This window comes from Agromyces sp. G08B096, assembly GCF_040267705.1.
Lineage (GTDB): Bacteria > Actinomycetota > Actinomycetes > Actinomycetales > Microbacteriaceae > Agromyces.
Genome location: NZ_CP158374.1, coordinates 554,733 through 665,160 on the forward strand (window position 1 = coordinate 554,733; position 110,428 = coordinate 665,160).

Here is a 110,428-nt window from a genome sequence, read left to right on the forward strand (position 1 = left end):
CCGACGCCGACGCGGACGCGCTCGACGCGCTCCGCCGCGCGCGTGCCGAGACGGCCGAGCGGTTCGCCGTCGACGCGTTGGAGGTCGCCTTCGGGGCCGGCGTACGCACCGTCGGCATCGCGGCCGCCGAGCTGCCGCTGCAGACCGGGGCGGATGCCTCGGGCCTGGACGTGCTCGTCGACTGCTGGGGCGACGTCGCCCGAGGAAGGGGAAACCTCGCGCGAGCCGGCGGAGGCACCGCCTACGTCGACGCGCTGACGGGGGATCCAGATGGGTTCGCCGCCGCATGGGCGGACTTGGTCGCGCACGGCGCGACCGGACTGCACGTGTACCACGCCGGGCTCGCATCGACCGAGCGACGCCGAGCGGCCGCGCGGGCGGCCGCCGCGATCACGAGCCCGGATGCCGACGCCGAACGAGGAGAGATGAGATCGACATGAGTGGGGTTTCGGGGTTCGATGGGGTGTTGTTCTTCCCGGTGACGCCGTTCGATGGGGCGGGTCGGGTGGATGTGGACCTGTTGGGCGAGCATGTGCAGGACCGGTTGGGGTACGGGCCGGGTGGGGTGTTCCCGGCGTGCGGGACGGGTGAGTTCCATGCCCTGTCCGCCGCCGAGGTCGCGACCGTGGTGCGGGCGACGGTGGCGGCGGTCGGCGGGCGGGTGCCGGTGATCGCGGGCTCCGGGGGGCCGCTCGGGCATGCGATCCAGACCGCGGTCTCAGCGCAGGAGGCGGGTGCTGACGGGTTGCTGCTGCTGCCGCCGTACCTCGTGTCCGGCACCACGGACGGGCTGGTGGGCTGGGTCGAGGCGATCACCGCAGCCACCGACCTGCCGGTGATCGTGTATCACCGGGCGACGGCGAGGTACACCCCGGAGGCGATGACCCGGCTGGCGGGCAACCCGAAGGTGATCGGGTTCAAGGACGGGGTCGGTGATATCGGGTTGGCGCAGGAGATCGTGCTGGCCGCCCGGGCCACGGGCCGGGAGCTGGCGTTGTTCAACGGGTTGCTGACCGCGGAGCTGAGCCAGGGCGCGTACCGCGGCATCGGGATCCCGTTGTACTCCTCGGCCGTGTTCGCGATGCTGCCCGAAGTCGCGTCGGCGTACTACCGCGCCTACGTCGGCGGTGACGAGCAGACCCGGGTTCGCCTGTTGGACGGGTTCTACCGTCCGTTGGTCGCGCTCCGGGACGAGACGCCCGGGTTCGGGGTCTCCCTCGTCAAGGCCGGGCTCCGGGCCCGCGGCGTCCCGGTCGGCCCGGTCCGACCGCCCCTGGTCGATCCGACCCCCGAACAGGAACACCGCCTCACCGACCTCCTGAACACCGGACTCCGCCTCCTCACCCACCACGACGAACACCCCGCCCCGGCGGCATCGTCCGTCGCCGCCGCGCCCGATTCCGCGGCCGTTCCGGCGGCCGGCTGAGCACGATCGAGAGGTTCGAATGAGCGAGCAGACCGTCGCCGCGGAGGCGACATCAGCGAACGGCAGCGCGTCGATTCCGGTGCCGGTGGGGTTGGGAGATGCGGCGTCGGCGGCGCGGGAGGCGTTCGGGGTGACGGTGACGTCGTCTGCGGTGGAGCGTGCGGCCTGGTTGCGGGCCGGAGCGGAGGCGCTGGACGGGCACCTGGACGAGCTCGTGCCGTTGGCCGATGAGGAGACCCACCTCGGCACGGCGCGGCTGACGGGCGAGCTGGCTCGCACGAGTGCGCAGTTGCGGTTGTTCGCCGACGTCGTGCTCGAGGGCTCCTACCTGGAGGCCACGATCGATCACCCCGACCCGGCCGCGACCCCGCCACGACCCGATCTGCGGCGGATGCTGCGCCCGCTCGGACCGGTCGCGGTGTTCGGGGCGTCGAACTTCCCGGTCGCGTTCTCCGTCGCCGGCGGCGATACCGCGTCCGCGCTGGCCGCGGGCTGCCCGGTGATCGTGAAGAACCACTCCGCACACGCCCGCCTGGGCCGCCGCACCGCGGAGATCGTCACCGCCGCCCTCCAGGCGGCGGGCGCCCCGGCCGGGATCCTCACCCTCGTCGAGGGACGGCAGACCGGCGCCGACCTGGTCGCCCACCCCGCGGTGCGGGCGGTCGGGTTCACCGGGTCGCTGCACGGCGGCCGGGCCCTGTTCGACCTCGCGACCGGGCGACCCGACCCGATCCCGTTCTACGGCGAACTCAGCGCCGTCAACCCCGTCCTGATCACCCCCGCCGCCCTCGCCGCCCGCGGCGACGAGCTCGCAGCCGGGCTGGCCGGGTCGTTCACCCTCGGGGTCGGCCAGTTCTGCACGAACCCCGGTGTGGTGCTCGCCCCGGCCGGGTCCGGGTTCGCCGACCTCGTCACGACCGCGGTCGGCACCCCCACCCCGGCCCGCATGCTCACCGACGGCATCGCCGACGCCTACGCGCAGGGCCTTGCCGGCCTCGCCGCCCACGACGGCGTCGAGGTCGTGACCGGCCGGCTCGCCCAACTGCCCGGCACCGGCACCCCCACCGTGCTGGCCACGACCGCCCAGGCCGTGCTCGAGGACCCGGCCGCGCTGCTGACGGAGTGCTTCGGCCCGGCCACCCTGATCGTCGAGTACGACCACCCCGACGACGCGCTCGATGTCATCCGCGCCGTCGGCGGCAGCCTCACCGCGACCGTGCACGCCGAACCCCACGAGGACCTCACCGGCATCGTGGCCGTGCTGACCGAGATCGCCGGGCGGATCCTGTTCACCGGGTGGCCCACCGGCGTCGCCGTCAGCTGGGCCCAAACCCACGGCGGACCCTGGCCCGCCACGACCTCCATCCACACCAGCGTCGGCGCCGCCGCCATCCGACGCTTCCTCCGCCCCATCACCTACCAAGACGCCCCCGACCACGTCCTCCCACCCGAACTCCGCGACACCAACCCCCACCGCATCCCCCGCCGCATCAACGGCCAACTCCAGCTCCCATAAGGGGAGCCGGCTTGAGGGGTGCCGAGCATCGTCCGGGGAGGGGTCCGGCCGACAGGCGGCTCAACGTGGGCCGGAACGCCCGGTCAGCGGCCGGTGGGAAGCGAGGTGTCGCGCACCACGAGCTCGGGCGCGAACGCCCCGGAGAGGTCAGCCTCCGTCTCGAGGCCGAGGAGCAGGCGGACGGCCGCGGCGCCGAGGGCGGCCGAGGGGTGGCGGATCGAGGTGAGCGGCACGATGGCGAAGTCGGCGAACTCGATGTCGTCGTAGCCGATGAGCGAGAGGTCGCCCGGGACGTCGACGCCGGCGGCCAGCAGGCCGTGCAGCAGGCCGAGCGCGAGCAGGTCGTTGCCCGCGAAGACCCCGTCGGGGCGGTCGGCGGCGGACCGGCCGAGCAGGGCCTCGGCGACCTCTTCGCCGATGCGGGCGTTCTGGGCGGGCGTGCGCTGCACCTCGAGCGAGGCGTCGGCGCCGCTCTCGGCGAGTGCGCGCCGGGCGCCGGCGAGACGGGCGTCGACGTGAGGGTGCGGGCCACCGACGAAGAGGATGCGGCTCCGGCCCTGATCGAGGAGATGCCGCATGGCGAGGTAGCCGCCGAGCTCGTTGTCTCCTGAGATCGCGGGGAAGTCGTGGTCGCCCTGCGCGAGGCCGACGAGCACGAACGGCGTGCCGCGGTCGCGGAGTTCGAGCAGTTCGGCGGGCACGTCGCCGACCGGGGCCGCGATGATGCCGCTCACCTGCTGCGACTCGAAGAAGTTGACGTAGGCGCGCTCGCGCTCGGCGTCGTCGTCGCTGTTGACGACGATGATGAAGCGCCCGTTCGCGGCCGCCTCGCGCTCGGCGCCTGCGGCGACCTCGGCGTACACGGGGTTCGCGGTGTTCGAGATGAGCAGACCGAAGGCCAGGCTGTGGCCCATGCGCAGGCGCCGGGCGGCGTCGTTGCCCACGTAGCCCAGTTCATCGGCTGCGGCGAGCACGCGGGCGCGCAGCGGCGCGGAGACCCGGGAGGGCTGGGTGAAGGCGTACGACGCGGTCGCCCGCGAGACCCCCGCACGCGCCGCGACGTCTTTGATCGTGGCTGGCGCTGTTCGTCTCGCGCTCGGCATCTGGCTCCCTTGCACCCGCTTGTCTTCCGACTTGGCCGTAGGCTAGCGTAGCGGAAATCGTGAATCGATTCACGATTTCGGAAGGGATGCCAGTGCCGGATACACCGAGGTTCTCGACGCTGTGGGCGGTCAACGGCGCGCTCGACGCCATCGAGCTGCGCGCGCAGCTCGACGACTTCGTCGCCGCCGGGCTCGACGGGGTCGTCTTCCATCCGCGCTTCTATCCCGGGCGACCGCCGTATCTCGACGACGAGTACCTCGCGATCGTGTCGCGGCTCGTCCTCGACGCGCACGACCGCGGCCTCGAGTTCTGGATCTACGACGAGAACGGCTGGCCGAGCGGCACCGTGGGCGGCCTCATGCTCGAGCGGCATCCCGGACTGCGTCAGCAGTGGCTCGAACTGCAGCCGGATGCGGGCCAGCCCGCCCTGCACCGCTTCACTCACGACGAACGGGAGTGGGCGCTCGTCGTCCGGCACGGCGAGGGCGTCGACTACCTCGCGCCCGACCTCGCCGACCGGTTCATCGACCTCTGCTATCGCAGGTACGCGGACGGCCTCGCGCCGGAGGCGATGGCCCGGGTCGCCGGCTTCTTCTCCGACGAGCCCGAGTTCGGGCTCGGTCACGCGCAGCACGAGCTGTCGGCGCACGGCGCCGTGCCCTGGACCCCCGATCTGCCCGAGCAATACGCCGGGCGGCATGGCCGCGACCTGATCGCCGACCTGCCGTCGCTCTTCGGCGACGGCGCCGACGCCGAAACCGTCCGCACCGACTTCTGGGAGCTCGTCACCGACCTCTTCGCCGACCGTTATCTCGCCCGGCTCGACACCTGGTGCCGAGAGCGGGGCCTGCGCTTCACGGCGCATGTGAAGGGCGAGGAGCATCCGCTCTTCCAGCTGCCCACCGTGGGCTCGCTCGGCACGATCTCGCGCGCGATCGGGATGCCGGGGATCGACGCGCTCGGGAGGCATCCGGTCAACGACTTCTATCCGCGGCAGGCGTCGTCGGTCGCGCGGCAGTTCAGCGACGGCCGCGCGATGGCCGAGGCGTTCGGCGGCGCAGGCTGGGGAGCCGGGCCCGCCGACCTCGAGCGCTACCTCGGCTGGCTCGGCGGGCACGGCATCACCGACTTCGTGCTGCACCTCAGCCAGTACCGGCTCGACTCGGCGGCGATCGAGGATTGGCCGCCGTCGCATCCCCGTCACGTGAGCTGGTCGGGCGCCTATCGGGAGGTGCTCGACGCGGTCCGCGCGAGGCTCGCCGCCGCGCCCAGGCCGCCGGCCGACCTCCTCGTCGTCGTCCCGCAGCGGGGGCTCGCGCGCCGGTACGAACCGTGGGAGTTCGTGGCGACCAATGTGCACGACGCGCACGACTTCCCGGCGACGCCCGCCGGTGAGGTGAACGCCGCGTTCCTCCGCCTCGTCGAGCGACTGAGCGCCGCGGGCGAGGCGTACGAGTTCGCCGACGAGCGCACGGTCGAGCAGTGGGCCCGCGCCGATGACGGATGCCTCGCCCTCGGGGCATCCCGCTACCGCCGGGTGATCGTCGCGCCGGGCGCCGCCATCGACGACGCCGCGTCGGCGCTCATCGCGCCGTTCCTGGCGGACGAGCCGCTCCCCGAGGATCCGGCCCGGCCGGAGCGCGGCGCATTCGAGCCTGCGCCCGCGCTCACGCTCCACGCCGGAGTCGATCGCCGCCCGCTGTCCTGGCGCCTCGCGAGCACCCCGCGGAACGAGCTGGTGCTGGAGCCCGTTCGGGCGCACGACGGGGTCTGGGAGGCGGAGATCGAGTCCTCGACCTTCGACGGCCCGTTCGAGCTGCGATTCGCCGATGAGCCGCGCGAGCTGCACTGGAACGGCGCTCGTGTCGGCACCGTGTCCCGCGGTGAGTACGGTCATGGGGTGCGGGTGCGGCTGGCCGCCGGAAGGGTGGGCCGCCTGCGATTCCGTGCGGACGGGGTGCCGCCCGGCACGGTGCCCCGCGCGTGGGCGGTCGGCGGGTTCCGGGTCGCGGCGTCCGTCCGCGAGACCAGGGGAGCGCTCCTGGCGCTCGACGGCGGGTTCCGGCTGGCGAGGCCGCGGCGCGAGGTGTCGGGCGAGCTCGCAGCAGACGGCTTGCCGTTCGCGTTCGAGCCGGTCGAGGTCGTCACCGAGGTCGACGTGCCGGTGGGCGCCTCAGCGCTCCGCTTCGCGGGCGGGCTCGCGGACGCCGCCTGGATCAGCGTGGGAGGCGAGCCGGGGGTGTGGCGCTGGGGCGAGGGCGGCTGGGAGGTGCCGGTCGGTCGCACCGGCCTCGTCGAGGTCGGGATGCGCCTGGTGCCGAGCAGCTTCAACCGCTACGGGCCGCACCACCACTACCTCGGGGATCCGGTCGTGGTGAGCCCGGCGCAGATGCGCGGCATCCGCAACTACGCCGATCTCGACGACGCACCCGAGGCGACTCACGTGCCGTACTGGTGGGTGCGGCGCGCGGTGCTGCCGGCGGAGGCCGAGGTGATCGGTGTGCCCGTGACGCACGCGGGAGCCATCCATGACGGCGCCTCGGACGTCCGGATTGACAACGGGCGAGACGCCCTCATAAAGTAAGCGCAGTTGTGAATCGATTCACGATCACGAAGGAGTGAACGGTGGCAAGCATCATCACCGACGAGCGCCGGCCGGCGGCCGCGCCGACGCCCGAGCGGGCGCCCGCGCCGGCCGCCGGTCCTCGCGCCCGCAGGTCGAAGCGCGCGGGCGTCGTGGCGCCCTGGTGGTTCGTCGTGCCGGCGATCGCCGTGTACTGCTTCATCGTCGTCGTGCCGAGCCTCCGCGGCGCATTCTTCTCCTTCACCGACTGGAACGGCCTCGGCGCCGACTGGTCGTGGGTCGGACTGGAGAACTTCGCCGACGTCTTCACCGACCGCGCCGCGCAGGCCGCCCTCGGCAACACGCTGCTGCTCGCGGTGCTCTGCACCGTCATCCAGAACGCCATCGGCCTCGCGCTCGCGGTCGGACTGCACACCATGGTGAAGTCCCGCTACGTGCTCCGGGTCGTCTTCTTCGCCCCGGTCGTGCTCACCCCGCTCGTCTCCGGCTACGTCTGGAGCTACCTGCTCTCGCCGAACGGCACCGTGAACGACATCCTCCGCGGCGTGGGCCTCGGCGATCTCGCCCAAGACTGGCTCGGCGACCCCGACTTCGCGCTGTACTCGATCGTCGTCGCCATCGTGTGGCAGTTCGCGGGCTACTCGATGGTGATCTTCCTCGCCGGCCTCCAGGCCGTTCCCGAAGAGATCCTCGAGGCGGCCACCATCGACGGTGCCGGCCCCTGGCGCCGGTTCTGGAACGTCACGTTCCCGCTGCTGAACGGCGCCGTCGTCATCAACGTCATGCTGAGCCTCATCGGCGGCCTCAAGCAGTTCGACCAGGTCGTCGCGATGACGGGCGGCGGGCCGGGCACGGCGACCGAGACCATCTCCACCCTCATCTACAAGAACGCGTTCCTGCTCGGCGAGTACCCCTTCTCGGTGGCCCTCGCCGTCGTCATGACGCTCGTCATCGCGGTGCTCTCCGCGGTGCAGTACCGGCTCACGCTCCGGAAGGCGAACTGATGCACACCCGATACACCGGCCGGACCCTCGTCCGAGAGATCGTGCTCATCGCGGTCGCCGTGATCTGGTTCATCCCGATCCTGGCCCTCGTGAACGTCTCGCTGAAGCCCGTGAACAGCCAGACGAACGCCCTCACGTTCGCGTGGCCGCCCACGCTGGAGAACTACGGCGCGGCCTGGGAGCAGGCGAGCCTCGGCGCGGCCCTCGTCAACAGCGCGATCGTCGCCGTGGTGAGCATCGTGTTCATCGTCGCGATCTCCGCCCTCGCCTCGTACCCGCTCGCCCGGGTCACCCGGCGCTGGTCGCGGTGGACGTTCTATGGCGTGCTCGGCGGGCTGCTCATCCCCGCCCAGCTCGCGCTCCTGCCGCTCTACGCCACCATGCGCGACATCGGGCTGCTCGGCTCGCTCTGGGCGGTCATCCTGATCAACGTCGGCACTGCGATGCCGTTCTCGATCTTCCTGTACACGACGTTCCTGCGCGACCTCCCGCTCGAGTACGAGGAGGCGGCGCTCCTCGACGGGTGCGGGCCGGTGCGCTCGTTCCTCAGCGTCGTGTTCCCGCTCGTCCGGCCCGCGACCGGCACGGTCGTCATCTTGAACCTCGTCGGCATCTGGAACGAGTTCTTCGTTCCGCTCCTCTACCTCTCGGGAAGCGGCAACGCGACGGCACCCGTCGCGATCTACAGCTTCGTGAGCCAGTACGTGACGGTCTGGCCCCTGGTCTTCGCCGGACTCGTCATCAGCGTCATCCCCATCCTCATCGTCTACTTCTCGCTGCAGAAGTACGTCATCAAGGGGTTCGCGGGAGGACTCAAGGGATAGCACCACCGTCCCAGCGGCGCGCATCACCCAGCACCAGGGCATCCGCCCACATTCAAGGAGGAATCGTGAAGCTCACCCCCACCAGCAGGCTCGGCGCGGCCGCCGGCCTCGCGGCCGCAGCAGCCCTCGTGCTCGCCGGCTGCTCGACCGACGGCGGATCCGGCGGCGACGCCGACGGCACCGTCCTGACGTTCACCGCGGCCGGCGAGGCGCCCGCGCAGGCGGCCATCGACGCGTTCGAGGCGGCGAACCCCGGCGTCACCGTCGAGGCGACCTTCGCCAACGACGACGAGTCGTACCAGCAGACGCTGCGCACGCAGCTCTCGGCCGGCACCGCGCCCGACGTGTTCCGCGTCTGGCCGGGCAACGGCAACGCCACGTCGATCGTGCCGCTCAGCGAGGACGACCTGCTGCTGCCCCTCGAGGATGCCTCGTGGGCCGGCGATGTGACCGACGACGTGCGACCCGTGGTCGTGAACTCCGACGACGAGCTCGTGGGCGTGCCGGTCACCGTCGTCGGCATCGGCGCGATCTGGAACGACCAGGCCCTCGAGGCGGCCGGGCTCACGGCCCCCGAGACCTGGAGCGAGGTGCTCCAGTTCTGCGCCGACGCGACCGCGGCGGGCAAGGTCGCGTTCGCCCTCGGCCTGAAGTCCGCCTGGGTGACCCAGCTCGTGCCGTACGCGCTGACGGCGACCTCGGTGTACGGGCCCGACCCCGACTTCACCGAGCAGCAGCTCGCGGGCGACGCCACCTTCGCCGACTCGGCATGGCACGACGCGGAGAGCCAGTACCTCGAACTGCGCGACGCGGGCTGCTTCAACGCCGACCCGAATGGCATCGGCTACGACGAGCAGATGACCATGCTCGGCCAGGGCGACGCGCTCGGCGCCATCCACATCACCTCGGCGGCCGCGAACGCGGAGCAGTACGCGGCCGAGGGCACGACCTTCTCGATGACGCCGTTCCCCGCGACCGACGACGTCGAGGAGACCAACCTGCCCGTCTCGGTCGGCATCGTCTACGCCGCCAACGCGAAGGCGAAGAACCCCGAGCTCGCGAAGAAGTTCATCGACTTCCTGGCGTCGAGCGAGGGCCAGGCGGTCTACGCCACCGCGGCCGGCGCCGCACCGGCGCTGCCGTCGTCGGACTTCGAGCCCGACCCGGTGCTCGCCGCCATCGGCGAGTTCCAGGCCGACGGGCGCGCGCGGCCGTTCCCCGACGTGGCCTGGCCGAACACGAAGGTGCAGCAGGAGCACCTCACCGGCATCCAGGAGCTGTTCAACGACTCCATCACCGTCGACGAGCTGCTCCAGCGCATGGACACGGCGTTCGCCGAGGGATAGGAGCGGCCGACGTGGGGCGGGGTGCGATGGCGCCCCGCCCCACGTGCGTCTGCAGCGTTCGGCACCTTCTCGAGAACCAGGAGAGTGACATGGAACCGTACGTGCTCGCCGTCGACCTCGGCGGCACCAAGGTCGAGGCGGCCCTCGTCAGCACCGACGGACTCCGCCCGGGAAGCCGGGCCCGAGCGGCGACCGGCCGACATGCGGGACCGGCAGACCTCGAACGCGCGGTGCGACACGTCGTCCGCTCGGCGCTCGCCTCGGCGCCCGCCGGCACCCGCCCGAGCGCGGCGGGCATCGGCTCGGCCGGCCCCGTCGACGCCCGCGCCGGCTCCGTGTCGCCGATCAACCTGCCCGCGTCTGCGGGCTTCCCGCTGCGCTCCGTCGTCGCCGACGCGGCCGGGCTCGCACTCGAGGAGGTCGAGCTGCAACTCGACGGGCAGTGCATCGCGCTCGCCGAGTATCGGCGGGGAGCGCTCCGGCCGTACCGGTACGCCCTCGGCATGGTCGTCTCCACCGGCGTCGGCGGCGGGCTCGTGCTCGACGGCCGGCTCGTGGGCGGGGCATCCGGCAACGCGGGTCACGTCGGCCAGCTGCTGATCGGCGACGGCGGCGGTGACGTGACCACGGTCGAGGAGATCGCCTCGGGCACCTCGATCGTCGCATGGGCGCGCTCGGCCGGCTGGACGGGTGACGACGGCGCCGACCTCGCGGCCTCCTATGCGGCGGGGCATCCGGTGGCGGTCGCCGCGGTCGAGCGCTGCGGCACCGCGATCGGCCGCGCCGTGCTGTCGGCCGCGGCGCTCGTCGATCTCCAGGGCGTGGCCATCGGTGGCGGGTTCGCCAAGGTCACCCCCGACCTGTTCGCCGTCGTCGAGCGCACGATCCGGCGCGAGTCGCCGCTGCGCTCCATCGAGGTGGCGGTGCACCCGGCCCAGCTCGGCGACGACGCCCCGCTCCTCGGCGCGGCGTGCCTCGTGCTCGCGGCCTGACACGAAAGGGATGCCGCGGGTCTCGCGGCATCCCCCTCGTTCACCCGCTCGCTCGGAGCGCGCGCCCCGGTCAGGGCACGATCTGGATGTTCGACGCGTCCGACACGTTGGTCACGTTCATCTGCTGCAGCGTCGTCGCGGTCGACGTGCTGCCCGGCATCCGGATCGCCTCGAACCGGACGTCGGTAATCGGGGCGCCGGGCACCCCGGTGATCCGCGCCGGCGTCGTGCCGGCGTCGCGGACGCGGATGCGCGTGAGATCGACGTCGGCGACCGGGCCGATGCGCTCGGCGGTGCTGCCCGTCCAGAGCGCCATCCAGGTGCGGTTCTGATCGTTCTCATGCCGGATGCGCTCGATGTCGATGTCCTCGAACTGGATGCTCACCGCCCCGGCCGTGCCGTACTTGTGATGCACCCCGAAGCCCACGGCGGCGTCGTAGATGATGGCGTTCCGGAACGTCACGTTCGTCTGCTGCTGGAACACCCCCTGACCGACCTTCAGCCCGTAGCACCACGTCCAGCTGACGAGATCGTCGAAGGTGACGTTCGCGAGGGGCCGCGGGTCGCCCGGCACCTTGGCGAACAGGTCGATGTGGTTCGCCCAGGTCTTGGTGCTGAACGGGTCGTCGAGTCCGATGCCGATCGCGTTCGTCACGGTCACGCCGGTCGACTCCATCACGTCGATCCCGTCGTTCTCCCCCATGTCGAACCGGTTGAACAACTTGATGTTGCGGAATTGCAGATCGGTCGACCGGGTGGGCATGACCGCCCAGCTGCTCGACTCCCGGAACGTGATGCCGTCGACGACGAAGTCGTCGGTGTAGATCGGCACGAGCAGGTTCACGCCGAGGTTGCCGCGCTGCACCGACGCCATGCCGTCGCCGTCGATGATGCCGCGGCCGGTGATGGAGATGTTCGTCGAGGAGTACCGCGTGGAGAGGAACCAGGTGATGTCCCGCTGCTGCGAGTTCTTCCGCCAGTGCACGTCGTAGTGCTCGCGCTCGCCGGTGTACTTCAGCACCGCGCCCGGCGCGAGGTGGAGCCGGAGGTTCGAGCGGAGATAGAGCGTCCCGAGCGTGTACACGCCGGCCGGGACGAATACGGTGCCCTGCCCGCCGTTCGCCGACCCCCACGCGGCGGCGTCGTTCAGCGCGGTCTGGAAGGCGGCGGTCGAGTACTGCGGTCCGGGGGATGCCCCGTAGGGCTGCGCCGTCACGTTGAAGACACCGGGTCCGGAGGATGCCGGTCGGTCGGTCTCGAGCGGGTCGATCGCGATCACGAGCTCGGACCGGCCGTCGATCTTCACGATGAGGTACTCGTCGCGGGTGACCGTGAAGGTGAGGCTCGGACCCTGCACCGCAGCCGTGAGCCCGAGCTTCAGCGGGCTGATCGAGTACGAGCCGATGTTCGTGTTGTTGAGCTTGCGGATCGAGATCGTCGCCTCGCCGGCGCCCATCGCGAACTGGGCGATGTCGTACCCCGCGTAGTCCTGCACGGGCACGCTCTGTCCGTTCACGGTGAGCACGAAATCGGGCGAGGCCGGGTAGGCCGAGGCGAGCGGGTACACCTCGACGGGGGCCGGTGCGGCGTGCGCCGCAGATGGTGGACCCGCGACCGCGATGATCGCCGCGAGCAGTGTCGCGGCGGCGATGGAGGCCAGGGACTTCAGGAGCCCGGCGGTGTGCGTCATTGCCACTTCCCTTCGGTTCACCGTCGGCGTCGACGGCTGGGTCGCGATCGCTTCAAGCGCCGCGCGATCGCGGGGGACGATCCGTGAATCGATTCACAAGTTGCCCCGTGTTCGAGCGTACGGCGAGCGGGACCGAGGGGTCAACCGCGCCGCCGCTATCCTCATCCGGTGCAGACCTTCCGCGCGCGCGACGGCGCCGCCATCGACTTCCACGTTATCGACGATCGAGCGGATGCCTCGGCCCCGTCGCTCCCGCCCGCGATCGTGGTCCCCGGCGGTCCCTGCCGTGGGGTCGAGTACCTGGAGGACCTTGCGGGCGTGGCACGCGTCCGGCCCCTCGTGGTGCTGCACCCCCGCGGCACGCCGACCACGGGCGGGGCCTCACGCGGCTGGTGGACAGACGCCGATGACCTCGTCGATCTCGCCGACCACCTGGGCCTCGACGCGGTCGATGTCGTGGCGCACTCGGCGGGAACCCGGCTCACCCTCGCCGCCGCCGCCCGGTACCCCGACCGCATCCGCCGGCTCGCCCTGGTGACCCCCGCATCGACCTGGCTCACCGACGCGCCGCGCGACAGTCTCGAGATCGGCCGCCGACGCCGCGACCCGCTCGTCGACGCCGCGCTCGACTCCCTCACGGGCGTCGAGCCGGTCGACCAGGAGAGCTTCGAACGGGCACGCGTCGTCGAAGGCCCCGCCGGGTACGCGCGGTGGACCGAGCGCGAGCAGGCCCACGCGGCCGTCGGCGCCTGGTCGCTCGCGGCCATCGAGGCGTACTTCTCCGACGTCCCCGACGATGCGGCCGAGCGGGTGATCGCGGCGGACCTGCCGTCGGTGCTGATCATCGCAGGCGACGAGGACATCCTGGTCGGGGTGGCGCCCGTCGCGGCTGCCGCGGAGGCGCTCGGCGCCGAGCTCGTGTGGCTCGAGGACTGCGGACACTACCCGTGGGTGGAGCAGCCCGCGGCGTTCCGGGCCGCGCTCGAGGGGTGGCTGAGCCGGGGCTGAGTCCATGCGGTGGCGGCGACCTGCTACTGTCATGACAGTCTTTCAACGTGGAAACAATTGGATGCCGATGACCGCCCCGCACCCTCAGACCCGAGCGCGCCCGCCTCGCCCGACGGCCGGCCTCGGCGGCCGCACGTGGACCGCCCTCGTCATCATTGGGCTCGTCGGCCAGCTCGCCTGGACCGTCGAGAACATGTACCTCAACGTCTTCGTCTACGACGTGATCACGCCGCAGCCGGAGGCGATCGCGCTCATGGTCGCGTCGAGCGCGGTCGCGGCGACCGTGGGGGCGATCATCGTCGGCGCCTGGTCCGACCGATCGGGAAGGCGACGAGTCTTCGTGGCAGCGGGCTACGTGCTCTGGGGCGCGTGCACCGCCGCCTTCGGCCTCGTCGGCGAGCCCGACGGGGTGGCCTCGGGAGTCGTGGGCGCGATGACGGCGATCATCGTCCTCGACTGCGTGATGAGCTTCATCGGCTCGGGGGCGAACGATGCCGCGTTCATGGCGTGGGTCACCGACTCGACGACGCCGTCGAACCGCGGCAGGGTCGACGGGATGCTGGCCGTGCTGCCGCTCGTCGCGATGCTCCTTGTGTTCGGTCTGCTCGACGGTCTCACCCGCGCGGGCGACTGGGGTGTCTTCTTCGCCGTGGTCGGCGCCCTGACCGCCGTCGCCGGCGGCGCATCCCTGCTGCTCATGCGAGACCGGCCGGTCCCGCGATCCGGCGAGCGCGTGTTCGCCTCGATCCGGCACGGGTTCCGGCCGAGCTCGGTGCGACGCAATCCCGGCCTGTACCTCACGCTCCTCACGTGCGCGGTGATCGGCACGAGCAGCCAGGTGTTCCTTCCGTACGTCATCATCTACCTCCAGCGTTACCTGCGGATCGAGGCGTACGCGCTCGTGCTCGGGGTCGTGCTCATCGCGGCATCCCTGCTCAGCATCCTCGGCGGCCGGGTGATGGACCGCGTGGGCAAGGAGCGCTTCCTCCTGCCCTCGGTCGGGGTCTTCGCGGCCGGCCTGCTCGCCATGCCCTTCGCACACGAACCGGTCTGGGTCATCGCGGCCGCGACGGTGATGATGACCGGCATGATGGCCTCGCTTGCGACCGTGAACGCGCTCGTGCGCGACCGCACGCCCGCCGAGCGAGCGGGCGCCGTGCAGGGGCTCCGGATGATCCTCGGGGTGATGGTGCCGATGATCCTCGGCCCAACGATCGGCGCTGCCGTCATCTCCGGAGCCGGGACGACGTTCGAGCAGCTCGGCGTCGTGCAGCCCGTCCCCGGTCCGCAGATCTTCGTCGCCGCGGCGGTGGTCCTGCTGGCCGGGCCGGCGGTCTGGGCGTGGGCCCGCAGGGCGAGCGCATGACCGCCGAGGCCATGGCCGCCGCCGAGCGCACCGTTGAGCGAGCCGCTGACCCTGCACCCGAACCGGTGCTCGCCGAGTACCCGCGCCCACAACTCGTCCGCGACAGCTACCTCAATCTCAATGGCGTCTGGCGGTACGCCATCACCCATGCGGACGGTCCGCCGGTCCAGTGGGACGGCGACATCCTCGTGCCCTTCTCGCCCGAGTCCGAGCGGTCCGGCGTCGGCCGGTCGCTCGAACCCGGAGCCCACCTCTGGTACGAGCGAGAACTCGTGCTGCCCGACGGATTCCTCCAGGACCGGGTGCTGCTGCACTTCGGCGCGGTCGACCAGGACTGCGTCGTCTTCGTCGACGGCCGCGAAGTCGGGCGGCACGTCGGCGGCTATCTGCCGTTCACCTGCGACATCACCGAGGCGGTCGGCGGGGGAGGCTCGCATGTGCTGCGCGTCGAGGTGACGGATGACTCGGACGCGGGGTACGCCTCGCGCGGCAAGCAGGCGCTGAAGCCCGGAGGGATCTGGTACACGCCGCAATCCGGGATCTGGCAGACCGTGTGGCTGGAGTCCGTGCCCGCCGTGCACGTGACGAGCCTCGACGTCCGGCCGTGCCTGTCGGACGCCGCGGCCGAGGTCGTGGTCCACCTCGGTGGCGGCGACGCCGACATCGAGGTCGTGCTCACGGCCGACGGGGAGCCCGTCGCCCGCGCGTCGGGCCGGTCGGGAGAGCTCCTCCGCCTCGAGCTCGCCTCGGTGCGGCCCTGGAGCCCCGAGGACCCGTTCCTGTACGACCTCGACATCCGCGCGGGCGAGGACCGCGTCGCGAGCTACCTCGGCATGCGGAGCGTGACGATGGAGCCCGACGCCGACGGGCGACCGCGGCTCATGCTCAACGGAGCGCCGTACTTCCACGCCGGCGTGCTCGACCAGGGGTACTGGCCGGACGGGCTCTACACCGCGCCCTCCGACGAGGCGCTCGTGCGCGACATCCTCGCCATGAAGGAGCTCGGCTTCACGATGCTGCGCAAGCACATCAAGATCGAGCCGCTCCGCTGGTACTACCACTGCGACCGGCTCGGCATGCTCGTGTGGCAGGACCTCGTCAACGGTGGCCGCCGGTACCACCCGCTCGTCATCACCGCACCGGTGCTGCTGCCGATCCGCCTCGACGATCGCCGACATCGGGCCTTCGGCAGGCAGGATGCCGCAGGACGGGCCGCGTTCCGGGCGGAATTGGATGCCACGGTCCGGCTGCTCCGCAACCATCCGAGCGTGGCCGTCTGGGTGCCGTTCAACGAGGGGTGGGGCCAGTTCGACGCGCTCGACGCCGTGGAGCGGATCCGCGCGCTCGACCCGGACCGGCTCATCGATCACGCCAGCGGGTGGCATGACCAGGGCGGCGGGGACATCCGCAGCCTGCACGTCTACTTCCGACGCATCCGCGCTCGGCGCTCGTGGGGACGGGACGGCCGCACGGTCGCCGTTTCCGAGTACGGCGGATACAGCCTCAGGCTCGCAGGCCACGAGCACAGCGAGCGGGAGTTCGGGTATCGCCGCTACCGGTCGATCGCGGCCCTCACCGCCGCGTTCGTACGGTTGCACCGACGCGAAGTGCTCCCCGCGATCGCTTCCGGGCTCTCGGCGATCGTCTACACCCAGCTGTCCGACGTCGAGGACGAGCTCAACGGCCTCCTGACTGCGGATCGCAGCGTGTCGAAGGTCGATCCCGGCGCCGTCCGCGCGGTGAACGTCGAACTCGCCGCGGCCTATGCGCGCGCGGCGAGTCGACGAGGCTGACGAGCGGTCAGCGCATGATCGGATCCGCGCTGCGAGCTCCCCGGGGCTGCAGGGCGGCGAGCGGGAAGGATCGCGCGGGGAACTGCGCGGGCGTCGCGGCGAAGAAGTCGTACATCGGCTCGACGTCAGTGCCGCCCTGTCGCACCCAGGCGCGGGTCGAGGCGGCCCGGCCGTTGCCGGATTCGATCACGATGAAGTCGGCGGGGCCCTCGGGATCGGCGGGAAGGTCGAGGTGCAGGTCGGCGGCACCGCCAGGATGGCGGAGGGCGGCTCGGATGCCGCCGCCGGCGGCGAGTGCGGCAGCGGCGGACACGCGGAGCACGCGGAACGTCTCGGAGCTGAAGGAGGCGGGGTCGGTCATTCGTCGATCCGTTCGGTCGGTGGAGCGGTGGATGGGGAGAAGTGAGCGGGGCGCCGGATCTCGGGCCGACGCCCCGCTCTGCCCCGGGCGCACCGTGGACTGATGCGCGATTCCCGAGGCGGCTCTGGGGTCAGAGGTGCGCGGCGCGGGTTCGGCTCACCATCGGCGCTCGACCTCTTCGACGTGTCCGAACACGTCGGCGAACGCGACGACGCGGCCATCGTCGAGCTCCACGGTGCCGGCGTACGTGCCGAAGCACGTGTCGCCGCGGCTCTTCACGATCCAGCGATCGAAGACATGCCGGAGGTGACGTTCGGGTGTGAAGGTCACCTCGACCGACGGGCCCACGAGCCGCCAGGGCGCCGTCCAGTCGGCCGGGTCGTAGCGCCATTCGAGGTGGGAGCTCACCTTGTGGAGGCGCCCGTCGAGGCGGATCCAGTTCTCGGTGGAGGGGGTGCCGTCGGTCCACTTGCCGCCGAACTGGAGGCCGAGGGCCTGGCCGTCGGCCGTGACACCGTTGCCCGCGCCCCAGTTCCACAGCGTGAAGTACGGCCATCGGCCGCGTCCGCGATCGTGCACGGCGATCGAGTGCTCGGCGTCGATCTCCTGGACGATGCCGTCGACCGAAATGAGACCGACGGCTCGGAGCCCGTTGTCCTTCTTCGTGTACTGGAACCGTCGATCGCTCCATGGCACCACGACAGCCATGGACTCGTGGTCGTCGGGTGCGACGATCTCGACGTCCACGTCGATGCGAGCCGAACGCCCGTGCAGGAGGGTGCCCCGGTCGGTCGGCGTCATGCGCACGAGCACGTCCTTCCGGCGGGCCTGCATGGGCTCGCGGTCGGCGGTTCGGTCGAGCCCGCCGCGGCGAGGCATCCACGTGTTGCCCCCCTGCACGATCTCCGACCAGGTCGACCGGTCGATGCAGGTGATGGAGACGTTGGCCCGGTAGTCGTGGTGCGAGATGTTCATCGTGAAGATCGTCGACGGCGTCTGCACCGACCAGTACTCGAACCGCTTGTTCCGGCCCCACCCGGGCAGTCGCGTGTCGTGCAGCGCTCCACGCGCCCAGCCGACCGCGTCGGGGTTGAGCCGCCCGTCGGGCAGGCACAGCGCCACCGGCTCCGTGATCTCCCGCTCGCGGATGCGCTCGCCTCCGCGGGGAATGGCGGTCATGGGCAGTCTCACTGGTGTCCTCCTGGGTGGGTTCGATCGGTGTGGAAGCGTCGTCGGGCGGCGGCATCCCGCATCGCTCAGCCCTTCATCGCGCCGTCCGCGAGTCCGCGGATCAGCCACTTCTGCACGACGAGCGCGAGGATCACGACGGGGATGACGGTCACCATGCCGGCGGCCGCGAGCGCGCCCCAGTTGGCACCGGTCTCGGTGTCGCCGGCCATGCCCGCGATCGCGACCGGCACGGTCGTCGCGTCGCGATTGGTGAGGACCAGCGCGAACAGCAGCTCCTCCCACGCGAGGATGACGCTGAAGATGAAGGTCGAGATGAGGCCGGGCGCCGAGATCGGGACGATGATCCGGAAGAACGCGCCCATCTTTGAGCAGCCGTCGAGCATCGCAGCCTCCTCGAGCTCCTTCGGCAGCGCGAGGAAGAACCCTCGCGTGAGCCACATCACGTACGGGATGACGAATGAGCAGTAGGCGAGGATGAGCGTGATGTGGGTGTCCATGATGCCGAGCGTGCGCGCCACGAGGAACATGGGCACGGCGAGGGCGATCGGCGGCACGCCGCGGGAGGCGAGGATGAGCGCGCCGATGACGCCGGCACCGCGGATGTTGAGCCGCGAGAGCGCGTAGCCGGCCATGGCGCCGGCCACGAGCGACACGAGGCCCGCGCCGAGTGCGACGATGACGGTGTTCACGAGCTTCGGGCCGAGGTCGCCTCGCGAGAAGGCGTCGATGTACTGGGCCAGGGTCGGGTCGAAGAAGATCGTCGGCGGCACCGTGAAGATGTCGCGCTGCTGCTTGAACGAGGTCAGCAGCATCCAGAGCAGCGGCAGCAGGAAGAGCGCGCAGACGATCGCGCCCGACCAGATGCGCGCCCGTTCGCCGGGCCGGCGTCGGTCGGCGCGACGGCGCCGCGCGGGAGATGGGGTCTCGGGGATGGGCACGACGTCGCGTCGCGCCTCGGTGAGCGTGCTCACAGGCGGTCCTCCAGCTTCTTGCTCACGGAGAGGAAGACGAACGTCAGGATCATCGTGATGACGAGGACGATCACGGCCATCGCCGATGACTCGCTGAACTTCAGCAGGCGGAACGCCTGTTGATAGATGAAGAGGTTCACGACGTTCGTCGCCTCGCCCGGCCCCCCGTTCGTGGTCGCGAGGATGACGTCGAACATCTTCACGGCGCCGAGCCAGCGGACGACGAACGTCGCGGCGATGATGGGCGCGAGCAGCGGCAGGCTCACCGACCGCATCGTCTGCCACCAGTTGGCGCCGTCGACCTTGGCGGCCTCGAACAGGTCGCTCGGCAGCGACAGCAGCGCGGCCGACGCGATGAGGGCGACGAACGGCACCGACCGCCAGGTGTCGATCAGCACGATGCTGATCATCGACATGGTGGCGTCGCCGAACCAGTCGATGGGAGGGAGGCCGAACAGCCCGAGGAACCAGCTCACGCCGCCCCACAGCGGGTCGAGGATCATCTTCCAGATGCCGCCCGAGACGACCGGCGCCACCACCATCGGGATGAGGAAGAGGGCGCGGACGACGCCGCGCCCCCTCCACTCCGCGTTCATGAGGTACGCGATCCCGAAGCCCAGGACGATCTGGAGCGGCAGCGCGAGCACGAGGTACACCGCGGTGACCACGAGCGAGTTCTGGAAGCTCTCGTTCGCCAGGGCGGCGGTGTAGTTGTCGAGCCCGGTCCAGTCGGCCGGAGCGAACGTGGCGAGGTCGAACTCCGAGAGGCTGATCTGCACCGTGTAGAGGAGCGGGTAGGCCAGCACGGCGACCAGCAGCACCGTCGCCGGCAGCATGAAGGTCCAGCGGCCGGCGAGATCTCGCCACCGTGCTCCCGTCCGCGCGGGACGGGCTGGTCTTGTGAGTCCGACGCTCATGGTTACTTCGCCAGCAGCTCGTCGATCTGGTCCGCGGCCTTGTCGAGCGCCTCCTGCGCGCTCGCTTGGCCTTGGACGGCGGCGCTGGTCTGATCCGCGAGGATCTCCTGGATCGCGTTCGACTCAGGGCTGCGGGGGCGCCACATCTCGCCCTCGGCCGCGACGTCGTACGCCGACTGCAGCGTGGCGAGCACGGGCACGAGCCAGTCCTCGGCCGGCGTCTCGGCGAGCGTGGACTTGCGGGCCGGGAACGAGCCGAGCGTGTTCGTCGTCCAGACCTCGCCCTCCTTCGAGCTCATCCACTGCAGGAGCGCCCAGGCGGCCTCGGGGTTCTTCGTGTTCTTGAACATCGAGCCGCTCCAGATGCCGCGGTGCGTGCTCGCGCTCTCGGAGCCGACCGGCATCGTCTGGATGCCGACCTGGTCGGGCGTGAGCGTCGTGACGTTCGGGTCGACGGCTGCGCTCTTGAAGGCGCTGCCCCAGGTGAAGATGGTGGCGACCTTGCCCTGGCGGAACGCGTCGAGCGGCTCCGTGTAGTTGTAGGTCAGGGCACCGGGCGGGGCGTACTCCAGCAGGTCGACCTGCGTCTGCAGCGCCTCGACGCCGGCGTCGGTCGCGAACGTGGGGTCCATCCCGTCGTCGAAGAGCGCGCCGCCGTCGGAGTTCAGCACGGCCTGCCAGAAGGGCGGGGAGAGGACGCCGCGGACCCACGTGAGGCCGACGGCCCACGAGTCATCCGTGCCGTCTCCGTCGGTGTCCTGCACGAGCTGCGGTGCCTGCTCGAGGTACTCGTCCCACGTGAGCTCGGGCGTCGGCTCGGGCAGTCCGGCCTTCGCGTAGAGGTCCTTGTTGTAGAACATCAGGAGCATGTTCGAGCGAAGCGGCACGCCGTACTGGCCCCCATCCCACTCGCTCGCGGCGAGCGGCGCAGTGTTGAAATCGTCCCAGTCGTAGTCGGGATCGGTCCACTCGTCGGCGTCCGTCTTGAGCTCGTAGAGCACGCCGGCCTCGGCGAGCTGCGGAGTCCAGGGGTCGTCGAGCGTGATGAGGTCGTACTCGGGGTCGGTGTCGGTGCCGTTGAGCAGCCCCTTGGCGAGCAGCTCGGTGTAGGGGATCGCGTCGATCGTGACGTCGATGTACGGGTAGGCCTTGTTGAACTCGGGCACGAGCTCGTCCTGCCACTGCTGGGCGAACGCGTCGTTCGACATCATCGTGATCTCGACGTGCTCCTCGGCGGTGCCGAGGCCGCCGCCGCCGGGTGACGGGTCTCCTCCGGACGGGCTGCACGCCGTGAGCGCGGTGAGCGATGCCGCGACCGCGATGCCGAGCGCGACGGCGCGCCGGTGCTGGTGCCAGCGGATGGGAACCATGCTGATCATCTCCTCGTCATTGAACGGATGTCACGACTGCCGAGCGCCGCGCGGGTCGAATGGGAAGGGGGCGGTCGTGGTTGGGGTCTGCGCTGCCGGCATCTGCCGGGGCGGGACTGGAGCCACTCAAGCAGATGATTCGCGACATTGCAACGTGGAAACATCGATTTGTGTCAACGTTGCAACAACGCGCTGGCTACGATGTGAACCGTGGAACCGAGCCCTCCCGCGTCAGCGCCCCGGAAAGCCGGGCCACCGACCCTCAAAGACGTCGCCGCCGTGGCGGGCGTCTCCTACCGGACGGTCTCCAACGTCATCAACGGGCATCGCTACATCAGCGACGTCACGCGCGAGAAGGTCGAGGCGGCGATCCGGCAGGTTGGGTATCGCCCGCAGCTGGCCGGGCGGCAGCTGCGCACCGGCCGCAGCAACCTGCTCACCCTCTCGGTGCCGTTCGTCTCGCACCCGTATTTCGCCCAGCTCGCGCACGCCGTCGTCACCCAGGCCGAGACGTTCGGATATGACGTCGTCATCGACGAGACGCGCGGCCTGCTCGAGCGCGAGCTCCGCGTGGCCGCCGGGTTCCGCGCCATCCTCACCGACGGGATCCTCTTCAGCCCGCTCTCGATCGACCTCGCCCGGTTCGAGGCCGAGCGCGGTGACACCCCGCTCGTGCTCCTCGGCGAGCGGTTCCGCAGCGCGCGGATCGACAGCGTGGTCGTCGATAACGTGCAGTCCACCTACGATGCGACGGCCTCGCTCATCGGCCGAGGCCGCCGTCGGCTCGCGTTCCTCGGCACGGTCGCGGCGGGGACCATCGGTGCGGCACCGGCCGACCTCCGGCTGCGGGGGTTCCTGCGGGCACTCGAGGCGAACGACCTCGAGGTCGCGCGCACGATCGAGGTGTCGCGGTGGGACCAGCAGCACCCCGACGGCGACTACTCGCGCGAGGAAGGTTACGAGCGCACGACCGAGCTCATCGCGGACCTCGGCGACATCGACGGGCTCGTGTGCGCCAACGACCTGCTTGCGATCGGCGCGCTGCGCGCGTTCCGCGAGGCGGGGATCCCGGTCCCCGGCCGGGTGGCCGTCGTCGGATGGGACAACACGGCGGAGGCGGCCTACGCGGCCCCCTCGCTCTCCACGATCGCGCCCGACCTCGACGAGATCGCCCGCCTCGCGATCGTGGCACTGCTGCGCCGGCTCGACGAGCCGGATGCCGAGCCGCAGGCAGCCTCCGCGCCGTACCGGCTGGTCACGCGCGAGTCGAGCGGCTGACCGCCGGGCGCGTGAGCGCCCGCTCGAGGTGCGCGAGGCCGGCGGCCGAGGCATCCGCCCGTACGTCGTCGATGCCGGGGAACTCGGCGTGCCCGGCGGGCAGCACCGCGAGCTCGAGCTCAGCGCCCGCGACGCGCGCGGCCGCGCGCTCGATGCCGTTGGCGACGGCGAACTGGCCGGGCGGTGGCACCACCACGTCCCAGCGGGCGGCCTCGACCCGGACCGGCACGCGCAGGAACGTCGCGGCGGTCGACGCGTCGAAGGTGCGCAGCACCTCCCGCGCCTCGGGGTGCACGGCGACGTGCCGCCGCACGGCCTCGCCGCTGCCCTCGCACGCGAGCCCGAGCCGCAGGTCGTACTGCCCGAAGCTCGGCACGATGAGGGTCGCCCCCACGTAGCGGTCGTCCCAGGGCAGGGCGAGCGCGCCGATGCCGCCGCCGAAGCTCTCGCCGATGTAGTACAGCGGCAGCGGCCCGGCGACCTCCGTCAGCGCGTCGGCCGCGTGCCACAGGTCGACGGCGCAGCGGCCGAGCACGTACGTCTCGATCGCCTGGATGCCGTGCAGCACGTGCTCGTCCTTCACGGCCGGGGCGCCGACGCCGGCGTTGAGCGTGCCGAGCCCTCGCGCCACGGGGAAGATCGCGGCCGCGTCGGCGGGCACGCGCGAGAAGTCGGGGGCGTCGCGTCCGCCGTACCCGTGGCCGTGCACGACGCCGACCCGCGCGGCGCCCTCGGCCGGCACGGCGAGCCAGGCCCGCAGCCGCAGCCCCTCGGCGGCGGTGTGCTCGACGAGCGACACCTCGTGCGCGCCGACCCGGCCGAGCGGCGTGAGCTGCGGCTCGGGCGCCACCGCGGATGCCTCCACCCGCCAGGTGCGCCAGGTCTCGGCGAAGCCGGCCGCGGCCTCGACCGGCTCGACCGCTCGGAGATCGGCGAGGTCGTAGCCGTAGGTGCCGTCGATGGCGCTGCCGGCGAACCACTCGTCGTAGGGTGCGGGGATCATGCGGGTCCTCTCAGGTGGGGCTCGGTTGCCGTCGTCGCCCGGCGCGATCGGCGTGGCAGACTGGCCCGAGGGTCGGAAGGAGAGCGGGTGCTCGTCGCGGAACGCAGGGCGCGGATCATCGCCGAAGTGCGCCGGCGCGGTGCGGCGACCCTCGCCGATCTGGCCGGAGAACTGGGCGTCAGCGCGATGACCGTGCGCCGCGACATCGAGGCGCTCGACGCCGAGGGGCTCATCGCCAAGGTGCGCGGCGGCGCGACGACGCCCGGTACCGCACGCCCGGCCGACGCCGGCGACCGCGGCTTCGAGGCGCGCACCCATCGGATGCTCCGCGAGAAGCGCGCCATCGCCCGCCAGGCGGCGACGCTCGTCGAGCCGGGCATGGCCGTCGGGCTCTCGGGCGGATCGAGCTCGTGGGTGCTCGCGCAAGAGCTCCGCTCCGTGCCCGACCTCACGATCGTCACGAACTCGCTGCCGGTGGCCGACCTCTTCGCCCGGCCCGATCGCGCCGACGAACCGTACACCCAGACCGTCGTGCTCACGGGCGGCGTGCGCACCCCCTCCGACGCGCTCGTCGGACCGGTCGCCGTGCGCTCGCTCGAGCAGCTGCACTGCGACATCGTCTTCCTCGGCGTGCACGGCGTCGATCTGCAGGCGGGGCTCACCACCACGAACCTGCTCGAGGCCGAGACCGACCGCGCGCTCGTCGCGGCGGGCCGCGAGGCGGTCGTCCTGGCCGACCACGCCAAGTGGGGCGTCGTCGGGCTCACGACCATCGTCGACCTGCACGAGGTCGACCGGCTCCTCACCGACGACGGGCTCGCGCCGGAGGCGCAGCAGGCGCTCGGCGAGCAGGTCGGCGAGCTCTGGGTCGTGCCGGTCGAGGGCGACGCGCCGACCGGCGAGAGCTGAGCGGCCACCCGGGTCAGCGGGCGGTGCTCGCGCGCGCCACGATGTGCGCGTCGACGATCACGTGCCGCACGGGCAGGTCGGCCCCCGGGCGCGCGGCGATCTGGCGTTCGAGCTCGGTGAGGGCCGCCTCGACGATGCCCTCCTTGTCGGGCGCCACCGAGCTGAGTGCGGGCGTCGCGAAGCGGGCCTGGCGGACATCGTCGATGCCGATGACGGCGACCGTCCGCGGCACGGCGACGCCGGCTTCGTGCAGCGCCGCCAGCACGCCGAACGCGACGGAGTCGTTCGAGCACACGACGCCGTCGAAGTCGACGCCGGCGGCGAGGAGCTCACGCATCGCGCGGGCGCCCTCTTCGGGGGTGAAGGAGGCGAGCTGCGCGACGAGCGCCGGATCGGCGGCGAGCCCGAGGGCGGGATCCGCGACGGCCTCACGGTATCCGGAGTAGCGCTGGTCCGCGGCATCCGAGGGGCTGGCGTCGCGCGGGCCGACGAAGGCGACGCGGCGGCAGCCGACCGACGCGAGGTGCGCCGTGGCCTCGCGCGCGGCGCGGCGGTTGTCGATCGTGACGTGCGTGAACGGGCTCACCTGGATGTGCTCGCCGAGCAGCACCAGCGGCCCGGGTGACGTGCGCCGGGTGAGGTCGCCGACGGTGAGCGAGCGGGGGATGTGGATGAGCCCGTCGGTCGGCGGCAGTCCGACACCGTTGGCGATGTCGACCTCGCGGTCGTGGTCGCCCTCGGTCTGCTGGATCAGGATCGACAGGCCGCGTTCGTTGGCCCGCCGGACGAGGAGCGCGGTCAGCTCGGCGAAGTACGGCTCCTCCAGGTTCGGCACCGCGAGCGCGGCGATGCCGGTGCGCGCGCGCACGGGAGCGGGAGTGCTGCGTCGGGGTGCGGGGGAGGCGTCGCCCACGGTGCTGCTCCTCGTCGAGATCCGGTCGGAGCCCGAGCGATCGGCCCCGGTGACGACGCTAGCGCGTGCGCGACTCATGCCTGCACCCGGAACGCCACGACCCGCGCCTCGCGGGCGCCGTTCGTCGCCTCGACCACGAGGCGCGCGGCCCGGATGGGGCCGAGCTCGGCGGGCAGCGGGTGGATGCGGTGGCGACGCCGGTTGTCGCGCTCGGCGACGACCTCCACCCAGGACGCGGCATCCGGTGCATCGACGGGCAGCACCTCGACCCGGTAGTCGCGCACCAGCTGCGGCAGCACCTCGTCGGGGCTGCGGTGGTGGTGCAGGGTGTTCAGCTCGAGGTCGACATCGTCGTCGAACACGAGCCGAACCTCGCGGGCCTCGACGGGCTCATCCCAGTCGAGGCGCAGCCATTCGGGCTCACCGGGCCGCATCGGCTCCGACGCCCATTCGTTCGGTCCGCCGTACGGGCGGTTGAAGCCGCTGATCGCGCGCTCGGGCGCGAGCGCCTCGCTCTCCGCCGGCGTGCGGAACACGACGGCACGGCCGCGCAGCGGCTTCGTCGGCCACTGCACGAGCAGCTCGTCGCGGCTGATCTCGACGTTCTGGTCGTCATTGTCGACGCGGTGCACGAGGGTCAGCACGCCGGGCGGCAGCGGGGCGGTGGTGTGCACGGCGAGCTCGGGGTTCGCGCGGAGCACCACGATCGCGTTCTGCGGCGTCGCCGGCGCGAACGGCACGTCGACGCGCACCCAGCGGGCCTCGCCGGCCTCCACCGCGACCGAGGTCGCATGCTCGAGCACCGCCGGCACGACGTTCTGCGGCTTGCCCGTCGAGAACACCTCGACCTCGAGCGTCGTGTCGCGGTCGGCGGCGACCCACAGATCGATGGTCGTGAGCCGCGGATGCGCGGGCAGCACGATGCCGAGATCGTCGACGAGCGGATGCCGCGTCCGCTCGTCGCCCTCGCCGGCACCGGCCGCGATCGCGGCCAGGGTGCTCGACGCGCTCGCGCGGGCCCGACGTGCCAGGTCGGTCGGGTCGTCGTTCGCGACGCCGAGGACCGAGGCATCCCATCGCAGCAGCGTCTGGCGCAGCTCCTCGCGCCGGTGCAGGTAGAGCTCGCGCGGCGTGACGCCGTGCTCGACGCAGAGCGCCGCCGCGGTGCCGGCGGCCTCGCCCATCGCGGCGCACGTGGCCATGACCCGGGCGGCGCCGAACGCGATGTGCGTCGCAGATACATCGCGGCCGGCCATGAGCAGGTTCTCGACGTTCGCCGAGTACAGCGAGCGGAACGGGATCTCGAACACGCCCTCGGAGAACCGCTGCAGCGCACCGGCACCCTCGGCGTACATGCCCTGCGCGGGGTGCAGGTCGATCGACCAGCCGCCGAACGCGACGCCGTCGTCGAACGAGGTCTGCCCGATGATGTCGCCCTGATGCAGCGTGTAGTCGCCGATGAACCGCCGGTACTCGCGCTTGCCCGGAAGGTTGCCGATCCACTCGAGCGTGAGAGTGTCGGCGTCGAACTTCCCGGAGTTCTTGATGTAGTCCCAGATGCCGAGGATCACCCCGCGGAGCTCGTCGCGGATGCGCTCGTTGTCGTCGACGATGTCGAGCTCGCCGCCCCACTCGATCCACCAGTAGTGCGCCCCCGAGTCGCCCGAGCGGATGACCCGGGAGGTCGGGATCGGGGTGCTCGTGATGTCCTTCGCGGTCTCGGGCGCGATGTACTTCACCGGGCGCCCGACGTCCTTCGTGTAGAAGAGCAGCGTCGAGCCGAGGAACTCGCGCACCGGCTCCTCCGGGGCCCACTCCTCGCCGAACTCCGCCTTGCCTTCCTTGCCGAGCCGGTACCTGGCGCCCGCGAGATGACCGACGAGCCCGTCGCCCGTGCAGTCGAGGAAGACGGGCGCGGTGAACGTGGTACGGATCTCCGAGCCCATCGTCCACCCGGTCACCGACTCGACGCGGCGCGCGTCGTCGGGACCTGATGCCTCGACCTCGAGCACCTCGGTGTTGAGGAAGAGCCGGAGGTTCGGCTCCCGGCGCACGGTGTCGAGCACGACGTCGTCCCAGTAGACCGGGTTGCCCTCGGGGTTGCGGAACTGGTTCTCGACGTACAGCTCGCCGATGATGCCGGTCTCCCGCGCCCAGCGCTGGTTGCCGTGCGCGGTCGCCCCGCACACCCACACCCGCACCTCGGAGGAGGAGTTTCCGCCGAGCACCGGGCGGTTGTTCACCAGCACGACCTGCCGTCCCTGGCGGGCGGCCGCGACGGCGGCGCTCACGCCGGCGAGCCCGCCTCCGACCACGATGATGTCGGCCTCGACGGTCTGGGTGCGCATTGCTGGTGGGGTCCTTCCGGTGGTGCGGGGTGTGGGGGTGCGGGGCGGAGTCCGGTGTGCGGTCGGGTCGGACCCTGCTGGGCCCGACCCGACGGATCAGCCGATGAGCTGCTGGGCGGTCTCGCCCGCTTCCTTCATGGCGTCGGCCGGGCTCTGCTGCCCGACGAGCACGGCCTGCACCTTCTCGGCCACGGCCGACTCGATCTGGGCGTACTGCGGGAACTGCCAGAACGGGTTCGTGGTCGCGGTCTTGGTGATGCGCTCGCTGAAGAGCACGCCGAACTCGTCGCCGGTGACGACGTCGGAGGCGAGCGCCTCTTCCGTGACCGGCGGCAGGCCGCGGATCTCGTAGTCAGCGAGCACGGCCTCGGTGTCGGAGGTCGCCCACTGGCCGAAGTCGGCCGCGGTCTCGGCGCCCTCGCCGGAGACGACCGCGATCGCGCCGCCCCAGACGAGCGCGCGGGGCGTGTCGCCCTTCTTCAGCACGGGGCGGGAGACCGGCACGAGCTTGGACGCGAGGTCGGCGTCGGGCGACTCCTTCGTGACCGCGCCGCGGCCCACGGGCGCGTCGTCGTAGATCGCGGTGCGGCCCTGCGCGAACAGGGAGCGGGCGTCGAAGCGGTCGACGTCGGCGGCGATGAGGCCCTGGTCGTAGAGCGACTTGTACCAGGTCACCGCCTCGATGCTGGCGTCGTCGCCGATCGTGACCTCGCCCTTCTTCACCAGCGGGCTGCCGAACGTCTGCATCCAGATGAGGATGTCCTTCAGCTGGGCGGCCTTCGTCGAGGCGGCGTAGGGGATGAGTCCGCCGCCGAGGCCCTTCAGGTCCTTCAGGGCCGACTCGAACGCATCGATGGAGGTGGGGAACTCGTCAGCCGAGATGCCGGCGCGGTCGAGGATCTCGGAGTTGGTGACGAGGCCGATGGCGCCGATCGTCCACGGGAACGCGTACTGCACGCCGTCGAACTGCGCGGCCGTGAGCGCGGACTCGGTGTAGCCGCGGCCCTTCGTGAGCGCGGAGACGTCCTGCAGCTTGCCGAGCGCGGCGAGCGACCCCAGCCAGGCGACGTCGACGTGCGCCGCGCCGGCGAACTGACCCCCGCGCACCTGCAGCATGAGCTGGTTGAAGTACTCGTTGTACGGGAACGAGACCTCCTCGATCTCGACCTTCTCCGCGCTCGAGTACTGCTGGAGGAGCGCCTTCAGTGCCGGCGCCGCGGCCTCCTCGGTGAGCGACCAGCTGGCGAAGGAGAAGTCGGTCGGCGTGAACGAGCCGGTGCCGGCGGTCGCGGCCGGGGCGCCGCCGGTCCCGGTCGGCGCGCAGGCGGCGAGGGTCGCCGTCGCGGCGCCGATGCCGAGGATCGAGAGCGCCTGGCGACGGGTGATCGCGGACTTCAGGCCGGTGGGTGCGGACATGGTTCCTCCTCTTCGAGGGGTCGGATGGTGCGGGTGGGGTGCGTGATGAGGTGGCCGGGCGGCCGGCGTCAGCCCTTGACCGCGCCGGCGGTCATGCCGCCGACGAGGTAGCGCTGGAGGGCGATGAACGCGATCGCGACGGGCAGCGACACGACGAGTGACGCGGCCATCAGTTCGGGCCAGGCGGTGGATGCCTCGCCGATGAACGTGTTCACGAGGCCGGGCGGCAGCGTCTGCTTGTCGGGCCCGGCGAGCGTGAGCGCGAAGATGAAGTCGTTCCAGCCGCGGACGAAGGCGAACAGGCCGGCGGCGACGAGGCCGGGCGCGGAGAGCGGCAGCACGATCTCGTGGATGATCCGCATGCGCGAGGCCCCGTCGACGCGGGCGGCCTCGATGAGTTCGTCGGGGATGGTGTCGAAGAACCCCTTCAGCATCCACACGCAGAGCGGCAGCGTGAACGTCGTGAACGAGAGCGCGAGCGCCGTGTAGGTGTTGAGCAGGCCGTACGCCGCGAAGACCGTGTACAGGGTCACGAGCAGCAGCGCCTGGGGGAACATCTGCGATGCGAGCACGAAGTACATCAGCGAGCGGCGCCCGCGGTAGCGGAACTTCGAGAACGCGAAGCCCATGTACGCCGACACGATGACCGACAGCACGGCCGTGATGACCGAGACGATGATGCTGTTGCGCAGATAGCCGAAGATCGCCTCGTTGGTGAAGATCGCCGCGTAGGCGTCGAAGGTGATCTCGGTCGGGAAGAGCTTCGGCGGGTAGGCGAAGACCTCGGTCCGCGGGGTGAGCGAGGTCGCGAGCAGCCAGTAGACGGGCAGCAGGGCGAAGCCGCCGCAGACGATCACGGCCGCCCAGGCGGCGACCCGGACGCCCGGGCGCTCGGAGCGCAGGGCGCTCGGCTTCCGCGGCCGGCGTGCCCGGCGGGCGTCGCGCGGCGCGACCTCGGCCGCGACGACGTCGGCGGGCATGGGGGTGACGGGGCCGGCGGGGAGCTGCGTGTCGAGGCTCATCGCTCCTCTCCCTTCTCCGAGAAGCGGACGTAGACGACGACGAGCGCCATGAGCAGGATCATCCAGAGCAGCCCGATCGCACCGGCGTGGCCGAGGTCGAAGCCGTGGAACGCAGTCTCGTAGACCGCCGTGGCGAAGGTCTGGGTGCTGCCCGCGGGACCGCCGCCGGTGAGCACGTAGATGATGTCGAAGTGCTGGAAGTTCCAGATGAACTCGAGCAAGATGACCAGCCCGATGATGCCCTTCAGCTGCGGCACGGTGATCGAGAAGAAGCGGCGGATGGTGCCGGCACCGTCGATCTCGGCGGCCTCATGCAGCTCGGGCGGCACGGTCTGCAGGCCCGCGAGCAGCATGACCATCATCCACGGGAACGACTGCCAGGTCTTGGCGATGATCACCGCCGCCATCGCGGTGCCCGGCTGGGCGAGCCACGCCTGCGGCTCCTGGATGAGGCCGAGCCCCTCGAGCACGGCGTTCATGACGCCGTAGTTGGCGTTGAAGATCCACATCCAGAGGAAGGACACCACGACGCCGGGCACGAGCCAGGGGATGAGCATGAGTCCGCGGAGCACCTTCGCGCCGCGGATGCGGGTGTTGAGGGCGAGCGCGAGCGCGAAGCCGATGAGGAAGGGGAAGAGCGTCGTGCCGATCGTGAACACGAGCGTCTGGACGAGGAGCCGCGCGAAGTCGCCGGTGAGCACGTCGATGATGTTCTGCAGCCCCACGAACTCCCGGCCCGGCAGCACGAGGCTCTGCTTGAAGAAGGCGGTGACGAGCGCCGTGATGAGCGGGTAGACCACGACCGCGAGCAGCAGCGCCAGGCCCGGCAGGACGAGCAGGAAGGCGAACAGGCCATCGGAGATCCGACGGGGCTTGTGAAGTTCTGCTTTGAGTTGTGATGTTGGTGTGGCGGTAGTCACAGGGGAACTTCCTCGACGTTGAGGGCGATACGAACCTCAGTGGCCGCGATCGCGTCGGAAACGTGCGGATTCAGCATCCCTGCTGGGCGCGGTGGTCGTCAAACCGAGCCGATCACGGTTCGGTAACGGCGTGTGACAAAATGGGAAAGCATGAAATGAACTGCGACCTCGCGTCACCTCGGTGAACGCAGACAGCGCCGCGGGGCGAGGGCTCGTGGCCCCCGCCCCGCGGCGCTGGTCGGATGCGTCGGTCAGGCGCCGATCAGGACGACCTCCTCGCGCGCACCCGAGCCACCGCGAGCACCGCCACGGCCGCCGCGACGAGCGCCGCGCCGAGCCACGCGAGCGGAGCGGCGAAGGACGCGCCCGTGTCGGCGAGCGTCGAGGTCGCCGAGGTCACGGACACCGCCGCGCTCGCGACCACGACGCCGTCGATGGAGACGACGATCGTGTGGGCGCCCGGCGACGTCGCGGCCGGAATCGTCGCCGTCAGCGAGAACGCGCCGGAGGCGTCGGTCGACACCGTGCCGAGCAGCTGCGGCGTGGAGCGGAGCTCCACCGAGAAGCCGCTGGTCGAGGCCGAAAGCCCCGTGCCGCGAACCGTGACGGTCCCGCCGGGCACGAGGTCGCCCGTGACCTGCACCGATCCGTGCACGCTGCCGGGCTCGGGAGCGGCGGGCGGCTCCGTCGCCGGCGACGTGACGGGCGGCGTGGTCGCCGGCGGCGTGGTGGCGGGCGGCTCGGTCGGCTCCGGCTCCTCCGAGGGGTCGGTGCCGGCCTCGCCGAAGAAGGTGCCGAGCGCGGCGATCGCCTCGTCGGCGAAGGCGAGCTGGGTGGCGTACGCGGGGGCGTCGAGCCGGCCCGCGTACTGACCGGGTCGGTCGTTCACGAACCACCACTCGGTCATGTACTCCTTGTAGGTGCCGTCGCCGTTGTCGTGGATCCACTGCCGCACGACCGGCGCGGCGGCGCCGTCGACGGTCCGGCCGCGCTGGTACTCCAGCAGGTACGGCACCTGCAGCTTCTTCGCCCGGGCGAGCGGCAGGCTCCGGTCGTCGCTCGGGTAGTAGTCGACCTGGCTCGAGGCGGAGGCGCCCGGCACGTACTGCGTGACCAGGTTCGGCAGGTACGTGGAGACGAGGTCGCCGTAGAGGTGGGCGAACTCGGAGTTCGTGTCGCGGATGTGGAGATCGTTCGAGGAGGCGCCGTCGAGCCGCAGGTCGAAGAAGTACACCCGGGGCACGTCGTTCGCGACCGCCTGGCGGTTCACCTCCTTCAGCACGGCCCGGGTGTTGTGGCACCACGTGCCGCCGAAGAGCAGCACGATGTCGCCGTCGCTGTCGAGGAGGTGCACGAGCTCGGGGTATGTGACGGTCTGGATGCGCCAGTCGCGGTCGGACTCGCCGATGATCTCGTTCGGGCCGTAGGCGTCGGCGCCGCCGAACTGCGCGACGTGCTTGCCGTCGACGACGGCATCGGCGAAGTCGAACTGGCTCGGCGTCGCGAGCGCTGCGCCGTCCCCGATGACGTCGCGTACCTGCGTCTCGTATGCGGCCCGCGCGGCCGGGTCGTCGAGCGAGCCGGCTGCGACCGGCGTGGTGAGCGCCGCGACGATGCGGTCTTCGACGCCGCCCTCGGTGTGGGAGCGGTCGTAGACGAAGAAGTACGGGTCTTCGGTGCCGTCGAACGGCGTCTGGGTGTCCTTCGACAGGGCGTTCGCGACGACGCGCTGCCAGAGCGGCGCGACATCCGCGTTGGTCGTGGTGCGCACGTCGAGCGACTGCCCGTCGAGCTCGGGGTTGAACGTGTACACCCGCTCGACACCGGCCGCCTTCGCCGCCGCGTCGATGGCGCCGATGGTCTCGACCGTCGTGGGGTCGTCGGGCCCGCCGATGAGGAAGGCGAAGCGGCCGTCCTGGCCGAGCAGCCATTCGAAGCGCTCGAAGGTGACGGTCTCGATGACGGTGTCGGTCAGGCCGTACGTGTCGGCGAGGTAGTCGACGGTATCGATGGCGGAGTCGCCGGGCTCGGCGGCGGCCGGTGCGGCGGCGAGGGCGGATGCCCCGAGCAGGGCGCCGCCCGCGATCGCCGCGGCGACCGCGGCCGCGAGGCCTCGGCGGGAGGGGTGGTGGCTGGGCACGGAAGGTCCTTTCGTGGGGGAGGTCAGACGTTCGTGGCGTCGTCGGTGGGGTCCGCGGGCGTCGCGGAGGCTTCGGTGGCGGCAGCCGGCCGGCGTCGGCGCAGCACGCGCTGGCCGAGCAGCGCGAGCGCGCCGACGGCCACGAGGGCGACGAGGATGCCGGCGCCGGCGAGCCAGCTCGGGGCGGAGGCATCCGTGGCGGCGGCGGTGTCGATCGCGTCGGCCGTGGCGGGCGAGGTCGACGCCGCGGCGATCTTCGCGGGCGCCGACGCCGCGGAGACCGGCCCGTCGCCGACGGCGTTCGTGGCGCGCACGGTGGCGGTGTAGCTGCCGGCGCCCAGCACCTTGAAGGTGTACGAGGTCGACCCCGCGGGCAGGGGGATCGCGGTGCCGGCGTTGAGCGACAGCTTGTAGCCGGTGACGGGCGTGCCGCCGTCGGCCGGCGCGGACCAGGCGACGGTGAGCGAGGTGCCCGAGACCGTGAGCTTCGGTGCGGACGGGGCGAGCGGCACCGTCGCCGCGACGGCCGCAGGCTGGACGGCCGCCGGATCGACGGTCGTCGTCGCCCCGGTCTCCGAGGCGGTGCCCCCGGTCGAGGTGGAGCCCGACGTGGTCCCGCCGCCGTTGCTCGGCGCCGGGGCGGGTGCGGGCGCCGGGGCCGGGGCAGGCGCGGGGGCCGGTGCCGGTGCCGGTGCGGGAGCCGCGCCGCCGGAGATCGCGGGCGGCGGGTCCTCCTGCGTGCTGTCGTACGGGTAGCCGCCGAGGTCTTCGCAGGCGCCCAGATCGAAGTTGATCGAGCAGAGGTCGCAGACGTCGCCTGCGGCGTTCGCGGGAGCGCTCCAGCCGAGCACGAACGTCGGCACGGCGATGGCGAGCGCGATGGCGGCCGCGAGGCCGCGGCGGCGGGATCGATGGGTCATGCGAGGGCTCCTTCGGGGGTCAGGCGCGGGTGGTCGCGGCGGCGACGGATGCGTCGGCGGCGGATGCGGATGCGGATGCGGTGGCGGTCGGGCCGGGCGTCGTCGCCGAGGGGGCGGTCGCGGCGGGTGCCGCGGCGTCCTCGTCGCCGTCGTCGCCGACGACCCGTCGCCCGGTGAAGACGTCGTCGTCGAGCGCGCCCGCGCGCCGGGCGACGATCGTCGCGGCCGTGGCGGCGGCGGTGACGTTCGCCATGGTGCTCGCGGTGCCGGCGACGGCGCTGATCGGGATGAGCAGCACGAGCACCTCGACCGGGAGGCCGACGGCGGTGAGCACGGCGGTCGCGGTGATGATCGCGGTGCCGGGAACGCCGGCGGTGCCCAGCGAGACGAGCAGGCCCAGTGCGACGAGCACCACGTAGTCGAGCGGCGTGTAGTCGATGCCGAGCGCGTGCACGGCGAACACCGCCACCAGCGTCGGCCAGATCCCGGCGCAGCCGGGCATGCCGATGGTCGTGCCGATCGGCGCCGTGAAACCGGCGACCTCCTGGGAGACGCCGATCTTCCGGGTGAGCGTGGAGATGGTGAGCGGCAGCGTGCCGATGCTCGACTGCGTCGTGAACGCCGTGTACTGCGGCGGTGTGATCAGCCGGAAGAAGCGGAAGGGGTCGAGGTCGGCGAACACCCGCACGAGCACGCCGTTCACGACGTACGCGTCGACGAAGCAGGCGACCAGTGCGACGACGAGCACGCCGACGAGCGAGATCGCGGTCTCGAGGCGGGCGACGGCGGTCGACGTCGTCGCGGCGACGAGGGCGAGGACCGCGTACGGCGTGAGGGCGATGATGAAGCCCACGGCCTTGAACAGCACCCGGCGGGTGGCATCCACCACATCTTTGAAGGCGCGCACCTTCTCGGGCTTGCGATCGGCGACGAGCAGGTACGACACCGCGATCAGCAGCGTGAACAGGACGATGCCGATGATGTTGTTCGACGAGACATCCGCCGCCAGGTTCGACGGGAACAGGCCCACCACGACCTCGTCGAGCGGGCGGAGCAGGCCGGTCAGCGCCGAGCCGTCGACGTCGTCGAGCTGCAGGTCGGCACCGCGGCCGACGCCCGTCGCGAGCGCGAGCCCGAGTGTGAGGAGGATCGCGATGAGGTTCGTGAGCAGCAGCCAGAACACCGAGCTCAGCCCGATGGTGCGCAGCTTCGCGAGGCTGCCGAGCGAGGTGACGCTCGCGAGCACCGAGACGACGATGAGCGGTGCGACGATCGCCGTGATCACGTTGACGTAGACGGTGCCGATGACCTCGACCGCGTCGAGGTGGCCCTGGAACGCGAGCCCGACGCCGATGCCGGCGACGAGGGCGATCACCGTGAGCAGGGTGAAGCCGGCACGCGCGCGCCGGCGGAGCAGGAACAGCCCCGCGAAGAGGACGGCGGTCGTGGCGAGGGCGGCGAGCGAGAGCCAGTCGAGGTCAGCCACGGATGCCTCGCACGAAGGCGGACGCGGTCGGAGAGGGGTGCATGCTGCCCGAACGTACTGAGCAATCAACGGGACGAAGCCGCCCGTGTCACCGCGTGAACGAGCGTGACGGAGTGCGTCGGAGGAGCGACCCGAGGCGAGGCATCCGCCGTCTCCTCGTGACGCCGGATGACGCGGCACGGCCGGTGCTCGATGACGTCCGGTGACGTGCGGCGGTCGCCGGCGGCTCGCCGCAACCGCCTGGTGCGCTCCGGCGGGTCGTCGCCTAGCATCGAGGAGGCGCCCCCGCGCCCACCCCCGATCGCCGCCCCGGCGAGCCTGCCCCCCCCCAGGAGTCCGTGTGCCCATCCCCGACAACGACGAGCCCATTCCCGGCTTCAACGCGTCGTTCGCGGAGCTCGAGGACTGGCTGGGCCGCGCCTCGCTCGCCGCAGAAGAGGGGGCGGATGCCGATGCGCCCGCACCCTCCCCGGCACCGCCGGTCGCCCCGGCGCCGGGCCCGGCTGCACCGCCCGCAGCGGCAACGGAGCAGCCCGAGGGTCGCGCGCACGCGCGCCGCCGCGCGACCGCGGAGGCCGTGGACGTGCCTCGCCGCAGCTCGGGAGACATCCAGCGCTACTACCTCTGCTCGCTCGAACCGAGCGGCGAGTTCGTCGAGGTGATCGTCGCGGTCACCGACGGGGGCCGGCGCCGCTATTTCTCGACGCAGGACGGCGCGCGCCTGACCGAGGTTGACGAGGACCACTTCGACCAGCACCTCGAGAGCGGCGGCCGTTCCCTGCTCGAACTCGACGAGCGCGAGATGGCCGAACTCGAGGCCGAGCTGCGCTTCGTCCGGCCGGTGCGCGGCCGCGACCCGCTCGCCGAGGTCGAGGTGCCGGCCGCCGGCCCCGGATCGGCAGACGCTCAGCCGGATTCGGTCGAGCCGGATGCCGCTGCATCGGATGCCCCGACGCCGGCGGGATCGGCTGACGCCGGCGGTGCGACCGGCGCTGACGCTGACGCCGACCTCGACGAGCCCGGCGCCGACATCGTCGAGCCCGACGCCGAGGAGCCGAACGCCGACGCCGCACCCAAGCGCAGCTCGTTCGCTCCGGCGCCGAGTCCGTGGGCCGCACCCGCACCGCCCCCCACCTTCCTGGTGCCGCCCCCCGCGGTGGCACCGGCGGATCCGGCAGGCGCCCCGACGGCGGCGCCATCGCCCGCCGCAGACGTGCCCGCGGCCCGCGACCGGCGAGACGCCGCCGACGGCGCAGCCGAGCACACGAACACGATCGAGGAGAACGACCAAGTGGCCACCGGAACGACGACGGGGCCGCACGAGCGGCTCGAGGCCGGGGCATCCGCACCCGTGACCGACCAGCTCATCCAGGGCGCGCCCGCTGCGGCGCCCGCCCCGACCGCGCAGCCGGCCGCACCTGCGCAGGCCGCCGCCGCGCAGCCGGCCGTGGCGCAGCCGGCCGCACTCACCCCGCCGGCCGCCGCACAGCCCGCGGTCGACGCGGCGGCGCAGGTCGCGCTCGCCAAGGGCATCGCGTTCGTCGCCCACCGCGGCCAGCTCGACCGCACCGGCGCCGAGTACATCGACCACCCCGGCCGCGTGGCCGAACGGTTCGACGCCGCGACCGAGCCCATCGAGACCGCGGCGGCGTGGCTCCACGACGTGCTCGAAGACACCGCGGTGACCGCGCAGGACCTCCTCGAGGCGGGCGTGCAGCCCGAGGTGCTGGAGGTCGTGCACCTGCTGACCCGGCGCCCCGAGGTCGCCGACGACGAGTACTACGCGCGGATCCGCCGCCACCCGCAGGCCCGGCGCGTGAAGCTCGCCGACATCGACGACAACGCCGCGCCCTGGCGGCTGCGCAAGCTCGACCACGACACGCAGGTGCGGCTCGTCGAGAAGTACCGTCACGCCCGGGAGCAGCTCGCCGGCGCGTGACGCCGGCCGCGGGCTCCGCTACGGTGACGCCATGGGCGCAGCGGAGCATCCAGAGTCCCCCGCCGACACGGCTCGGCGCCTCCTGTCGCGCATCGCGTACGCGACGCTCGCGACCGCCGACTCGTCGGGCCGCCCGTGGGCGACGCCCGTGTGGCTCGCCGCCCGCGACGACCTGACCGAGTTCTTCTGGCTCTCGCGGCCCGAGACCCGCCACTCCCGGAATCTCGCCGAACGCCCCGACCTCTCCTTCGTCGTCTACGACTCGACGACGCCGGTCGGCGGCGCGGAGGCCCTCTACGTCGAGGCGGTCGCGCAGCAGCCCGCGGGCGGCGAGCTCTCCGACGCCATCGCAGTGTTCAGCGCGGCATCCGTCTCGCGCGGCGAACGCGCGTGGGCCGAGGCCGACGTCACGGGTGCGTCGCCGCTCCGCCTGTACCGGGCGCGGGCGACCGAGCTGTATGTGCTCGATCCGGATGAACGCCGGGTCCGTGTCGATCCGCGGGATTCCCGTTCGACGTCGGAGTGAGGCGGATCCACCGCCGCATCCGAACCGAAAGGCAGGCACCATCATGCGCACCCTCATCGTCACCGAGTTCATCACCCTCGACGGCGTCGTCGACTCGCCCGGCGGCGGCGAGCACCCGCGCGCGGGCTGGACGTTCAAGGAGGTCCCGTTCGTCGAGGAGGCGTACGAGCTGAAGGGCCGCGAGCAGACCGAGGCCGGCGCGATGCTCATCGGCCGGGTCAGCTACGACGAGTTCGCGCCGGTCTGGCCGAAGATGGACGAATTCGCCGAGTACAACGCGATGCCGAAATACGTCGTCTCGTCGACCCTCGCCGATCCGGAGTGGAACAACACGACCGTGCTGCGCTCGCTCGACGAGGTCGCCAGCCTGAAGGAGTCGGACGAAGCGGGCACGATCCTCGTGCACGGTTCGCCGACCCTCGCCCAGGGCCTCGCAGCGGCAGGCCTCGTCGACCGGTACCACCTGCTCCAGTTCCCCGTCGTCCTCGGCGAGGGGAAGCGGCTCTTCAACGGTCGCGAGGCGGGCCGGCTCCAGCTGACCGAGTACGCGACCTACTCCAACGGTGTGCAGAAGCTCGTCTACGACGTCGTGCGGTGAGGCGGGAAAGAGACATGGGCGGCCACACCGACGTCGACGGGCTCGACACGTGGATCGACGTGCGAGGGTCGGGCGAGCGCACGGTCGTGTTGCTGCACGGCGGCATGGGCAACAGCGACGACCTGCTCGACTCGATCGGTCCGAGACTGGAAGACCGGTTCCGGCTCGTCGCATTCGACCGGCGCGGGCACGGCCGCACGCGCGACACGGACGAGCCGTTCCACTACGACGACATGGCGACCCACACGATTGCGGTGCTCGAACGGCCGGAGATCGCGGCCGCCGCGACCGGGGTCGACCTCGTCGGGTGGAGCGACGGCGCGATCGTCGCGATGCTCGTCGCCATCCGCCGTCCCGACCTCGTCGACCGGCTCGTGCTCATCGGGGGCAATTTCCACTACGACGGCGTGCACGAGCTCGACTCGAGCGGGGAGCCGGAGCAGAGCCCGCTGTACGAGGGCTACGCGGCCAGATCCCCCGACGGGCCGGACCACTACCGGGCCGTCGCCGAGAAGTGGATGACGCTCATCACCACCGAGCCCACCCTGACGACCGCCGACCTCGCCCGCATCGACCATCCCGCCCTCGTGCTCGCCGGCGACGACGACCTCGTGAAGCTCGCGCACACGGTCGAGCTCTTCGAGGCGCTTCCGGCCGGGCGGCTCTGCATCCTGCCCGGCACGTCGCACCTCGTGCCGTTCGAACGGGCGGAGCTCGTGGCATCCGTCATCGCGGACTTCCTCGAGGGTCCCGCCGAGCCGGCGACGATGCTCCCGGTCCGCCGCCGGCCGGCCTGACCCCCCGCGCTACTCCTTGTGCAGCGCGTCCTGCACGGTTCCGGCGGCCTTCTCGGCGAGGTTCGGCAGCTCGGTGGTGCCGTAGAACCGCGAGTCCGGATGCGTCACCGGCGGCATCGGCGCGGTCGTCGTCGGGCCCTCGTGGTAGGTGAACTCGCCCTTCCCGTCCGGCGTCGGCCCGCTCGCCCAGCTGCCCTCCGCGGCAGCCTCGCCGTCGCTGAAGTTCAGGTACTGGTACGAGACCTCGCGCTGCTCCTTCCCGAGCGGGAAATTGCTCGGCACCGGCAGATCCTCGGCGCCCTCCTCGCGGAGCTCCGCCGCCGCGCGGATCCACTGGTTCTGGTGCATCGTGTCGCGGGCGAGCAGGAAGGAGAGCAGATCGCGCACGCCCGAGTCATCCGTCATGTGGTAGAGCCGCGCCACCTGCACGCGGCCCTGCATCTCCGCGTTCGCGTTCGCCGTGAAGTCGGCGAGCAGGTTGCCGCTCGCCGTGATGTAGCTGCCCTGCCACGGGTTGCCGTTGCTGTCGACCGCCCGCGCGCCGGCACCGGCGACGATGGCGTGCTGCACATCGGTGCCGCCGACGATCGCGGCGACCGTCGGATCGTCCTGCACCGCATCCTCGGTGATGCCGAGCGGCGCCTTCTCCAGCAGCTGCGCGATCATGATCGCCAGCATCTCGACGTGGCCCATCTCCTCGGCGCCGATGCCGAAGACCAGGTCGCGATACTTGCCCGGAATGTGCATGTTCCAGGCCTGGAACTGGTACTGCAGGGCGACGGTGATCTCACCGTACTGACCCCCGAGCACCTCCTGGAGCTTTCGCGCATAGACCCCATCCGGCGCCTCCGGCGTCGCAGCGAACTGCAGCTCCTGTCGGTGGAAGAACATTCGACTTTCCTCGATCCCCCGCCGCACCGGCTCGGGTGGACCGAGCTGGCCCGCCGGCGACGGTCGGGCAAGTCAACGCCGTCGCAGCGGATCCGGCACGGGGGTATCGGTGGGGCGATGCGGGTGCGACAATGCGGGCGCGGCCTGGGCGGGCCAGCGGTCGCGCCGGCCGGGCCGGCTCAGCGGTCGTCCGCGTCGCCGGCGTCCTCCGGCAGCCGGCTCGGCTCGCCGCCGATGCCGACGCCCTCCCCGTCGGGGGCATCGGCGCGGCCGCTCGCGGCCTCGGAGTGCGCGGCGATCTCCTCCTCGTCGAGCTGGGTCATGGGCAGGTTCGCCCGGTCTTCCTCGTCGCGGTTGTCGGACGGGTTGGCGGCGTTCGTGGAGGTGTCGGTCATGGTGTGCTCCCTTCCGTCTGCCACGCTCTCACCGCTGCGCGCGGCCCGGGAGGCGGTTGACACGGCGCGGCCCGGCGTACGGGGGGCGCCCGCTGGCCGGCGAACGTGACCATTCGGTACGCGAGGTCGGCGCCTCGGTGATCACGGGACGGTCTCGGATGATCACCACCCGGTCCGGCGGTCGGCGCGGATAGCATCCCGCTCAGTCCACGATGACGTGACGGGAGTACTCGATGATGAGCACACGCAGCGGCCGCGCGGCCGCCTGGTCGGCCGTGGCGGCGATCGCCACCGCGGCACTGCTGGCGACGGGGCTCGCGCCGGCCGCGGCGGCCGAGACGACGGGCCCGGACGCGACGGCCGCGGCAGGCCTCGTCCCGCTGCCCGGCACCGACACGTTCGACGGCACGAGCCTCGACACGTCGAAGTGGCAGCGCGTGCGCCCAGACGACGCCGCGCTGAAGGTCGCCGATGGCGCACTCACGCTCACCGCACTGCCCGGCGACCTCTACGGCGGCACGAACACCGCGAAGAACGTGCTGCTGCAGGAAGCGCCGGGCTGGGGGAGCTGGGAGGCCTCGACGACGATCGACTTCGCGCCGAGCGCGTGCTGCCAGCAGGCCGGTCTCATCCTGTACACCGACGACGCCAACTACGCCTCGCTCGCCTTCTCCGGCCGCGCGAACGGATTGGGCCGGCTCTTCTTCCTCCGCGAGGTGGCCGGTGCTCCGACGGTGCCCTCGCCGATCGACCGTCCGATCGCGCAGTGGCCGACGCGGTTCTCACTGAAGCTCGTGAGCGACGGCCAGCAGATCACGGCGCACTACTCGGCGGACGGCGTCGCCTGGACGCCCGTCGGCACGCCGGTCGCCACCGGGCAGTTCGTGAAGGTCGGCCTGTTCGCCATGGCCGGCACGGCGGGCGCCCCGGCCATTCCGGCGCGGTTCGAGGAGTTCACCCTCCTGCACGACGGCACCCCGCCCCCGCCGCCGCCGCAGCCCGACGCCGCCGTCGTGCCGATCGACTGGCGTGCGCTCGGGGACTCGCAGCTCTCGGGTGCCGACGCGATCGTCGGCGAGGTGCTCCGCAACTCGAACGAGTACGCGCTCACCACCTGGTGGAAGAACAAGTTCGGGTCACAGGCATCCGGATATCTGAACTTCGGAGGCACGGGTGAACACCAGATCCGTCCGGCCGCAGCCGAGGCGACGGCCCTCGCCACCGCGCTCGTCACGGGGACGTACGACGCAGCCGTCACCGGCGTGCCCGAGGCGGAGGCGCGCGCCAAGGCGGTGCGCCTCATCGGGTCGCTCGCGAAGGCGCACTACGCCAACACGCGCGGCGGCTGGAGCGGGTCGACGTCGTGGCAGGGTGCGCTCTGGGCGGCCCTCGCCGGCCAGGCGGGGTGGCTGCTGTGGGACGACCTGAGCGTCGAGGACCAGCGTCTCGTCGGGCTGATGGTCGAGACCGAGGCGGACCGGTTCATCGACTACCGGGTGCCCTACTGGACGGCCGCCGACGGCACCGTCGTGTCGCCGGGCGATACGAAGGCCGAGGAGAACTCGTGGAACTCCATGCTGTTGCAGGTGGCGACGGCGATGTTCCCCGAGCACCCGCGCCACGACGCCTGGATGACCAAGAACGTGGAGCTGCTGCTGTCGGCGCACGCGAAGCCGAGCGACGTGCAGGATGCCACGCCGATCAACGGTCGCCCATTGGCCGACTGGATCGATGGCTGGAACGTCGAGGAGGACGGGCGCGCGTACAACCACGACCTGCTGCATCCCGACTACATGGCGACGATGGTGCAGCAGCTGTATGCCGGCACCACCTCGACGCTCGCCGGCCGACCGACGCCCGCGGCCGCCCTGCACAACATGGAGCTGCTGTACGGCAACTTCGTCGATCACGACTACCCGTCGCCGCCGTACGTCTCCCCGGGCGGGACGATCTACCTCGAGGGGTCGGGGTCGGTGTACTACCCCGAGGGCACCGACTGGGGGAAGTCGCGCCGGCTGCAGTTCGTCGCGGTCGACGCCATCTCGGCGGCGTTCGGCGTGGACCAGGCGGCGAGCCGCGACGGCCGCTACTGGCTCGAGCTGCACGGCGGGGATGCGCTGGCGATGCAGGCGCGCTCGACCGATGGCCGCACCTATCTCGCCTCAGATGACGACACGTACAACGGTCGCGAGGAGTGGGTCGCGATGCACGCGGCGTGGTCGGTGCTGTCGCTCTGGGCAGTGCAGAACGGGAGCTTCCGGGTGTCGGATGCCCCGGCGGAAGCCCTCGACGACGTCGTCGCACCCGTGATCGAGGCGTCCGTCGACGGCAGGCCGGGGCCGGCGGGCTCGGTCCGGTCTCCGGCGCGGCTCGTGCTCGACGTGACGGATGACGCGGCGGGCGTGGCATCCGTGGAGTTCCGCACGCAACGCGGGGACTGGACCGCGTACACCGAGCCGGTGCTGCTGCGGCCGGGCGTCTGGGATGTCGAGGTGCGCGCACTCGACGCGAACGGCAACGAGGCCGAGCGCACGCTCGACCGGATCCGCGTGATCGGCAAGGCCACCGGGCTGCCCGACCACGCCGCCGATGCCGGGTCTGCCGCATCCGAGGAGGTCGTGGAAGAGTAGGGACGAGCGAGGGGGCGGTGTCGGTGACGAAGGCGGAGCGCCAGCAGCGGATCGTCGAGGTGGTGCAGCGTCGCGGTGAAGCCCGGCTCGCCGATCTCGAGAGCGACGTCGCCGCGTCCGCCGTCACCCTGCGTCGTGACCTGCGAGAGCTCGCCGCGCACGGGCGGATCTCATACGCGCGGGGCGTGGCCCGGGTCCGCACCCGGCACACGCTCGAGCCGAGCTTCCATGAGAAATCGCAGGTCGCGATGCGGGAGAAGGCGCTCATCGCCCGCGCGGCCGCCGATCTCGTGCTCGACGGCGACGCGGTGATCATCGGCGCCGGCACCACGACCCTCGAGTTCGCCGCACGACTCGCCGGCAAGAGCATCCAGGTGTGGACCAACTCCATCCTGGTGGCGGAGGCGCTCGCCGACGCCGAACGGGTGGACGTGCACCTCGCGGGCGGCGAGGTCCGCGGGCACACGCGGGCGCTCGTCGGCTCGCGCGCCGAACGGTTCTTCGCCGGGCTACGGGCGCCGTTCGCGTTCCTGTCGGGCAACGGGTTCACCGTCGAGCGCGGACTCACGACGCCGAACGCCCGCGTCGCAGAGGTCGACCGTGCGATGGCCGCCTCGGCGGCCGAGGTCGTCGCGCTGGTCGACCACACGAAGATGGGCGCCGACTCGCTCATCACGACGGTGCCGACGGCCCACCTGTCGCGCATCATCACCGACGACGGCGCCAGCCAGGCGCTCGTGGAGCGCGGCCGGCGGGCCGGGCTCGTCGTAGACGTCGTGGGCGCGCCGGAGCGGCGGAGGGAGCCGGCCCGCGAGGGCGCCGCCCGGCGCGAGTAGGCTCACCGCGTGGATGCCGAGCGGAGCAATGCCGTGGTCGTCGACTTCCCGCTCCGCGGCGAGGGGTGGATGGCGGTCACCACTCCCGCCCATCGCGTACCGAGCCACGGCACCGACCTGCTCGGGCAGCGGTACGCGTACGACTTCGTGAAGGTCGACGCGCGGCGCGGCGTGCACGAGCATCCGACGAGCTCGTTGCGCCGGACGACGATCGGCGTGCGGGCGCAGGACTGCTACGCGTGGGGGCAGCCGGTGCACGCGCCGTTCGACGCCGAGGTCGTCGTCGCGAGCGACGGCATGGCGGAGCGCACGTGGGTGCAGCCGTTCGCGGAGGTCGCGCGCTCCATCCGCGTCGCTGCGACCTTCACGCCAGAGAAGCTGCCGTCGATCCTGGGCAACCATGTGGTGCTGCGGGCGACGGATGCCACGCGCCCGAGCCTCTTCGCCGGCCTCGTGCACCTCGCGCCGGGGTCGGTGCAGGTGGCGCCGGGCCAGCGGGTGGCTGCAGGCGAGGTACTCGGCCGGGTCGGTCACACCGGCAACTCCACCTCGCCGCACCTGCACTTCCAGCTGATGGATGCCGCCGACCCGCTCGTGGCCCGCGGCATCCCCTGCGCGTTCCGCGCGTACGAGGTGGAGCGGGACGGTGTGTGGACGCCGGTGCGTTCGGGCGTCCCCGGGCGCCGGGAGCGCATCCGCTCGGTGGGCTGACGCCCTGCCTAGCACCGGCGACGGGGTGCGGCAACTCCCTGGCCGGCGACGGGCCGCGCTCGCAGACTGGCCGGACCACTCGGGCCGCGATCCGGCCCGGCGACGGACGGGGGACCGGCATGGCGGGCGAGGCATCCGCACGATCAGCGGCGACGGGAGCCGGCGAGGCATCCGCACGCGACGAGCCGTCCGCACGCGACGAGGCCTCCGGTCGCAATCTGCTCGCGGGCCTGCTGCTCGGTGTCGGCATCGCCGCGTTCGTCGACGAGGTCGTGTTCCACCAGCTGCTGCACTGGCACCACTTCTACGACCGCTCGACGCCGGAGATCGGTCTCGTGTCCGACGGACTCTTCCACGCGTTCGGCTGGTTCGCGTCGATCGGCTCGATGTTCCTGCTGGCCGACCTCGCGCGCCGGCATGCCGTGTGGTGGCCCCGCTGGTGGGCCGGGTTGCTGCTCGGCGCGGGCGGCTTCCAGCTGTACGACGGCATCGTGCATCACAAGCTGCTCGAGCTGCACCAGATCCGGTACGACGTCGACCTCCTGCCCTACGACCTGACCTGGAACCTCATCGCGATCGCGCTCGTCGCCGCGGGCGTGGTGCTCACGGTTCGCACGAGGCGGCGGAGCGCGGATGCCTGAGCACCACGCAAGCGGGCTGCCGGCCGACTGGATCGGCATCGCCCTCGCGGCCGCCGCGATCGGATGCTACGTCGCCGCGGTGCACCGCACGCGCCGGCGTCTGCCATGGCCGTGGCGCCGGGTCGCCTGCTGGGTCGCCGGCGTCGCCGCGGTCACCGCGGCAGTGGTCGGCCCGCTCGCGGATGCCGCGCATCAGAGCTTCCCGGCGCACATGGCCGCGCACCTGCTGATCGGCATGCTCGCGCCCCTGCTCCTCGTGCTCGCGGCGCCGGTCACCCTCGCGCTCCGCGCGCTCGCGGTGGTACCGGCGCGCCGCCTGTCCGCGCTGCTGCGCTCACTGCCGGTGCGGTTCCTCACGCATCCGATCACCGCGGGCGCGATCAACGCGGGCGGGCTGTGGCTGCTGTACACGACGGACGTGTTCGCGCGGATGCACGACGAGCCGCTGCTCGCCGCCGCCGTGAACGTGCACCTGCTCCTGGCGGGCTACCTCTTCACGGCGTCGATGATCGGCCTCGATCCCGACCCGCATCGCGCGTCGTTCGCGCTGCGCGCCGGCGTGCTGCTCGTCGTGTTCGCCGCGCACGGCGTGCTCGCGAAGTGGCTCGTCGGTCATCCTCCCGCCGGGGTTCCGATGGCGGAGGCCGAGGCGGGAGGCATCCTGATGTACTACGGCGGCGACGTGATCGACGCCGTGATCATCGCCGTGCTCTGCGCGCAGTGGTACCGAGCGACGCGGCCGCGCGGGGTGCCGGCAGCGATCACCCGATCCGCGTGAGGCCGATGATCGCCAGGCGCGACGTGTCCCCGCCGAGACAGGTCTGATAGAAGAGGTCGAATCCGGTCGGCAGATCCTCGGTCGTGTTGACGTACGCGTCGAGCACGGCGGCGATGCCCTCGCTGCGGTAGAGGCCGTACCCGGGGATCTCGATGATCGCGCCGGCCCAGGTCGGGAACTCCGAGCCGCCGCAGTGCCAGTGTTCGGCGAGTCCGGCGCCGCCGTACACGTCGAAGAACACGCTGCCCGCGCAGGCGTCGACTGCCGACTGGTCGCCCCAGCCGTAGACGTACTCCACGTGGTCGACGCCGGTTCCGCCGGCTGGGATGCCTCCGGCTCCGCCGCTCGGCCCGCTCCACGGGGAGTCGCCGTCCGATGCGGCGTCGTCCGCGGCGGCTTCGGCCGCGCGTGCCGCTTCCGCCGCGGCCGCCTCCGCGGCGAGGCGCTGCTGCTCGGCGTCGTACGCGGCGATCGCGGCGCGAAGCCGTGCCGCGATCTCGGCGAGCTCGCCGGCGGCCGCCCGCAGCTCGGTGGGCGAAGCATCCGTCGCGCGGAGGCGGGGGAGCGCGTTCGCGAGCTCTGAGGCATCGACCTTCGCGGATGCCTCCGCCACCGCGGCCTCCGCATCGGCGACCGCACTGCTGAGCGCATCCTCTGCCGCTCGCTGCACGGCCGCGACGCGGAACTCCGCGGCGTTCGCGTGGGTCTCGCGCTCGATCCGGGCGACAGCCGCCGATGCGGAGGAAGCGGATGCCTCGGCCGAGGCATCGACGCCGGCTGCTGCGGCGAACGACGCGGGGATGCCGAGGGTGAGGGCGGCGACCACGCCGCTCGTGGCGATGCGCAGTGTCAGCGTGTGGACGGAACCGGCTCGATCCATATCTGATACGTGCGCGGCGGCTCGGTGCGATGCGGACGCAGGAGGTTCGGAATACGCCTGGGAACCCCTTGACAACAAATATTGTCAAGCGTAGCGTGTGGCGCATGGATGACGTCCGAGTGCTCGCCGAGGCGGCCGCCGTCGAGGTCGCGCTCGACCCCGTTCGTGCAGCGATCCTCGACGCGCTCGCCGAGCCCGGCTCGGCGGCGACCATCGCGGCGGCCGTGGGCCTGACCCGGCAGAAGGTCAACTACCACCTGAAGGCGCTCGAGGCGCACGGGCTCGTGGAACTCGTCGAGACGCGCGCGTGGGGCGGCATCACCGAACGCGTCGTGCAGCGCTCGGCCCGTCACCTCGTAGCGTCGCCCGGCGTCGTGCAGCGCTCCGCCGTCGACCCCGACGCGATTCCCGACCGGATGTCGGCCGCCTACCTGATCGCGGTCAACGCCCGTTCGGTGGCCGAGGTCGGCGCCATCGCCGGCGAGGCATCCGGTTCCACGCGACTGCCGACCCTCACCGTCGACACGGTCATCGGTTTCGCCTCGCCCGAGGACCGGGCGGCGTTCGCCGCCGACCTGCAGACCGCGCTCGCCGAGCTCGTGGCGCGCTACCACCACGACGACGGGCGGCCGCACCGGCTGACCGTCTCGTCCTACCCGCGACCGAAGGAGACATCATGAACCAGTCAGAAGCATCCGGCCAGGCGCAGCCCGCGCCCGGCGAGTACCGCATGGAGCGCACCTACGAGGTGGCCGCCACGCCCGAGCAGGTGTGGGAGGCCATCGCGACCGCCGAGGGCATCTCGTCGTGGATGGTGCCGGCCCGGCTCGATCCGCGCGTCGGCGGCGAGGTGTCGTTCGATCTCGGCGAGATGAATTCGACGGGCGTCGTCACCGACTACTCGCCGAACACCCGGTTCGCATACGATGAGCCATGGCCGATCGCGGAGCGTCCTGAAGACGTCGCGCCCGACATGGCGGAGTGGTTCGCGTCGATCGGGGTGCCGCTCGCCGAGGTGTGCGACGGACTCGATGCCGTGTCGCCGATCGCGACGGAGTTCCTCGTGGAGTCGGCGTCGGGCGGCAGTTGCGTGATCCGCGTCGTCACGAGCGCGTACGGCAGCGGCGCCGACTGGGAGCGTGAGTTCTTCGCCGAGATGGCCGAGAGTCTCGCCCCGATCCTCGACCGGCTCGCGGCACGGTTCCCGGTCGCGGTGTAGGACGAGGGGCCCCGGCATCCGCCGGGGCCCCTCGTCTGCAGCGGCTCGCCGCTACTGCACGTTGGTGAAGATCGCGTCCTCGTAGAGGAAGCCGGGCGCGACCTGCAGCGTCAGCGACGCCGGGTCGGCGACCGACCACGCCGACTGCCACGTCACCGACTGGCCGGGCAGCAGCACGTTCGTCGGCGGCAGCCCGATGTCGGTCCCGTCGGCCGTGAAGTCGAAGATCTCGCTCGCCTCCTGGCCGCCCGACGACAGCTGCGGCATCGGCAGCGGGTCGAGGTTCTCGGTGGAGTTGTTCGTGATCGTCATCGTGAACACGATGTTGGCCGCCTGATCGGCGCCGGCGGCGTACTCGCTCGGGGTGTACGGCGCCGGAGCGGAGACGTTCAGCTCGACGTCGTCCTCGTAGACCATGGTGTCGCCGAAGGCGAGGGTCTCGGCGGGCTGCTCGACGGGCTCCTCGGGCGCGTCGGACTCCTCCGCCGGCAGCTCGCTGGAGCTGGAGCCGCCGGTCGTGCCGTCGACGGCGTCGCTGAACGCGTTCGACGCGACGACGACGAAGACGATGACACCGACGATCGTGCCGACGATCGACACGGCGAGTCCGGTGATGGCCGGCCACTTCGCGCCCTTCAGGAAGAGCGCGACGATGGACAGCACGAAGGCGATGGGCAGCAGCACCCAGCCGACGATCAGGGCGCCGGGGATGCACGCGAAGATGAAGCCGACCGCCGCGACCGCGAGCGCGATGATGCCGAGCACGTGCGGCTTGCGGCTCTGCTGCGGTGCGGAGCCGCCGGGCGGCACCGGTGCGCCCGGGTATCCGCTCCCGTACGGCGAAACGGGCGGTACGGCGGATGCCTCGCCCGCTGCATACGCCGGCACGCCGGTGCCGACCTGGGCGGTGGCCCCGGCGGGTGCGGCGAAGCCGGCGGGTGCGCCGACCCCGGCGGGTGCGCTCTCGACGGGCGGCACGGCGGCAGCGGGTGCGCTCTCGACCGGCGGTACGGCGGCCGCGTCGGGGGCGGCGGCGGGCGGAGCGGGCATGCGGTGCTCCGTCCAGGCCGAGCCGTCCCAGTACCGAAGCGTGCCCGTACCGGAACCGTCGTCGTACCAGCCAGCAGGGGTCGCGTTCGGATCACTCATCCCTCGATGCTGGCAGAACCGCGAGAACGGGGTCGACGAAGGGATGCCCCCAGAATGGGGGCCACCGGTGGGGTCACCGAACGCCGAGGGGCTGAGCGGGCGAGACGTCCCTGCCTTCCGGGGGATCAGTCTGCTCAGAGGCATCCACCTCGCCCGGGGCATCCGTCTCGCCCGTCGCGCCGACCGCCCGCGTGCCCAGCTCGATGCGGTCTTCGAAGAAGAACCGCGACAGCCGCACGCGGAGGCGCTGGGCGATCGAGATCCGGCCGCGTGCGTCCGGGCGCAGCATCAGCGGTTGCGGCTGGTCGCTCGCGGTGATCCGCCAGCGCTCGCACGCGTCGATCGGGGCGTGCACCTCGACGTACTCACCGCCGGGGAGGCGCACGATGCGTCCGGTCTCGTAACCGTGCAGCAGCACCTCGCGGTCTTTGCGCTGGAGGGCGAGGCAGACGCGGTGGGTGATGAAGAACGCGACGGCGGGGCCGGCGAGCAGCGTGATCTGGAGCGCGAGGATGACGTGCTCGAAGCTCACGTGGAAGTGCGTAGAGATGAGGTCGGCGCTCGCGGCGATCCAGAGGGTGCCGTAGAAGACGATGCCGGCGACTCCGATCGCGGTGCGGGTGGCGGCGTTGCGGGGGCGGTCGAGGAGATGGTGCTCGCGGCGGTCGCCACTCGCCCACTCCTCGACGAACGGGTACACGGCGATCGCACCGAGGTAGATCGTGACGACCGCGAGCGGCACGATGACGGCGAGCGTCCAGGTGCGGTCGAGCCACACGACCTCCCAGCCGGGCGGCACGAGCCGGAGGGCGCCGTCGAGGAATCCGGTGTACCAGTCGGGCTGGCTGCCCGCGGAGGCGTCGCCCGGCGCGGCCGGGCCGTAGAGCCAGATGGGGTTCACGGTGACGGTCGCGGAGACGAGGGTCAGCAGTCCGCAGACGATGAGGAACAGGCCGGTCGCGCGTGCGGCGGCCGTGGGCCAGAGGGGGATGCCGACGATGTTGCGGTTCGTGCGTCCGGGCGCGGGGAACTGCGGCGGGCGCCGCTTCCAGGCGATGTAGCCGCGGAATGCGACGAGCCCGATGAGCAGCGCCGGGAACACGACGATGTGCAGCGGGTAGAGCCGTTCGATGATCTCACCCGGGAACTCGCCGCCGAACAGTCCGAACGTGAGCCACGTGCCTACCACCGGGATGCCGAGCGCGATGCCCTCGGTGATGCGCAGGCCGGTGCCCGAGAGCAGGTCGTCGGGCAGTGCGTATCCGCTCCAGCCCGCGGCGAGCGCGGCGACGAAGATGCCGAAGAGCAGCAGCCACATCCCGCGTCGCGGCCGCCGGAACGCCCCGGTGAAGAACGTGGTCGCGAGCTGCATGATGATGGATGCTGGCAGCAGCAGCGCCGACCAGTGGTGCGCCTGCCGCACGAGCAGCCCGCCGGGGATCTCGAACGTGAGCCGCATCGTCGACGCGAACGCCTGCGACACCTCGGCGCCGTGCAGCGGCGCGTACCCGCCCTCGTACGTCGTCAGCTCGCTCGAGGGCGTGTAGAAGAACATCAGCAGCAGCCCCGACACGGTGACGACCACGAGGCACGCGAACGTCACGACGCCGAAGAGGTTCGTCCAGTGCAGTGGGATGGCTCGCCGCCTGAGCTCGTCCGTGACATCCGACAGCTGCCGGCCGAACACGCGCGCCCGGCCCGCCCGTGCCGCGAGCCGATCCGTGACCGACGGCCGACGCGGCGGCCGCGCGCCGCGGCTCGCTCCGCCCCCTTCGTGTCGCTCGTCGCCGGTGGTGACCCCGCTGCTGCGCATCCGCTGCTCCTCGATCGGCTCTCACTCATATGACGCCGCAGCGGTCGGATTTGTGACAGGTGAGGGCGGATGCTCCGGGCATGGAGCCGGCTCCCAGCCGCGCCCCTAGGATCGAGGACATGGCCGGGTTCTGGGGCAAGCGCAAGCGTGAAGATCAGGAACTCCAGGCCCAGGACGCCGTGCTGGCGAGCCGGGCCGGGACGGCGTTGGTCGCGGCCGACGAGCGCATTCGCGTCACCGCCGACGAGTTGGTGTTCGCCGAGGCCGAGCTCGGCCACGAGGCCGTGGGCCCGCTGCGGGAGGCGCTCGCGTCGGTGCGCACGCACCTCGGCGAGGCGTTCCGGCTGAACCAGCTGAACCACGACGAGATCCCCGACACCGCGGAGGAGCTGCGGCAGCGCAACGCCCGCATCGTGCAGCTCTGCGAGTGGGCCGAGGATCTGCTCGACGAGCAGACGTCCGCGCTCGCCGAGCGCATCGCGCGGGCGCGCCGGGCTCCCGAGATCATCGCCGGTGTGCGAGCGGATGCCACGCGCCTGCGTGCCCGCATCCCTCAGGCCCGCGAGACGATCGAGCGCCTCGCCGCACGGTACGCGCCCGAGGCACTGTCGCAGGTGCAGTCGAACCCGGCCGAGGCCGAGCAACTGCTCGGCTTCGCCGAGCACAGCGCCGGCGTCGCCGAACGCCGGCGTGAGGCCGGCCAGCGCGAGCAGGCGAATCTCGCGCTCGAGGCCGCGACCGAGTCGGTGCGCCGCGCCGGCACCCTGCTCGACGCCGTCGAGACGTTCGAGGTGGAGGCGCTCCGCGCCGAGTCGACGCTCGCCGCGATCGTCGAAGACTCCCGCGGTGACCTCGCCGTCGCCCTGAAGGAGCCGCACTCCACCGGGGTCAGCGCTGCCATCGCCGATCTGCAGGCCGCGCTCGCCGCGCTACCTGCCGCCGGTGTGAACACCGACCCGTTCACGCAGCTCACGCGCCTCCGCGAAGCGAACGCCGGACTGGATGCCGCGATCGCCGCCGCCCGCGAACGCGCGGCCCGGCCCATCCCGCCGTTCGAGCACGTGCGCCACGCGATCGACGACGCCGACCGCCAGCTCGCCGTCGCCCGCGATGTCATCGCCGGCCACCGCGGCTGGATCGGCGCCGACGCCCGCACCCGCCTCGCCGAGGCCGAGCGCATCCGCCTCGACCTCGATCGGTTCTTGGGCGTGCCCGCCTCGACCGTGCCGACCATCCACGAGGACCACCGCGAAGAGGCCATGGCCATGGCCCGGCGCGCGGCCTACCTCGCCGCCGAGGCGCTGCAGCTCGCGACCCGCGACATCGACTCGTCACGCCCGCAGGACCCGTGGGGCGGCGGTGGCGGCTGGGGCGGCGGCGGCAACTGGGGCCGGCCCCGCGGCGGCGGCGGCGATGTGATGGGCGGGATTCTCGGCGGGCTTGTGATCGGGAGTGTGCTGGACGGGATCTTCGACTGAGGTTCTCGTCGCGGCGCGCGTCGGTACCTCGGCACGGCGGTCCGGCGTCTGCTCAGACGAAGCGGCGGCCGACGACGCGCCGGGATCGCCGGCCGCGTTCGCGGCTCAGTGCTGGAGCACCGCCCAGGCGAGCAGGCTGTCGATGCGACGGATGTCCGCCCCCTTGGTCAGCTTCACCTTGATGTGACCCGCCTTCGTCCACAGCTCGACCTCGGCATCGCGATCGAGCAGACCGCCGGCGTTCTCGGTCGACCACATGTGGATGGAGCTGTACGGCAGCGAGTAGATCTCGACCTTCTTGCCGGTCAGCCCCTGCGCGTCACGCACGATGAGCCGCTTCGTCGTGAAGGTCGCGGAGTCGCGGAAGGTCTGGAACGACGCGACGGCCTGTTCGCCCTCGACGAGCAGCGTCTGCACGTCGGCGGGAACAGGGATCTCGTTGCGCAGGGTCCAGGCGAGGATGGGTGCGGTTTCCACGGGGTGGTGTCCTTTCGTTCGATGCTTCGGCGGTCTGCCGACCGTCAGCGTCGAGCCACGGTGGCATCAGATGCCGCCGGTTCGGCTCGGGGAGGCAGCCGGGGATGCGTACGTTCGCCGCTTGATCGGCAGCCGTTCACTCTCTGGCGACGCGATGACACGGCAGGGGTTCAGCGTTCTGACGCCGGCGCGCGGTTTCCGGGCGCTCCCCCGAACGCCGCGCGGGATGACGGCGGCGGGCACCGTCAGGGAGAGGGAAACGTCTTCGAGATCGCTTCCACCAGCGCGCGGGCCTGGGTTTCGTCAAATTGGAGAGTCTGGGAGACGCCCGTTCCCTGCCTCTGATCCGAGCCGTACGTCGAAATCTGCAAGAGCCGACTCTGGGCCAGGTTGACGACGCTCCATTCGGCATCGACTTCCGTCGGGTGCGCCCGGGATGCGGTAGTGGTCTCACTGAAGGAACGGACTCGTGCCATGTGATGACCATATGTCTGCATCCGCCGAACGACGAGCCTGACGCGACCCTTTGTCCTTCTGAGACGGAGGGGGCGCCGCGCCCTAAGCTCGTCGCCATGGGTACCGCGGCCAATCAGGCTCTCCGGTCGTTCATCGAGGAACGAGATTGGGCACAGTTCCACACTCCGGAGAACCTTGCGAAGAGCATCAGTATCGAGGCTGGCGAGCTGCTGGAGTGCTTTCAGTGGGGAAGTCCACCTGATGCCTCGAGGGTCAGCGAGGAGCTTGCTGACGTCTTGACGTACTGCATGCTCCTAGCTGATCGGCTTGGCGTCGACCCCGAGCAGATCGTGCTCGACAAGCTGGAGGTCACCCGCGCCAAATACCCCGCCGACGTCGCACGCGGACGAAGCGACAAGTATGACCAGCTTTAGGATCGAGCACCTCCCGTTCAACAAGGCGACGCTGCGAGATTGGGCACTGCCAGACGGCAGACACTCCAACTGGCCGGTCGTATACGCGATCAACGGCCGCAATCAGGTCTATATCGGCGAAACCTTGAACGCTGTCGTGCGCATGAGACAGCACCTGGATTCGCCGTCGAAGCAACAAGAGAAGCTCGGCGCGGTGCGGATTATCGTCGACGACACGTTCAACAAGTCGGCGTGCCTCGACCTCGAGTCGTACCTCATTCGTCTTTTCGCGGGCGACGGCCGATTCCGAGTCCTCAATCGAAACGAAGGCATTACCGATGCCGACTACTTCGATCGCGCACGCTATCGGGCCACGTTCACCGAGATTTTCGAACAGCTGCGGGCGCAGGGACTCTTCGCTCGATCACTCCCAGAGATCGAGAACAGCGATCTCTTCAAGCTGTCGCCATATAAGGCGTTGAACCAGGACCAAGCCGTGGCGATCGAGGACATTCTGGAAGGGTTGTTCGCGGACGTAGAGCGGGGTGAGGGAAGCACGATCGTCGTCCAAGGCGATCCCGGTACGGGGAAGACCGTCGTCGGAATCTTCCTCATGAAGCTGCTGCGAGACATCCAGATGTCGACGCCGAGCCATAAGAGCGACGCGGACTCGCTGTTCTCAGAGTTCTTTGTGGAAGGCTTCCCCGAGCTGCTGCGTGACTTCCGTATGGGCTTGGTCGTTCCACAGCAATCCTTGCGAGCGTCTATCAAAGATGTGTTCCGTCGCACTCCAGGTCTTCATCCCAGCATGGTCCTGACACCGTTCGAGGTGGGCAAGAGTGTGGAGCGTTTCGATTTGCTCATCGTCGATGAGTCACATCGGCTCACTCAACGTGCGAATCAGTCCGCGGGCACGCTGAACAGGGCCTTCACGGATATCACCCGTTCGCTTTTCGGAGCGGACGACCTGTCACGCACCCAGCTCGACTGGGTGCGAGCACAAAGCGCGCACCAGATCTTCCTCCTCGACGCCGCACAGAGCGTGCGTCCCGCTGATCTCCCCGCGCAGGTCCTTCGCGAATTGGTGGATGAGGCAAGGAAGACCCGCCGCCACTACCCGCTTCTCTCTCAGATGCGGGTGTTGGCAGGCGGTGACTACATCTCATACGTCAGGGACGTGCTCAGCGGGGAAGCGGCCTCAGTACTCGCCTTCCCCACTTACGACTTGCGGTTCTTTGATGACCTCTCCGAGATGGCCACAGCGATCCGCGACCGTGATCAAGAGGTTGGCCTCGCTCGTATGGTCTCCGGCTACGCCTGGGACTGGAAGAGTCGCAAGGATTCGGCCGCCTTCGACATCGAACTCGACGGGATCCGCCTCCGCTGGAACCGAATGCAAGTTGACTGGATCAATTCACCGGGAGCTATCGATGAAGTGGGGTCCATCCACACAGTCCAGGGTTACGACCTGAACTACGCGGGCGTCATCATCGGCCGCGACCTGCGGTTCGATCGCCACCGAGGGCACCTGAGAGTCGACCGTGCGTCGTACTTCGACAAGAAGGGCAAGGAGAACAATCCAGCGCGCGGTCTGATCTACACCGACGACGATCTGCTGCGGTTCGTCACGAACATCTATGGTGTCCTGCTCACTCGCGGGATGCGGGGCACATACGTATACGTATGTGACCCCGACCTTCGTGAGTATCTACGTCAGTTCTTCGGGAGCAATCCGACACCGGCGCTGTAGCCGACCGCTGCCCGTCGGCTTCGGCGCGTCCGCCGCCCGCCTACGGGCGACGCGGCGGGCACCGAGGCGAACCGAAGGCGTTGGAAGCATCCGTCTCAGACGTCGCAGGCGACGCCGTCACCATCCCGGTCCAGGTCGTACACGTCGTACCCGACGATCGACACGGGGCCATCGACGTAAGCCGGACCGTTGCCGCTGCCTCCAGCGCAGTCGACATCCGAGGCGACAGGAACGCACGCTCCCTCATAGTTCGGGTCACACCCGCCGGCCGCAGGAGGTGGTGGGGGCGGCGGTGGGAGACGCGATCCGACCGCGATGACTTCGTTCACAGGCTCGACAGTGATCACTTCCTCGATCACTTCTCGTGAGATCTCGGAGCCGTCCAACGTGACGACCCGAATCCGGGTGAGCTTCTGCCCGTTGACTCCCGTCGTCGCGACGGCGGTGACCCCAGCGTCGAGGTTGGGGTCATCGACGTTTGAAGTTGAAAAGGGGAGAGCAACGAGCTCCTCGATGATTGTCTCCTCCCGCACTGGAGTCGGTGTAGGAGTGGGCGTCGGTGTCGCGCTGGGTGGCGCACTCGGCGACGACTCGTGTGAGGACGGCGGCTGTGTCGCGGCGAGCGCGGCACCGCCGATGCTCGAGGCAAACACCCCAGCCGCCAGCACCGCCGCGCCGACTGGACGGCGCCCAATCTTCAGTCGGGCGAATGACCCGTGAAGCACGGCGTAGAGTCCCACTGCACCTGCGGCAATGCCTGCCACGAGCAGCAAGCCTGCAGGCCCCCAGAATGCGAGAACGAGGACCGCGGCCGCTGAGGTGGCGACGGATACGACTTTGGTGGATGCGGGCGCAGCTCGCCACCAAGTGCCAAGTCGACCTTGCGGGCTTGATGATCCGCCGTGGCCCGGTGGCTGGCTGCTGGTCATACTTCTCCTTCGCGATACCACCAATGGGCCGAGGCCACGAGGGGGTGGGTGTTCTGCCGCCACAGGTCTCGCGCACGAGGGGAGCACGACCTGAATCGGGGCGTCGTTTGTCTCCTCAGCATCTGCAGCCCAACGGGTGGCGAAAAGCCCCAACTCGAGGGCCGCATGCAACAGACCGGTCTTCTCCTCGCCCATCTGCTCCCCGCGGACCTAAAATCCCCCCATGACCGGATTCCTGGTCAGGCGCAGGCGGGGTGCGCACGAGCTCGGGGCTCGCGAAGCCGATCTGGCGAGGCGGGCCGCTTCAGCCCTGCTCGCGGCCGACGACCGGATCCGCGAGGCCGCTGAAGAAGCCGACTTCGCCGAAGCCGAGCTGGGCGCCGAAGCCACCGGCCGACTCCGGGCAGCGCTCGACACGGCACGACGGGTCTTGATCGACGCCTTCCGACTGCAGCGCCTCAACGGCGAGGCAACCCCGAGCAGCACCCAGCTCACGAGCGCACGCAACGCGCGAATCATCCGTGCCTGCGACTGGATCGAGCAGACGCTCGATGCGGAGACGGCCGCGCTGGCACAGCACGTCGCCCGGGCGCGAGGAACCGAGATGCCCGAGACACCGGTCTTCATGGATGCGGAGCCGACCAAGGGCGCCGAGGAAACGCACCAGAAGGACGCAGCGCCCGGTCTCACCTACGTCCACTTGCAACTCCGCGAACGCATCGAGATCGCCGACCGCCGGCTCGAAGTCGCGCGCGATCTCGTCGCCACCCGCTCAGGCAGGCCGGGCGCGGAGGCATCCGCCCGGCTCGCCCTCGCTGAGCACCTGCGCGCGGACATCACCCTCTGCCTCGGTGGCGCATCTGACGCTTCGGAGCGCGTCGCGACGATCGTCGTGATCGAGCCCGCCCGCCGCGAACGCCTGGCCGCGATGGCCGAGCGGGTGGCCGAGCTCACCGATGAGGCGGTCGAGCTGATGTAGGGTGCCAGGCTGCCCCGCTGATCAGGCGCCGCGCCCCCCGATCGCCCGCGCCACCGCGATCATGTCGTCGCCACCGTCCCCGGCGCGCTCGGTCGCGGCGTACAACTCGACGCACGCATCGAGCAGCGGACTCGAGACCCCCGCCGCAGCGGCCGCTTCGACGACGAGTCGCGCGTTCTTCAGTACGTCGGAGATGCGCGCCTGCGGCGAGGCATCCGCTCGCCGAAGTTTGTCGAGTTTCACGCGCGAGACCGGTGACGCCATCGGGCCGGCGTCGAGCACGGACTGGAACGTGTCGAGGTCGAGCGCGTTCGCCTCGGCGAAGCGGAACGCCTCGGCGAGCCCCGTCACCATCGAGATGAGGTACGAGTTCACCGCGAGCTTCATCAGCGTCGCGGCGGGCGCGGCGTCGCCGCACACGAACGTCTGCGCGCACAGGAGCGCGACGATCGCGCGCGCCCGCTCGACTGCGTCAGGGAGCCCTGCGAGCATGCCGACCAGCTGCCGTTGCTCGGCTGGCACCCGCGACCCCGAGACCGTCGCCTCGACGTAGCTGCCGCCCGCCACGGCGACGTCGGCGGCGAGCGCCGCGGCGTAGGCGGGGGAGTTGGTGCCGAGGTTCACGAGGATCCGGCCGCGGAGCATCCGTTCGAGGCCGGATGCCTCGCGCTCCAGCACCTCGTCGATCGCCGACTCCGTGGCGAGCATGACGAGCACCACGTCGGCCAGGTCGAAGACCTCGGCGGCGGTCGACGCGACCCGCGCGCCGGCGGCGCCGAGGCGATCGAGCGCGGCCGCCGAGCGGTTCCACACCACGAGGTCGACGCCCGACGCGACCAGGTTGCGCGCCATCGGCTCGCCCATCACGCCCAGGCCGATGAAGCCCACGGCGCCCGAACGCGCCGAAACCGGGCCGCGGTCGGCCGGGTGCGTGCGCGTCACGCCGCACCGCCCAGGGGCTTCTCGAACCAGAAGTCCGCGTACGGCTCGCCGTTGAAGTCGTCGATCTCGCGGTAGCCGGTCGCCCGGTACAGGGCGATCGCCTCGACGAGGGCGCGGTTCGTGTCGAGTCGCACGGTGGTCGCGCCACGGCGGGCCGCCTCCTCCTCGACGGCGGCGAGCAGCCGTCGCCCGAGCCCCATGCCGCGGGCCGAAGGCGCGACCCAGAGCCGTTTGATTTCGGCCGGGTCGTCGCCGTGGAGCATGAGTCCGATGCATCCGACCGGCTCGCCGTGCAGGGTCGCCACCAGGAACGCGCCGTGCGGGTCGCTGAACATCGCGTCCGTGGTGGTCCGCGTGACCTGCGGGTCGAAGCCCGCGTCGAACCGGCTCTGCAACTCCTCGAAGTACGCCGCGATGCAGAACCGAGCGGATGCCTCCCGCGGGTCGGTCACCGCGATCTCCACGCTGCTCGCCGCGAGCAGCAGCCGCACCTCGTCCATGGCCCGCACGAGCCGTTCGCGCTGCCCCGCGGTGAGCGGGGCGAGCATGCCCTCGACGAGCTCGTCGGAGAGGCGATCGAGCTCGGCGACCTCGGCCGCCCCGGAGTCCGTCAGCCGGGCCACGCGAACGCGCGTGTCGCCGGGAAGCGTCGCGACCTCGACGAGGCCTTCGCGCTCGAGCGCGCGGAGCTGGCGGCTGAGATAACCGGCGTCGAGACCGAGCCGCGCCCGGAGCGCGCGCAACTCGACGCCCTGCTCGCGGACGTCGGCGCCCGAGGCATCCGCCCCGCCGATCTCCCAGATCAGTCGCGACTGGCCGAGCGGCCGGCCGCGTGCGAGGTAGTGGTCGTCGAGCGCGCCGACCCGCTCGGTCACCGTGCGGTTGAACCGCCGCACACGGGCGATGTCGTCCATTTCTCTGACCTTAGTCAGAGAAATGGACGACGACAAGAGTGCCCGAGCCACGCCCTACCGCAGCGCGAGCGACAGCCCCAGGCTCGCGAGCACGCCGAACGCGACGCCCCACAGGGTGATCGCGATGGACTCCCAGATGATGACGAGCTTGCGGTCGGCACCGAACGACACCATCGCGGCGGACGTGATCTGGCTCGGCAGGATAGTCGGGCCGAGTAGGCTCACGCCGGCGACGCCGTACTTGTCGAACGCGCGGCGCAGCTTCTCGCGGCGCGGCGACTCGGCCGCCGGTACCGGCGAAGCGGCGGATGTCCCGGCAGGGTCGTCCCCGGCGACGCCGGCGCCGACCAGCGCTCGCTTGCGCTGATGGGCGACCACCTTCGTGCGCGCGCTGTAGGCAGTCTGCACGAAGATCAGCATCGCGACGATGTTGCCGATCACGGCGACCGCGACCGCGATGGCCGTCGGCAGGCCGATGAGCACGCCGATGACGGCGCCGAGCTCGGAGTCCACGAACGGGATGGCCGAGACGATCATCACCCCGAGCCACTGGAGCCAGTCGGGGAAGCCGGTGGTGAAGTCCTGCAGTGCGTCGATCATGACGGAGCCTTTCGAGTGGACGAGCTGATGCCTCCATCCTTCGGAACCCGAGCGGCCCTCCACAGTGCCGCCGCATCACCGATTCCGCATGCGTTCGCGCACGCCGGCGGGTGACAAATGTCACTGCTCTACGCTCGGAGGCATGCCCGCCGAGCACTCCCGCAGCGTCCACACCACGTGGCTCTACACGCTCGGATCGATCGTGTTCTTCGTCGGCTTCTACTCGGTGTTCGTCGCGCTCATGATGCTCGAGACGTATGCGGCGTCGCCGGGCCCGATGTCGGCCACGCTGATCGTGCTCCAACTCGTGTCGGCCGCGATGCAGATCCGGTACTGCTGGTTCCTCCGGGTCGGCCGCGGCGGCGGGCTGCCGAATCCGTGGTGGACGGTCGCGCTCTTCGCACCGGCCGTCGCGGTGTGGGGGCTCAGCCTGTTCACTGCAGACGCCGGCCTCGAAGGTGCCGCGGCGCTGTGGGTGGCGTTCGCGCTCGTCGCCTGCCTGCTGCCTCAGCGCTGGCGGTGGCCGACGCTCGGGGCATCCCTGCTCATTGCGATCGCGCACCCCGTCATCGTCGGCGCGATTTCGGGCGACGGTGGTGCGTCGGCGACCGGTCCCGGCGGCTGGGCGACGGCGATCTACGGGATTTCCGTGCCGTTCATGCTGCTCAGCAGCCTGTGGTGGTGGGAGATCGTGGTGCAGCTCGACCGGCATCGCCGCACCGCGGCGGAGCTCGCGGTCACGCAGGAGCGGCTGCGTTTCGCCTCAGACCTGCACGACATCCAGGGCCACCACCTGCAGGTCATCTCGCTGAAGTCCGAGCTCGCCGAACGCCTGCTGGCGATCGACCCCGAGGCGGCGCGCGAGCACATCCACGAGACCCGGCTCATCGCGAAGCAGGCCCTGGAAGAGACCCGCTCGCTCGTCGCCGGCTACCGGCAGGTCGCGTTCGACGACGAGCTCGAGAACGCCCGCGAGGTGCTCACCGCGGCGGGCGCCGACTGCGAGCTGCGCGTCGGCGAACTGCCCGCGGATGCCGCGCACCGCAGCGCCCTCGCGTCCGTCGTGCGCGAGGCGACGACCAACATCCTGCGGCACAGCGCCGCCACGCGGGTGACCATCGTGCTGTCATCGACCGACGGCCAGCATGTGCTCGAGATCACCAACGACGGCGTGACCGCAGCGCTCGACGAGGCCGGCAGCGCGCCGGGATCCGGGCTGGCCGGCCTCCGCGAGCGGCTCACCGCCGTCGGCGGCACGCTCGAGACCACCACGGATGCCTCGGGCCGCTTCGTCCTCCGAGCTACCGTGCCGGCCGCCGCGGTGTCGGGCGCCGCAAGCACCGAGGTGCCGCCGGCGGTGCGCGCATGATCCGCCTCCTGGTCGCCGACGACGAGCACCTCATCCGCGGCGCCCTCGTCGCGCTGCTGAACCTCGAACCCGACATCGAGGTCGTCGCCACCGCCGAGCACGGCCTCGCCGCCGTCGAGCAGGCCATCGCGACGAAACCCGACGTCTGCCTCCTCGACCTCGAGATGCCCGAGGCCGACGGACTCGAGGCCGCCGCCCGCATCCTTCAGGAGGTGCCGACGCGCGTCGTCATCGTCACCCGGCACGCCCGCCCTGGCGTGCTGCGGCGCGCCCTCGCGAGCAAGGTCTCGGGCTTCGTGCCGAAGTCGACCCCCGCCGAAGAGCTCGCGCACGTCATCCGCGACGTCGCCGCGGGCAAGCGCTACATCGACCCCGAGATCGCCGCCGCCGCGCTCACCGCCGAGCGCTGCCCCCTCACCGACCGGGAGCTCGACGCCCTGCGGTACAGCCGGTCGACCATGAGCGTGCAGCAGATCGCCGACCGCCTGCACCTCGCTCCGGGCACCGTCCGCAACTACCTCTCATCGGCGATGACGAAGCTCGACGCTTCGTCACGGCACGAAGCCGCGGAGAAGGCGTGGCAGCAGGGCTGGATCTGACCGGCCCTGCGCCACGCGCGGCTCCACCGCCCCGTCACTCCGTCGGCTCCTCCTGCAGCGCCCGGACCTCGATGCGGCACTGCAGTGCCTGCGACGCCTGCGTCGCCCATTCGATCGCGGCGGCCTCGTCGGCCGCCTCGATCACCCAGAACCCGCCGACGTACGACTCCGCCGCCGCGAACGGCTCATCGAGCACCTGGGTCTCGCCTGACGAGACATCCACCGTCTTCGCCGTCGACGGCGGGTTCAGCCCGCCCGCGAACAGGAACGCGCCCGACTCCTTCAGCGCGGTGTTGAACGCGTCCACCGCGGCGATCACCTCGGCGAAGTCCGCGGGGTCGAACTCCTTCATCGACTCCATCGTCGGCTCCGTCGCGGAGTCGTGCGGCACGGTGAGGAAGTACTGCGTCATCGGTCGATCCCTTCGTGATGGGGCTGCCGTGTTGGCCGCCCTCACTCATGCGTCGAACGAGTTGCGCCCGGATCGACACGGCGCCGAAGAAATCCGGAACACGATCGGGCCGGGCGCTGGTGCGCCCGGCCCGAGGCATCCGTCGCTCATGCGGATGCCGGCTCCCGCGGAGCCCGCTCACGCGGAGGCATCCGCCGTCTCGCTCGCCGGCGCGACGCCGACGAACCGCAGCCAGCCGAGCGCGTACGCGGCGATCTCGGGCCAGCGGGAGTCCAAGACGAGGGAGTGGCCGCGGTCGGCGAACTCCTTGTACTCGGTGATCGTCGATGCGTTGCGGTAGGTGCGGAAGACGCGCCGGCTCGACGCGGCGGGCACCGTGCGGTCGAGGCCGCCGCCGATGATGAGCAGCGGACCGCGCTCAGCGTCGACCCGCACCGCGGCGGGGGAGTTCGGCAGCACATTGGCGGTTGCCGACTCGAACAGCGGGCGGCCGGGCGACGGGATCGTCACCGCCTCGTGGATCGCGTCGGACTCCTCGCGCGAGATCGCGTTGCCGAAGGCCTGCGCGAAGTGCGCCTGCGACTGCGCGTTCGCCCCGCGGAATTGGAACGGGTTGCCGAGCACCGGCAGCGCGTTCCGCAGCTGCACGGGCGGCAGCACATACACGCCGCGGCCCTGCGCCGGGTCGATCGCGACGGCCGCCGCGCCGAGCCCCTCGCCGAGGAGCTTCTGCACGATGAGCCCGCCGAACGAGTGGCCGACGAGGATGGGCTTCCGGTCGAGCTGGGCGATGAGGCCCCGGTACCGCTCGGTGATCTGCTCGATGCCGACGCCCGCGACCCGCTCGGGGTGGCGCCGCGTCTCGGCGACGGTGTCGGCCTCGCCCGGCCAGCCGGGGGCGTACGACACGAAGCCCTCGGCGTCGAAGCGCTCGACCCAGGGCTGCCAGCTGGTGGCGTGCAGCCAGAGCCCGTGGACGAACAGGACGGGCGTCTTGGCCGAGGCGTTCGCGCGGGTGACGAAGGCGAGGTCGGCGGCGGTGGCGGTGGTGGTGGTGGTGTTCATGATCTGCTCCTGTCGTGAGGTGGTGCGAGTGGATGTTTCGTTGCCTGGTTCCACCGTGCCGCTCGGTGCTTGCCGACCTGCCACGTCGCCCGCCACAATGACCACGGATCCCGCCAACCCTGGGGAGGAGACGGATGCGCCCCGCCAAGCAGCCACCCACGTCACGCGGTCGCGACCGCCACGTGCTCGCCATCGTCGTCGTGCCCGACACGGTCGCGCTCGAGATCGCCGTCGCGCAGCAGGTGTTCGGCCGCCGGATGCCGTCGCTCGCCGCGGTCACCGGCGACGGCGAGACGCCCTACGAGGTCGTGCTCGTCGGTGAGCAGCCTCGCGTCGTGTTGCCCTCGGGCACCGATCCGGGGGAGCTGGCGCCGCTCGACACACTCCTCACCGCCGACACCGTGCTCGTGCCGGGCCTCGAGGAGCCGCTCGCCGAGCGCTCGCCCGAGCTGCTCGCCGCGCTCCGCGCCGCGCGGGACGCCGGCGCCCGCATGGTGTCGTTCTGCGGGGGCGCGTTCATCCTCGGACGGGCGGGCATCCTCGACGGCAAACGCGCGACCACGCATTGGGTGCTGTCGAAGGAGTTCCGCGAGGAGTTCCCGCTCGCGACCCTGCAGGCCGAGCACCTCTACGTCGACGACGGCGAGGTGCACACCTCGGGCGGTATCTTCAGCGCCACCGACCTCGCGCTGCACCTGCTCTCGCTCGATCTCGGGCACGCGTACGCGAACGACCTCAGCCGGATCCTCGTGAGCGCGCCGCACCGCCCGGGCGGGCAGGCGCAGTTCATGAAGGACTCGATCCGCCTCGACGCCGAACCGCCAGTCGAGTCATTCCTCCGGTGGCTGCGTGAGCACCTCGACGAGCCGCTCACCCTCGCCCAGCTCGCCGCGCACGAGCACGTCAGCGAGCGCACGCTCGTGCGGAAGTTCCGCGCAGACACCGGCATGAGCGTCTTCGACTGGATCACGCGGGAGCGCGTGAATCAGGCGAAGGCGCTGCTCGAGACCACCGACCACCCGGTCTCGGAGATCGCTGCGATGGTCGGGCTCGGCACGTCGGAATCGCTTCGGCGGCAGTTCGAGCGCCTCGTCGGCACGAGCGCCTCGGCCTACCGGAAGACCTTCCGCGGGGCCCTCGTCACGGCCTGAGCGGGCGGGCCGGGCCGTCGCCTGCTCAGTCCGGCGGTGACGGCGCTCCGCCCGACAGCCCTCCGTCGGCGGACTCGTCGAGCGGCCGGTCATCCTCGCCCTGCCCGGTCCCTCCGCCGGTGTGCGGGGCGTCGGGCTGTCGCGACGGGTTGTCGGTCTGCTCCTCCGTCGTCGGGTCGGCGTCGGACCCGACACCGCTCGCACGGCCGTCCTGTCCGGGGTCGGGCACATCCTGGGGCATCGTCATGGTCGTTCCTCCCTCGATGACACGGCCGTCGCCGCGCCACCTGCACGATCCCTCGGCGTCCGCGCCCCCGTCAGGGGGTTGACGCGTCGCAGGTGGGTTCGAAGCCTTCGCGTCGGCGCCACAGTTATTCGACAGATGTAGAGTAGACCCGTTACCAGACAACGGGGTCGACACCCCTCGCCGGCCGAGCGCCGGCCCGCCGATGCCGACCCGCCACGGGGCATCCGACCCGGATCCCCGTGAACCGACGAACGAAGGGTCAGCACTATGGCACGCGTCCAAGACAAGGTCGCCCTCATCTCCGGCGGAGCCCGCGGCATGGGGGCATCCCACGCCCGCCTCCTCGTGCAGGAGGGCGCCAAGGTCGTGATCGGCGACCTGCTCGACGCCGAAGGCGAGGCGCTCGCCGCCGAGCTCGGCGAGAACGCCCGCTACGTCCACCTCGACGTCACCGATTTCGCGCAGTGGCAGGCGGCCGTGCAGGTCGCCGTCGACGAGTTCGGCGGTCTCGACATCCTCGTGAACAACGCGGGCATCGCGAACTTCGGCTCCATCGAGGAGTACACGCTCGAGGCGTGGGACAAGATCATCCTCATCAACCTGACGGGCGTGTTCTACGGCATCAAGGCCGCGATCGAGCCGCTGAAGGCGTCGGGCAAGGGTTCGATCATCAACGTCTCCTCGACCGCGGGCCTGCAGGGCTACGAGGCGCTGCCTGGCTACAACGCCGCGAAGTTCGGCGTGCGCGGGCTCACGAAGAACGCCGCGCTCGACCTCGGCAAGTACAACATCCGCGTCAACTCGGTGCACCCGGGCAGCATCCGCACCCCGATGACCGAGGGGCTCGACGCGAGCCAGAGCCACGTCGCGCTGCACCGGCAGGGCGAGCCCATCGAGCTGTCGAACCTCGTGCTCTTCCTCGCCAGCGACGAGTCGAGCTTCTCGACCGGCGCGGAGTTCGTCGCCGACGGCGGCGAGACCGCGGGCCTCGCGCACTACGCCGACTGAGGCGCGCGAACGCAGACGAGCGGATGCCTCGGGCCCGGGGCATCCGCTCGTTCTGTCAGTGCGCTAGGGTCGAGCCGCCGACCCGGCCCTTCCGCCCCCACCCTGAGGAGCCCGCCCCATGACCGAGCTGATCCTGGCCGGACCCGACACGCAGACGGTGCCCGCCGTCATCGAGATCGCGAAGCGCCACGGCTACGAGGCGACGACGCCCGCGCCTGGCCGCATCAAGCTCGAGCGCGGCAGCATGACCAAGACGGTGTGGCTCGGCGCGATGGCCGGGAAGGGCTTCCACATCTCGTTCACCTTCGACATCGGCGTCGACCAGCACGGCAACACGTGGCTCCGCTTCGATCAAGACGGCGCGCTCGGCGCGGTGAAGGGCGGCGCCATCGGCTACGCCAAGACGAAGAACGCGTACGCCGAGTTCGTCGAGACCGTGCGTCGCGAGACCGCCGAGCGCGGGATGCTCCTGGGTCAGCGCTAGCGCGCGGCGCAGCGCGATGGCCCGGGCGAGGCATCCGCTCGGCCGTTCCCGAGGTCGGCTCGCTACCCTGATCGGATGACGCTCGACGCCCGCCAGCTCCGCACGCGCGCCGCGCTCGGCGAGGCGCTCGTGCGACTGCTCGAGCGCAAGCGCCTCGACGACATCTCGGTCGCCGAGCTCTGCCGCGAGGCCGGCGTGCATCGCACGACGTTCTACGGGCACTTCGACTCGGTGGCCGGCTTCGCGCTCGCCGAGTTCAGCCAGGGCATCGACCGCATCGCCGAGGTCGACGTCGAGCCGGGCGCCGAGAGTCCGGCGGACATCGCGCAGCGGTACCTGGCGTCGATGCGCGAGATCCTCCTGCACGTCGCCGAAGAGCGTGCCGGGTATCGCGCGCTCTTCGGTTCGGCGACCCGCGGCGTCTTCCGCTCGGCGCTCGACGACCGGCTGCGCGTCCGGGCGCGCATCGCGCTCGAGATCTGGCGCGAGCAGGGCGTCCCGGGTGCGCCCCGGTCGGATGCCGCGATCGAGCAGGCCGCCGCGTTCATCGCCGGCGGGCTCGTCGGCGCACTCGAGGCGTGGGCGCTCGGCGAGGAGACGGATGTCGCGGACGCCTCGGAGCGGGTGTACGCCCTGATGCCGTCGTGGTGGCCCCGGGAGGCGCCGGGGGAGGAGTGATCGGAGCGCCGTCGGCCCCGTCTTCACAGCCGGGATCGCCCTCGGCGAACCGTTGGCACTCTCGGTGCGCGAGTGCTAATCTGGAGATAGTTGAGCCGATGAGGCTCAACTCTCCAAACCCCTTCGATCGCGGGTGTTCCGCGATCGAGCGAGCACCATCACGAGGAGGACACCATGCCTGTCACCTGGGACCCGTTCCGCGACCTCGACCGCCTCGCCGCGAGCATGCTGGACTCGAGGCAGGGGCCGCGCATGATGCCGATCGACCTGCACCGCGACGGCGATCACTACGTGCTGAGCGCCGACCTGCCGGGCGTCGACCCGGGCTCGATCGACATCGACGTCGACGGCCAGCTACTCACGATCCGCGCCGAGCGCACCCTGCGCGACGGCGAGGGCGTGCAGTGGCTCGCGCACGAGCGCCCGAGCGGCTCGTTCCTGCGCCAGCTCACCGTCGGCGACGGCATCGACACCGCCGCGATCAGCGCGCACTACGACAACGGCGTGCTGAGCGTGATCATCCCGGTGTCGGAGCGGGCGAAGCCCCGCAAGGTCGAGGTGCGCTCCGCCACCGCGGAGGCGCCGAAGGAGGTCGCGTCGAGCGAGAGCTGACGCGCCACGCACGATGAAGGGCGGATGCCTCGGCATCCGCCCTTCGTCATGTTCCGGCGCTGCACGCACGTGCGCCGCCGACGTGAGTCACTCCTCGACGCCGGGGTCGCCGCCGTCGAGTCCGCCATCGGTCGACTCCGACATCGGCTGGTCGTTGCCCTGGGCGCCCGGGCGGTCGGGGTTCGGCTCGCGCGGCTCACCGGTGCGCTGCTCGGTGTCCGCGGACTGCGAGCCCGTCGTCTGCTCGGTGTCGCTGTCGTTGCGCGCCTCACTGCCGAGGCCGGCCGTCTCGTCGTCGTTCGTGCCGTTCGGCGTCGTCGAATCGGTCATGGTTCGTCCTTTCGTCGGTTCGTCTTGGGTCTGGGTCGCTCGGGTTCTCGGCGTCCCGGGTGCTTGTGCGCTCGGATCGACTCAGCTCGAACCGGCGGCGAGATCATCGGGCGACATCTCATCGCGGTCGATGCTGGGGTCCGCGCCCTCGAGGCCGGTGCCGCCCGCGTCATCGGGCGCGGACTCGTCGCCCGTCTGGGCACCCGACTCGGCCCCCGCGGCGGTGGTGTCGTCGTTCGGCTGAGCCGTCGCGTCGCCGAAGCCGACATCGGTGTCCGTGCCGTCGAGGTCGGTCGCGTCCGCATCAGGCGAGAAGGGTCGGGGACTCGTGGCATCCGTCATCGTGGTTCCTCCGATCCGCGCGAGGGTCGCGCGCTCATTCCACTCTCACGCGACGGACGTCGGGTCGGCAGGGGCTTGACGCCGCCTGCGCGGGGGAGCAGTCCTCCACAGCGCGGCACACGCGCGGCGCCGCCGACGTTGTGGAGAGCGGATGCCTCGCCCCCGCGCGGTGTCGTACGGTGGCTGCCATGCCCGGCTCGCCCAGACGTCTCCCCCGACTGCCCGTGCTGGTCGCGTCGGTGCTGATCGTGGGCGGGCTCGCCGCGTGCAGTGGTGGGCCCGCCCCCTCTCCCGCGCCGACGACCGCAGCGCCGACCGAGAGCGCCGACGAGCCGATCTTCGCGTCGGACGAAGAGGCGTTGGCGGCGGCGGTTGAGGCGTATGAGGCGTACAACTCGCTCGCCTCCGAGATCACCGCTGACCCGTCGCGAGACGCCGCCGAAATCGCAAGAGTCGCCGACGAGTCGACGGTGCCGCAATTCGAGGAGGACATCGAGGCGCTGCGGGCGGCTGGCCTTCGGATCGTGGGAAATGTGTCCCTGTCGGGCGCCAAGCTGGCAGAACGTTCCGAAGACGCGAGTCGTGCAACAGTTGCGATCTACGTGTGCCGCGATGTCTCGGACACGCGTGTGCTCGACAAGGAGGGTAACGATGTGACGAAGCCCGACCGGGCTTCGCAGCAGCCGCAGCTCGCAACGCTGGTTTCATCGCCGTCCGAACCGAGACAACTCATCGTGAAGGATCTTGAACGGTGGCAAGACGACAACGTGTGCTGATGCGCAGCGTTGGCGCCCTTGCCGCCGCGAGTGTACTGGTGCTCTCGCCCTGGCTCGCGGCTGGAGCATCCGTGCAAGAGCCAGACTTCGATGGCTTCGTGCAGGGCGCCCTTGGAGCAGAACCGGACGAATACGGCGATATCCAAGACGTCGTCCATCTTGTAGGCGAGTACGCGGGCGGTGGCAATGAAGGGCCCGGAACCGGTCCCGTTGTGGTCAGTCGGCCGATCAGTGAAGCGCCGCCCCCGCCACCACCCCCGATCCCCGAGAACTGCAGCCCGACCGACCCGCGCGACGCCTGCCGCGTCGACCCCACCGTTCCCGCGCCGCCTCCCGGCGAGCCCACCGTCACCCTCCGAGACATCGCCTCGTTCCGCCCCACCATCCCGCTCGACACGATGGAGCCCGATGGCTGGGCGGTCGTGGGTCTTCCGGCGAACTTCGTGTCGGAGGCATCCGTGCAGGTCGTGAGCGGCAGCCTGCTTGGCCGCCCGGCGGAGGTGCGCTTCACGCCGGTCGGTTACTCGTGGTCGTCCAGCGGTGCGAGCGGAGTGGCATCCGAGTCGCCAGGCGCGACGTGGGCCGAACTCGGTCTCGAGGAGTTCTCGCCGACACCGACGTCGCTCGTCTTTGTCGAGCGCGGCCGCTACGACGTGCAGCCCACCGTCACGTACGTCGCCGAATACCGTTTCAACGGCTCCGTCTGGCGTGCGATCGCGGGCACCCTCGACCTGCCGGCGCCCGTGCGGTCGGTGCTCGTCGGTGAAATCGACTCCGTCCTCGTCGCCGGGGACTGCCAGGCACGCCCGACCGGCCCCGGCTGCTAACCGCCCGAGCAGTCGGAAGTCAGCCGAGCCCGCGCCGGGCGACCGCCGCTAGTCGGGCGGTGCCGAGCTGAACGGCGGATCGAAGTGCACGCGCCGCATCTCCTCGAGCGCCTCGTCCAAATCGTGATGGCGTGAGACCGCCTCAGCCAACGGCTCGCGCTCGCCGGGCGACAGTTCGCGGAACGACGAGTGCGACACCTCGTACACCGGGTCGGGGTCGAAATCCGCGATCAGCAGGCTCGTCACATGCGAGACGCCGTGCGCGCTCCGGATCGCAGTTCGGCGGCCGCCGGTGCGGAGGACCTCGTCGACCGGGGCATCCGGATCCTCATTGATGAACTCCAGTGGGGGCAAGAGCATGCGACGGAGCCTACGACCTGTGCGTCGCGCCGGATAGGCCTGATGAGGTCCGATTCCCGCCGTCCAACCTGCCCGACCCGCGCCGTCGGCGGGGCAGGATAGGAACATGCCCCGCCACGCCACCGTGCCCACCGCGATCGGCGACCTGCTCGTCGTCGCCGACGGCGACGCGCTCAGGGGCATCTACTTCCCCGGGCACTGGCACCCGCCGGCCCCCGACACCATCGGCGCCGACGTCGACCCGCGCACCGACGCCGTGATCACGACGACCGTGACGCAGCTCACCGAATACCTCGACGGCGCCAGAACGCAGTTCGACGTGCCGACCGCCCCCATCGGCGACCCGTTCCAGCACGCCGTCTGGAACATGCTGCGCGAGATCCCCTACGGAGAGACCACCACGTACGGCGCGCTCGCCGATCGGCTCGGTGACCGCAACCTCGCCCGTCGGGTGGGCAACGCCGTCGGACGCAACCCGATCAGCATCATCGTGCCCTGCCACCGCGTCGTCGGCGCCGGAGGCTCCCTCACCGGCTACGCCGGCGGTCTCGAACGCAAGCGCACCCTGCTCGAACTCGAGGGTGCGCCGGTCGTCGCCCAGGCGCGCCTCTTCTGAGTGCGCCGCCCGTCGGGCGCGCGAGCGTCGGCGCCGCGCCGCGACGGCCGGCGCAGCCGACTCAGCCGGCTGCACCGCGACGCCAGGCTCAGCCGGCCCCGCCGATCCGGTGATCCTGCACGGCCGCGTAGGTCTGGCGGAGCAGCTCGTTCGCGTCGGAGTAGCCCTGCTGCACCAGCCGCACCACGAGGAAGTCGACGATCGCCATCTGCGCGAGCCGGCTCGACATCGCGCCCGTGCGGATGCCCGACTCGCGCGCCGAGGTCGTGAGCACGTGGTCGGCTCCGGCGCCGAGCGGGGAGTCGGGGTAGTTCGTGATCGCCACGGTGATCGCCCCTCGCTCGCGCGCGAGCGCGAGCAGCTCGTTCGTCTCGAGGGTCTGACCCGAGTGCGAGATGCCGATCGCGAGGCTGCCCGGGGTGGTGATGGCGACCGAGGTCAGGGCGAGATGTGCGTCGGCCCAGCAGAAGCCGGGGATGCCGATGCGGTGCAGCTTCAGCTGCAGGTCCTGCGCCGTGAGCCCGCTCGAGCCCGTGCCGAAGATGTCGATGCGGGGCGCCGAGCGCACGGCGGCGACCACCGCGTCGAGCGCGTCGAGGTCGAGGCCGCGCGCGGTCTCCTCGATGGCCCGCGCCTCCTGGTACGCCACCTTGGTCACCACGTCGAGCGCCGAGTCGGCCGGGGAGATCTCGGCGTCGTCGACCCGGAAGAGCTCGCGCGCGGCCTCTTCGCGGCTGTTCGCCGCGGCGATCGCGATGCGGAACTCCTTGTAGCCGGCGAAGCCCGCCGCCCGGCACATGCGCGCCACGCTCGCGGCCGAGGTGCCGCACGCCTCGGCGAGCTGGGTGATGGTCGACTCGACCACGAGTGCGGGGTGGTCGATGACGGCCTCGGCGATGCGCCGCTCGACCTTGCTCAGCGAGGGGAGCCGCTGCCGGAGGGCGACGAAGACATCGGTCATGGCTGGCCTCCGAGGCGTGCTGCGGCGTCGATGACGGGGCCGCGCATCGCGAGCAGCTCGGTCGACGACCGGGTCGGGTGGACGCGGTTCGTGAGGAATACTACCGAGCGCCGGCCGCCCGGCTCGGTCACGAACGCGGTGCCCGTGAATCCGGTGTGTCCGGCGGTGACCGGCCCGAGACCGCGCATCCACGGCTCATCGAGTCGCAGCCCGAGCGCCTGGCGGTAGTCGGGCTGGTCGCCGCCCGAATGGCCGTCGCCGCCGGAGTCGGCGGGGACCTCCCGTGCCGTGGTCAGCTGCCGCACCACGTGCTCGGGCAGCACGCGCTCGCCGTCGAGCATGCCCCCGGTCCGGATCGCCTCGGCGAACCGAAGCAGGTCGCGCGCCGTTCCGAACAGCCCGGCATTGCCGCTGACCCCGCCGAGGGCCCATGCCGTCTCGTCGTGCACCTCGCCCTGAACGAGCCCGCGGCCCGGCTGGTGCTCGGTCGCGGCGATCGTGTCGCGTGCGCCGGCCTCGGGGCGATACCCGGAATCCACCATCCCGAGCGGGCGGAGCACCCGCCGCGAGACGACCTCGTCGAGGGGCATCCCGGCGAGGGTTTCGAGGGCGAGGCCGGCCCAGATATACCCGACGCACGAATAGCGATGGATGCCTCCCGCCGGGGCATCGGGTCTCGCGCCGAGCCGGAACCGCCGAGCGGCCGGGTCCGGCTCGCGGTCGAACCACTCCGCTGGGAAGCCGGCGGTGTGCGAGAGCAGCTGGGCGACGGTGATGTCGGCGAGGCCCGGCTTGGTGAACTCGGGGAGGAGCTCGCGGACGGGGAGGTCGGCGGTGAGGCCGCGGGCGTCGAGCTCGGCGAGCAGTGCCGTCGCCACGATTGGCTTCGTCACCGAGGCGAGGTCGAACCGCGTCTGTTCATCGACCGGCAGACCGCGGGAGGCCGCGGGGCGACCCGGCGCATCCCAGGCGCGGGTCGTGCCGGCGTGGTGCTCGAAGACGAGCTCGCCGTCGACGGCGACGATCAGGCCGACCGCCGTGAACACCCAACGCGCTCGCGCGTCGTCGATCAGGGCGACGAGCGCATCGGGCGGTGGTGATGTTTCCGGCATGTGAAAAAAATAACCGACCAACTTCACATCCGCGACATTTTTGTCCATACTGAGTTCGCACCCGCCCCGACGACGTGAAGGACCTCCGGCACGATGCCCACGCAGCCCCCGACGATCGATCGCCAGCACGACGGCGACCGGCTCTCGTCGCCCACCGAGCAGCGCCTCGCGGCGTCCACCGAACTCGACGCCCTGCCGAGCGTCGAGGTCCTGCGGCTGATGAACGCCGAAGACCGGGTCGCCGTCGACGCGGTCGCCGCGATCTTGCCGCAGCTCGCCGATGTCGTCGACCTCGCCGCCGATCGCTTCCTCCGCGGCGGCACGGTGCACTACTTCGGGGCAGGCACCTCCGGCCGGCTCGGCGTGCTCGACGCGGCCGAACTGCTGCCCACCTTCAACCTCGAGGCGGGGCGCGTGGTCGCGCACATCGCGGGCGGGCCGGCCGCCATCGTCAAAGCCGTCGAAGACGCCGAGGACTCCGACGCGGAGGGACGGGCGGCCGCGGCCGGCCTCGGTCCCGACGACGTCGCGTTCGGGCTCGCCGCCAGCGGCAACACCCCGTACGTCGGCGGCGCACTCGCCGCCGCCCGTGAGGCGGGTGCGCACACCGTGCTCGTCTCGAGCAACCCGCGCGCGACCCTCGCGCCGCTCGCCGACACCAACATCGTCCTCGAGACCGGCCCCGAAGTGCTCACCGGCTCCACCCGGCTGAAGGCCGCGACCGCCGAGAAGCTCGTGCTCAACGGCTTCTCGACCGCGCTCATGGTCGCCGTCGGCCGCACCTGGTCGAACCTCATGGTCTCGGTCGTCGCGACGAACGAGAAGCTCCGCCACCGCACGGTGCGGATCCTCCAGGAGGCCGCCGGCCTCGACGAAGCCGCGGCCCGCGCCCGGCTCGCCGACGCGGACGGCGAGCTGAAGACCGCCATCGTCACCGCCCTCGCGGGCGTCGACGTCGCCGAGGCACGTCGGCTCCTCGCCGGTCGGCACGGATCCGTGCGCGACGCGCTCGCCGCGGCATCCGACGGCTGACCGCCCTCCGACGCACCACACGCACCATCCAGCACCATCCAGCAGCACCCCACCGCACAGACAGAACCCCCACATGAAGGAGAAACGATGAGGCGACGCATCCTCACCACGGCGGCCATCCTGGCCGGCTCCGCGCTCGCGCTCAGCGCGTGCGCGCCGAGCGCCTCGAGCGGCGGCGACCAGGCCACCGGCGACGAGGTCACCCTCAAGGTCTGGTCCTGGCGCACCGAAGACGTCGAGGCGTATAACACGATCTTCGACGTCTTCGAGGAGGAGCACCCCGGCATCACCGTCGAGTTCGAGGCGTTCCAGAACACCGAGTACAACCAGATCCTCACCACCGGCCTCGCCGGCAGCGACGGCCCCGACGTGCCCATGGTGCGCGCCTACGGCCAGCTGCAGCCGAACATCGAGGCCGGACAGCTGGAGCCCATCGACGGCGAGGTCGACGGCCTCGACGACATCGCGCCGAGCGTCATCGCCGGCGCCAAGGGCAAGGCCGACGGCAAGACCTATGCCGTGCCGCTCGCCACGCAGACGCTGCAGATGTTCTACAACAAGCAGATCTTCGAAGAGCAGGGCCTCGAGGTGCCGACCACCTGGGACGAGTTCATCGACGTGCAGGAGAAGCTCCTCGCCGCGGGCATCACCCCGATGGCGCTCGGCGCGAAGGATGACTGGATCCTGCCGATCTTCGCCGACATCGTCGGCAGCGCCCGCTACGGCGGCTCGGAGTTCGAGCAGCAGGTGCTCTCAGGGGAGAAGGACTTCACCGACCCCGACTACGTCGCGTCGCTGCAGCTCATCACCGACCTGCAGAAGTACCTCACGCCCGACGTCGTCGGCGTGAGCTACACCGACAGCCAGATCCAGTTCACGTCGGGTCAGGCGGCGCAGTTCCCGGGCGGCTCGTTCGAGATCGCGACGTTCCGCAACCAGGCGCCCGACCTCGACTTCGGCTCGTACCAGGTGCCGCTGCCCGAGGGTGCCGTGCTCGACGCGCCGGTCTCGCCCGCGTACGCCGACGGCAACTTCGCCATCAACTCGAAGTCGAAGAAGAAGGAGGCGGCGTTCGAGCTGCTGAACTGGCTCGCGACGCCCGAGTTCGGTCAGCTGGTCGCCGACGAGCTCAACCAGTTCTCGGCGATCCCCGGCGTGGAGTACTCCGACGAGGTCATGCAGGAGGCGTGGTCGAACTACGAGGACGGCCAGGCGCCGTACCTGCTGCTCGTCGACTTCCGCTACGGCGAGCCGCTCGGCACCGCGGTCCTCGGCGCCGAGGTGCAGAAGATGTTCCTCGGCCAGCAGGATGCCGCCGGCGCGGCCGCCGCGCTGCAGACCGGCATCTCCCAGTGGTTCACCCCCGGCGAGTGACGCCGATCACCCCATCCCGATAAGGAGCGACGAAGACCATGTCCGCCATCACCGTGCCGAAGGTGCGCCGTCGGCGCGTGACCACCGGGGTCACCCTGTCCCGCCGGGCGGGCATGGTCTTCGTCCTCCCCGCCCTGCTGCTCTTCGCGGTGTTCATCGCCTACCCGCTGCTCACCGCGCTCAGCTACTCGTTCTTCGACTGGACCGGGATCCTCCGCGGCGACTTCACCGGCCTCGAGAACTACGTGAAGCTGTTCACCACGCTGCCCTACAGCGAGGACATCCCGAACGCGTTCCTGCACAACATCCTGCTGTTCATCGGCGCGATGGTGTTCCAGAACACGGTGGGCCTCGGCCTCGCGACGCTGCTGCACCGGCGGGCGCGGTTCAAGCGCTTCTTCCAGACGATGTACACGCTCCCGTACCTCGTCTCCCCGCTCGTCATCGGCTACCTGTGGTCGCTCATGCTGTCGCCGCTGTTCGGCCCGGTGAACGCGGTGCTGCGGGCCATCGGCCTCGGCGAGCTCGCCCAGCCCTGGCTCGGCAATCCGCAGACGGCGATCTGGGTGGTCGTGATCGTCACGGCCTGGCAGTGGATCGGCTTCCCGGTGCTGCTCTACGGCGCGGCCCTCGGCGGCATCCCGGAGGAGATCGATGAGGCCGCCTCCCTCGACGGGGCGACCTCGTGGCAGCGGTTCCGCTCGATCACCCTGCCGATGCTGGTGCCGGCGATCGGCACCGTGAGCGTACTCACCTTCATCGGCGCGATGGAGGCGTTCCCGATCCCGTACGCGCTCGGCGGCTCGCAGGGCAACCCGGCCGGCGCCACCGACGTGCTGAGCCTGCTGTTCTATCGCACAGCCTTCGAGTCGGGCTCCTCGAACGCCATCGGTACGAGCTCGGCCATCGCGACGCTGCTGTTCCTGTTCATCTTCGGCATCTCGATGCTCATCACCGCGCTCATGCGCCGCGCCGAACGGAAGCTCTTCTGATGACCGCGACGATCACCCCCGAGTCCCGCGACGCCGGCGCGGCACGGTCCGGCGACGAGCACGGCATGGCCGGCGGGCCGCGCCCCGGCCGAACGCGGCGCCGCCCCACGTTCGGAGGGCTCGCGTCGAGCACCTTCCTCTGGATCTATGCGGCGATCTCGATCGCCCCGCTGCTGCTCATGCTCTCGAACTCCCTGCGCACCACGCAGGATATGGCGAAGCAGCCCCTCGGCCTGCCGCTGCCGCCGAACTTCACGAGCTACCAGAAGGCGTGGGTCACCGCGTCGTTCGACACCTACTTCTTCAACTCGATCTTCGTGACCGTGGCATCCGTGCTGCTGTCGACGGCCGTGTCGCTGCTCGCCGCGTACGCCTTCGCCCGCACGCGCTCGAAGTGGTTCACCGCGCTCGAGGGGCTGTTCCTCTCAGGGCTCATGCTGCCGGTGTATCTCGCGATCCTGCCGTTGTTCTTCCTGCTCGACTCGCTCGGCATGGTGTCGAACCTGTGGAGCCTGATCCTCGTGTACGGGGCGCTCGGGATCCCGTTCTCGACGTTCGTGCTCGCGAGCTTCTTCCGGCAGCTGCCGATGGAGCTCGACGAGGCCGCCCGCCTCGACGGCGCCGGCCCGTTCCAGACGTTCTGGCGGGTGCACCTGCCGCTCGTGCGGCCGGCGATCGCGACCGTCATCGTGTTCCGCTTCGTGCCGGTGTGGAACGACTTCTTCTACCCGCTGATCCTCATCCGCGACCAGTCGTCGTACACGCTGCCGGTCGGCATCACGCGGTTCTTCGGCGAGTACCAGACCGACTGGGCGACGCTGTTCGCCGGCCTCACGCTCGCGACCATCCCGCTCGTCGTGCTGTTCCTCCTCGCCACCAAGCAGATCGTGTCGGGGCTCACTGCAGGCATGAGCAAGTGAGCCTGCTCGGCATCGACATCGGCGGCTCCGGCAGCCGGGTCGCGGTTCTGCCGCTGGGGGGCGGACCGCGGCTCGAGCTCGCCGGCGAACGTGCCGGGGTCACGGCCGAGGGCAGCTCCGTGCCCGCGACGGCGCTCGCGCTCGTGCGCGCGGCGCGTGCGGCCTGGCCGGCCGAGACCGCCCGGATCGAGGGTGTCGGGCTGGGGGCCACCGGGCTCGGCACGCTGGTCGCGGATCCCGCGGCGCTCGCGACGGAGCTCGGCGCGGAACTCGCATCGGACCGCGGGTCGGGCGCGGATGCGTCGCGGCCCACTTTCGCCGGAACGGATGCCTCGCCCTCGCCGCAGCCATCGGGGTCACGGCCGCGCGTCGCCGTCGCGATCGACGCCGTGACCGCGCATCTCGGTGCGCTCGCCGGCCGACCCGGGGCGATCGTCGCGCTCGGCACGGGCGCCATCGCGTTCGGGACGGACGGCGCCGACATCTGGCGGCGCGTGGACGGCTGGGGGCACCTGCTCGGCGACCGCGGCGGCGGGGCGTGGATCGGCCTGCGCGGGCTCGAGACGGCGATGCGGGCCCACGACGGCGTCGACACTGCGGGCACCGCGCTGCTCGCCGCAGCCGTCGCCCGGTTCGGCGAGCCCATGACCTGGCCGGCGCAGCTCTACACGCGGCACGATCGCGCCGGCGTGCTGGCGAGCTTCGCGCCGGATGTCACGGCGGTCGCGGCCGACGGTGATGCCGCGGCGACGGCGATCCTCACCGATGCGGGCACCGAGGCGGCGCGCAGCGGCATCGCCGCGCTCGCCCCGGGCCTGCCGCCGCGGATCGCGGCGACCGGGGGACTGCTCGCAGCCGGCGGGCCGCTCGTCGCCGCATTCCGCGACACCATCGTCGGTGCCTGGCCCGACGTCGAGCTCGTCGAGCCCGCCGGCGACCCCCTCGACGGCGCCCTCCGACTCGCCGAGCTGGCTGCGGCGGGAGGCATCCGCACCCACGCGCCGTACGTCTGGACCGCGGAGGCCGTCGCGTGACGGCGGCGGCCTCGCTCGTCGCGGACCTCCGTGCGGTCCTGCCCGAGGCGCGTGTCTCGACGCGGGCCATCGACCGGCACGCCCTCGCCCACGACGCCTCGCACTACCTGCTCGTCCCCGAGGCGGTCGCCGTCGCCGAGGATGCCGCGGACGTCGCGCGGGTGCTCGCCGCGGCGACGCGCCACCGCGTGCCGGTGACGTTCCGATCGGGCGGGACGAGCCTCTCCGGCCAGGCGTCAGCGCCCGGCCTGCTGCTCGACACCCGCCGCGGCTTCCGCCGCACGGAGGTGCTCGACGGCGGAGCCCGGGTGCGGGTCGAACCGGGCGTCACGCTCCGGTCGGCGAACGCGCGGCTCGCCCGGCACGGCCGCGCCCTCGGACCCGACCCGGCCAGCGAGGTCGCCTGCACGGTCGGCGGCGTCATCGCCAACAACTCCTCCGGTATGGCCGCCGGCGTCGAGCTGAACAGCTACCGCACGCTCGAATCGCTCGTCGCGGTGCTGCCCTCGGGCACGGTCGTCGACAGTGCCGCGCCCGACGCCGCGGATCGGCTCCGCCGGGACGAACCCGAGCTCGTCGCGGCGCTCACCGCGCTCCGCGACCGCGTACGAGCCGATCCCGCCTCGGTCGCCGAGATCCGCGAGCGCTTCGCGATGAAGAACACGATGGGCTACGCCCTCAACGCCTTCCTCGACTTCGACGACCCGCTCGACCTGCTCGTGCACCTGCTCGTCGGCAGCGAGGGCACGCTCGCCTTCGTCGCCGACGCCGTGTTCCGCACGGTCGCCGTCGACCCGCACGTCGCGACCGGGCTGCTGATCTTCGAGTCGGTCGACGCCGCCGCGGCCGCCCTGCCGGCCCTCGTCGCCACGGGAGCGGCCGCCCTGGAACTCATGGATGCCACATCCCTCAGGGTCGCCCGCCGGGACCCCGCGGCGCCGGCGGCGGTGCAGGGCTTCGACCTCGCCGAGCACGCCGCGCTCCTGGTCGAGTACCGAGGTGCCACCCCGGAGGCGCTCGCCAGTCGCATGGCCGCCGCGCAGACCGTGCTCGACGGGCTGCCCCTGGTCCGCGCCGCGGAGCTCAGCGCCGATCCGGCCACCCGCGCCGCGCTCTGGCACGTGCGGAAGGGCCTCTACGCGACCGTCGCCGGCGCGCGCCCGAGTGGCACCACCGCCCTCCTCGAGGACGTCGCGGTGCCGGTGAGTCGGCTCGCCGACGCGTGTCGCGATCTCCGAGCGCTGTGCGAACGGTTCGCCTACCCCGACAGCGTGATCTTCGGACACGCCAAAGACGGCAACCTGCACTTCATGGTCACCGACGACTTCGACGCGCCGGGCGCACGCGACCGGCTCCGCGCCTTCACCGAGGCCCTCGTCGACCTGGTGCTCGGACACGGCGGCAACCTCAAGGCCGAACACGGCACCGGCCGGGCGATGGCGCCCTTCGTGCCCCGCCAGTACCGGGCCGAACTCGTGGAGGTCATGCGCGAGCTCAAACGCGCCTTCGACCCCGCCGGCGTGCTGAACCCCGGCGTCATCCTCACCGACGATCACGACGCGCACCTGCGCGACCTGAAACCCGTCGTCTCCGTGGAGGCGGAGGTCGACCGATGCGTCGAGTGCGGCTACTGCGAGCCGGTGTGCCCGAGCCGCGACCTCACGCTCACGCCGCGGCAGCGCATCGTCGTGCGGCGCTCGCGCGCGCTCGCGGAGGCGGCGGGGGACGCCCGGCTCGTCGCGGAGCTCGATCAGGCGTACGAGTACGACGGAGTGCAGACCTGCGCGGTCGACGGGATGTGCCAGACGGCGTGCCCGGTGCGGATCAACACGGGGGATCTCGTGAAGCGGCTCCGCGCCGAGGGCCGCTCGGCCCTCGAGCAGCGCACGTGGGCGACCGCGGCCCGGCACTGGGGCGCCGTCACCGGTGCCGCCGGCGTGGCCCTGGATGTCGCCGCCGCGGTGCCGACGCCGCTCGTGCAGCTGCCCAACCGGGCGGCCCGCGCGGTGCTCGGCAGCGACACCGTGCCGTTGTACACCGGTGACCTGCCCGCGGGCGGCCGCGCCCGCAGCCGGGTCGCGCACGCGGAGCGGACGTCGGGTGCCGGCGCGTCGCGGCCCTCCGCGCCGGTCGCGGTCTTCCTGCCGAGCTGCCAGGGCGCGATGTTCGCGCCCGGCGACCCGTCCGGCCCCGGAGTCCAGGCCGCCCTCGAGCGGCTCGCGGGCCTCGCCGGGCTCGCCCTCGTCGTCCCCGACGGGGTCGACGGACTCTGCTGCGGCACACCGTGGTCGTCGAAGGGCTTCGGCGCCGGCCACCGAGAGATGGCCGATCGGGTGCTCGACGCGGTCTGGTCGGCGAGCGACGGCGGGCGGCTCCCGGTGGTCGTGGACGCCTCGTCGTGCACCGAGGGTGTCGCCCGGATCATGAGACTCGCCCGCGAAGCGGGCGACCCGCGCGCCGTCGAGGTCGTCGACGCCGTCGCCTTTACCGCCGAGCACGTACTGCCGGCACTGCCCGGGCTCGATGCGTCGGCGCGGATCGACCGGGTGGTGCTGCATCCGACCTGCTCGTCGGCGCAGCTCGGGATCGACGCCGATCTGCGCCGGCTCGCGAGCGCGATCGCCGACGACGTGCAGGTGCCGGTCGCGTGGAACTGCTGCGGCTTCGCGGGCGACCGGGGCATGCTGCATCCGGAGCTGACCGCCGCCGCGACCGCCGCGGAAGCCGCCGAAGTGCAGGGGCTCGACGGCGATGCCCACGCCTCGTGCAACCGGGCCTGCGAGATCGCCATGACTCGCGCGACGGGGCGGACGTACCGGCACCTGCTCGAGCTGGTCGCCGAGCGCTACGCGGTCACGGCGTAGTCGCGCATTCGGTCAGGTGCGCGCACTCACCAGGCGACCGCGGCCAGCGCCCGTGCCCGCTGGGCCATGGCGTCGGGCACCTCGGCGACGGTGAAGTGGCCGCCCTCTTCGAGCTGCTCGAAGGTGCGCAGGTCGAGGTAGTGGCGCCTCGCGATCGACTCGGGGTTGCCTGACTCGTGTCGCTGGATGTGCACCGAGGCCGGCACCGAGGTCGGCGGGATGCGATCGGGCTTGTCGGCGCCCTCGTAGTACGGGCGGAAGCTCGAGCCGATCGATTGGGTCACCCAGTAGATCATCGCCTCGGTGAGGATGCGGTCGCGCGAGATGCGCCGCTCCACGGCGGCCGGGTCGCCCGCCGGGGTGTCGCTCCACTCGACGAGCTTCTCGGTGATCCAGGCGAGAAGGCCGACGGGCGAGTCGTTGAGCGCCGCGGCGAGGGTGTCGGGGCGGGTCGCCTGCACGTGGCCGTAGGCGCCGTTCGGCCCGTGGAGCCGGCCGAGCTCTTCGAAGAACGCGATCTCGGCCGGGTCGGTGAGCTCGACGCGCTCGTCGTCGTTCGGGAAGTGGGAGTGCGTCACGAGGATGCCGGCGACCTGGTCGGGGTAGCGCGCCGCGATGAGGTCGCTCACGTTCGCCGTGACGTCTTCGCCGTAGGTGAGGTAGCGCGCGTACCCGAGCACCTCGGTCATCAGGCGGTGCATCGTGTCGGCGAGCCGGGTCTCGCTCATGGGTCCGTCGGCATAGGGCGACGAGAACCCGAATCCCGGCAGGCTCGGCACGACGACATCGAAGTCGGCGAGTCGGTCGGCGAAGTCGAGCTGCAGCGCGAACGTGTGCGGCCAGCCGTGCATGACGAGCAGCACGGGCGCGTCGGGCCGGCCGGAGCGGAGATGCACGAAGTGGACGTCGGCGTCATCGATCCGGGCGAGGAACTGCGGGTGGCCGTTGAGCCACGTCTCACGGGCCCGCCAGTCCCATGCGAGCCACGAGTCGACGAGCTCCCGGAGGTACGAGGCATCCATGCCCGAGGCAGGACGCCTGGGGGAGTCGGGCAGCAGGCGCGCCCGGCCCAGCTCGAGTCTCAGCCGCAGCTCGTCGAGGGCGTCGTCGGACACGCGGACGGTGAAGGGGCGCACCTCGGTCATATCGAGAACCTATGGCCGGCCGCCGACATCCCGTCGGGGCGCCGCACCCGGCGGCGCGCCCGACGAGCGGCAGCTCAGGCCGTCGGTGCGACGCTGCCGAGCGCGGCGCGGAGCCCGTCGACGAGCGGCGTCGTCGGGCGCCCGATGAGCTCCGCGAGCACGGGCTGCGCGTCGGCGAGCACGCCGCGGCGGATCGCGTCGTCGATGCCCGCGACGAACCCGGCGGTGCCGGCGTCGAGCCCGGCGCCCTGGAGGGCCGCGACGTGCTCGTCGGTCGAGAGGCGCCGGTAGGTCACGTCGCGCCCGGTGAGCTCGGATGCCGTGGCCGCGAGCTCCTCGTACGACCACGCCGTCTCGCCGGAGAGCTCGAGCACGTCGCCGTCGCGGGCGGCGCCGAGCAGCACCGCGGCGGCCGCTTCGGCGTAGTCGGCGCGGGAGGCGCTCGCCACGCGTCCGTCGCCGGCCGAGGCGGTGATCTCGCCGGTCTCGGCGGCCCGGGCGACGTCGGCGACGTAGTTCTCGGTGTACCAGTTGTTGCGGAGCACCACGGCGGGCACGCCCGATGCGGCGAGGTGCTCCTCGGTCGCGCGGTGGTCGGCGGCGAGCGCGAAGTCCGCGGTGGTCGCGTGCGGCGCGCTGGTGTAGACGAGCCGGCCGACGCCCGCGGCGGCGGCCGCGTCGATGACCGCTCGGTGCCCGTCGACGCGCTGCCCCGGCACCGATCCGGAGACGAGGAGCATCCGGTCGACGCGGTCGAGGGCGGCCGCGATCGTCTCGGGGCGGTCGTAGTCGAGCGTCGCGGTGCGGACGCCGCGCTCGGCGAGGTCGGCGAGGCGCGAGGTGTCGCGGGCGGTCGCGACGACCTCGGCCGGGTCGGCGCCGCGGGCGAGGAGGGCGTCGATGACGAGCCGGCCGAGCTGGCCGCTGGCGGCGGTGACGAGGATGGTCATGCGTGGGTCCTTCCGTTCGGGCGGAGCGGCGCGGTGCACCGTCCTCTCGAAACCAACCGGATGCCCCCTGAGAGACATTCCTCGAATCGGGTACCCACTTTGCCGTAAGGTACCCACATGACGGTAAGTCTTGCGCAGATCCGGAAGACCCGCGGCGAGGTGTTCACCGCCGGATGCCCCACCCGCGTGGTCCTCGATCACGTGATGTCGAAGTGGGGCGTGCTCGTGCTGCTGGCGCTCTCCGAGGGCACCCATCGGTGGGGCGAGCTCCGCCGCGAGGTCGACGGCATCTCCGAGAAGATGCTCGCGTCCACGCTCCGCACGCTCGAGGCCGACGGGCTCGTGCGCCGGCGGTCGTATCCCGAGGTGCCGCCCCGGGTCGAGTACGCGCTCACCCCGCTCGGCGACGAGCTGATGGAACGGATGCTGCCGCTCATGGGGTGGGTGGCCGACCACGCGGACGCGATCGTCTCGCGCTGAGGCCCGCCCCGGTGGGGACTGCGACAACTTTCTCGGACGGCTGTCGAAATCGCGACGACGGCTTCGACACACTGGTACGGACGCCGTCGGCGCCCTGACCGGCCGCCGGGCCGGACCGTCTCCACGAAGGAGCAGTGCCGTGAAGTACCTCATCCTCCTGAAGTCCAACCCCGAGTGGTCGGCCGCCTGGGCCGGGTTCTCCGCCGAGCAGCAGCGCGAGGCGATGGAGCTGTACGCCGGCTTCGAAGAGCGGCTGCGCGAGGCCGGTGAGTTCGTCGACGCCGAGCAGCTCGCCGGGCCCGCCGCGGCGAAGAGCGTGCGTCTGACCGACGACGGACCCATCGCCACCGACGGCCCGTACGTCGAGCTGAAGGAGTACCTCGGCGGGTACTACATCGTCGACGTGGAGTCGGAGGCGCGGGCCGTCGAGATCGCCGGGTGGTTCCCCGAGGCGCAGGCCGGGCTCGTCGAGCTGCTGCCCGCGATGGCCGCGTCGGCCGGCGACTACTGATCGCAGGTCGGGTCGATCGAGACGTCGCCATGACCGTCGAGCGGATGCTGCGGGATGCCGCGCCTGCGGCCCTCGCGATCCTCGTGCGCCGCACTGGCGACTTCGAGGGCAGTGAGGATGCCATGCAGGAGGCGCTCCTCGCGGCATCCGCTCGATGGCGGAGGGAGCCGCCGGAGCATCCCATCGGCTGGCTCGTAACGGTCGCGCATCGCCGGTACGTCGAGCAGGTCCGCGGCGACATCGCTCGCAGGCAGCGGGAGGCGCTCGTCGCCACCCGGGAACCGGCCGGGGCGGCGGCCTCGCACATCGACGACTCGCTGGCGCTGCTCGTGCTGTGCGCGCATCCGGCCGTCGCGCGGCCGTCGCAGGTCGCGCTCACCCTCCGGGCGGTCGGCGGACTCACGACCGCCGAGATCGCCCGCGCGCTGCTCGTGCCGGAAGCCACAGTCGGTCAGCGCATCTCCCGGGCGAAGGCGCGCATCCGGGCCGCGGGTGCGACGTTCGCACCGCCGTCGGACGACGAGCTGGAGACCCGCATCGCCACCGTCTGCACCGTGCTCTCGGTGATCTACACCGAGGGGCACACCGCGAGCTCCGGCCAGTCGCTGCTGCGGGTCGAACTGTCGAGCGAGGCGATCCGCCTCGCCCGGATGCTGCAGGATGCCGCGCCCGCGACGGCGCCGTGGCGGGCCGAGGTCGACGGGCTGCTCGCCCTGATGCTCCTCACCGAGGCGCGCCGGCCCGCGCGGCTGCGGCCCGTCGGGCGGGCGCCTGCCGGGCCGTCGCCGACGGGGGAGGACCTGGCGCCTTCGGCGCCGCTCGAGCTCGTCCCGCTCGCCGAGCAGGACCGCTCGATGTGGGATCGCGACCTCATCGACGAGGGGGTCGCGCTCGTGACCCGGGCGCTCGCCGAGGGCGGCCGGCCCGGCCCGTTCCAGCTGCAGGCGGCCATCGCCGCCGTGCACGACGAAGCTCCCTCGACCGAGGCGACCGACTGGGCCGAGATCCTCGAGCTGTACGACCTCCTCAGGCGACTCGGCCCCGGCCCGGTCGTCGAGCTCGGGCGGGTGGTCGCGGTCGCGATGGTGCACGGCCCCGAGGCGGGCCTGGCCGAGCTCGAGTCGGTCGCGCTCGAGCCCGCGCTTGCGGGACACTTCCGGGTGTTCGCCGTCCGCGGGCATCTGCTGGAGCTCGCCGGGCGGCCGCACGCGGCTCGCGTCGAGTTCGAGCATGCCGCCGCCCGGGCGCTGAACGCCGCCGAGCGGCACTATCTCGAGGCCAAGGCGGCCGCGCTCGCCGGCTGAGCCGCCGCCCTAGCTTCGCTGCGCGGAGCGGAGGGCCGGCGGATGCGCCGTCGCCGGAGCTACTCGGTCGACTCGGGCGCGTCCGCGTCGTCGCGGGTGCCGTCGGAGGACTCGTCGGGAGTGCGGAGGGCCTCGTTGTCGGAGAGTCCGAGGTCGAGGTCGCCCGACGAGGACTCGGCTCCGGGAGCAGCCGCGTCGCGCGCGACATCGCCGTCGCGGTTGCCCGCCGCCTCCGGGTCCTCCTCGGGCTCGAACGTCGTCGGCTCGCCCGCACCCACGCCCACGCCGTCGGGATCGGACGGGATCGTGCCGTCTCCGCCGAGCCCGTCCGACTTGCGCTCGCCGTCTTGACTGGTCTGATCGGTCATGCGCCCACCCTCGCACCGGCCGGCCCGGCCCTCTACGGGCTTGACACGCCCCGATCCCGCCCGCCGTCGCCGCCGCTCCCACCCGCCCATGCTCTTCACCGAGGTGACGCCACGTGCTGCTCTCGCGTCACCTCGCGGGACGGGGAGCGTGTCGGCCGGACGTGCGAGCATGAGGGACATGCCCGCCGAGCCCCGCCCCGCCGACTGGCGCGCCGAGCTCCAGGCCATCGGGGTGAGCCATGCTCGACCGGCGTCTGCATCCCACGAGCGCGCCGAGGGGCGAGGCATCCGTCGTCTCGCGCTGCAGTTCGAACTGCGTCACCGGCGCGACCGCCGCGACGGCGAGTGGCGAGGGCCGCGCGACGAACCGGCGAAGCGGCCGGAGACCGTCGACCGGCTGGCCGTCCGCCCCGTCGCCGAGGGGGCCCGCGGGGCCTGGGTGAAGGCCGGGCTCACCTGGCAGAACATCGCGTACCAGGGGTCGTCGCAGGGGTACGACCCCGAGCAGGCGCGATGGTTCGCGCACTTCGCGCTGCTGAAGGGGCGCAGCCCGAGCGTGTTCACGACCTATGGCTCGGAGTGGATCACCCTCGACGAGTACGAGAGCCCGCTGCTCTGGGCGCTGCTCGCGGATGCGTCCCGGCTCGGCATCGGCCTCGTCGGCAGCCCCGCGACGCCCGTCGTCGCCCTCGCCGGCGAAGCGAACGTCGGGTACGACGCGCGCCTGACCGAGGCGACCCGCGAGCTCGTGCTCGAGCCCGTGGTCGTGTTCGACGGCGAGGCGCGTCCGGTGGCCGGCACCCGGGCGATCGGCGACCACGGCCTGTACCGGTTCGAGTTCGGCCGGGGTGCCGGCCGCCCGGGCGAGCTCCGGCTCGGAGCCGTGCCCGCCGGGATCACCGATGCCCAGCACGCGCTGCTGGAGCGACCGCGCGGCATCCGCGTGCCCGCCCGAGACACGGTGGAATTCCTGCGTGCGGCGTACCCGAGGCTCGCGGCCAGCGTCGCGGTCGTCTCGAGCGACGGCAGCTTCGACCCGCCGCCTTCGGCGCCCGCGACGCTCGTGGCCGATGCCCGGTTCGAGCCGGGCGACGTGCTGCACCTCTCCTGGCGGTGGGAGCACGCCGACGGGCGGGTGACCGCGGTCGAGGCATCCGCCGATGCCCATGACGGAGACGCGCCCGATGACCACGCCGCCGACACCGTCGCGCCCGCCGAGGACCCTGAGCTCGATCCCGAGATCGTCGAGCTCGCCCGCGATGAGCTCGGCGGGCTCCCGATGGAGCCGCTCACGCTGCGTGGCGGCGACGTGGCGTGGTTCTCCGACCGGGTCGTCCCGCGTCTCGAACGCCTCGACCGGGTGCGGGTCGAGATCGCGGGCGACCGGCCCGACTACCGCGAAGCGGGGGTGCCGACCCTCACCGTGACGACGGTGGAGTCGCCGAAGACCGACTGGTTCGACCTCGGGGTCGTCGTCACCGTCGACGGCCGCAAGGTGCCGTTCATGCCGCTGTTCCGCGCGCTCGCGAAGGGGCAGCGCCGTCTGCTGCTCGTCGACAAGACCTACCTCGACCTGAAACAGCCGCTGTTCGAGCCGCTCCGCGATCTCATCGAGGAGGCCGGAACGCTCCGCGAGTGGGAGACGGGCGTGCGGCTGCACCGCAGCCAGGTCGGGCTCTGGGCCGACTTCGAGGACCTCGCCGACCAGGCCGCGCCCGCCGTCGCCTGGCGCGAGACCGTCGCTGGGCTCGCAGGCCACGATGTGGGCGAGCTGCCGCCGCCCGCGGGTCTCGCCGTGGAGCTCCGGCCGTACCAACTCGCCGGGTTCCGCTGGCTCGCGCTGTTGCACCGGTCGGGCCTCGGCGGCATCCTCGCCGACGACATGGGCCTCGGCAAGACCGCGCAGACGCTCGCGCTCATCGCCCACGCGCGCGAGCAGACGGATGCCTCCGCCCCGCCGTTCCTCGTCGTCGCGCCGAGCTCGGTCGCCTCGAACTGGGTCGCCGAGGCGGCCCGCTTCACGCCGGGGCTCCGCGTGGCCACCGTGACGGCGACGGAGGCCGCGAAGCCCGGGCTGCTCGCCGCCGCGGCGGAGGCCGACCTCGTGGTCACGACCTACGCGGTGCTCCGCCTCGACGCCGACCGGTTCGCGGCGCGCGACTGGAGCGGACTCGTGCTCGACGAGGCGCAGTTCGTGAAGAACGCCGCCACCAAGGTGCACGAGTCGGCCCGCGCCGTTCGCGCGCCCTTCCGGCTCGCGCTCACCGGCACCCCCATCGAGAACCACACCGGAGAGCTCTGGGCCATCCTCCGGATCGTCGCGCCCGGGCTCTTCCCGTCCCGCCGCGGCTTCGACGAACGCTACCGCCGCCCCATCGAGGCCGGCCACCGCGAACGGCTCGAGCGCCTGCGGCGACGCATCCGCCCCCTCGTGCTGCGGCGCACCAAGGAGGAGGTCGCCCCCGAGCTGCCGCCGCGGCAGGAGCAGGTGCTCACCGTGGACCTCGCGCCACGGCACCGCCGCCTCTACGACGCCACGCTGCAGCGGGAGCGGAAGAAGCTGCTCGGCCTCGTCGACGACCTCGACCGCCAGTGGCACATCGTCTACCGCTCGCTCACACTGCTGCGGATGCTCGCCCTCGACGCCTCACTCGTCGATCCGGCACACACGGGCATCGCCTCCGCGAAGCTCGACGCCCTGTTCGAGCAGCTCGACGACGTGCTCGCCGAGGGCCACCGCGCGCTCGTGTTCAGCCAGTTCACGAGCTTCCTCGGGCGCGTGCGCGACCGCCTCGACGCCGGCGGTGTGCCCTACGCCTGGCTCGACGGCGCCACTGCACTGAAGCGCCGCGACACCGAGATCGAGCGATTCCGCTCGGGCGAGGCATCCGTCTTCTGCATCAGCCTGAAGGCCGGCGGGTTCGGACTGAACCTCACCGAGGCCGACTACGTCTTCCTCCTCGACCCCTGGTGGAACCCCGCGAGCGAGCAGCAGGCCATCGATCGCGCCCACCGCATCGGGCAGACGAAGCAGGTCATGGTCTACCGGCTCGTCGCCGCCGACACCATCGAAGACAAGGTCATGGCGTTGAAGGCGCGGAAGGCGGAGCTCGTCGCGTCGGTGCTCGCGGCCGGCGAGGGCGACGATGCCGACGGTGCGGCGGTGCCCGCACTCACGGCCGACGAGCTGCGGTCGCTGCTCGGTTGAGCGCGTCGGCCGGCGGCCCGACGGCGTCGCTCAGCCGCCGCGACGCTCCGACCGCGCCCGCGGCTCCTTCAACCCGATGAGCACCCGCGTGCGCCCGCGTTCGACGAGGATCATGACCGAGCCGAGGATCCACAGCGGGAACTGCGTGAGGAACGCGAGGCGGAACGCCTCGAGCGAGTACGTGTCGGGGGAGCCGGCGCCCTGCACGTCCATCGCGACGCCGATGAACAGGATCGCGAGGAGCCCGGCGATGAAGCCGCCGCCGTTCACGATGCCCGTCGCGGTGCTCAGGCGGTGGCTCGGGTTGTAGGTGCGCGCATGGTCGAACGCGATCATCGACGCGGGGCCGCCGGTGCCGAGCGCGAACGCGAGCAGGAAGAGCAGCCAGATCGGCGCGGGTCCGGGCCACAGGATGACCGCGAGCCACACGACCGCCTGGAACGCGACCGTCGGCAGCACGAGCATCATCGAGCGCCGCATCGGGTGCCGGCTCGAGAGCGCGCCGATGACCGGCCCGGCGACCATGCCGAACACGACGAACGCGGTCACCACGAGCGACGCGGTCGCCGGCGCGAGGCCCTCGCCGGCCGTGAGGAACGGGAAGCCCCACAGCATCACGAACGCGGTGCCGGCGAACGGGGTGGTGAAATGCGACCAGAACGCGAGCCGCGTCGCCGGATGCCGCCACGATTCGACGAACCCGACCCGGAGGTCGGCCGCGCTCGTGACGACGCGGATCGCGCCCGTCTCGGTGTCGACGGCGACGTCGGCGGTGCGGCCCGGCGGTCGGTTGCGGATGACCGCGAAGCTCAGCACGGCGAACACGGCGGCGAGCCCGGCGAGGCTGCCGAACGCGATGCTCCAGCTCGTCGCGTGCAGGAGCGCCGCGAGCGGCACGATGGAGATGATCTGGCCCGCCTGGCCGACGATGCCGGTGAGCTGGACCATGATCGGCGCCTTCTGGTCGGGGAACCAGGTGGCGATGAGCCGCAGCACGCTCGGGAAGATCGCCGCGTCGCCGGCGCCGATGAGCACGCGCGCGAGGATGCCGATGCCCACGTCGGAGGCGAACGCCATGACGACCTGGCCGAGCGCCATGAGCACCATGCCGATGGTGATGATCGGGCGCGCGCCGAACCGGTCGAGCAGCAGGCCGACCGGGATCTGCATGCCGCCGTACACGAAGAGCTGGATGACGGCGAAGAGCGACAGGGTCGAGGCATCCGCATCGAATCGCGTCGCGGCGTCGACGCCGACGGCCGACAGCGACGTGCGGTTGGTGACCGAGATGACGTAGCCGGCGACGCCGACCGCCCACACCAGCCAGATGCGCCACGGGCGCGCGGGGGCGAGGGGGATCGAGGTCACGGCCGTTCCAGCCTACGCCTCGGGGTGGGATGCCTCGGGGTGCGTCGCTTCCGCCGAACCGGCGTCGGCCCGAGCCTCGTGCAGGAATCGGAACTCGTGGCGACGCAGGAGCTTCAGCAGAGCGGAGGCCGGGAAGCCGAAGGCGCGGCGGCCGGCCTCGGCGTCGTAGGGCTCGATGCCGTCGACCGGGTGCTCGCGGCCCCGCCAGACGACCGTGCACCGGCCCGCGGCGACGATGTTGCGGTACCAGTTCACCTCGGGCCCGTAGGTGAGCTCGGCGATGAACCCGCCGGGCACGCGGGCGAGGATGAGCGGCGTCTCGTACGTCGCGCCCGACTTGCGGCCGACGTGGCGGACGAGTGCGAAGGGCCCGCGTCCGCGGCGTGCCGCGCGGAGCGTGAGCGGATTCAGCGTGTGCTTCAGCACGGTGAGGAAGGTGCGCTTCACGCGTCCGGCGGTCATGGGGCCAGCATGGCACCGTGAGGCCCCCGGTGACATGCTAGGGTCATACCGACCAGACGGTATGGCAGCGGAGGAGTGGCCGTGCAGCGATTCGAGGGCAGCGTCGCCCTGATCACCGGAGGCAGCCGCGGCATCGGTTTCGCCGTGGCCCGGCGGCTCGTCTCCGAGGGGGCATCCGTCGTCCTCACCGGCCGCAAGGCCGACTCGCTCGACGACGCGGTCGCCGCGCTCGGCGGCCCCGACCACGCCATCGGCATCGCGGGCAAGGCGGACGACCCCGACCACCGCGCCGAGGTGTTCGCCCGCATCGCCGACCGGCACGGCCGCCTCGACCACCTCGTGAACAACGCCGGCATCAACCCCGTCTACGGGTCGCTCGCCGACGTCGACGTCGACGTCGCCGCGGCGCGCAAGATCCTCGACGTCAACGTGCTCGCCGCGCTGGAGTGGACGCGCGACGCCGTCGCCGCCGGCCTCACCCGCTCGGTGGTGAACCTCGCGTCGATCTCGGCGCTCGCCGCGAGCCCCGGCATCGGCCTGTACGGCATCTCCAAGGCGGCGCTGGTGAACCTCACGATGCAGCTCGCCTACGAGCTCGCGCCGGGCATCCGGGTGAACGCGGTCGCGCCCGCCGTGATCAAGACGGCGTTCGCCACCGCGCTCTACGAGGGCCGCGAGGCGGAGGTCGCCGCCGAGTACCCGCTCGCCCGGCTCGGCGTCCCCGACGACGTCGCCGGGCCGGTCGCGTTCCTGCTCTCCGACGACGCCGGGTGGATCACCGGCCACACGCTCCCGATCGACGGCGGCGGGCTGATCCGCCCCGTCGGGTGAAGGATGGATGCATGAAGGACGTCAACGTCGCCGACGAGGTCACCCGCGCAGCGGTCGAGCTCTTCGCCGCCCAGGGATACGCCAACACCAGCGTGCAGCAGATCGTCGAGGCCGCCGGAGTCACCAAAGGCGCGATGTACCACTACTTCGAGTCGAAGGACGATCTGCTCTTCGCCATCTACGACCGCATGCTGTCGCTCCAGAAGTCGCGGCTCGACGAGATCATCGCGCGCGGCGGGCCGACCGACGTCGTCCTCCACGACGTCTGCGTCGACGTCATCGAGACCTCGATCGACTTCCTGCCCGAGGGCACGGTGTTCTTCCGCAGCATGCACATGCTGACGGCGCCCCGCCAGCAGGAGGTCACCCGGCGCCGCCGCGCCTACCATGACGAGTTCTCCGCGCTCATCGAACGCGGTCAGTCCGAGGGGCGCTACCGGACCGACATCCCCCGCCCTGTGCTCATCGCCAACTTCTTCAGCGACGTCCACTACCTCTCGCACTGGTACTCGCCCGAAGGGCCGGAGGACAAGTCCGTCGTCGCCGAGCAGCTCACCGACCTGTTCCTCAGCGGCATCGCGAGCAGCAGCGGCCGGAGCGACGGATGACCCGCCCCGACCGCATGCGCGCCTGGCAGGTCACCCGACCGGGAGAACCCGCCGAGGTGCTCGAGCTCCGCGAGGTTCCCGTGCCCGTGCCCGGACCCGGCGAGGCGCTCGTCCGCACCCGCGCGGTCGCCGTGAACTTCCCCGACGTGCTGCTCGCACGCGGCGAGTACCAGGTGCGGCCCGAGCCGCCGTTCACCATCGGCATCGAACTCGCGGGCGACGTCGTCGAGGTCGGCGACGCGGCTGACCGGCCCGCGGTCGCGGCGCCGGCCGGGGATGCCCCGGCCGCGACCTCCTTCGCCGTCGGCGACCGCGTCGTCGGCTCGCAGATCGGCGTGCTCTCGGAGTACGCGGTGCTGCCCGCCGCCGCCGTGCGCCTCGCCCCCGATTCCCTCGACGACGCGGCCGCGGCCGCCCTCACCATCGCGTACCAGACCGCGTGGTTCGGTCTGCACCGGCGTGCAGCGCTGCAGCCGGGGGAGTGGCTGCTCGTCCACGCCGCCGCCGGCGGGGTCGGCACCGCGGCCGTCCAGCTCGGGACGGCCGCCGGTGCCCGGGTCATCGGTGTCGTCGGGAGCGAGGAGAAGGCGGCGGTCGCTGCCGGCGCCGGCGCCGAGGTCGTCCTCGTGCGGGGCCGCGACGACCTCGTCGATGGGGTGAAGACCGCGACGCGGGGTCACGGCGCAGACGTGGTCTTCGACCCCGTGGGCGGTGACGCGTACGACGCGTCCACGAAGTGCATCGCGTTCGAGGGCCGCATCGTCGTCGTCGGGTTCGCCGCCGGCACCATCCAGCAGGTGCGGGCCAACCACGCGCTCGTGAAGAACTACTCCGTGCTCGGGCTGCACTGGGCGCTCTACCAGCAGCGCCGGCCCGACCTCGTGCAGCTCGCTCACGACGAGCTCGCCCGGCTCGCGGCATCCGGGGCCATCGCGCCCGTCGTCGCCGACGTCGTGTCGTTCGCCGATGCGCCCGCCGCCGTGCAGCGCCTGGCCGGCGGCACGACGACCGGCCGGCTCGTCGTCCGCGTCTCGGACTGACACGGCCGGCGCCGACCCAGGAGGACCCGACATGACCGCACTCGACGGCCGCACCGCCATCGTCACCGGAGCCGCCCGCGGGCTCGGCGAGGCGTACGCGAGGGCGCTCCACGCCGCCGGCGCGAACGTGCTGATCGCCGACGTGCTCGACGACGAAGGCGCGGCGCTCGCCGTCGAGCTCGGCGACCGCGCGCGGTTCCGGCACCTCGACGTCACCGACGAGTCGGCCTGGGCCGACGTCGTCGCGAAGACGCTCGAGGAGTTCGGGTCAGTCGACGTCCTCGTGAACAACGCCGGTATCGCGAACGCGGCACCCATCGAGCACTTCACCCTCGCGAAGTGGGACGCCGTGATCGCGGTGAACCTCACGGGCACGTTCCTCGGCTGCCGAGCCGTCGTGCCCGCCATGAAGGCGGCCGGGCGCGGCTCCATCGTGAACATCTCCTCGGTCGAAGGGCTTCGAGGCAGCCCGTCGCTGCACGGGTACACGGCATCGAAGTTCGGCGTCCGCGGGCTCACGAAGTCGCTGGCGGTCGAGCTCGGGCCGAGCGGCATCCGCGTGAACTCGGTGCATCCCGGCCTCATCCTCACCGACATGACCACCCGGATCGACCCCGACGCCCTGCAGATCCCGCTCGGCCGGCCCGCGCTGCCCGAGGATGTCGCGGGCACCGTCGTCTTCCTCGCGAGCGACGCCTCCGCATACACGACCGGCGGCGAGTTCGTCGTCGACGGCGGCATGACGACCGCGATCGCCCACCGCTGATCGGGTGCCCACCCTCGCTGACCCGCCTCGCCCCGGCGCTGCCGCGGCCGCGAGGTCGCGCGATCGGCGTTTTCACGCGCCCCGGAAGCGCAGTTCGCGGCACTTCGCCGCCGGCAACCGATGGCAGGACCGCGGCCACCGGAGGGTGCGTTCCGCCGGGGGGATGACGGCGTTGCAACATTGACATACCGTCTGGTCGGTTTCTCGGGTAGCATGGCGGCATCCGACACGAAGAGGTGCCGATGCCCAGCTCCGTTCCACCGACGCACACCGCCCCGAGCCTGGCCGACCCGGCCGCTCCGGCGTCGCACGCCACGCCCCGCCTCGAAGTCGACGGCCTCACCGTCACCTTCGGAGGGCTGACCGCGCTCGCCGACGTCGGGTTCCACGTCGACCCCGGCGAGACGGTCGCCCTGATCGGCCCGAACGGCGCGGGCAAGACGACCGTCTTCAACGCCGTGTGCGGCCTCGTCCGCCCGACGGCCGGGTCCGTCCGCATCGACGGCCGGCCCGCGCCGGCGTCACCGACCGGCCTGCTCGGCCGCGGCGTCGCGCGAACGCTGCAAGGGCTCGGCCTCGTCGACGGGATGACCCCCCTCGAGCACCTGCTCGTCCCGCTCGGCCCGCCGTCGGCGGCGAACGTCGCGCTCGCCCTCGCGGAGCTCGACGCCCACGGGCTCCGGGAACGCGCGTCGACGCCGGTGGGGGCGCTGCCCTATCCCGACCGGAAGCGCGTGGCGCTCGCTCGCGCGCTCGTCAGCCGGCCTTCGCTGCTGCTGCTCGACGAGCCGGCCGGTGGTCTCGGCGCCGAGGACATCGACCGGCTCGCCGCCACGGTTCGCGAGGTCGCGGGAAGCGGGGCATCCGTGCTGCTCGTCGAGCACCACGTCGACTTCGTCATGGGGCTCGCCGATCGCGTGGTGGTGCTCGACTTCGGCCGGGTCATCGCGACGGGAACCCCCGCCGTGGTCCAGGCGGATCCCCGCGTCGAAGAGGCCTACCTCGGCGTGAAGGCGGCCTCATGAGCACGCGAGCCGAAGCCGGGTCCCACGTCCGAGCCGCACCGGCCGGCACCGCCGGCGGCACGCTCGCCGTCGACCGCCTCGCCGCGGGCTACGGCGGCGAGCCGGTGCTGCACGAGGTCTCGTTCGAGATCGCGCCGGGCTCCATCATCGCGCTGCTCGGCGCGAATGGCGCCGGCAAGACGACGCTGCTCCGCACGGTCGCGGGGCTCGTGCCCGTGGCATCCGGGTCGGTGCGTCTCGACGACGCCGATCTCGCAGGGGTCCGCGTCGAAGACCGCGCCCGTCGTGGACTCGCGCAGGTGCCCGAGGGGCGGAGCGTCGTCGCCGAGCTCACGGTCGAGGAGAATCTGCTGCTCGGCGCCCTGCACCGCCACCGGGGCTCGGCCAGGAACGCGGCCGTGGCACGCATCCTCGAGCTGTTCGAGCCGCTCGCGCGGCGGCGTGCCAGCGCCGGGCACGAGCTCTCGGGCGGTGAGCGCCAGATGCTCGCGCTCGGCCGCGCGCTCATCGCCGAGCCGCGGGTGCTGATGCTCGACGAACCCTCGCTCGGCCTGGCGCCGCTCGTGGTGGCCCAGCTCATGGGCGTGCTGCGCGACACCGCCGCCCGCACCGGCCTCACGGTGCTGCTCGCCGAGCAGAACGTGACGAGTGCGCTCTCGATCGCCGATCGCGGCATCGTCCTCTCCCTCGGCCGGGTCGTCGCGGACGCTCCCGCCGCCGAACTCGCCTCCGACGCCGCCCTCCGGCACGCCTACCTGGGATTCTGAATGGACCGACTCCTCTTCCTCCTCGCCACCGGGCTCGCGCGCGGCGCCATCTTCGCCCTGTTCGCCCTGTCGCTGGTGCTCATCTGGCGCGCCGCGCGGATCGTGAACTTCGCGCAGGGTGCCATGGCCGTGGTGGCGGTCTACGTCGCGTTCGCGGTCACGGGACTCACGGGCTCGTACTGGGCCGGGCTCGCGAGCGCGCTCGTCGCGGGCGCCGCGATCGGCTTCGCCGTGGAGCGCGGCGTGATGCGCTTCGCCCCGCAGGGCTCGCCGCTGTCGGGCGTCATCATCGCCATCGGTCTCGTGATGGTGCTGCAGTCCGCGCTCGGCATCGCGTTCGGCGCCCAGGTGCGTCCCATGCAGGTGCCGTTCGACGAGCGCCCGATCGAGATCGCCGGCGTGCCCGTGCTCTCGCCGTACGACCTGTTCGTGCTGACCGTCGCGGTGGCCGTCATGGCGGGGCTCGCCCTGCTGTTCGCGCGCACCTCGCTCGGTCTGCAGCTGCGGGCGTCGGCCTTCGCGCCCGAGGTGTCGCGGCTCCTCGGCGTCCGGGTGTCGCGGATGCTCACCGTCGGCTGGATGCTGTCGGCGGCGGTCGCCGCCCTCGCGGCCCTGCTGCTCGTGCCGACCGAGCTCGGGCTGAGTCCGCACTCCACCGACGTGCTGTTCGTGTACGCCTTCACCGTCGCGGTGGTCGGCGGCCTCGACTCGCCGCCGGGGGCCTTGGTCGGCGGGCTCATCGTGGGCGTGGTGATGAGTCTCGTCACGGGATACCTCGGCGCGACGGTGGCGCCGATCGCCGTGCTCGTGCTCCTCGTCGTCGTGCTGCTCGTCCGGCCCGGCGGCATCTTCTCCGCGAGGCAGGTGCGTCAGGCATGAGCGAGACCACGACACGGGCCGAGACGACGCCCGCTGAGGCCACGACACCGGGAGAGGCGGCGCGCGCATCGCCGCGGATGCCTCGCCCCCTGCGTACCCTGCGCCCCCCGGGGACCCCGCGCCTCCTGCCGCGCCTGACCGGTCTGCCGCGGCTGCTCGTCGTGGCGGCGTCCCTCACCGTGCTCGCGGTGGCGGGCACGTTCCTGCTCGACCCGTACCGCAACTACCAGCTCGCGCTCGTCGCGGCGACCTTCTGCGCCACGGGTGGGCTGACCCTGCTCATCGGGTTGAGCGGCCAGCTCTCGCTCGGCCACGCCGCGCTCATGGCCACCGGCGGCTACGGCTACGCACTGACGGCGAACGCGCTCACCGAGGCGGGCGTCGACGGGGTGGCGAGGTTCGTCGTCTCGCTGTTCGCCGCGATCGCCGCCGCGGCGCTGCTCGGGCTGCTGCTCGGTCTCGCGGGTGCCCGGCTCTCCGGCCCGTACCTCGCGGGCGTCACGCTCGCCCTCGTGATCGCCCTGCCGGCCGTCACGAGCGTCTTCGGCGGGGTGTTCCGGGGCGATCAGGGCGTGCAGATCGCGTACGACGGCGTGCCGCCCGCGCTCCGCGCCCTCATCGCGGTCGAGCAGTGGCAGGCGTGGGTGTCGATCCTCGTCACCGCGGTCGTGATCACCTGGCTCGTGGCCATCCGGCGCGGACGGCTCGGCTTGCGGATGCGCGCGGTGCACGGCGACGAGACCGCCGCGAGGCTCGCGGGCGTGCGTTCCGGACGGGTCAAGGTGGCCGCGTTCACGGTGAGCGCCGTGTCGGCCGGCGCCGGCGGAGCCGTCCTCTGCTTCGTCACCCAGTCGGTGAGCCCGGGCGCGTACACACTCGCCTTCTCGCTGCTGCTCGTCGTGGCGGTCGTCGTCGGCGGGCTCGGCAGCATCGGCGGCGCAGCCGTCGGCGCGGTCGTCGTCGTCCTCCTGCCGTGGCTCATCGGCACCGGCATCGACGCGGTCGACTTGCCGAGCGAGGTCGAGCAGCGCCTCTCGGGCAACCTCGCCGTCCTCGTCTTCGGCGGCCTGCTCATCCTCGTCACGGCCGTCTGGCCGGGCGGCCTCGCGGGCGCGCTCCGGCGGCGGCGCATCCGTTCCTCGCACCCGGCCGCCCCACCTGCGCTCCATCCCATCCCCACCGAACCAGAGAGGTGACCCATGTCACAGCACCCCGCACCGCACCGCCGCATCGTCGCGGCGGCCGCCGCCTCGGCGACCCTGCTCGCGCTCGCCGCGTGCAGCACGCCGGGCGCCGCCGAGTCCACACCCGGCGTCACCGATGAGACCGTGACGGTCGGCACTCACCAGCCGCTCACGGGCCCTGCCGCCGCTGGGTACTCCTCGATCTCGGCGGCGACGAAGGCGTACTTCGACTACGTCAACGACCAGGGCGGCATCAACGGCCGCACCATCGAGTACGTCGTGAAGGACGACGGGTACAACCCGGCGACAACGCAGACCGTCGTCCGCGAACTCGTGCAGGAGGACGAGGTCTTCGCCATCCTGAACGGGCTCGGAACCCCCACGCACACCGCCGTGCTCGACTACCTGAACCAGAACGAGGTGCCCGACCTGTTCGTCGCCTCGGGTTCGACGAGCTGGAACCAGCCCGAGGAGTACCCGTACACCTTCGCGTTCAACGCCGACTACGTCGTCGAGGGCGCCGCGCTGGCCCAGTACGCCGCCGACGAGCGGCCCGACGCGACCGTGTGCCTCCTCGGCCAGGACGACGACTTCGGCGACGAGGTGGTCGAGGGCGCCGAACTCGTGCTCGGCACGGGCGGGCTCGCCGAGGTGCAGCGCTACTCCGTGTCGAATCAGGACGTGACGGCCCAGATCGGGGCGATGCAGGCCGCCGGCTGCGAGGTGAACCTGCTCGCGACGGTGAACGGCTTCACCGCGCTCGCCGTGGGCACGGCCGCGAAGCTCGGCTACTTCCCCGCCTGGTACTCCTCGTCGTCGGGCGGCGACTACCCGACGCTCGTCGGCTTCCTCGGCGAGGATCTCGCGCCGAAGCTGCTGCAGGGCTTCATCTCGACGAACTACCTGCCCTTCAGCCCCGATGGGGAGTGGACGGCGCTGTTCCGGCAGATCAACGACGAGTACAACGACGGCGCCCCGTTCGACGGCAACACCGTCTACGGCATGAGCGTCGGGTACCTCTTCGCGGAGGCGCTCGCTCGGGCCGGCGACGACCCGACGCGGGAGAGCCTGCTCGACGCGGTCTCCTCGGGGGAGCTCGTCGGCAACGGCATCCTGCCCCTCGCCTTCGGCGAGGACAGCCACGCGGCGTACCTCGGGGTCGGCATCACCACCGTCGATCAGGGCGTGCAGGACTTCGTCGGCACGACCTACGCCCTGGAAGGCGGCGACGTCGTCACCGTCGAGGCCGAGCCGGTGCCGCTCGAGAACGAGGGCGTGCCGGCGCCGTAGCCGACGGCAGAGACGACGGATGCCCCGGGCCGAGCGCCCGGGGCATCCGTTCGTCTGCGGGGGTCAGCGGGCGACGGCCGCGAACTGCTCCACGAGCGCGCGCTTCAGCACTTTGCCGCTCGCTCCGACCGGCAGCTGGTCGACGACGTGCACCACCCGCGGATACTTGTAGGCCGCGATGCGGTCGCGCGCGAATGCGATGAGCTCCTCGGCGTCGAGCGTGTGGCCCTCCTTCGCGATGACGGCCGCGTGCACCTCCTGGCCGTGGACATCGTCGGCGAGGCCGAAGACGGCCGAGATCGCGACATCCGGGTGCCGGGCGAGCACCGCCTCGACCTCGGAGGGGTACACGTTGTAGCCGTTCCGGACGATCATGTCCTTCTTCCGGTCGACGATGGTGAGCACGCCGTCGACGAAGGTGCCGAGGTCGCCGGTGCGGAACCAGCCGTCGACGACGGCCTGCTCCGAGGCGTCGGGACGGCCGAGGTAGCCCTTGAAGAGGTTGTGACCGCGGACGACGATCTCGCCGAGCGGCGGCTCGCCGCGCTCCTCGCCGCCTTCTGTCGCGCCGGCCGTTGCACCGGCCGCCGCGCCGGCTGTTGCGCCGACCTCGAGCAGCTCGATGCGGCCCTCGACCTCGGGGTCGGCGATCGCGACGTCGACGCCCCACAGCGGCCGGCCGACGGTGCCCGGGCGGATGGGCTCGTGCAGCGTGTTCGACGACACGGTCGGGGCGGTTTCCGTGAGCCCGTACCCTTCGTGCACGTCGGCCCCGTACGTCGCCTTGAAGGCCTCGAGCACGGCCACGGGCAGCGCGGCACCGCCCGAGACCGCGAATCGGAGCGGCGGCCGGGCGTCGGTGCGTGCCGCCGCCTCGATCATGCCGACGAACATGGTGGGGACGGCCGTGAACGCGGTCGCCTGGTGCTCGAGCAGCAGGTCGAGCGCCTGCGCCGGGTCGAACTTCGGCAGCAGGATGATCGCCGCGCCGACCCGGAACGCCATGTTCATGACGGCCATCTGCCCGAACGCGTGGAAGAGCGGCAGACCGCCGAAGACCACGTCGTCGGCGCGCAGGTCGAACGAGTCGATGAGCGAGCAGTGCACCTGCTCCACGGCGGCGAGGTGACTGCCGACCGCGCCCTTCGGGAAGCCGGTCGTGCCGCTCGTGTACAGCACGGTCGCGGCATCCGTGGGGCGCACGGCGACGTGGCGTTCGATCGGGACGGCGACGGATGCCTCGTCCTCGAGCCGCGGCAGGTCGGGCCCGCCCGCCTCGACGGGCGGCGCGAGCACGGTGACGAGCGGCACGCCCGCGGCCGCGGCCGCCGGGACAGCCTCGCCGAGGAGCGGAGCCGCGACGACGACGAGGTCGGCGCCCGAGTCGCGCAGCACGTACTCGATCTCCTCCGACTTGAAGAGCAGGTGGACGGGCACCGCGACGGCCCCGAGCGAGATCGTCGCGTAGAACACGCGGGCGAAGTCGGGCACATTCGGCACGATGAGGGCGACCCGGGAACCGCGGCCGATGCCGCGCGTGCGGAGGGCGCCGGCGTAGGCGCGGGTCTGCGCCCAGAGCTCGCCGTACGTGGTCGTCGTGCCCATGAAGAGCAGGGCGCGGCGGTCGGGATGCCGGGTCGCGGTCTCGGCCAGGCAGCTCGCGAGGGAGAGCGTGCCGAAGCCGTCGCCGTCGATCGCGGGGTCGGGGTGGTGGGTCATGTGCTGGGTCCTTTCATCGTCGTCGATGGAGGCGGGGTGGATCGGGTGGTCCCGCTCAGCGGGCGAACTCGGCTTTGCCGAGCGCGTTCAGGTGCACCTCGTCGGGGCCGTCGGCGAGGCGGAGGGCGCGGGCGCCGGCGAACATCTCGGCGATCGGCTGGTCGGCCGAGAGGCCGGCGGCCCCGAACACCTGGATGGCCCGGTCGAGGATGCGCTGCACGGCGCGGGGCACGGCGATCTTGATGGCCTGGATCTCGGTCATCGCCTGCCGGTTGCCCACGGTGTCCATGAGCCACGCCGTCTTCAGCACGAGCAGGCGCAGCGCCTCGAGCTCGATGCGCGACTCCGCGACCCATTCCCGGACGACGCCCTGCTCGGCGAGGGACCGGCCGAATGCGTGCCGGGCGACCCCGCGCTCGCGCACGAGGGCAAGGGCGCGTTCGGCCATGCCCAGAGCGCGCATGCAGTGGTGGATGCGTCCCGGCCCGAGCCGGGCCTGCGCCATCGCGAATCCCTCGCCCTCGCCCCCGAGCAGGTTCGCGGCGGGCACGCGCACGTCGTGGAAGACGATCTCCGCGTGTCCGCCGTGATCGCGGTCGTCGTAGCCGAACACCGTCAGTGGGCGGACGATCTCGACGCCCTCGGCGTCGCGCGGAACGAGCACCATGGACTGCTGACGATGGCGCGGGGCATCCGGGTCGGTGCGGCCCATCACGATCAGCAGCCGGGCATCGGGGTTCATCGCGCCGGTCGACCACCACTTGCGACCGGTGATCACGAGGTCGTCGCCGTCGCGGCGGATCCGCGTCGCGATGTTCGTCGCGTCGGAGGACGCGACATCGGGCTCGGTCATGCAGAACGCCGAGCGGATGCGGGCGTCGAGCAGCGGCCCGAGCCACTCCTCGCGCTGCGCCGGGGTGCCGAAGTCGTTCAGCAGCTCCATGTTGCCCGTGTCGGGCGCGGCGCAGTTGCACGCGACGGGCGCGAGCCGCGGGCTCCAGCCGGTGGCCTCGGCGATCGGCGCGTACTGCAGGTTCGTGAGTCCGGCGCCGCGCTCGCCCGGGAGGAACAGGTTCCACAGCCCGCGCTCGCGCGCCTCCGCGCGGAGCTCGTCGACGATCGGGCGGAACGACCATTCGCCGGGGCTCGCGGCGAGCTGGGCGTCGAGCACCGGCTCGGCGGGGAGCACGCGGTCGTCGAGGAACGCCCGGACCTCGGCGAGGAGGGTCTCGGTGCGTGCGTCGGGGGCGAAGTCCATCAGCGCCTCCCGACCGCGGCGCGGGCGAGGCCTTCTGCGGCGAGCGGCTCGACGAGGCCGCCGATGCGGTCGAAGCCCTCGCCGACGGTCTCGCCCGAGCGGAAGCGGAAGTGGATGCCCTCGAGGATCACCGCGAGCTTGTACGCCGCGAAGGCCCGGTACCACGACAGGTCGGGCACCCCGATGCCGGCCCGCGCCGCGTACGCGTCGACGAGCTCGTCGAACTCGGCGTAGCCGGCGTCGAGGTCGACCGAGCTGTGCGCGATCGCGCCGGCGTCGCCCGGGAGGTCGCCGATGCTCCAGTAGAGGCCGAGCAGGCCGAGGTCGACGAGCGGATCGCCGAGGGTGGCCATCTCCCAGTCGAGGATCGCCGAGATCCGCGGAGTGTCGCCTGCCCCGTCGACGAGCGCGTTGTCGAGCCGGTAGTCGCCGTGCACGATCGTGGTGCGGCTCGTCTCGGGCATGCCGTCGGCGAGGCGGGCGCCGAGCTCGTCGAGTGCGGGCAGCTCGCGCGAGCGCGAGGCGTCGAGCTGACGGCGCCAGGTCGCGACCTGTCTGGCGAGGTAGCCGTCGCCGCGGCCGAAGTCGGCGAGGCCGACCGGCTCGGGGTCGATGGCGTGCAGGTCGGCGAGCACGGTCGCGAGCTCGAGGCTCAGGGCGCGGAGGCCCCCGGCGGTGAACTCGCGGTTCTGCGCGCGGTCGCCGAGCACCCGTCCCGTGACGCGTTCCATGAGGAAGAACGGGGTGCCGGTGACGAGCGCGTCGGCCGTGTCGTCGACGACGTCGATCGCGTCGGGCACGGGCACGTCGGTGGCCGCGAGCGCGGAGATGACGCGGTGCTCGCGGAACATGTCGTGGGCGCTCCGCAGGACGTGCCCGAGCGGCGGTCGGCGGAGCACGAGAGGCCGTGTGGCGCCGTCGACGGCGTAGGTCAGGTTGCTGCGGCCGCCCGCGATGAGGCGGGCCTCGAGCGGCCCGCGGGCGAGCGAGGGATGCCTCGCCGCGAGCCAGTTCGTGAGCCCCGCGGGATGGAGTCCTGGGGTCCGGGTCATCCTCGACCGCCCTTCCGCGACATCGCCGGTGGTGCCGCACCGAGTGGGCGGCCTCGCCAGCATACCGCGCGGTCGGTATGTAGCGCGACCGCCGGTCGGGCTTCGCGCGACTCAGTGTGGCTCAGCGCGAGTGCGCGGCGTCGAGCGCGGCGCGGATGCGCCCCGGCACGGACGTGGGCCGGCGGGTCGAGGCATCCACGAACACGTGCACGAACTCGCCCGTCGCGATCGGCTCGTCGCCGCCCTCGCGCAGGATCGCGAGTCGCCAGGTGAGGCTCGTCGTGCCGAGCCGGCCGACGGCGATGCCGACCTCGAGGGGTTCGGGGAACGCCGCGGGCGCGAGGAAGTCGCAGCGCGAGGCGACGCAGAGGGCGATCTCCTCGCCCTGCGGGTCGAGCCCGGCGTTCCGGATCATCCACGCGTTCACGGCGGTGTCCATCGCCTGGTAGTAGACCGTGTTGTTGAGGTGGCCGTACTGGTCGTTATCGTTCCACCGCGTCTGGAACGGTTCGCGCGCGAGGAAGCGGGCGCCGTCCGCCGGATCCGTCGTCTCGGTCGTCTCCGTCGTCTCGGCCATCAGTCGGCCCGGAGGAGGAGCCGGAAGGCGACCCTGGCGCGTTCGGTGCTGGGCGGGTCGCCGGCGATGAGGTCGGCGTAGGTGAATGATTCCGACACTCGGACGAGGAGGTAGGCGAGGGCGTCGGGGTCGATGGCGCCGCCGAGCGGCTCGTCGCCGAGGTCGCGCCGCACGAGCCAGGCCGCGGTCGCGACGTAGCGGCGCTGGATCTCGCTCTCCTTGGTGGTGAGCAGCCGCAGGGCCCTGGCGGGCTCGCGGCGGAGGAACTGGCGGAAGTAGTCGGCCTGGATGAGGTCGTCGACGAAGTGGGTGAGCACGGCGGCCACGCGCTCGGCGCCTTCGAGCCCGCCGTCGTCGGCGGCGTGCTCGGCCTGCACGAGGGTCGGCACCGCGAGCGACCACAGCACCTCGGAGAGCAGCGCGTCGCGGTTGCCGACCCAGCGGAACAGCGAGGTGCGGTCGACCCCGAGCGAGGTCGCGAGCGCGCCCATGTCGATGCGGCGCCCGGCGATGAACGTCTCGCGGGCGAGGCGGAACGCCCGGTCGGCGTCGGGGTGGGTGCGCAGGCGCTCGGAGAGCCAGGAGGGTGCGGCGTCGAGCCCGACGGCGGCGATGGGCTGGTCGCCGGCGGGGTGGTCGGCGCGAGCGGCGGCTGCGGTGGACATGCGGGAATGCTACCGGCCGCGGATGCCACCACGTGCAACATTCTCGAAAATGTTGCATACTCGTCTCGATCACCGACGATCGGAGAAGCGATGACGCTCACCACGACCGAACCGGGCACCGTGCCCGGCCGCGCGCCAGAGACGGACGGCCCACCCGCCGACCTGCTCGACGCCGATTTCTACGCGTTCCAGCAGCAGCTCACCCCCCACGAGCAGGCCGCCGTCCGGCGGATTCGCGCATTCCTCGAGGCGGAGGTCGGCCCGTACGCCGACGAGCTGTGGGAGCGGGCCGAGAGCCCGAGGCACCTGATCCCGCAGCTGGCCGAGCTCGGCCTCTTCAGCGCGGCATTCCCCGGCCTGCGGGAGTTCGAGAACAGCTGCGTGTACCGCGGCTGGATCGCGCTCGAGATCGCGCGCGTCGACCCCTCGACGGCCACGTTCATCGGCGTGCACTCCGGGCTCGCGATGAACGCCATCCACGTCGGCGGCTCCGACGAGCAGCGGGAGGAATGGCTGCCCCAGATGGCTCGCGGCGAGCTCATCGGCGCATTCGGCCTCACCGAGCCCGGCCACGGCTCCGACACCGCACGCGGGCTCGAGACCACCGCGACCCGCCGCACCGCCGCCGACGGAAGCGACGAGTGGGTGCTCCAGGGCGCCAAGCGCTGGATCGGCAACGCCACCTTCGCCGACGTCGTCGTCATCTGGGCGCGCGACACCGCCGACGACCAGGTGAAGGGGTTCCTCGTGCGCACCCCGACGGCCGGATTCACCGCCACCAAAATCGAGCGCAAGCAGTCGCTGCGCGGCGTCGAGAACGCCGACATCGTGCTCGATGGCGTCGTCGTGCCCGAGCGCGACCGGCTGCAGGAGATCCACGGCTTCCGTGACGTCGCCGTCGTGCTCCGGCTCACCCGCGCCGAGGTCGCCTGGCAGGCGATCGGCGTCGCCGTCGGCGCCTACGAGGCTGCGCTCGCCTACGCGAAGGAGCGCGTGCAGTTCGGAAAGCCCATCGCCTCGTTCCAGCTCGTGCAGGAGAAGCTCGCCAACGCGCTGTCGAACATCACGGCCTCGATCGCCCTGTGCATGCGCGTGTCCGCGATGCAGGACGAGGGCGAGCAGCGCGACCACCACTCCGCGATGGCCAAGGCGTTCGTCACGGCCCGCATGCGCGAGACGGTGGGCTGGTGCCGCGAGATCCTCGGCGGCAACGGCATCCAGCTCGACCACGGCGTCGCGAGGTACTTCGCCGACGCCGAGGCGGTCTACACCTTCGAGGGCACCTACGACATGAACACCCTGATCGTCGGGCGCGCGATCACCGGCATCGCCGCGTTCCACTGACCCGCGCCCGCGAACCGAGAGGATGCCCCGCATGCCCGAAGCCTTCATCGTCGCCACCGCCCGATCCCCGATCGGGCGGGCCCGCAAGGGCTCGCTCGTCGACCTCCGCCCCGACGACCTCGCGGCGCAGCTGGTCCAGGCCGCCCTCGACCGGGTGCCCGGTCTCGACCCCGCACGCGTCGAGGACCTCCTCCTCGGCTGCGGGCAGCCGGGCGGCGAGCAGGGCATGAATCTCGGCCGCATCGTCGCGGTGCTGCTCGGGCTCGACGGCGTGCCGGGCACGACCGTGAACCGGTACTGCTCGTCGAGCCTGCAGACCACGCGCATGGCGTTCCACGCGATCCGCGCGGGGGAGGGCGACGTGTTCGTGTCGGCGGGCGTCGAGTCGGTGACGCATTCGGCCCGCGGCACCGCCGACTACATCCCCGGCGAGGACGTGCGGAATCCGCGGTTCGCCGAGGCCATCGCCCGAACCGACGAACGGGCTGCGGCCGGAGTCGCCGGGCTCGGCCGGTGGCACGACCCGCGCGCCGACGGGGCGCTGCCCGACGCGTACATCGCCATGGGCCAGACCGCCGAGAACGTCGCCGACCTCATGGGCGTGACGCGTGTCGAGCAGGACGCGTACGCCGCGCGGAGCCAGCAGCGCGCCGAGCGCGCGATCGCCGACGGCTTCTGGGCTCGGGACATCACGCCGGTCACGCTGCCCGACGGCCGCGTCGTCGACGCCGACGACGGGCCGCGGCCGGGTGTCACGGTCGAGGCGCTCGCCGCGCTCGATCCCGTCTTCCGGCCCGACGGCACGGTGACCGCGGGCAACTGCTGCCCGTTGAACGACGGCGCGGCGGCGGTGGTCGTCGTGTCGGAGCGCATCGTCGACGAGCTCGGCCTGCAGCCGCTCGCGCGGATCGTGTCCACCGGGGTGTCGGCGCTCTCGCCCGAGATCATGGGGCTCGGTCCGGTCGAGGCGTCGCGGCGGGCGCTCGCGCGTGCCGGCCTCGGCATCGACGACATCGACCTGGTCGAGCTGAACGAGGCGTTCGCCGCCCAGGTGATCCCCTCGGCGCGCGAGCTGGGCATCGACCCCGAGCGGCTGAACGTGCACGGCGGGGCGATCGCGGTGGGGCATCCCTTCGGGATGACGGGTGCCCGCATCACGTCGACGCTCATCACCGGGCTCGAGGCCGTCGGCGGCCGGTACGGCCTCGAGACGATGTGCGTCGGCGGGGGCCAGGGCATGGCGATGGTGCTCGAGCGGGTCTGACCTGCGCAGACGAGGGATGCCCCGGGCCTCGGCCCGGGGCATCCGTCGTCCGGCTGCGCCACTTCAGGCGGGCACCAGCAGCGTCACCCACTGGGCGACGAGGGCGGGCCGATCCGAGCCCTCGATCTCGACGGTGAGGTCCTGCGTGATGCGGACACCCGTGCCCGTGCGCTCGGCGGCGGCGATCGTGCCGGCGGCCCGCACGCGCGAGCCGGCCGTCACCGGCTGCAGAAACCGCACGCGTTCGAAGCCGTAGTTCACGCCCATCGCGAGGCCCCCGACTTCGAGGAGCGGCGTCGCGAGCGCGGTGAGCAGCGACAGGGTGAGGAAGCCGTGCGCGATGGGTGCGCCGAACGGTCCCGCGTTCGCGCGCGCGACGTCGACGTGGATCCACTGGTGGTCGTCGGTGGCGTCGGCGAACGCGTCGATGCGCGCCTGGTCGATCGTGAACCACTCCCCGGGCCCGAGGACGGTGCCGACAGCGTCGACGACGGCGTCGGGTGAGGCGAACGCGGCAGGCGGGGCGGCCGCCCCGGTCGAACCGGCGGCGCTCATGCCTTCGGCCCGCCCGCCACGTAGAGCACCTGACCCGACACGAACGACGCGGCCTCGGAGCAGAAGAACGCGACGGCCGCCGCGACGTCCTCCGGCTGCCCGACCCGGCCCACGGGGATCTCCTTCGCCGCCCCCTCGAGCAGCTGCTCGAACGTGATGCCCATGCGCTCGGCCGTCTGGCGCAGCATGTCGGTCGCGATGAAGCCGGGCGCGACGGCATTCGCCGTGACGCCATAGCGCCCGAGCTCGATCGCGAGCGTCTTGGTGAAGCCCTGCAGCCCCGCCTTCGCGGCGGCGTAGTTGGCCTGGCCGCGGTTGCCGAGGGCCGACGTGCTCGACAGATTCACGATGCGGCCCCACTTGGCCTCGACCTGGTGCGCCTGCGCGGCCCGGGTCATCAGGAACGCGCCGCGGAGGTGGACCTGCATGACGGCGTCCCAGTCGCCGTCGCTCATCTTGAACAGCAGGTTGTCCCGGAGGATGCCGGCGTTGTTCACGAGGATCGTCGGCGCGCCGAGCTCGGCGGCGACCCGGGCGACGGCGGCCTCCACGGCCGCGGCATCCGACACGTCGGCGCCGACGGCGATGGCGCGTCCGCCGTCCGCCTCGATGGCGGCCGAGGTCGCGGCCGCCTGGGACTCGTCGAGATCGAGTGCGGCGACGAGGCATCCGTCGGCGGCGAGACGGCGAGCGGTGGCGGCGCCGATGCCGCGGGCCGCGCCGGTCACGATGGCGACGCGCGGGGCGCCGGTGGGCTGGTGGGTCATGCGGAGGTCCTCTCGTCGAAGATGATGAGCTGCCGCAACTCGGAGCCGCCGGCGAGGCGGTCCATGGCGGCGTCGATCTCGTCCAGCCGGATGCGGGACGAGACGAGTCGTTCGAGCGGCAGGCGCCCGGCCCGCCACAGGTCGACGTAGCGGGGGATGTCGCGCTCGGGCACCGCGGAGCCGAGGTAGCTGCCGACGACGGTGCGGGCCTCGGCGGTGAGCGCGAGCGGCGGGATCGACGCCCGGGCATCGGGAGCGGGCAAGCCGACCGTGACGGTCGTGCCGCCCGGCGCGGTGAGCGCGAAGGCGGTCTCGAACGCTCGTGCAGACCCGGCCGCCTCGATCACGACCGGTGCCCGCAGGCCCGCGTCGATCGCGGCCGCCGGCGAGAAGGCCTGGGAGGCGCCGAGCCGGCGGGCGAGATCGAGCTTGGCGTCGACCGCGTCGACCCCGATGACCTCGTGTCCGAGGGCGACCGCGACGAGGAGGGCGGCCATGCCCACGCCGCCGAGGCCGACGACGACCACCGGGTCGCCCGGGCGCGGTCGCCCGGCGTTCACCACGGCGCCGCCGCCGGTGAGCACCGCGCAGCCGAGCAGCGCCGCGACGTCGTGCGGCACGTCGGGCCCGACGGGGACGACCGACGTGCGGCTCACGACCGCGTGCGTGGCGAAGCCGCTGACCCCGAGGTGGTGGTGGACGGCTTCCCCGCCGCGGTGCAGTCGGATGCCTCCGCCGACGAGGGTGCCCGCGGCATTGGCCGTTGAGCCCGCCTCGCACGGCAGCCGGCCGTCGGTCCGGCAGCCGGCGCAGCGGCCGCAGCGGGGCAGGAACGTCATCACGACGCGGGTGCCGGGCACCAGGTCGTCGGCGCCTTCGCCGGCCGCCTCGACGATGCCGGATGCCTCGTGCCCGAGCAGCATGGGCGTCGGCCGCTCGCGGGCGCCGTCGACGACGCTGAGGTCGGAGTGGCAGACGCCGGCGGCCTCGATGCGGACGAGCAGTTCGCCGGGGCCCGGCGGGTCGAGGTCGAGCGGCCCGACGGTGAAGGGTCGCGACCGGGTGAACGGGGGTTCCGCCCCCGAGCGCTCGAGCACCGCGCCGGTGATTCGCATGTCGACCTCCTCGTCGCGGACGCAGCCGCTCCGCCAGCATACCGACCGCGCGGTATGTTCTGCACCGGCTGTTCACATTCCGTTCCATTTCCAGTCCGGCGGTCTCGTAATTGCCCGACACCTCGCGGAGATTGCCTACCGGTGTTCTCGGAATCCACTCGGAAGGACCCCCCATGCGCCGCCACCTCCTCCCCGCGCTCGG

Annotated in this window: 107 protein-coding genes (2 of these 107 only partly in view); 60 read left to right on the top strand and 47 right to left on the bottom strand. The window is 71.9% G+C overall.

The window, feature by feature from the left end; all coding sequences use genetic code 11:
• The 3 genes in view from ABIQ69_RS02705 to ABIQ69_RS02715 are tightly spaced (at most 19 nt apart) and all read left to right on the top strand, a layout consistent with a single transcriptional unit that may run on beyond the window.
• On the top strand, nt 1–440 hold the end of the coding sequence (locus ABIQ69_RS02705) for a hypothetical protein (protein WP_350348864.1). 646 nt of this gene lie to the left of the window's left edge; 440 of the gene's 1,086 nt are visible here — the last part of the coding sequence; the start codon falls outside the window, past its left edge; the stop codon is at nt 438–440.
• Complete coding sequence (locus tag ABIQ69_RS02710; RefSeq protein WP_350348865.1) at nt 437–1,426, top strand: 5-dehydro-4-deoxyglucarate dehydratase; 990 nt, start codon at nt 437–439, stop codon at nt 1,424–1,426. Before ABIQ69_RS02705 ends, ABIQ69_RS02710 begins: the two co-directional genes overlap by 4 nt.
• A gap of 19 nt (nt 1,427–1,445) precedes the next feature.
• Nucleotides 1,446–2,942 carry an aldehyde dehydrogenase (NADP(+)) gene (locus ABIQ69_RS02715; RefSeq protein ID WP_350348866.1) on the top strand — a complete coding sequence of 499 codons (1,497 nt, stop codon included), beginning with the start codon at nt 1,446–1,448 and terminating at the stop codon, nt 2,940–2,942.
• A gap of 83 nt (nt 2,943–3,025) precedes the next feature.
• Here the strand turns inward: ABIQ69_RS02715 and ABIQ69_RS02720 are convergent, their stop codons facing one another.
• Entirely contained in the window at nt 3,026–4,045 is a 1,020-nt protein-coding gene (locus ABIQ69_RS02720; protein WP_350348867.1) for a LacI family DNA-binding transcriptional regulator, read from the bottom strand.
• A 92-nt stretch (nt 4,046–4,137) separates the two neighbouring features.
• On the opposite strand from ABIQ69_RS02720, the gene ABIQ69_RS02725 reads away from it, so the two are divergent.
• The 5 genes from ABIQ69_RS02725 (at nt 4,138) to ABIQ69_RS02745 (ending at nt 10,796) form a co-directional block, all read left to right on the top strand.
• Nucleotides 4,138–6,630: a hypothetical protein gene (locus tag ABIQ69_RS02725; RefSeq protein WP_350348868.1), complete on the top strand. Its 2,493-nt coding sequence runs from the start codon at nt 4,138–4,140 to the stop codon at nt 6,628–6,630.
• A gap of 41 nt (nt 6,631–6,671) precedes the next feature.
• Nucleotides 6,672–7,634, top strand: coding sequence for a sugar ABC transporter permease (locus ABIQ69_RS02730; RefSeq protein WP_350348869.1), 963 nt, complete (start codon nt 6,672–6,674; stop codon nt 7,632–7,634).
• Nucleotides 7,634–8,458 carry a carbohydrate ABC transporter permease gene (locus ABIQ69_RS02735; RefSeq protein WP_350348870.1) on the top strand — a complete coding sequence of 275 codons (825 nt, stop codon included), beginning with the start codon at nt 7,634–7,636 and terminating at the stop codon, nt 8,456–8,458. Before ABIQ69_RS02730 ends, ABIQ69_RS02735 begins: the two co-directional genes overlap by 1 nt.
• A gap of 65 nt (nt 8,459–8,523) precedes the next feature.
• Nucleotides 8,524–9,804 carry an extracellular solute-binding protein gene (locus tag ABIQ69_RS02740; RefSeq protein WP_350348871.1) on the top strand — a complete coding sequence of 427 codons (1,281 nt, stop codon included), beginning with the start codon at nt 8,524–8,526 and terminating at the stop codon, nt 9,802–9,804.
• An 89-nt stretch (nt 9,805–9,893) separates the two neighbouring features.
• Nucleotides 9,894–10,796, top strand: a complete 903-nt coding sequence (locus ABIQ69_RS02745) for an ROK family protein (protein ID WP_350348872.1) — start codon at nt 9,894–9,896, stop codon at nt 10,794–10,796.
• 70 nt (nt 10,797–10,866) lie between these two features.
• Here the strand turns inward: ABIQ69_RS02745 and ABIQ69_RS02750 are convergent, their stop codons facing one another.
• Complete coding sequence (locus ABIQ69_RS02750; RefSeq protein ID WP_350348873.1) at nt 10,867–12,486, bottom strand: glycosyl hydrolase family 28 protein; 1,620 nt, start codon at nt 12,484–12,486, stop codon at nt 10,867–10,869.
• 168 nt (nt 12,487–12,654) lie between these two features.
• Here ABIQ69_RS02750 and ABIQ69_RS02755 point away from each other — a divergent pair, with 168 nt between their 5' ends.
• From ABIQ69_RS02755 to ABIQ69_RS02765, 3 genes are all read left to right on the top strand, one after another.
• Nucleotides 12,655–13,494, top strand: a complete 840-nt coding sequence (locus tag ABIQ69_RS02755) for an alpha/beta hydrolase (RefSeq protein WP_350348874.1) — start codon at nt 12,655–12,657, stop codon at nt 13,492–13,494.
• A gap of 67 nt (nt 13,495–13,561) precedes the next feature.
• Entirely contained in the window at nt 13,562–14,860 is a 1,299-nt protein-coding gene (locus ABIQ69_RS02760) for an MFS transporter (protein ID WP_350348875.1), read from the top strand.
• A complete protein-coding gene (locus ABIQ69_RS02765) occupies nt 14,857–16,653 on the top strand; it encodes a sugar-binding domain-containing protein (RefSeq protein WP_350348876.1) in 1,797 nt (598 codons plus the stop codon). Before ABIQ69_RS02760 ends, ABIQ69_RS02765 begins: the two co-directional genes overlap by 4 nt.
• 7 nt (nt 16,654–16,660) lie before the next feature.
• Here the strand turns inward: ABIQ69_RS02765 and ABIQ69_RS02770 are convergent, their stop codons facing one another.
• The 5 genes from ABIQ69_RS02770 to ABIQ69_RS02790 form a co-directional block, all read right to left on the bottom strand.
• Nucleotides 16,661–17,014 (bottom strand): hypothetical protein, encoded by a 354-nt coding sequence (locus tag ABIQ69_RS02770; RefSeq protein WP_350348877.1) that lies wholly within the window; start codon nt 17,012–17,014, stop codon nt 16,661–16,663.
• Nucleotides 17,015–17,170: 156 nt separating this feature from the next.
• A complete protein-coding gene (locus ABIQ69_RS02775; protein WP_350348878.1) occupies nt 17,171–18,193 on the bottom strand; it encodes a DUF2804 domain-containing protein in 1,023 nt (340 codons plus the stop codon).
• Nucleotides 18,194–18,270: 77 nt separating this feature from the next.
• Nucleotides 18,271–19,176 carry a carbohydrate ABC transporter permease gene (locus ABIQ69_RS02780; RefSeq protein WP_350348879.1) on the bottom strand — a complete coding sequence of 302 codons (906 nt, stop codon included), beginning with the start codon at nt 19,174–19,176 and terminating at the stop codon, nt 18,271–18,273.
• Nucleotides 19,173–20,012, bottom strand: coding sequence for a sugar ABC transporter permease (locus ABIQ69_RS02785; RefSeq protein ID WP_350348880.1), 840 nt, complete (start codon nt 20,010–20,012; stop codon nt 19,173–19,175). Before ABIQ69_RS02785 ends, ABIQ69_RS02780 begins: the two co-directional genes overlap by 4 nt.
• Before the next feature lie 83 nt (nt 20,013–20,095).
• Entirely contained in the window at nt 20,096–21,463 is a 1,368-nt protein-coding gene (locus ABIQ69_RS02790) for a sugar ABC transporter substrate-binding protein (protein ID WP_350348881.1), read from the bottom strand.
• Nucleotides 21,464–21,673: 210 nt separating this feature from the next.
• Between ABIQ69_RS02790 and ABIQ69_RS02795 the strand changes: the two genes are divergently transcribed.
• Nucleotides 21,674–22,741 carry a LacI family DNA-binding transcriptional regulator gene (locus ABIQ69_RS02795; RefSeq protein WP_350348882.1) on the top strand — a complete coding sequence of 356 codons (1,068 nt, stop codon included), beginning with the start codon at nt 21,674–21,676 and terminating at the stop codon, nt 22,739–22,741.
• Here ABIQ69_RS02795 and ABIQ69_RS02800 read toward each other — a convergent pair.
• A complete protein-coding gene (locus ABIQ69_RS02800) occupies nt 22,719–23,744 on the bottom strand; it encodes an acetylxylan esterase (RefSeq protein WP_350348883.1) in 1,026 nt (341 codons plus the stop codon). The two genes, ABIQ69_RS02795 and ABIQ69_RS02800, sit on opposite strands and share 23 nt — an antisense overlap.
• A gap of 87 nt (nt 23,745–23,831) precedes the next feature.
• Between ABIQ69_RS02800 and ABIQ69_RS02805 the strand changes: the two genes are divergently transcribed.
• Nucleotides 23,832–24,653 carry a DeoR/GlpR family DNA-binding transcription regulator gene (locus ABIQ69_RS02805; protein WP_350348884.1) on the top strand — a complete coding sequence of 274 codons (822 nt, stop codon included), beginning with the start codon at nt 23,832–23,834 and terminating at the stop codon, nt 24,651–24,653.
• 13 nt (nt 24,654–24,666) lie between these two features.
• On the opposite strand, the gene ABIQ69_RS02810 is transcribed toward ABIQ69_RS02805, so the two are convergent.
• The 8 genes from ABIQ69_RS02810 to ABIQ69_RS02845 form a co-directional block, all read right to left on the bottom strand.
• Nucleotides 24,667–25,566, bottom strand: a complete 900-nt coding sequence (locus ABIQ69_RS02810; protein WP_350348885.1) for a substrate-binding domain-containing protein — start codon at nt 25,564–25,566, stop codon at nt 24,667–24,669.
• 74 nt (nt 25,567–25,640) lie between these two features.
• Nucleotides 25,641–27,914 carry an FAD-dependent oxidoreductase gene (locus ABIQ69_RS02815; protein ID WP_350348886.1) on the bottom strand — a complete coding sequence of 758 codons (2,274 nt, stop codon included), beginning with the start codon at nt 27,912–27,914 and terminating at the stop codon, nt 25,641–25,643.
• Nucleotides 27,915–28,010: 96 nt separating this feature from the next.
• Nucleotides 28,011–29,330: an extracellular solute-binding protein gene (locus ABIQ69_RS02820; RefSeq protein WP_350348887.1), complete on the bottom strand. Its 1,320-nt coding sequence runs from the start codon at nt 29,328–29,330 to the stop codon at nt 28,011–28,013.
• 68 nt (nt 29,331–29,398) lie between these two features.
• The gene (locus tag ABIQ69_RS02825) at nt 29,399–30,352 is read right to left on the bottom strand and encodes a carbohydrate ABC transporter permease (RefSeq protein WP_350348888.1); all 954 of its coding nucleotides are present in this window, start codon (nt 30,350–30,352) and stop codon (nt 29,399–29,401) included.
• Nucleotides 30,349–31,272 (bottom strand): sugar ABC transporter permease, encoded by a 924-nt coding sequence (locus ABIQ69_RS02830; RefSeq protein ID WP_350348889.1) that lies wholly within the window; start codon nt 31,270–31,272, stop codon nt 30,349–30,351. Before ABIQ69_RS02830 ends, ABIQ69_RS02825 begins: the two co-directional genes overlap by 4 nt.
• Before the next feature lie 262 nt (nt 31,273–31,534).
• Nucleotides 31,535–33,412, bottom strand: coding sequence for a hypothetical protein (locus ABIQ69_RS02835; protein WP_350348890.1), 1,878 nt, complete (start codon nt 33,410–33,412; stop codon nt 31,535–31,537).
• A 23-nt stretch (nt 33,413–33,435) separates the two neighbouring features.
• Complete coding sequence (locus ABIQ69_RS02840; RefSeq protein ID WP_350348891.1) at nt 33,436–34,332, bottom strand: fibronectin type III domain-containing protein; 897 nt, start codon at nt 34,330–34,332, stop codon at nt 33,436–33,438.
• Nucleotides 34,333–34,351: 19 nt separating this feature from the next.
• On the bottom strand, nt 34,352–35,818 hold the full coding sequence (locus ABIQ69_RS02845; protein WP_350348892.1) for a dicarboxylate/amino acid:cation symporter: 1,467 nt from the start codon (nt 35,816–35,818) through the stop codon (nt 34,352–34,354).
• 340 nt (nt 35,819–36,158) lie between these two features.
• Here ABIQ69_RS02845 and ABIQ69_RS02850 point away from each other — a divergent pair, with 340 nt between their 5' ends.
• From ABIQ69_RS02850 to ABIQ69_RS02865, 4 genes are read left to right on the top strand one after another with little or no spacing between them, the layout of a single operon-like run.
• Nucleotides 36,159–37,757: a hypothetical protein gene (locus tag ABIQ69_RS02850; RefSeq protein WP_350348893.1), complete on the top strand. Its 1,599-nt coding sequence runs from the start codon at nt 36,159–36,161 to the stop codon at nt 37,755–37,757.
• Between the two features lie 31 nt (nt 37,758–37,788).
• Nucleotides 37,789–38,283, top strand: coding sequence for a pyridoxamine 5'-phosphate oxidase family protein (locus ABIQ69_RS02855; protein ID WP_350348894.1), 495 nt, complete (start codon nt 37,789–37,791; stop codon nt 38,281–38,283).
• 43 nt (nt 38,284–38,326) lie between these two features.
• A complete protein-coding gene (locus ABIQ69_RS02860; protein WP_350348895.1) occupies nt 38,327–38,881 on the top strand; it encodes a dihydrofolate reductase family protein in 555 nt (184 codons plus the stop codon).
• A 14-nt stretch (nt 38,882–38,895) separates the two neighbouring features.
• Nucleotides 38,896–39,678: an alpha/beta hydrolase gene (locus ABIQ69_RS02865; RefSeq protein ID WP_350348896.1), complete on the top strand. Its 783-nt coding sequence runs from the start codon at nt 38,896–38,898 to the stop codon at nt 39,676–39,678.
• A 9-nt stretch (nt 39,679–39,687) separates the two neighbouring features.
• On the opposite strand, the gene ABIQ69_RS02870 is transcribed toward ABIQ69_RS02865, so the two are convergent.
• Both ABIQ69_RS02870 and ABIQ69_RS02875 read right to left on the bottom strand, forming a co-directional pair.
• The gene (locus ABIQ69_RS02870; protein WP_350348897.1) at nt 39,688–40,569 is read right to left on the bottom strand and encodes a manganese catalase family protein; all 882 of its coding nucleotides are present in this window, start codon (nt 40,567–40,569) and stop codon (nt 39,688–39,690) included.
• Between the two features lie 179 nt (nt 40,570–40,748).
• Nucleotides 40,749–40,964: a hypothetical protein gene (locus tag ABIQ69_RS02875; protein WP_350348898.1), complete on the bottom strand. Its 216-nt coding sequence runs from the start codon at nt 40,962–40,964 to the stop codon at nt 40,749–40,751.
• A gap of 236 nt (nt 40,965–41,200) precedes the next feature.
• On the opposite strand from ABIQ69_RS02875, the gene ABIQ69_RS02880 reads away from it, so the two are divergent.
• The 5 genes from ABIQ69_RS02880 (at nt 41,201) to ABIQ69_RS02900 (ending at nt 46,560) form a co-directional block, all read left to right on the top strand.
• Nucleotides 41,201–43,594 carry a hypothetical protein gene (locus tag ABIQ69_RS02880; RefSeq protein WP_350348899.1) on the top strand — a complete coding sequence of 798 codons (2,394 nt, stop codon included), beginning with the start codon at nt 41,201–41,203 and terminating at the stop codon, nt 43,592–43,594.
• 17 nt (nt 43,595–43,611) lie between these two features.
• A complete protein-coding gene (locus ABIQ69_RS02885; RefSeq protein ID WP_350348900.1) occupies nt 43,612–44,430 on the top strand; it encodes a DeoR/GlpR family DNA-binding transcription regulator in 819 nt (272 codons plus the stop codon).
• A 9-nt stretch (nt 44,431–44,439) separates the two neighbouring features.
• The gene (locus tag ABIQ69_RS02890; RefSeq protein WP_350348901.1) at nt 44,440–45,141 is read left to right on the top strand and encodes a M23 family metallopeptidase; all 702 of its coding nucleotides are present in this window, start codon (nt 44,440–44,442) and stop codon (nt 45,139–45,141) included.
• Between the two features lie 119 nt (nt 45,142–45,260).
• The gene (locus tag ABIQ69_RS02895) at nt 45,261–45,782 is read left to right on the top strand and encodes a DUF2243 domain-containing protein (RefSeq protein WP_350348902.1); all 522 of its coding nucleotides are present in this window, start codon (nt 45,261–45,263) and stop codon (nt 45,780–45,782) included.
• Nucleotides 45,775–46,560, top strand: coding sequence for a cytochrome c oxidase assembly protein (locus ABIQ69_RS02900; RefSeq protein ID WP_350348903.1), 786 nt, complete (start codon nt 45,775–45,777; stop codon nt 46,558–46,560). Before ABIQ69_RS02895 ends, ABIQ69_RS02900 begins: the two co-directional genes overlap by 8 nt.
• Here ABIQ69_RS02900 and ABIQ69_RS02905 read toward each other — a convergent pair.
• Nucleotides 46,544–47,440 carry a hypothetical protein gene (locus ABIQ69_RS02905; RefSeq protein WP_350348904.1) on the bottom strand — a complete coding sequence of 299 codons (897 nt, stop codon included), beginning with the start codon at nt 47,438–47,440 and terminating at the stop codon, nt 46,544–46,546. The two genes, ABIQ69_RS02900 and ABIQ69_RS02905, sit on opposite strands and share 17 nt — an antisense overlap.
• A gap of 104 nt (nt 47,441–47,544) precedes the next feature.
• On the opposite strand from ABIQ69_RS02905, the gene ABIQ69_RS02910 reads away from it, so the two are divergent.
• Nucleotides 47,545–48,120, top strand: coding sequence for a helix-turn-helix domain-containing protein (locus ABIQ69_RS02910; RefSeq protein WP_350348905.1), 576 nt, complete (start codon nt 47,545–47,547; stop codon nt 48,118–48,120).
• Entirely contained in the window at nt 48,117–48,659 is a 543-nt protein-coding gene (locus tag ABIQ69_RS02915; protein WP_350348906.1) for an SRPBCC domain-containing protein, read from the top strand. Before ABIQ69_RS02910 ends, ABIQ69_RS02915 begins: the two co-directional genes overlap by 4 nt.
• Before the next feature lie 51 nt (nt 48,660–48,710).
• Here the strand turns inward: ABIQ69_RS02915 and ABIQ69_RS02920 are convergent, their stop codons facing one another.
• On the bottom strand, nt 48,711–49,808 hold the full coding sequence (locus tag ABIQ69_RS02920) for a DUF2510 domain-containing protein (protein WP_350348907.1): 1,098 nt from the start codon (nt 49,806–49,808) through the stop codon (nt 48,711–48,713).
• A gap of 73 nt (nt 49,809–49,881) precedes the next feature.
• The gene (locus ABIQ69_RS02925; protein ID WP_350348908.1) at nt 49,882–51,621 is read right to left on the bottom strand and encodes a cytochrome b N-terminal domain-containing protein; all 1,740 of its coding nucleotides are present in this window, start codon (nt 51,619–51,621) and stop codon (nt 49,882–49,884) included.
• 119 nt (nt 51,622–51,740) lie between these two features.
• Between ABIQ69_RS02925 and ABIQ69_RS02930 the strand changes: the two genes are divergently transcribed.
• Nucleotides 51,741–53,099, top strand: a complete 1,359-nt coding sequence (locus ABIQ69_RS02930) for a hypothetical protein (protein WP_350348909.1) — start codon at nt 51,741–51,743, stop codon at nt 53,097–53,099.
• Between the two features lie 105 nt (nt 53,100–53,204).
• Here the strand turns inward: ABIQ69_RS02930 and ABIQ69_RS02935 are convergent, their stop codons facing one another.
• A complete protein-coding gene (locus ABIQ69_RS02935; RefSeq protein WP_350348910.1) occupies nt 53,205–53,576 on the bottom strand; it encodes a PH domain-containing protein in 372 nt (123 codons plus the stop codon).
• Between the two features lie 572 nt (nt 53,577–54,148).
• Here ABIQ69_RS02935 and ABIQ69_RS02940 point away from each other — a divergent pair.
• Together ABIQ69_RS02940 and ABIQ69_RS02945 are read left to right on the top strand one after the other, a co-directional pair.
• Complete coding sequence (locus ABIQ69_RS02940) at nt 54,149–54,466, top strand: nucleotide pyrophosphohydrolase (protein ID WP_350348911.1); 318 nt, start codon at nt 54,149–54,151, stop codon at nt 54,464–54,466.
• Complete coding sequence (locus ABIQ69_RS02945; protein WP_350348912.1) at nt 54,453–56,195, top strand: DNA/RNA helicase domain-containing protein; 1,743 nt, start codon at nt 54,453–54,455, stop codon at nt 56,193–56,195. Before ABIQ69_RS02940 ends, ABIQ69_RS02945 begins: the two co-directional genes overlap by 14 nt.
• A 95-nt stretch (nt 56,196–56,290) precedes the next feature.
• Here ABIQ69_RS02945 and ABIQ69_RS02950 read toward each other — a convergent pair whose 3' ends face one another.
• Nucleotides 56,291–56,728 (bottom strand): G5 domain-containing protein, encoded by a 438-nt coding sequence (locus ABIQ69_RS02950; RefSeq protein WP_350348913.1) that lies wholly within the window; start codon nt 56,726–56,728, stop codon nt 56,291–56,293.
• A gap of 619 nt (nt 56,729–57,347) precedes the next feature.
• Here ABIQ69_RS02950 and ABIQ69_RS02955 point away from each other — a divergent pair.
• Nucleotides 57,348–58,103 (top strand): hypothetical protein, encoded by a 756-nt coding sequence (locus tag ABIQ69_RS02955; RefSeq protein ID WP_350348914.1) that lies wholly within the window; start codon nt 57,348–57,350, stop codon nt 58,101–58,103.
• Nucleotides 58,104–58,124: 21 nt separating this feature from the next.
• On the opposite strand, the gene ABIQ69_RS02960 is transcribed toward ABIQ69_RS02955, so the two are convergent.
• Genes ABIQ69_RS02960 through ABIQ69_RS02970 form a run of 3 tightly spaced genes read right to left on the bottom strand, consistent with a single transcriptional unit; the run spans nt 58,125 to nt 60,559 of the window.
• Nucleotides 58,125–59,045, bottom strand: a complete 921-nt coding sequence (locus ABIQ69_RS02960) for an NAD(P)-dependent oxidoreductase (protein ID WP_350348915.1) — start codon at nt 59,043–59,045, stop codon at nt 58,125–58,127.
• Nucleotides 59,042–59,959, bottom strand: a complete 918-nt coding sequence (locus tag ABIQ69_RS02965; protein ID WP_350348916.1) for a helix-turn-helix domain-containing GNAT family N-acetyltransferase — start codon at nt 59,957–59,959, stop codon at nt 59,042–59,044. The genes ABIQ69_RS02960 and ABIQ69_RS02965 overlap by 4 nt, the downstream gene beginning before the upstream one ends.
• Before the next feature lie 54 nt (nt 59,960–60,013).
• Nucleotides 60,014–60,559 carry a hypothetical protein gene (locus ABIQ69_RS02970; RefSeq protein WP_350348917.1) on the bottom strand — a complete coding sequence of 182 codons (546 nt, stop codon included), beginning with the start codon at nt 60,557–60,559 and terminating at the stop codon, nt 60,014–60,016.
• Between the two features lie 142 nt (nt 60,560–60,701).
• Here ABIQ69_RS02970 and ABIQ69_RS02975 point away from each other — a divergent pair, with 142 nt between their 5' ends.
• Nucleotides 60,702–61,928: a histidine kinase gene (locus ABIQ69_RS02975; protein ID WP_350348918.1), complete on the top strand. Its 1,227-nt coding sequence runs from the start codon at nt 60,702–60,704 to the stop codon at nt 61,926–61,928.
• Nucleotides 61,925–62,527 carry a response regulator transcription factor gene (locus ABIQ69_RS02980; RefSeq protein WP_350348919.1) on the top strand — a complete coding sequence of 201 codons (603 nt, stop codon included), beginning with the start codon at nt 61,925–61,927 and terminating at the stop codon, nt 62,525–62,527. The genes ABIQ69_RS02975 and ABIQ69_RS02980 overlap by 4 nt, the downstream gene beginning before the upstream one ends.
• Before the next feature lie 34 nt (nt 62,528–62,561).
• On the opposite strand, the gene ABIQ69_RS02985 is transcribed toward ABIQ69_RS02980, so the two are convergent.
• Nucleotides 62,562–62,939: a YciI family protein gene (locus ABIQ69_RS02985; protein ID WP_350348920.1), complete on the bottom strand. Its 378-nt coding sequence runs from the start codon at nt 62,937–62,939 to the stop codon at nt 62,562–62,564.
• 177 nt (nt 62,940–63,116) lie between these two features.
• Nucleotides 63,117–64,004: an alpha/beta hydrolase gene (locus ABIQ69_RS02990; RefSeq protein ID WP_350348921.1), complete on the bottom strand. Its 888-nt coding sequence runs from the start codon at nt 64,002–64,004 to the stop codon at nt 63,117–63,119.
• 134 nt (nt 64,005–64,138) lie between these two features.
• On the opposite strand from ABIQ69_RS02990, the gene ABIQ69_RS02995 reads away from it, so the two are divergent.
• The gene (locus ABIQ69_RS02995) at nt 64,139–65,155 is read left to right on the top strand and encodes a helix-turn-helix domain-containing protein (RefSeq protein ID WP_350348922.1); all 1,017 of its coding nucleotides are present in this window, start codon (nt 64,139–64,141) and stop codon (nt 65,153–65,155) included.
• Between the two features lie 25 nt (nt 65,156–65,180).
• Here the strand turns inward: ABIQ69_RS02995 and ABIQ69_RS03000 are convergent, their stop codons facing one another.
• Nucleotides 65,181–65,402, bottom strand: coding sequence for a hypothetical protein (locus ABIQ69_RS03000; protein ID WP_350348923.1), 222 nt, complete (start codon nt 65,400–65,402; stop codon nt 65,181–65,183).
• Nucleotides 65,403–65,669: 267 nt separating this feature from the next.
• Here ABIQ69_RS03000 and ABIQ69_RS03005 point away from each other — a divergent pair, with 267 nt between their 5' ends.
• From ABIQ69_RS03005 to ABIQ69_RS03020, 4 genes are all read left to right on the top strand, one after another.
• The gene (locus tag ABIQ69_RS03005) at nt 65,670–66,410 is read left to right on the top strand and encodes a glucose 1-dehydrogenase (RefSeq protein WP_350348924.1); all 741 of its coding nucleotides are present in this window, start codon (nt 65,670–65,672) and stop codon (nt 66,408–66,410) included.
• Nucleotides 66,411–66,528: 118 nt separating this feature from the next.
• Nucleotides 66,529–66,894, top strand: coding sequence for a hypothetical protein (locus ABIQ69_RS03010; RefSeq protein ID WP_350348925.1), 366 nt, complete (start codon nt 66,529–66,531; stop codon nt 66,892–66,894).
• 75 nt (nt 66,895–66,969) lie between these two features.
• Entirely contained in the window at nt 66,970–67,572 is a 603-nt protein-coding gene (locus ABIQ69_RS03015) for a TetR/AcrR family transcriptional regulator (RefSeq protein ID WP_350348926.1), read from the top strand.
• 174 nt (nt 67,573–67,746) lie between these two features.
• Complete coding sequence (locus ABIQ69_RS03020; protein WP_350348927.1) at nt 67,747–68,184, top strand: Hsp20/alpha crystallin family protein; 438 nt, start codon at nt 67,747–67,749, stop codon at nt 68,182–68,184.
• An 87-nt stretch (nt 68,185–68,271) separates the two neighbouring features.
• Here the strand turns inward: ABIQ69_RS03020 and ABIQ69_RS03025 are convergent, their stop codons facing one another.
• Both ABIQ69_RS03025 and ABIQ69_RS03030 read right to left on the bottom strand, forming a co-directional pair.
• Nucleotides 68,272–68,514: a hypothetical protein gene (locus ABIQ69_RS03025; RefSeq protein WP_350348928.1), complete on the bottom strand. Its 243-nt coding sequence runs from the start codon at nt 68,512–68,514 to the stop codon at nt 68,272–68,274.
• Between the two features lie 81 nt (nt 68,515–68,595).
• A complete protein-coding gene (locus ABIQ69_RS03030) occupies nt 68,596–68,856 on the bottom strand; it encodes a hypothetical protein (RefSeq protein ID WP_350348929.1) in 261 nt (86 codons plus the stop codon).
• A gap of 188 nt (nt 68,857–69,044) precedes the next feature.
• On the opposite strand from ABIQ69_RS03030, the gene ABIQ69_RS03035 reads away from it, so the two are divergent.
• Both ABIQ69_RS03035 and ABIQ69_RS03040 read left to right on the top strand, forming a co-directional pair.
• Nucleotides 69,045–69,632 carry a hypothetical protein gene (locus ABIQ69_RS03035; protein ID WP_350348930.1) on the top strand — a complete coding sequence of 196 codons (588 nt, stop codon included), beginning with the start codon at nt 69,045–69,047 and terminating at the stop codon, nt 69,630–69,632.
• Nucleotides 69,608–70,459 (top strand): hypothetical protein, encoded by an 852-nt coding sequence (locus ABIQ69_RS03040; RefSeq protein WP_350348931.1) that lies wholly within the window; start codon nt 69,608–69,610, stop codon nt 70,457–70,459. The genes ABIQ69_RS03035 and ABIQ69_RS03040 overlap by 25 nt, the downstream gene beginning before the upstream one ends.
• 48 nt (nt 70,460–70,507) lie before the next feature.
• On the opposite strand, the gene ABIQ69_RS03045 is transcribed toward ABIQ69_RS03040, so the two are convergent.
• Nucleotides 70,508–70,819, bottom strand: a complete 312-nt coding sequence (locus ABIQ69_RS03045) for a hypothetical protein (RefSeq protein ID WP_350348932.1) — start codon at nt 70,817–70,819, stop codon at nt 70,508–70,510.
• A 106-nt stretch (nt 70,820–70,925) separates the two neighbouring features.
• On the opposite strand from ABIQ69_RS03045, the gene ABIQ69_RS03050 reads away from it, so the two are divergent.
• Entirely contained in the window at nt 70,926–71,435 is a 510-nt protein-coding gene (locus ABIQ69_RS03050) for a methylated-DNA--[protein]-cysteine S-methyltransferase (RefSeq protein WP_350348933.1), read from the top strand.
• Nucleotides 71,436–71,523: 88 nt separating this feature from the next.
• Here the strand turns inward: ABIQ69_RS03050 and ABIQ69_RS03055 are convergent, their stop codons facing one another.
• Together ABIQ69_RS03055 and ABIQ69_RS03060 are read right to left on the bottom strand one after the other, a co-directional pair.
• Nucleotides 71,524–72,396: a MurR/RpiR family transcriptional regulator gene (locus ABIQ69_RS03055; protein WP_350348934.1), complete on the bottom strand. Its 873-nt coding sequence runs from the start codon at nt 72,394–72,396 to the stop codon at nt 71,524–71,526.
• Nucleotides 72,393–73,535 carry a serine hydrolase domain-containing protein gene (locus tag ABIQ69_RS03060; protein WP_350348935.1) on the bottom strand — a complete coding sequence of 381 codons (1,143 nt, stop codon included), beginning with the start codon at nt 73,533–73,535 and terminating at the stop codon, nt 72,393–72,395. Before ABIQ69_RS03060 ends, ABIQ69_RS03055 begins: the two co-directional genes overlap by 4 nt.
• A gap of 66 nt (nt 73,536–73,601) precedes the next feature.
• Between ABIQ69_RS03060 and ABIQ69_RS03065 the strand changes: the two genes are divergently transcribed.
• From ABIQ69_RS03065 to ABIQ69_RS03090, 6 genes are all read left to right on the top strand, one after another.
• Nucleotides 73,602–74,540 carry an N-acetylmuramic acid 6-phosphate etherase gene (locus ABIQ69_RS03065; protein ID WP_350348936.1) on the top strand — a complete coding sequence of 313 codons (939 nt, stop codon included), beginning with the start codon at nt 73,602–73,604 and terminating at the stop codon, nt 74,538–74,540.
• An 87-nt stretch (nt 74,541–74,627) separates the two neighbouring features.
• Nucleotides 74,628–75,914, top strand: coding sequence for an extracellular solute-binding protein (locus ABIQ69_RS03070; protein WP_350348937.1), 1,287 nt, complete (start codon nt 74,628–74,630; stop codon nt 75,912–75,914).
• Nucleotides 75,915–75,952: 38 nt separating this feature from the next.
• Nucleotides 75,953–76,906: a sugar ABC transporter permease gene (locus ABIQ69_RS03075; RefSeq protein WP_350348938.1), complete on the top strand. Its 954-nt coding sequence runs from the start codon at nt 75,953–75,955 to the stop codon at nt 76,904–76,906.
• Entirely contained in the window at nt 76,906–77,826 is a 921-nt protein-coding gene (locus tag ABIQ69_RS03080; protein WP_350348939.1) for a carbohydrate ABC transporter permease, read from the top strand. Before ABIQ69_RS03075 ends, ABIQ69_RS03080 begins: the two co-directional genes overlap by 1 nt.
• Nucleotides 77,823–78,860 carry a BadF/BadG/BcrA/BcrD ATPase family protein gene (locus ABIQ69_RS03085; protein WP_350348940.1) on the top strand — a complete coding sequence of 346 codons (1,038 nt, stop codon included), beginning with the start codon at nt 77,823–77,825 and terminating at the stop codon, nt 78,858–78,860. The genes ABIQ69_RS03080 and ABIQ69_RS03085 overlap by 4 nt, the downstream gene beginning before the upstream one ends.
• The gene (locus ABIQ69_RS03090; protein ID WP_350348941.1) at nt 78,857–81,724 is read left to right on the top strand and encodes an FAD-binding and (Fe-S)-binding domain-containing protein; all 2,868 of its coding nucleotides are present in this window, start codon (nt 78,857–78,859) and stop codon (nt 81,722–81,724) included. Before ABIQ69_RS03085 ends, ABIQ69_RS03090 begins: the two co-directional genes overlap by 4 nt.
• Nucleotides 81,725–81,750: 26 nt before the next feature.
• Here ABIQ69_RS03090 and ABIQ69_RS03095 read toward each other — a convergent pair whose 3' ends face one another.
• Together ABIQ69_RS03095 and ABIQ69_RS03100 are read right to left on the bottom strand one after the other, a co-directional pair.
• The gene (locus tag ABIQ69_RS03095) at nt 81,751–82,869 is read right to left on the bottom strand and encodes an epoxide hydrolase family protein (RefSeq protein WP_350348942.1); all 1,119 of its coding nucleotides are present in this window, start codon (nt 82,867–82,869) and stop codon (nt 81,751–81,753) included.
• A 74-nt stretch (nt 82,870–82,943) separates the two neighbouring features.
• Nucleotides 82,944–83,819, bottom strand: coding sequence for an NAD(P)H-binding protein (locus tag ABIQ69_RS03100; RefSeq protein ID WP_350348943.1), 876 nt, complete (start codon nt 83,817–83,819; stop codon nt 82,944–82,946).
• Between the two features lie 117 nt (nt 83,820–83,936).
• Here ABIQ69_RS03100 and ABIQ69_RS03105 point away from each other — a divergent pair, with 117 nt between their 5' ends.
• From ABIQ69_RS03105 to ABIQ69_RS03115, 3 genes are all read left to right on the top strand, one after another.
• Nucleotides 83,937–84,299: a helix-turn-helix domain-containing protein gene (locus ABIQ69_RS03105; RefSeq protein WP_350348944.1), complete on the top strand. Its 363-nt coding sequence runs from the start codon at nt 83,937–83,939 to the stop codon at nt 84,297–84,299.
• Nucleotides 84,300–84,438: 139 nt separating this feature from the next.
• Entirely contained in the window at nt 84,439–84,810 is a 372-nt protein-coding gene (locus ABIQ69_RS03110; RefSeq protein WP_350348945.1) for a YciI family protein, read from the top strand.
• A 29-nt stretch (nt 84,811–84,839) separates the two neighbouring features.
• The gene (locus ABIQ69_RS03115) at nt 84,840–86,114 is read left to right on the top strand and encodes a DUF6596 domain-containing protein (protein WP_350348946.1); all 1,275 of its coding nucleotides are present in this window, start codon (nt 84,840–84,842) and stop codon (nt 86,112–86,114) included.
• A gap of 59 nt (nt 86,115–86,173) precedes the next feature.
• Here the strand turns inward: ABIQ69_RS03115 and ABIQ69_RS03120 are convergent, their stop codons facing one another.
• Nucleotides 86,174–86,482, bottom strand: a complete 309-nt coding sequence (locus ABIQ69_RS03120) for a hypothetical protein (RefSeq protein ID WP_350348947.1) — start codon at nt 86,480–86,482, stop codon at nt 86,174–86,176.
• Between the two features lie 178 nt (nt 86,483–86,660).
• Here ABIQ69_RS03120 and ABIQ69_RS03125 point away from each other — a divergent pair, with 178 nt between their 5' ends.
• Entirely contained in the window at nt 86,661–89,690 is a 3,030-nt protein-coding gene (locus tag ABIQ69_RS03125; protein ID WP_350348948.1) for a DEAD/DEAH box helicase, read from the top strand.
• Nucleotides 89,691–89,720: 30 nt separating this feature from the next.
• Here ABIQ69_RS03125 and ABIQ69_RS03130 read toward each other — a convergent pair whose 3' ends face one another.
• On the bottom strand, nt 89,721–91,058 hold the full coding sequence (locus ABIQ69_RS03130; protein ID WP_350348949.1) for an MFS transporter: 1,338 nt from the start codon (nt 91,056–91,058) through the stop codon (nt 89,721–89,723).
• 12 nt (nt 91,059–91,070) lie between these two features.
• Nucleotides 91,071–91,520: a nitroreductase family deazaflavin-dependent oxidoreductase gene (locus ABIQ69_RS03135; protein WP_350348950.1), complete on the bottom strand. Its 450-nt coding sequence runs from the start codon at nt 91,518–91,520 to the stop codon at nt 91,071–91,073.
• A gap of 75 nt (nt 91,521–91,595) precedes the next feature.
• Here ABIQ69_RS03135 and ABIQ69_RS03140 point away from each other — a divergent pair, with 75 nt between their 5' ends.
• From ABIQ69_RS03140 to ABIQ69_RS03180, 9 genes are all read left to right on the top strand, one after another.
• Nucleotides 91,596–92,351: an SDR family oxidoreductase gene (locus tag ABIQ69_RS03140; protein WP_350348951.1), complete on the top strand. Its 756-nt coding sequence runs from the start codon at nt 91,596–91,598 to the stop codon at nt 92,349–92,351.
• A gap of 11 nt (nt 92,352–92,362) precedes the next feature.
• Nucleotides 92,363–92,959, top strand: a complete 597-nt coding sequence (locus tag ABIQ69_RS03145; protein ID WP_350348952.1) for a TetR/AcrR family transcriptional regulator — start codon at nt 92,363–92,365, stop codon at nt 92,957–92,959.
• On the top strand, nt 92,956–93,999 hold the full coding sequence (locus ABIQ69_RS03150) for an NADPH:quinone oxidoreductase family protein (protein ID WP_350348953.1): 1,044 nt from the start codon (nt 92,956–92,958) through the stop codon (nt 93,997–93,999). The genes ABIQ69_RS03145 and ABIQ69_RS03150 overlap by 4 nt, the downstream gene beginning before the upstream one ends.
• Before the next feature lie 31 nt (nt 94,000–94,030).
• Complete coding sequence (locus ABIQ69_RS03155; RefSeq protein ID WP_350348954.1) at nt 94,031–94,765, top strand: glucose 1-dehydrogenase; 735 nt, start codon at nt 94,031–94,033, stop codon at nt 94,763–94,765.
• Nucleotides 94,766–95,007: 242 nt separating this feature from the next.
• A complete protein-coding gene (locus ABIQ69_RS03160; protein ID WP_350348955.1) occupies nt 95,008–95,790 on the top strand; it encodes an ABC transporter ATP-binding protein in 783 nt (260 codons plus the stop codon).
• The gene (locus ABIQ69_RS03165; protein WP_350348956.1) at nt 95,787–96,557 is read left to right on the top strand and encodes an ABC transporter ATP-binding protein; all 771 of its coding nucleotides are present in this window, start codon (nt 95,787–95,789) and stop codon (nt 96,555–96,557) included. The genes ABIQ69_RS03160 and ABIQ69_RS03165 overlap by 4 nt, the downstream gene beginning before the upstream one ends.
• Nucleotides 96,558–97,436: a branched-chain amino acid ABC transporter permease gene (locus tag ABIQ69_RS03170; RefSeq protein ID WP_350348957.1), complete on the top strand. Its 879-nt coding sequence runs from the start codon at nt 96,558–96,560 to the stop codon at nt 97,434–97,436.
• On the top strand, nt 97,433–98,632 hold the full coding sequence (locus tag ABIQ69_RS03175) for a branched-chain amino acid ABC transporter permease (RefSeq protein WP_350348958.1): 1,200 nt from the start codon (nt 97,433–97,435) through the stop codon (nt 98,630–98,632). Before ABIQ69_RS03170 ends, ABIQ69_RS03175 begins: the two co-directional genes overlap by 4 nt.
• A gap of 3 nt (nt 98,633–98,635) precedes the next feature.
• Entirely contained in the window at nt 98,636–99,910 is a 1,275-nt protein-coding gene (locus ABIQ69_RS03180; protein ID WP_350348959.1) for an ABC transporter substrate-binding protein, read from the top strand.
• 63 nt (nt 99,911–99,973) lie between these two features.
• On the opposite strand, the gene ABIQ69_RS03185 is transcribed toward ABIQ69_RS03180, so the two are convergent.
• From ABIQ69_RS03185 to ABIQ69_RS03205, 5 genes are all read right to left on the bottom strand, one after another.
• Nucleotides 99,974–101,629 (bottom strand): AMP-binding protein, encoded by a 1,656-nt coding sequence (locus tag ABIQ69_RS03185; protein ID WP_350348960.1) that lies wholly within the window; start codon nt 101,627–101,629, stop codon nt 99,974–99,976.
• 55 nt (nt 101,630–101,684) lie between these two features.
• Nucleotides 101,685–102,887 carry an acyl-CoA dehydrogenase family protein gene (locus ABIQ69_RS03190; RefSeq protein WP_350348961.1) on the bottom strand — a complete coding sequence of 401 codons (1,203 nt, stop codon included), beginning with the start codon at nt 102,885–102,887 and terminating at the stop codon, nt 101,685–101,687.
• The gene (locus ABIQ69_RS03195) at nt 102,887–103,939 is read right to left on the bottom strand and encodes a phosphotransferase family protein (protein WP_350348962.1); all 1,053 of its coding nucleotides are present in this window, start codon (nt 103,937–103,939) and stop codon (nt 102,887–102,889) included. The genes ABIQ69_RS03190 and ABIQ69_RS03195 overlap by 1 nt, the downstream gene beginning before the upstream one ends.
• Before the next feature lie 121 nt (nt 103,940–104,060).
• The gene (locus ABIQ69_RS03200; protein WP_350348963.1) at nt 104,061–104,516 is read right to left on the bottom strand and encodes a thioesterase family protein; all 456 of its coding nucleotides are present in this window, start codon (nt 104,514–104,516) and stop codon (nt 104,061–104,063) included.
• Nucleotides 104,516–105,181 carry a QsdR family transcriptional regulator gene (locus ABIQ69_RS03205; protein WP_350348964.1) on the bottom strand — a complete coding sequence of 222 codons (666 nt, stop codon included), beginning with the start codon at nt 105,179–105,181 and terminating at the stop codon, nt 104,516–104,518. Before ABIQ69_RS03205 ends, ABIQ69_RS03200 begins: the two co-directional genes overlap by 1 nt.
• 90 nt (nt 105,182–105,271) lie before the next feature.
• On the opposite strand from ABIQ69_RS03205, the gene ABIQ69_RS03210 reads away from it, so the two are divergent.
• Nucleotides 105,272–106,525 (top strand): acyl-CoA dehydrogenase family protein, encoded by a 1,254-nt coding sequence (locus tag ABIQ69_RS03210; RefSeq protein ID WP_350348965.1) that lies wholly within the window; start codon nt 105,272–105,274, stop codon nt 106,523–106,525.
• Nucleotides 106,526–106,556: 31 nt separating this feature from the next.
• Nucleotides 106,557–107,789, top strand: a complete 1,233-nt coding sequence (locus tag ABIQ69_RS03215) for an acetyl-CoA C-acetyltransferase (RefSeq protein ID WP_350348966.1) — start codon at nt 106,557–106,559, stop codon at nt 107,787–107,789.
• A 63-nt stretch (nt 107,790–107,852) separates the two neighbouring features.
• Here ABIQ69_RS03215 and ABIQ69_RS03220 read toward each other — a convergent pair whose 3' ends face one another.
• The 3 genes from ABIQ69_RS03220 to ABIQ69_RS03230 are packed head-to-tail and all read right to left on the bottom strand — an operon-like array spanning nt 107,853 to nt 110,226.
• Nucleotides 107,853–108,344, bottom strand: coding sequence for a MaoC family dehydratase (locus tag ABIQ69_RS03220; protein ID WP_350348967.1), 492 nt, complete (start codon nt 108,342–108,344; stop codon nt 107,853–107,855).
• Complete coding sequence (gene fabG, locus ABIQ69_RS03225) at nt 108,341–109,111, bottom strand: 3-oxoacyl-ACP reductase FabG (protein WP_350348968.1); 771 nt, start codon at nt 109,109–109,111, stop codon at nt 108,341–108,343. The genes ABIQ69_RS03220 and fabG overlap by 4 nt, the downstream gene beginning before the upstream one ends.
• The gene (locus tag ABIQ69_RS03230; protein WP_350348969.1) at nt 109,108–110,226 is read right to left on the bottom strand and encodes an alcohol dehydrogenase catalytic domain-containing protein; all 1,119 of its coding nucleotides are present in this window, start codon (nt 110,224–110,226) and stop codon (nt 109,108–109,110) included. Before ABIQ69_RS03230 ends, fabG begins: the two co-directional genes overlap by 4 nt.
• A gap of 173 nt (nt 110,227–110,399) precedes the next feature.
• On the opposite strand from ABIQ69_RS03230, the gene phnD reads away from it, so the two are divergent.
• A protein-coding gene (gene phnD, locus ABIQ69_RS03235; RefSeq protein ID WP_350348970.1) for a phosphate/phosphite/phosphonate ABC transporter substrate-binding protein crosses the window boundary here: on the top strand, nt 110,400–110,428 show its 5' portion. The gene runs 871 nt beyond the window's last position; only the first 29 of its 900 coding nucleotides appear in the window; the start codon lies at nt 110,400–110,402; its stop codon lies off the right edge, out of view.

Coding starts and splice junctions, on each gene's coding strand:
- ABIQ69_RS03170 (WP_350348957.1), top strand. CDS start 96,558: ATGGACCGACTCCTCTTCCTCCTCGCCACCGGGCTCGCGCGCGGCGCC.
- ABIQ69_RS03160 (WP_350348955.1), top strand. CDS start 95,008: ATGCCCAGCTCCGTTCCACCGACGCACACCGCCCCGAGCCTGGCCGAC.
- ABIQ69_RS03005 (WP_350348924.1), top strand. CDS start 65,670: ATGGCACGCGTCCAAGACAAGGTCGCCCTCATCTCCGGCGGAGCCCGC.
- ABIQ69_RS02900 (WP_350348903.1), top strand. CDS start 45,775: ATGCCTGAGCACCACGCAAGCGGGCTGCCGGCCGACTGGATCGGCATC.
- ABIQ69_RS02880 (WP_350348899.1), top strand. CDS start 41,201: ATGAGCACACGCAGCGGCCGCGCGGCCGCCTGGTCGGCCGTGGCGGCG.
- ABIQ69_RS03185 (WP_350348960.1), bottom strand. CDS start 101,629: ATGACCCACCACCCCGACCCCGCGATCGACGGCGACGGCTTCGGCACG.
- ABIQ69_RS02745 (WP_350348872.1), top strand. CDS start 9,894: ATGGAACCGTACGTGCTCGCCGTCGACCTCGGCGGCACCAAGGTCGAG.
- ABIQ69_RS02715 (WP_350348866.1), top strand. CDS start 1,446: ATGAGCGAGCAGACCGTCGCCGCGGAGGCGACATCAGCGAACGGCAGC.
- ABIQ69_RS02870 (WP_350348897.1), bottom strand. CDS start 40,569: ATGTTCTTCCACCGACAGGAGCTGCAGTTCGCTGCGACGCCGGAGGCG.
- ABIQ69_RS02760 (WP_350348875.1), top strand. CDS start 13,562: ATGACCGCCCCGCACCCTCAGACCCGAGCGCGCCCGCCTCGCCCGACG.
- ABIQ69_RS03015 (WP_350348926.1), top strand. CDS start 66,970: ATGACGCTCGACGCCCGCCAGCTCCGCACGCGCGCCGCGCTCGGCGAG.
- ABIQ69_RS02800 (WP_350348883.1), bottom strand. CDS start 23,744: ATGATCCCCGCACCCTACGACGAGTGGTTCGCCGGCAGCGCCATCGAC.
- ABIQ69_RS02965 (WP_350348916.1), bottom strand. CDS start 59,959: ATGGACGACATCGCCCGTGTGCGGCGGTTCAACCGCACGGTGACCGAG.
- ABIQ69_RS03020 (WP_350348927.1), top strand. CDS start 67,747: ATGCCTGTCACCTGGGACCCGTTCCGCGACCTCGACCGCCTCGCCGCG.
- ABIQ69_RS03210 (WP_350348965.1), top strand. CDS start 105,272: ATGACGCTCACCACGACCGAACCGGGCACCGTGCCCGGCCGCGCGCCA.
- ABIQ69_RS03030 (WP_350348929.1), bottom strand. CDS start 68,856: ATGACGGATGCCACGAGTCCCCGACCCTTCTCGCCTGATGCGGACGCG.
- ABIQ69_RS02750 (WP_350348873.1), bottom strand. CDS start 12,486: ATGACGCACACCGCCGGGCTCCTGAAGTCCCTGGCCTCCATCGCCGCC.
- ABIQ69_RS03195 (WP_350348962.1), bottom strand. CDS start 103,939: ATGACCCGGACCCCAGGACTCCATCCCGCGGGGCTCACGAACTGGCTC.
- ABIQ69_RS03115 (WP_350348946.1), top strand. CDS start 84,840: ATGACCGTCGAGCGGATGCTGCGGGATGCCGCGCCTGCGGCCCTCGCG.
- ABIQ69_RS02945 (WP_350348912.1), top strand. CDS start 54,453: ATGACCAGCTTTAGGATCGAGCACCTCCCGTTCAACAAGGCGACGCTG.
- ABIQ69_RS03215 (WP_350348966.1), top strand. CDS start 106,557: ATGCCCGAAGCCTTCATCGTCGCCACCGCCCGATCCCCGATCGGGCGG.
- ABIQ69_RS02865 (WP_350348896.1), top strand. CDS start 38,896: ATGGGCGGCCACACCGACGTCGACGGGCTCGACACGTGGATCGACGTG.
- ABIQ69_RS02735 (WP_350348870.1), top strand. CDS start 7,634: ATGCACACCCGATACACCGGCCGGACCCTCGTCCGAGAGATCGTGCTC.
- ABIQ69_RS03135 (WP_350348950.1), bottom strand. CDS start 91,520: ATGACCGCCGGACGCGTGAAGCGCACCTTCCTCACCGTGCTGAAGCAC.
- ABIQ69_RS02785 (WP_350348880.1), bottom strand. CDS start 20,012: ATGCTGCCGGCGACGGTGCTGCTGGTCGCCGTGCTGGCCTACCCGCTC.
- ABIQ69_RS03120 (WP_350348947.1), bottom strand. CDS start 86,482: ATGACCGATCAGACCAGTCAAGACGGCGAGCGCAAGTCGGACGGGCTC.
- ABIQ69_RS03055 (WP_350348934.1), bottom strand. CDS start 72,396: ATGACCGATGTCTTCGTCGCCCTCCGGCAGCGGCTCCCCTCGCTGAGC.
- ABIQ69_RS02815 (WP_350348886.1), bottom strand. CDS start 27,914: ATGCGCACCCAGACCGTCGAGGCCGACATCATCGTGGTCGGAGGCGGG.
- ABIQ69_RS02915 (WP_350348906.1), top strand. CDS start 48,117: ATGAACCAGTCAGAAGCATCCGGCCAGGCGCAGCCCGCGCCCGGCGAG.
- ABIQ69_RS02855 (WP_350348894.1), top strand. CDS start 37,789: ATGGGCGCAGCGGAGCATCCAGAGTCCCCCGCCGACACGGCTCGGCGC.
- ABIQ69_RS02710 (WP_350348865.1), top strand. CDS start 437: ATGAGTGGGGTTTCGGGGTTCGATGGGGTGTTGTTCTTCCCGGTGACG.
- ABIQ69_RS02790 (WP_350348881.1), bottom strand. CDS start 21,463: ATGGTTCCCATCCGCTGGCACCAGCACCGGCGCGCCGTCGCGCTCGGC.
- ABIQ69_RS03230 (WP_350348969.1), bottom strand. CDS start 110,226: ATGCGAATCACCGGCGCGGTGCTCGAGCGCTCGGGGGCGGAACCCCCG.
- ABIQ69_RS03175 (WP_350348958.1), top strand. CDS start 97,433: ATGAGCGAGACCACGACACGGGCCGAGACGACGCCCGCTGAGGCCACG.
- ABIQ69_RS02860 (WP_350348895.1), top strand. CDS start 38,327: ATGCGCACCCTCATCGTCACCGAGTTCATCACCCTCGACGGCGTCGTC.
- ABIQ69_RS02940 (WP_350348911.1), top strand. CDS start 54,149: ATGGGTACCGCGGCCAATCAGGCTCTCCGGTCGTTCATCGAGGAACGA.
- ABIQ69_RS03065 (WP_350348936.1), top strand. CDS start 73,602: ATGCCCACGCAGCCCCCGACGATCGATCGCCAGCACGACGGCGACCGG.
- ABIQ69_RS03025 (WP_350348928.1), bottom strand. CDS start 68,514: ATGACCGATTCGACGACGCCGAACGGCACGAACGACGACGAGACGGCC.
- ABIQ69_RS02955 (WP_350348914.1), top strand. CDS start 57,348: ATGACCGGATTCCTGGTCAGGCGCAGGCGGGGTGCGCACGAGCTCGGG.
- ABIQ69_RS03145 (WP_350348952.1), top strand. CDS start 92,363: ATGAAGGACGTCAACGTCGCCGACGAGGTCACCCGCGCAGCGGTCGAG.
- ABIQ69_RS02920 (WP_350348907.1), bottom strand. CDS start 49,808: ATGAGTGATCCGAACGCGACCCCTGCTGGCTGGTACGACGACGGTTCC.
- ABIQ69_RS02765 (WP_350348876.1), top strand. CDS start 14,857: ATGACCGCCGAGGCCATGGCCGCCGCCGAGCGCACCGTTGAGCGAGCC.
- ABIQ69_RS03075 (WP_350348938.1), top strand. CDS start 75,953: ATGTCCGCCATCACCGTGCCGAAGGTGCGCCGTCGGCGCGTGACCACC.
- ABIQ69_RS03035 (WP_350348930.1), top strand. CDS start 69,045: ATGCCCGGCTCGCCCAGACGTCTCCCCCGACTGCCCGTGCTGGTCGCG.
- ABIQ69_RS03100 (WP_350348943.1), bottom strand. CDS start 83,819: ATGACCATCCTCGTCACCGCCGCCAGCGGCCAGCTCGGCCGGCTCGTC.
- ABIQ69_RS02910 (WP_350348905.1), top strand. CDS start 47,545: ATGGATGACGTCCGAGTGCTCGCCGAGGCGGCCGCCGTCGAGGTCGCG.
- ABIQ69_RS02720 (WP_350348867.1), bottom strand. CDS start 4,045: ATGCCGAGCGCGAGACGAACAGCGCCAGCCACGATCAAAGACGTCGCG.
- ABIQ69_RS02825 (WP_350348888.1), bottom strand. CDS start 30,352: ATGAGCCTCGACACGCAGCTCCCCGCCGGCCCCGTCACCCCCATGCCC.
- ABIQ69_RS02875 (WP_350348898.1), bottom strand. CDS start 40,964: ATGACCGACACCTCCACGAACGCCGCCAACCCGTCCGACAACCGCGAC.
- ABIQ69_RS03150 (WP_350348953.1), top strand. CDS start 92,956: ATGACCCGCCCCGACCGCATGCGCGCCTGGCAGGTCACCCGACCGGGA.
- ABIQ69_RS02840 (WP_350348891.1), bottom strand. CDS start 34,332: ATGACCCATCGATCCCGCCGCCGCGGCCTCGCGGCCGCCATCGCGCTC.
- ABIQ69_RS03125 (WP_350348948.1), top strand. CDS start 86,661: ATGCCCGCCGAGCCCCGCCCCGCCGACTGGCGCGCCGAGCTCCAGGCC.
- ABIQ69_RS02970 (WP_350348917.1), bottom strand. CDS start 60,559: ATGATCGACGCACTGCAGGACTTCACCACCGGCTTCCCCGACTGGCTC.
- ABIQ69_RS03155 (WP_350348954.1), top strand. CDS start 94,031: ATGACCGCACTCGACGGCCGCACCGCCATCGTCACCGGAGCCGCCCGC.
- ABIQ69_RS02895 (WP_350348902.1), top strand. CDS start 45,261: ATGGCGGGCGAGGCATCCGCACGATCAGCGGCGACGGGAGCCGGCGAG.
- ABIQ69_RS03000 (WP_350348923.1), bottom strand. CDS start 65,402: ATGACGATGCCCCAGGATGTGCCCGACCCCGGACAGGACGGCCGTGCG.
- ABIQ69_RS02990 (WP_350348921.1), bottom strand. CDS start 64,004: ATGAACACCACCACCACCACCGCCACCGCCGCCGACCTCGCCTTCGTC.
- ABIQ69_RS02995 (WP_350348922.1), top strand. CDS start 64,139: ATGCGCCCCGCCAAGCAGCCACCCACGTCACGCGGTCGCGACCGCCAC.
- ABIQ69_RS03080 (WP_350348939.1), top strand. CDS start 76,906: ATGACCGCGACGATCACCCCCGAGTCCCGCGACGCCGGCGCGGCACGG.
- ABIQ69_RS03070 (WP_350348937.1), top strand. CDS start 74,628: ATGAGGCGACGCATCCTCACCACGGCGGCCATCCTGGCCGGCTCCGCG.
- ABIQ69_RS03050 (WP_350348933.1), top strand. CDS start 70,926: ATGCCCCGCCACGCCACCGTGCCCACCGCGATCGGCGACCTGCTCGTC.
- fabG (WP_350348968.1), bottom strand. CDS start 109,111: ATGACCCACCAGCCCACCGGCGCCCCGCGCGTCGCCATCGTGACCGGC.
- ABIQ69_RS02985 (WP_350348920.1), bottom strand. CDS start 62,939: ATGACGCAGTACTTCCTCACCGTGCCGCACGACTCCGCGACGGAGCCG.
- ABIQ69_RS02820 (WP_350348887.1), bottom strand. CDS start 29,330: ATGTCCGCACCCACCGGCCTGAAGTCCGCGATCACCCGTCGCCAGGCG.
- ABIQ69_RS02975 (WP_350348918.1), top strand. CDS start 60,702: ATGCCCGCCGAGCACTCCCGCAGCGTCCACACCACGTGGCTCTACACG.
- ABIQ69_RS03205 (WP_350348964.1), bottom strand. CDS start 105,181: ATGTCCACCGCAGCCGCCGCTCGCGCCGACCACCCCGCCGGCGACCAG.
- ABIQ69_RS03180 (WP_350348959.1), top strand. CDS start 98,636: ATGTCACAGCACCCCGCACCGCACCGCCGCATCGTCGCGGCGGCCGCC.
- ABIQ69_RS03190 (WP_350348961.1), bottom strand. CDS start 102,887: ATGGACTTCGCCCCCGACGCACGCACCGAGACCCTCCTCGCCGAGGTC.
- ABIQ69_RS02775 (WP_350348878.1), bottom strand. CDS start 18,193: ATGACCGCCATTCCCCGCGGAGGCGAGCGCATCCGCGAGCGGGAGATC.
- ABIQ69_RS03010 (WP_350348925.1), top strand. CDS start 66,529: ATGACCGAGCTGATCCTGGCCGGACCCGACACGCAGACGGTGCCCGCC.
- ABIQ69_RS02980 (WP_350348919.1), top strand. CDS start 61,925: ATGATCCGCCTCCTGGTCGCCGACGACGAGCACCTCATCCGCGGCGCC.
- ABIQ69_RS03220 (WP_350348967.1), bottom strand. CDS start 108,344: ATGAGCGCCGCCGGTTCGACCGGGGCGGCCGCCCCGCCTGCCGCGTTC.
- ABIQ69_RS03105 (WP_350348944.1), top strand. CDS start 83,937: ATGACGGTAAGTCTTGCGCAGATCCGGAAGACCCGCGGCGAGGTGTTC.
- ABIQ69_RS03165 (WP_350348956.1), top strand. CDS start 95,787: ATGAGCACGCGAGCCGAAGCCGGGTCCCACGTCCGAGCCGCACCGGCC.
- ABIQ69_RS02930 (WP_350348909.1), top strand. CDS start 51,741: ATGGCCGGGTTCTGGGGCAAGCGCAAGCGTGAAGATCAGGAACTCCAG.
- ABIQ69_RS02905 (WP_350348904.1), bottom strand. CDS start 47,440: ATGGATCGAGCCGGTTCCGTCCACACGCTGACACTGCGCATCGCCACG.
- ABIQ69_RS03095 (WP_350348942.1), bottom strand. CDS start 82,869: ATGACCGAGGTGCGCCCCTTCACCGTCCGCGTGTCCGACGACGCCCTC.
- ABIQ69_RS02925 (WP_350348908.1), bottom strand. CDS start 51,621: ATGCGCAGCAGCGGGGTCACCACCGGCGACGAGCGACACGAAGGGGGC.
- ABIQ69_RS02770 (WP_350348877.1), bottom strand. CDS start 17,014: ATGACCGACCCCGCCTCCTTCAGCTCCGAGACGTTCCGCGTGCTCCGC.
- ABIQ69_RS03200 (WP_350348963.1), bottom strand. CDS start 104,516: ATGGCCGAGACGACGGAGACGACCGAGACGACGGATCCGGCGGACGGC.
- ABIQ69_RS03045 (WP_350348932.1), bottom strand. CDS start 70,819: ATGCTCTTGCCCCCACTGGAGTTCATCAATGAGGATCCGGATGCCCCG.